Here is a 112386-nt window from a genome sequence, read left to right as displayed (position 1 = left end):
GAAGACCTCGGGCGCGACGAGGGCGAGCACAACGCCGAACCCCCCCACCAGGTTCCGAAACAGACTCGGCTCCGCCGCGATGAAGAGAATGGCGATCACGACGGGGGGTACGGAAGCGACGATCTTGATCGCGAGGAACCGAGCAGCGGTCCACTCGCCCGCCCGGCCGGCATAGACGATCTGGCGCTCGATCCAGGCAACGTAGCCACGCGGTGCCGCGCGGGTCAGCCGCGCACCCGTGCCGATGCGCGGCTCCTCCGACCGACTTGAGGTCGCTTCGGGCACCATGTGGACGGTCGGGGCCCCGAGAGGCACGAGGAGAAACAGCGAGAAGAGGAACGCTGCGACACCGATACCGGTCGCGAGAGCCGCGAGGAGGGGCACGGCGCCCATCAGAACTTCACCCTGACCACGGCGAGCATCCAGAGGCTTCCCACGACACCGAGCAGGACCGCGATGATGAGCGCGAGGACCCCGATGATCGACTCGACGAATACCGCGAGATAACCCGGCTGCACGACGAGAAGCGCCAGCGACACGGCGATCGGGAGACAGATGAGCACGATCGCCGACAGCCGGCCCTCCGCGCTGAGCGCTCTCACCTGGCGACGGATCTGGTTGCGCTCCCGAATCGTCGCACCGACCTGAGCCAAGACCTCGGCAAGGTTGCCGCCCGTCTGCCGGTTGATGGAGATCGCCTGCGCGGTCCACATGAAGTCATCGCTGCCCATCCGGGCTGCGGTGTCCTCAAGGGCGTCGTTCAGGTCGCGTCCGATGCGAGTCTGGTTCACGGCCCGGGCGAACTCCTCTGAGGTGGGCGCCTCCGCATCGCGAGCAACTGCGTCGAGCGCCTGCACGATGCCGTACCCCGCGCGAAGGTTTCCGGCGATGAGTTGGAGGGTGTCGTCAAGCTGATCGGCGAACTTCGCTCTCCGGGCTCCGGTCCGAATCGCCAACACGACCTTGGCGACCAGTGGCGCCAGGAGGGCGAATCCGATCGCCAGGGGAATCGACCACAATGTACCGAAGCCGAGCAAGGCACCTACCAGAGCGAGCACCGTCCCCCCGGCGAAGGTCACCAGGATGAACGACGGTGGCTCCATGACGACGCCGGCGAGCACAAGATCCTCCTTGTCGAAGAACCCACGCCGCCCCCGCGAGACGGACTCGATCGCGTTCACCGTGCGTTCGGTGACGCGCGTGAGCTGCGAGACCTGTTCGACGCCGGGCGCTGTGCGGCGAGAAGCCGCGACTCTCACCCGAGGGGGCGCAAGCACAAAGAAGACGAACGCGAGGAGCGCCGCGAGCACGAGCAGTGCGCCGACGAGGACCACAGTCATCTCCGCGCCCTCGCCGCGATCACCGGAGCCTGGAAGAGATCACCCGGCAGGTCGATTCCCACATCGAGGAGTCGCTCCGTGAAGCGCGGGCGGATTCCCGTCGGCACGGCTTGCCCGAGATACCGGCCAGTCTCGTCCCGTCCTGCCGCGAAGTCGAACGTGAAGATCTCCTGCAGGGTGATGATGTCCGACTCCATCCCGTTCACCTCTGAGATGTGAACGACACGTCGGCTCCCGTCGCGCAAGCGCGCAATCTGCACGATGACGTCGATCGCCGACCCGATCTGCTCGCGGATGGCCCGCAGGGGCAGATCCATCCCCGCCATGAGCACCAGGGTTTCAAGTCGCGCGATGGCATCGCGCGGCGAGTTGGCGTGGATCGTCGAGATCGATCCCTCGTGACCGGTATTCATGGCTTGGAGCATGTCGAGGCTCTCTCCGCCTCGGACCTCGCCGATGACGATTCGGTCGGGGCGCATGCGCAGCGCGTTGCGAACCAGTTCGCGGATGGTCACCTCACCGCGGCCCTCGATGTTGGCCGGCCGTGACTCGAGGCGCACGACGTGTTCCTGCTGCAACTGCAGTTCGACTGCATCCTCGATGGTGATGATGCGTTCGCTCGAGGGGATGAAGGCCGACAGCACGTTGAGAAGCGTGGTCTTTCCCGTGCCGGTGCCTCCGGAAACGAGGACATTGAGGCGCCCTTCCACCGCGGCACGCAGGAGGTGGAGCGCTCGGGCATCGATAGTGCCGAGCCGCTCCAAATCGGCCGCGGTCAGAGCTTGACGAGCGAACTTCCGTACGGTGAGTGCGGGGCCGTTCACCGCCAATGGCGGGATGATCGCGTTGACACGCGATCCGTCCTCGAGCCGCGCGTCGACGAGCGGCGAGGACTCATCGATGCGGCGTCCCACGCGCGACACGATGCGCTCGATGACTCGTCGCAGTTGGGCATCGCTCGTGAACCGAAGCGGACTGAGGCCGAGCTTGCCATTGCGCTCCAGGTAGATCTGATCGAATCGATTGACCATGATCTCGGTGACCGAGTCGTCGTCGAGGAGCCCTTCGAGCGGACCATAGCCGAGAACGTCGGCGCCGATCTCGTCGATGAGCCGCCGGCGCTCTATCGCAGTGAGGGCCACCTGCTCCGCGTCGACGATTCGGCTGAGTTCGTCGCGGGCGAGCGCATGGAGACGCTCCTCGGTGAGCGACGAGTCGCTCAGCCTCCCCCCGATGCGAGCGAAGAGTTCCTGTGCGGCGCGTTCCTTGAGGTCGGCGAGGACATCTGGAACCGGGGACGGGCCGGGGCGAGGGAGGCCGGTCGGCGATGGGAGGGGTGCTGGAGCGGCGACCGCAGCGGGTTCATCCACAGCGGGCACGACAACAGTGGGCGCTGGGACCTCGGTTTCCGCGCCGGACGTCGGCGGTTCATCTGGCGCCGGAGTCGGGGTGGCGAGTCGCTCCGAGAGTTTCATCGTGTCCTCCTGCGGTGCAGTCGAGAGCTGAGCTGATCGGCGGCCGGGGTGATCGTCGCGAGTAGATCGAGAATGGCTTTCGCGGCCGGATCCCGGGGATCGTGCTCGAGCAGTGGGATGCCGTGATTGCTCGCGAGCACCACCTCGGGTGAGCGAGGGATCGGAACCCCCACGGTCGCCCCCGTGATGCGCTCGGCATCCTTCACCGTGAGTCCGCTCGTGCGGTCGACGAAGTTGACGACCACGTGGCGATGCTCGGGTGCGATTCCCGCGCGGTCGAGCACGTCGAGCTCGACGCGGAGGGCCCGCAGGCTCGGCACCGAGAGACTGCTCACGAAGATCCCGTGGTCGGCCGCCTCGAGCACCGAGAGCGTCTGCTCGCCCACCCCCGGAGTCGTGTCGATCACGACGTACCGAAAGATGCGCGCCAATCGCGCAAGCACCACCGAGAAGCGCTCCGGCGCGATGGTGTCGGCGTGCTCGGGTGAGGGCGGCGCGGTGAGCACGAAGAAGCCACCAGGGTGGCGATGCATCGACGCCTTGAAAGCGATCTCATCGGGGCCGGCCGCGACAGCGTCCAACCAGCCCCGGGTCGACGGCAGGTCGAGAGCATTCGCAATGTCGCCGAACTGGAGGTCGGCGTCGACGAGAACGACGGAGTCGCGGGCGACGTGCGCCAAGCCTGCGGCCAGGTTGATCGCGATCGTGGTCTTGCCCTGGCCGCCTTTCGGAGATGCGACCGCGATCACCACGGGACGGTCGTCTTCAGCGAGAGGGGCGGGCTCGACCGGAAGCGCCTGTTCGGGCAGCGCAGGGGGCGCGACCGGGGCCGCGGGGCTCAGACCGGCGAGCACACTCTCGACCAACGCGTCGGCGCCATCGGGACTGAGCACCGCGTGGATGGTCATCGCGTCGACCCAGTCCTCAAGCTCCGACCGTTCCCCCTTCACAACGACGATCGAGGTGCCCGGTCGCGCGACCGGGATCGCGTCGGCCAGAAATCGAGTCTCCTCGTACGACAGGAACGGGCCGAGGAGCGCGACCGACGGTCTGCTCGGCAACCGCTCGACGACGCCGGAGAGGTCGGAAGCGATCAGCTCGGCGGGTACGCTCGCCAGATCGACGCCGAACAGGCCCCGCAACCGGGACTCGTATTCGGCGCTGCGACCGATCAGAACGTAGCGGCTCACCCGAAGAAGTCGTCTCCGGTCACGAGCCCGGGAATCGTCTGGTCGGCTTCGTCGGGCTCAAGCGTCAGCCAGATGCCGGCGCGGTCGTTCTGCTGCATCTCGGCCGCCCAGACGACGCGCTGAACATCGGTCGCCGTCAGGGCGAGCGTGACCATGATCGTCGCGACGGGAGCGGCATCCTGTGCCGAGGCGTCCGGAACGTAGTTGTCGCCGGCCTGCGTCCGGGTGACGAGCACCTTGTGGAGCGCGAAACCGGTGGTCGCGCCGGACTCTTCGCCGAGCACGGTGATCACGACGCCCACGGTGCTGCCGCCACGTACGGCGCCGCCGACGACCTGCTCGACCGGCAGCGCCACAGTCACCTCCTGCATTCCTTCAGGGATGACGACATTCCCCTGTGCCGCAAGGTCTGCTGGGTCGGCGAACCGACCCTCGACGAGCTGGTCGCCGGGAAGCAGGGTGACGGTCGTGACCTCTCCGGCTACGTCGCGCAGCGCCGTGATGTGGTCGGGTTGGATGGCGTCCCGGGCGTACCGCTCGACGCTCACGTAGTCCGAGATCTCCTCGCCAGGCGTCCCTTGCGGCACGGTCGTGTGGACGACATAGACGGACACCAGCTCGGCCCCGTTTGCCGCTCGCACGTCGGCGTCGCGCACGTAGAGCACGACCACCACCGTGCCCACGACGGCCAGGACGAGGGCGAGGATCGCCCCGATGATTCGGATTCTCATGATTCGGGCTCTCGGTTCGGTCGGGAGTGAATGGGTAGCGCGGGGTCGTCGGTCAGTCGATCAGACGCACGACACTCAGCCCGAGGTCACTGCCGCCGAGCTCCCAATCGCCTCCGACTTCGACCCACTCGACGAAGTAGCCCTGGATGCCCCGGCAGTTGCCGACGCAGCTCGGGGCGAGCGGATCCGGGTTGTTCATGATCGAGTTGCCGTTGCCGGTGAACTTCCAACCGGTGACCAGGAATGCGGCAAAGGCATAGATGTGGAACTCGCCGTTTTGTCCGTTCACGTTGTTGGCACCGTCGTAGACGGGGATGAGCACCGTCGAGCCCTCGAGCGTCGAGAACATGCTCGTGCAGTTGTTCGGCGGGTCGAGCCCGGGGTCGCTTCCGATCCACGGCGCCTCGAGATCGACATCGACGAGGCACTCTCCGCGATCCTGGTCGAGCCAACCGAATCCGCCCTTGATCGGTTGCCCAGTCGGCCCTTTGCACGGCTTGTTGGTGTCGTACTGGATGAGCGTGCGAACGCCGGTGGCGACCCCTGAGAACTCGCAATAGGCGAGCGCAAGTGGGATGACCGCTCCGGAACTCGGACTTCCCCACTCCGCCGTGGCATCGGCGTCGACCGTCGTCGAGTCGAAGCCGATGAACTGGGCGAACGGGTGGCTGAGCGCCTCGGTGCCGTCAGGATTGGCGGTGTGCGCGTCGACCCGCACCGAGCTGCTGGTCGGGAAGGTGGGGGTGAGGGTAGCCGCGGCCCCATCGACGGCGTTGTCGTCGGCGAACGAGGCGGCGATCGCCGAGGACCCCCCGCATCCCGTGCTGTCGGCGCAGTCCGCAGCGACCGCGAGTGCTGCGGCGTCGGCACCGTTCTGCAGTTGAGCGCGCTCGGCGTATAGGGCCCCGACGTCGACGGCGATGGCCGTCGCCCCGAGCAGGGGTATAAGCAACAGGCCGAAGATCACCGCAGTCGCGCCGCGTTCCTGGCGAAGCAGGCGATTCAACCACCGCATAGCATCACTCCTACTCCAGAGATCGGGAGGGTGATCCCGAAGAAGCCGGTCATCAAGGGCAAGTCGTAGTCGATCGACACTTCGACGGTGCCGTCCACCGCCGCAGCACATGACGCGGGCGAGATCGCCACGTCGCCCGGGGCGAGAGCCGGGTTGAGCGAGACGGCGGCGTCGATGGCCGAAGCACGTGCGAGCGCGACATCGTCGTGGACGGCCATCACCCTCGCGCCCTCGCGGGCGGCGTTGGAGATGGAGATCTGAGCGTTGTACGCCCGAGCGAACTCGAGCATTCCCACGATCAGGAGCACGAAGACGGGCAGGATAAGCGCGAACTCAACCGCTGCCGCGCCGCGTTCGGTAGGACTTCGTCGGAACATCGGTGACCCTCCGGAACGGGAGGCCGTTGCGGGCCTCCCGTTCCAACTCGACCTTCGCGATCAGAGCTTGAGGGCGACTTCGCCGAACAGCCCATTGAGGGCTGCGGCGAGAACACCGAGACCGACGATGATCACGACGGCGACGCCCGCGATGATCAGCCCGTACTCAGCGGCGTTGCCATCTTCGTCGCGGAGCGAGTTGACACGGGACTGCAGGGAAACAAGAGCCTTCAACATGGGTTCGGCCTTTTCGGGTTGGGGGATTTTCTGTTGGGGGTAAAGCGTCAGTACGACCGCGGGTTACCGAGCGCCTCAAGTTCGGGGGATAAATCCTGAGGATCAGTCGTCGTGCTGGGGTGGCTAAACGGTAGCGGTCCCCCAAAATGCCCACAAGAAACGTGAGGGAAGTCTCACGATTCGGTACCTGGGGAGTATCCGGAATTGCTGCTATATGGCGAGTCCGACGAGGGCGCCGACAACCATCCACGGGCCGAACGGGATGCTGCCCCGCCAGCCGACTCGCCCCGCCACCAGGGATATCACCGCAACCACGCCACCAACCAGGAAGGCCGCGACCAGGCCGGTGAGCCAGCTGGTGAGGCCTACCGCCCCGAGCGGTGCACCGAGCAGCGCGGCCAGTTTGACGTCCCCCATCCCCATCGCCGCGGGTACGGCCAGTGCGATCAGGAAGTACACCACGAAGAGGGCGGCGGCTCCCGCAAGCGCCCAGAGAATCCGCGTCGGCTCGCCGCGCACGAGTATCCCCGCCACCAGCAGCGCCAGCACGACCGGAGCCGCCACCAGCAGCATCCGGTTCGGGATGCGCTTCTCGCGCAGATCGACGATCGAGATCGCCGTCCCGACCGCCATGACGACGAGGAACGCCGGGAGGACGGCATCCATCCCCACCCGCAGCGCGAGCACGCCGAATGCGAACGCCGTGACGATGGCTCCGGCGACCCGGGTGCGCGGCCCGGATCGCGCCGCCGACCGCGACTCGAGGTCGGCCCACCGCGGCAGCACAGTGGCACCCAGCACCGCCCCGAGCAGTGTCGCGCCCCCGACGAGGGCGATCTCGGCAGGCGTCATGCGCCCGACGTTACTGGGCGATGACTAACGACCGCGGGAGATCGTCACCATCTCGTCGCGCGGCACGACCTTGATGCGGGCACGACCCTGCGGCTCACCCAGCGCGATCTCGTGGGTGTCGAGTCGGTGCCAGCCCGCGAGGTCGGTGTACTCGATGCCGCGCGACTCGAGCAGCTCGACCACCGAGGCCTCCGACGGTGACGAGGGGCTCCACCACGACGACTGGTCGTTGACCAGGTGCGAGACCGTCTCCATCGCATCCGACTTGGTGTGCCCGATCAGGCCGACCGGGCCGCGCTTGATCCAGCCGGTCGCGTACACGCCGGGCAGGATCTCGTTGTCGGTCGCCAGTACCTGCCCCTCGCGGTTGGGGATGACCCCGCGTCGCTCGTCGAACGGGATGCCGTCGAGCGGCGATCCGAAGTAGCCGACCGCCCGGTAGAACTGGCCGACCTCCACCTCGCGGATCTCACCGGTTCCGCGCACGCCGCCTGCGCCATCCGGCTCGGTGCGCTCGTACCGGAACGCCGCGACCCGCCCATCGGGGCCGGCCACGACCTCGAGCGGCTTCGCGTAGAAGTGCAGGTGCAACCGCCGCGACGCCTCCCCGGCGGGCTCCGAGCGCCACTTCGAGAACACCTTGTCGATCACGAAGATCTGCTTGTTCGACTCGATCGCCGCCCGCGCCGCGTCGTCGTAGTCGAAGTCCTCGTCGTAGACGACCATGTCGACATCCCGCAGCTCACCGAGTTCGCGCAACTCGAGCGGGCTGAACTTCACCTGCATCGGGCCGCGCCGCCCGAAGACGTGCACGTCGGTCACCGGCGACGCCTTGAGGATGTCGTAGACGTTGGCAGGCACCTCGGTCGGCAGCAGATCCTCGGCGTGCTTCGCCAGCATCCGCGCCACGTCGAGCGCGACGTTGCCGTTGCCGACGACCGCGACCGAGGCGGCATCGAGCGGCCATTCGCGCGGCACGTCGGGGTGCCCGTCGTACCACGACACGAACTCGGCGGCACCGTGGGAGCCGGGTAGATCGATTCCGGGGATGTCGAGCGCGGCATCCCGAATCGCTCCGGTGCTGAAGATGACGGCGTTGTAGTGCTTCTTCAGGTCGTCGAGCGTGATGTCGCGCCCGTAGGTGACGTTGCCGAAGATGCGGATGTCGCCGCGGTCGAGCACATCGCGCAGGGCCGTGATGATGCCCTTGATGCGCGGGTGGTCGGGAGCTACGCCGTAGCGCACCAGGCCATACGGGGCGGGCAACTGCTCGAACAGGTCGATCGAGACATCGAACGGCCGGTCGTGCTTCAGCAGGATGTCGGCCGCATAGATGCCGGCCGGTCCGGCGCCAACGATGGCCAGGCGGAGCTTGGTCAACGGGGGTTCCTTACTCTGAATGCTCGCGGGGGGCTTCGGTCAGCCCGACCGTTCGACGATCGCCTTCGCGAAGCGCGTGAGCGCCTTCTTGACGGGACCGTCGGGGAGGGGCTCGAGAGCCTCCACCGCCCAGTCAGACCAGCGATTCGCCTCGGCGAGTGTATCGGCAGTCACCTGGTGGTGGCGCAGCTCTGCGACGGCGACCGCGAAGTCCGGGTGGATGGCGTCTTCGGTCGAGCCGACGATGTCGCGTTCCAGCCGCTCGAGCAGCTCCGCCGCGTCGGCCTCGGTGGCGGCGCGCTGGCGCAGGTAGAGCAGCGGAAGAGTCGGCACCCCGGCCCGCAGGTCGGTGCCGGCGGTCTTTCCGGTCTGCTCGACCGCACTCGACAGGTCGATGACGTCGTCGATGAGCTGGAACGCGACGCCGATGCGTTCCCCGAACAGTTCGACCGGTTCGCGGTACTCCTCGGGGGCATCGGAGAAGATCACCCCGACGAGTCCGGCGAGGGCGATGAGCGACCCGGTCTTGTCGGCGAGCACCTGCAGGTAGTGCTCGATCGGGTCTTCGCCCGGCTGCGGCCCGAGGGTCTCGTGCAACTGGCCGAGGCACAGCCGCTCGAACGTGGAGGCCTGGATGGTGAGCGCCCGCTCCCCGAGCGAGGCGATGAGTTTCGACGCCCGGGCGAACAGCAGGTCGCCGGTGAGGATCGCCACCGAGTTGCCCCACACGGTCTGCGCACTCGGCACCCCGCGGCGCATCTCCGCCTCGTCCATCACGTCGTCGTGGTACAGCGACGCGAGGTGGGTGATCTCGATCGCCTGCGCCGCCGTGAGCACGTCGTCGTTGGTGCCCGATCCGAGCTGCGCGGTGAGCAGGGTCAGCACCGGTCGCACCCGCTTGCCGCCGGCATCCAGCAGATAGCGGGTCGTGACGTCGGCGATCTCGTCGGTGAACCGCACCTGCTCGGCGAGCTGCTGCTCGACGATCTCGAGCCCCGCCTCGATGTCGGCGACGAACTGACGCTCCTCACTCGAAGCGAACAGCTTCTCGCCGAGCCCGAGCGACGAGCTGAGCGTCTTGCTCCGGCGGGCGAGGGAGGGGCTCGGTTTCACGATCGGCCGATCTGTCGGAGCGTCAGGAGTCACGCCGGCGTCAGCCCGTCGTGCCGGGCTGGCGGGAACGACCCGTGCGTCGGGCCGTCGCGGCGCGGATCGCCTGGTCTTCGGGCTTGCGTCCGCGGTGCAGCGCGACGACGCCCGCGGTGAGGTTGCGGTAGGCGACCCGGGTGAAGCCGACCCCGCGGATCCACTGGGTCAGCGTGCCCTGATCGGGCCACTCGCGGATCGACTCGACGAGGTAGCGATAGGCCTCCGGGTTCGACGACGTGATGCCGACGACCACCGGCGCGACGACTTTCAGGTAGGCGAAGTAGCCCGCGCGCAGCAGCGCCCGCGGCGGCTTCGAGAACTCGCAGATGACGACCCGGCCGCCCGGCTTGAGCACCCGGTACATCTCGGCGAGCGCTTGCTTCGGATCCTGCACGTTGCGCAGCCCGAAACTGATGGTGACGGCGTCGAACTCGTCGTCGCCGAACGGCAGCTTCATCGCATCCGCCTGGCGGAACTCGATCTTGGGATGCCGTCTGCCGGCTTCGGCGATCATCTCCGGCGAGAAGTCGACGCCGACGACGGTCGCCCCCGACTTGGCGAGCGGCAGGGTGGACGTGCCGGTGCCGCAGGCGATGTCGAGGACGCGCTCGCCGGGCTTCGGGTCGATCGCCTTCGCGGTCGCGATGCGCCAGAGGAAGTCGTTGCCGACGCTGAGTGCCGTGTTGGTGCGGTCGTAGCCGGCGGCGACGTGATCGAACATCCCGGATACGTCATCCGGGTCTTTGCTCAGATCCGCCCTGCTCACGAGGGTCCATCCTACGCGGGGCGCGGAAGCCCGGTTCGGGCGCGGACCGGAGGCGGCTTAGGCTGGAGGGGTGACGGACCTCACCGTCGAAACGCGCCGGATCGATCCGGTTCCTTCGCTCATCCCGTACTCGGATCCCACGCACCCTCTGCTGTTCCTCCGGCGCGGTGACGGCATCGCCGGCATCGGTGAGGCCCTGCGTCTGGAGTTCCGCGGCCCGACCCGGCTGGCGGATGCCGCCGCCGCCTGGCGCGAGGTCGCGGCGAGCGCGCGGGTCGACGACGAGGTGCGCATCGGCGGCTCCGGGCTCGTCGGGTTCGGGGCGTTCGCGTTCGACGACGACTCCACCCGCACCAGCGTGCTGATCGTGCCCCGGGTGGTGATCGGTCGGCGCAACGGGGTCGGCTGGGTGACCCGCGTCAACGGTGCCGACGACGCGATCACCGCATCCCCGCTCGGCGCGGAGTACCGCCTGTCGCTGCATCCGGGTGCTCTGCCGCCCGACGCCTACCGCGACGCCGTGCGCTCCGCCGTCGGCCGCATCCTCTCCGGATCGCTCGAGAAGGTCGTGCTCGCCCGCGACCTCGTCGGCCACGTGCCGGCCGGGGCCGACCTGCGCCGTGTGCTGCTCGAGCTCGCCCTGGGCTACCCCGACACCTGGACGTTCGCCGTCGACGGCCACCTCGGCTCGAGCCCCGAGACTCTCGTGCGCGTGTATGGGGGCGACGTCACGGCGCGGGTGCTCGCCGGCAGCCACGCGCGGGGGGCGGATGCCGAAGCCGACGCCGCCGCGGCCCTCGAGCTCGCGACCTCGTCGAAAGACCTCGACGAGCACCGGTTCGCGGTGGAGAGCGTGCTGCGGGCGTTGCGGCCGCACGGCCCCGGCATCACCTCCACCGAGCTGCCGTTCACCCTGAAGTTGCCGAACCTCTGGCACCTCGCCAGCGACGTGCACGGCCGGCTCTCCGACGGCTCGGGTGCGCTCGACCTGGTCGCCGCGCTCCACCCGACGGCGGCGGTCGCCGGCACCCCGACGCGGGCGGCGCTCGACCTGATCCGCGAACTCGAACCGTTCGACCGCGGCCGCTACGGCGGACCGGTCGGCTGGGTCGACCAGGCGGGCGACGGCAAGTGGGCGATCTCGCTGCGATCCGCCGAAGTGGATGCCGACGGCACCCTCACCGCGTTCGCCGGAGCCGGCATCGTCGCCGAATCCGACCCCGACCGCGAACTCGCCGAGACGAAACTCAAGTTCCGCCCCATCGTCGAAGCCTTCGGCTAAGTGGCGGCGAGGCGCTTCTTCTCGACCTCGACGTCGAACTCCGCGACCGGCCACTCGAGCTTGAGGGAACGCAGGGCGTCGAGCAGCAGGGTGTGCACGGCGAGCCGCGCGTACCACTTGCGGTCGGCCGGAATCACGTACCAGGGGGCGTCGTCGGTCGAGGTGCGCTCGATCGCGACGCGGTAGGCATCCATGTAGTCGTCCCAGTAGGCGCGCTCATCGACATCCCCGGGGTTGTACTTCCAGTGCTTGTCGGGGCGCTCGAGGCGCTCGGCCAGGCGCGCCTTCTGTTCCTCGCGCGAGATGTGCAACATCACCTTGATGACCTTCGTGCCCGCCGCGACGACCTCCTTCTCGAAGTCGACGATCACCGGGTAGCGGCTCTCGACCTCCTCGGGCGTCGACAGCCCGCGCACCCGGTGGATGAGCACGGCCTCGTAGTGCGAGCGGTCGAAGACGCCGATCATCCCGGGGGCGGGCAGCCGCTTGCGGATGCGCCACAGGAAGTCGTGGGCCTCCTCTTCGGGCGTCGGCCGCTTGAAGGCGGCGATGCTGACGCCCTGCGGGTCGACGGAGCCGACGACGTGTTTGACGATCCCGCCTTTGCCCGCGGTGTCCATCGCCTGCAGCACGAGCAGCACGTTGCGGGTGTCGCCCCCGCGACTCGCGGCGAACAGCTGCTCCTGCAGATCGGCGACCTCCTGGGCCCCCTCGGCGAGCGCCGCCTCGCCGGCAGCCTTGTCGCCGTCGAATCCGGGAGTCGCCGACGTGTCGATCGCCGCGAGGTCGACGCCCGGCCCGACGCGCAACAGCCGGGTGATCTCAGAATCAGCGATCTGCGAATCAGCCATGGGCCCGACCCTAGAGCGATCAGCGCGCGAGCGGAACCTCGATCAGCACCCGGTCGCCGGATGCCGTGAGCGCGTCATCCAGTTCGGCTCGCGTCGCCGCGCGCCGGTACTCCCAGCCGTAAGCCGCGGCGAGGGCTTCGAGGTCGACGGCCTGCGGCGTGTAGAGCACCCGGTCGAACAGCTCGGGATCCGCGGATCCGGCCACTTCGAGGGCGTCGAAGATCGTGCCACCGCCGTCGTTGCCGACGATCACCTGCATCCGCGGCTGCGGCTCGCCCGGGGTAGGGGCGAGCGACCCGGCGTCGTGCAGCAGAGCGAGGTCGCCGAGCAGCACGCGGGTGACGCCGTCCGCCGACGAGGCGAGAGCGACCCCGGTCGCCGTGGCGATCGTGCCGTCGATGCCGGCGAGGCCGCGGTTGGCGACCACCGGGATCTTCTTGCCGACGGCCACCCGGTCGAGGGTGCGGATCAGCCGGGATGCCCCGAGCACGAGCCGGTCGTGCGGCCAGGTGTTCGCCCACACCGCTTCGGCGAGCATCCGCCGGGTGACCGGTTCCCGTAGCCGCGCGAGTTGGGCGCGCGCGAATTCGGCGCGCTCGAGGCGGTCGTCGCCGAGGGATGCCGCGGGCACGTCATCGACGGCGAGCAGCGTGCGCGACGCGGCGACCCACGGTCCCACCCACGCCCGGGCGTCAGGGTGCAGGTCGCCCGTGACGGTGACCCCGCCGACGATGCGTGCCGATCGCCCGGGGTTGTAGGCATCCCGTTCGGGGCCGCGCACGACGATCGCCTCCAGGTCGCTGCGCTCGAGAAGCGCCGGGATCTCGCGGCTCAGCGTCGGGTGCCCGAAGACGACGACGCGTTCGATGCGGTCACCGAACCCGGGCTCGGTCAGCAGCGTGCGGTACGCGGGCACCAGGTTCGGCCCGAACCGTGCCCCGCTCGTGACTTCGGCGAGGAGGGGTGCCCCGAGCTGCCGGGCGACCTCCTCGGCGTGCTCTCCCGCGCAGGTGCCGGCGACGACGACGGTGAGCGGGCCGGGCTCGAGCGTCGTCAGGTCCGCGGGCGGCGGGGGCGGCATCCATTCCCCCGGCACGACGTCGGGAACCTGCACCGCCGCCGACAGCGGGTCGCGCAGGGCGAGGTTGACGTGCACCGGCCCTGTCGTCAGCGGGTCGCGCAGCCCGGTGACGACCTCGGCGGCCAGGTCGGTGGCGCCTGCGCTCGACGTCGGCGCCGCGACATCCCAGGCCCGCCGCACGGCCGAGCCGAAGATGCCCGCCTGCACGGTCGTCTGGTTGGCGCCGACGCCGAGCAGCTCGGCGGGCCGGTCGGCGGTCACGACGATGAGCGGAATCCCGGAGTGCGAGGCCTCGAGCACCGCGGGATGGAGGTTTGCGACCGCCGTGCCCGAGGTCGTCACGACGACGACCGGGATGCCCGACTCGCGCGCGAGACCCAGGGCGAGGAAGCCGGCGGAGCGTTCGTCGATGCGGACCCGCAGGCGCAGCACTCCGGCACGCTCGAACTCCGCCGCCGCGAGGGCGAGGGCCTGCGACCGGGAACCCGGGCAGACGACGACGTCGCGCACCCCGAGGCGGATCAGTTCCGCGAGGAAGGCGACCGCGAACTCGCTCGCGGCGGACCCACTACCCCTTGGGCGGGTCATCGTCGAGGTCGCGAAGCTCCTGTTCGAGCTGCTCGATGCGGTCTTCCATCGCCTTCTCGCGGTTCAGTTTCCGCAGGAAGTCGGGGTCGTCGTCGGGGGCGATCGGGCCGCGACGAGCACTGCGCGGCGACTCGCCGGCCCGCACCCGACCGACCGCGAACCACATCACGCCGCCGACGATCGGCACGAGGATGACGAACGCGATCCATGCCGGCTTGGCGAGGCCGCGCACCTGATCGCGCGGCGTCAGCGCGAGGTGCGCGACGGAGAAGATCGTGAACGCCACGATGAGCACCACTACGGGAATGAGGCGCGTCATGTGCTGATTCTAGGCAGTGTCGCTGGGCGCAGCTGGGGAGTGTCAGTAGTCGCAAAGCGGACCCACCTAGACTTCTGGGGTGCGCGCCTGGCTGCTGTTCTCCGCGGTGCGGGTGCTCGTCTTCGCGATTCCGTTCGCAATCCTGTTCGCACTCGGGCTGGACTGGTGGATCGCGGCCCTGATCGCCGCCGTCGTCGGCTTCTGCGTGTCGTACATCTTCCTGCGCGGCCTGCGCGACCGGGTGGCGCTGCAGCTCGCCGAAGCCCGCAACGCCGCACCGAAACGATCGGCCGACGAAGAGGCCGAGGACTCCTAGACGGCTCCTAGGTGAGCGCGCCCGGCAGCACGATCGCAGCGGCGAGCCCGAGCCCGTAGAGCAGCGACGTCGCGAGGGTCAGCTTCAGCACGAGCACCCATTCGCGGGCGGTGCGGGCGGTCGTCGCGATGAGGATCGCGGGAAGCGCCGCGACTCCGGCGAAGTACACGTACGGCGCGAAGCCGCTGCCCGATCCCGGCTCATAGAACAGGGCGAAGAAGCCGAGGATGCCGAACGGCACGAGCATGAGCACGACGTAGAGGATGCGGGTGCCGGCGTCGCCGAGCAGCACCGCGAGGGTGCGCTTGCCGTGCGCCTTGTCCCGGTCGCGATCACGGGCGTTGTTGGCGACGAGCACCGCGGTCGCGAAGGCTCCCGCCGCGGCACCGGCGAGCCAGGCTTCGATGTTGACGTCGAGCACCTGCACGAACATCGTGCCCGCCGTCGGCACGATGCCGAAGAACACGAACACCGCGAGTTCGCCGAGCCCGAGGTAGCCGTACGGGCGCTTGCCCCCGGTGTAGAACCACCCGGCGACGAGGCAGACGGCGCCGACGGCGAGCAGCCACCACTGCTCGGTGCGCCACACCAGCACCGCACCGGCGATCGCCGCGAGCCCGAAGAACACGAGCGCGACGATGAGCACCGTGCGCGGTTTCGCGCGACCCGAGCCGACGAGGCGTTGCGGCCCGACCCGGTCGCGGTCGGTGCCGCGCACGCCGTCGGAGTAGTCGTTGGCGTAGTTGACGCCGATCTGCAGGAAGACGGCGACGGCGAGGCAGAGCAGCGCCCGCACCCAGTGGTCGTACCAGTGCGGCATCACCTGCGCGGCGGCGGCCGTGCCGAGGGCGACGGGCACGATCGAGAGCACGAGGGTCTGCGGGCGCGCCCCCGAGATCCAGGTGCCGAGAGTGGCGGGCTTCACCGGAGCGAGTTTCGCGCCCTTCACCTTCGCCTTCGGCGGAACCGGTCGGGTGCCGTCCATCTTCACGCGCGGGATCGGTCGCTGCTGCTTCGCCACGAAAGCGACTTTAGTTGTTCTGCTGCGCCGCCAAACTCACCCGGTCCGGTTTGCCGCTGGGCAGCAGCGGGATGGCACTCCCGCCGCGAACGCGGGGACGTGCGGCAGGTCCGAGGGCCGCCTCGATCGCGGCGATGGCGGGCGCGGGATCGTCGGTGCGGGCCGTGAACGCGACCGGCACCTCGCCCCACTTCTCGTCCCGTGCCGACACGACGACGGCATCCTCGAAGCCGTTCTCGTGCAGCAGGCGCTCGACCGCCCCGAGCGAGACCTTCACCCCACCGGAGATGATGACGTCGTCGAGGCGTCCGGTGACCGTGAGGCGACCGCCCTCGAAACTGCCGGCGTCCGCGGTGCGGAACCAGCGCATCCCGAGCTCGTCGACGAATCTCGCCGCGGTGAGCTCCGGATCGCCGAGGTAGCCTTCGGCGATCGTCGGCCCGCCGAGCTGCACCTCGCCGCCGACCACCCGTACTTCGACCTGGCCGATCGGCGAGCCGTCGTAGACGCAGCCGCCGCTCGTCTCGCTCGACCCGTAGCTGCGGGTGACCTTCACGCCGGCGAGCGCCGCCCGCTGAAGAAGGGATGCCGGGGTCGCCTGGCCGCCGACGAGCACCCGCTGGAAACCGGCGAGCGCCGCGGTCGCCGCGGGATCGTCGAGCAGGGTCGCCAGTTGTGCCGGCACGAGCGAGGTGAACCGTTCGGGGATCGTCATCTGCTTCACGGCGGCGAGGAATCCGGCGGGCGTGAACCGTTCACCCGTCACGACGACGGGGTCGTGGCCGGCGCCGATCGAGCGGATGAGCACGTTGAGCCCCGCGATGTAGTGGGTCGGCAGCGCCAGCACCCACTGGCCGGGGCCGCCGAGCGCCGACTCGCTCGCCGCGGCGTTCGCCAGCACCGCGTCGGCGGAGAGGGCGACGCGTTTCGGGCGGCCGGTGCTGCCGCTCGTCTCGACGACGAGCGCGACGCGTTGCTCGACCTCGGCGGGCAGATCGTCGCCGGGGGTTCCGACGAGGATCGCGTCGCCGCCGGCGAGGGCATCCCGCAGTTCGGTCAACACGCCCGGTCCGGGCGGCACGACCCGCAGCGCGCGCATCAGGTCATCCCGGGCGTCAGAACGGCCAGGAGTAGGGCGACCAGTCGGGCGGGCGCTTCTCGAGGAACGCGTCGCGCCCCTCGGCGGCCTCGTCGGTGCCGTAGGCGAGCCGGGTGGCTTCGCCGGCGAACACCTGAAGCCCGACCATCCCGTCGTCGGTCGAGTTCATCGCGAACTTCAGCATGCGGATCGCCGTGGGGCTCTTGCCGAGGATCGTCTCGGCCCAGTCGAGCGCCGTGGATTCGAGTTCGGCGTGCGGCACGACGGCGTTGACGGCGCCCATTTCCATCGCCCGCTGGGCGTCGTACTCGCGGGCGAGGAAGAACACCTCCCGGGCGAACTTCTGCCCCACCTGCTTTGCGAAGTAGGCGCTGCCGTAGCCGCCGTCGAACGAGCCGACGTCGGCATCCGTCTGTTTGAACCGGGCGTGCTCGCGACTCGCGATCGTCAGGTCGCACACGACGTGCAACGAGTGCCCGCCCCCCGCGGCCCAGCCCGGCACCACCGCGATGACGACCTTCGGCATGAACCGGATGAGCCGCTGCACCTCCAGAATGTGCAACCGCCCCGCGCCGGGCGCCGACCCCTCGTACTCGTAGCCGCCCCGCCCGCGGATGCGCTGGTCGCCCCCCGAGCAGAACGCCCACCCGCCGTCTTTCGCGCTCGGCCCGTTGCCGGTGAGCAGCACGACGCCGATGCGCGCATTCATCCGGGCGTCATCCAGGGTGCGCGCCAGCTCGTCGACGGTGTGCGGACGGAACGCGTTGCGCACCTCGGGGCGGTTGAACGCGACACGGGCGATGCGGCCGGTCGTGTCGTGGTGGTAGGTGATGTCGGTGAGTCCGCCGAACCCGTCGACGTCGACCCAGCGCTCGGGGTCGAACAGCTCCGAGACGGCCATCAGATGTTCCCGGCGGCGTCGAGGCCGTAGGTCAGCACGAGCGGGTTGGCGAGCAGGCCGAGGGCGATGCCGCCGATCGCCGCGCCGCGTTCCCAGTTGCCGATCGCGGCGACGAGGCCGCCGAGCACCGCGAGCGCGCTCGCCCCGATGCCCACCCACGCGGCCATCGTCGCCACCGCGAACGCGTCGAACGACACCGCGACGACTCCCGTCAGGACCGCGATCGGGGTCAGGATGCCGAGCGCCAGAGCCACACGTCCGGGCCAGCGCACCGGCCGGGCCGGCTGCTCGTGCGCGACCGCCGCATCCGCTTCGAGAGTCACGGTTCGAGCCTAGGCGAGAGCGTCAGCCGAAGGTCCGATCGAGCCAGGCCCAGAAGATCGTGCTGCCGGCGAGGGCGAAGACGAGCCCGAAGATGCCGAGGCCGCGCCCGATGCCGGCGATGATCGCGATGAGGGCGAAGATGACGGCGACGACGCTGACCGGGGCGGCGAACGCCGCGACGAACGTCGAGCCGAGGATGTAGGTGCCTGCGAAGAAGAGCGCGGCGGCGAGGATCCCGAGCCAGAACGCCGCCCGGCCCGCCCACTTCGCCGGCTTGCGACCCGGTGCGGTGCGGGTGTCGCTGCGCCAGTACTGCCCGAGCGTCGGCGCCTTGTCCTGCCGCTGCGCCGCGACGTGGTGCTGCTGCACGGGGCGGTATTGGTCGGGCTGGCCCTGGTACTGCGGACGCGGCGGCGGAAGGGTCACTGGTCTTCCCTCCCACTAATCCGTCGCATTTGTGACGGATCACTGCTCGAAGTCCAACAAGATTGGCGGATTACGTCACTCTAGCGAGCAGACTGGGGCGGTGGGACTGCCGTCTGGTCGGGAACTGCGCGAGGTGGCGCATGTCGTCGCCCTGCCGCTCGCGACCCGGTTCCGCGGGATCGACGTGCGCGAGGCGGTGCTGCTGCGCGGCCCGTCGGGGTGGAGCGAGTTCGCGCCGTTCACCGAATACGAGGATGCCGAGGCGGCCACCTGGCTCGCGGCCGCGATCGACTACGGCTGGGGCGCGGAGCCCGACCTCGTGCGTGACGTCATCCCGGTGAACGCGACCCTGCCCGCCGTCGAGCCGGCTCAGGTGGCGGAGGTGCTCGACCGGTTCGGCGCGACCCGCACCGTGAAGGTCAAGGTCGCGCAAGCTGGCCAGACCCTCGCCGACGACGTCGCCCGGGTGCGCGCGGTGCGGGAGCGGCTCGGCCCGGCGGGCCGCATCCGGGTGGATGCCAACGGCGGCTGGAACGTCGACGAAGCCGAACACGCCGCCCACGCCCTCGCCCCGTTCGACCTCGAATACCTCGAGCAACCCTGCGCGTCGGTGCCTGAGCTGGCGGAGCTGCGCGACCGGCTGCGCGACTGGCAACTGCCGATCGCCGCCGACGAGAGCGTGCGCAAAGCCGCCGACCCGCTCGCCGTCGTCGCCGCGGGGGCGGCCGACCTGCTCGTCGTGAAAGCCGCCCCGCTCGGCGGCATCGCCGCGTCCCTGCGAATCGTCGCGGCATCCGGCCTGCCCACCGTCGTGTCGAGCGCCCTCGACACCTCGGTCGGCCTCGCGATGGGGGCCCGCCTCGCCGCCGCACTCCCCGACCTCGACTACGACTGCGGCCTCGGCACGGCCGCCCTGCTCGCCGCTGACGTCACCCCGCACCCGCTGCTCCCCCGCGAGGGACGCATCCCGGTCGACCGGGTGGATGCCGACCCCGACCTGCTTTCACGGTGGGTCGCCACGACGGAGCGCCGCGACTGGTGGCTCGCCCGCCTCGACCGCTGCGCCGACCTGCTCCACGACCACCCCGCGGGTTGAGGAGCGCCGCCGCAGGCGACGCGTCTCGAACGGCGAATCGGCGTTACAGGCCTGAGTAGGCGTGCAGGCCGGTGAAGAAAACGTTGACGACGGTGAAGTTGAACAGCACCGCCGCGAAGCCGATGATCGCCAGCACCGCCGACGGGGTGCCGCGCCAGCCCCGGGTCGCGCGGGCGTGGATGTAGCCGGCGAAGACCACCCAGATCACGAAGGTCCAGACCTCTTTGGTGTCCCAGCCCCAGTAGCGGCCCCAGGCGCGTTCGGCCCAGATCGCGCCGAACATCAGGGTGAAGGTCCACAGCACGAAGCCGATGACGTTGACCCGATAGGCGAGCGTCTCGAGCGTCGTCGACCCGGGTACCCGGGTGAGGAACGAGACCCGGGCCAACCGGCCCGCCTCGCGGCGCTGCTGCAGCAGCTGGGTGATCGAGAGCCCCGCGCCGAGCGCGAAGAATCCGGTGCCGAGGATCGCGACGAGCACGTGGATGACGAGCCACGCCGAATCCAGGGCTGGGGGAAGCGGGATGACGTCGACGTAGAGGTTGCGCGTCGCGAGCACGAGCAGCAGCACGGCGAGGCCGGTGACGAAGGTGCCGAGGAAGCGCAGGTCTTTCCAGAGGTTCGCGAACAGGAAGACGCCGACGATGATGCCGGTTCCGGTGAGGGCGAACTCGAACATGTTGGCCCACGGCACGCGCTCGGCGGCGACGCCGCGCAGCACGATCGCGAGCACGTGCACGGCCCAGCCCAGCGCCGTGAGGGCGAACCCGATGCGGGCGTTGCGGCCGGGGCGGGTGGATGCCGTGGGCGGCGCGGGCGGGGCCTCGATGAGTACGGCGGTGGTACCTGCCGTCGCCGCGACTTCCGCCTGGGCGGGAGCGGGGGCGGTCGAGGAACGCTTCGCCAGGTCGAGCAGGAACAGCACGAACGCGCCGAGGTAGACCGCGGCCGCGGAGTACACGCCGACGAGCGACCAGGCGGCGAGGGTCTCGGTTGTCACGTCGTCATCCTATGTTCGTCGTTCGGGGTGCACGGAGGGCGTCGGTGTGTGCGCGGGCGAGGTCGGCGACCGCCGCCGCGAGGCCTGGATCTTCGCCGCGCGCCAGGCCCGCGTACTCGATGCGTCCGTCGGGCAGCACCTTGATCCACATCCGCCGTCGCGGGATGAACAGGCTCGTCAGCAACCCGCCGACTGCCGTCAGCGCGAAGCCCAGCACCCACGCCTGTGCGGGGTCGTGATGGATGTCGAGGCCCACGTAGTTCGCGACGCCATCGAGCGAGATCGTGCCCATTCCGTCGGGCAGGTCGACGGTGTCGCCGATGCGCAGGGCGAGGGCATCCTCTCGTCCCGCGATCTCTTCCATGTTCTCGGTGTCGAGCGAGTAGACGTTCGCCCCGCTCCCGTCGGCGAGCCCGAGGTCGCCGCGGTAGACCAGCAGGGTGAGCACGGCGTTCTCGGTGATGTTCGGCGAGAACGAGGTGAGCGCACCCGAGTCGAGAGCGATCGCGTCCGGGTAGAAGAAGCCGCGCATGCCGACCTGGTCGCTCAGGCCGTCGGGCACCTTGATGACGCCACCGCTGGTGAGGTTGCCGTCGGTCGCGAGGAACGGCACCGCCTGCTGGAACACCACCTCGCCGTCGGGGTCGCGCACCGTGACGACCGGGGCGTACCCGTTGGCCAACAGATAGACCTGCGTGCCCCCGACCTCGAGCGGCGAGTTGACTTTGAGGCTCTCGGCGCGCCACTCCCCGCCCCGCTCGCGCACGCCCATCGTCGCCTCGAAGTCGGTCGGATGCCAGGTGCCGGCGTTCTGGTCGAACTCGTAGGCGGAGTCGAAGGCGTCGAGCCGCAGCCCGAACGGTTCGAGCGCCGTGTCGGAGTCGACCCACGGGCCCGGGTAGAACGAGTCGTAGTCGGCGAGCACGTTCGCGAACGGCTCCCCCTCGATGAGCAGCCGCTGCCCGTTGTAGCCGAACCCGCCGCCGATCGCGACGCCGGCGAGCACCCCGATGAGCGCGGTGTGGAACACCAGGTTGCCGGTCTCGCGCAGGTAGCCGCGCTCGGCCGAGACCGAGTCGCCGTAGCGTTCGACGCGGTAGCCCTGACCCTTCAGCACCTTCCGCGCGGTGACGACGGCGGTCTCGGCATCCACGGGGTTCTCGACCGACGTGTACCCGACCAGCCGCGACAACCGCGCCGGGGTCTTCGGCGGACGGGCCCGCAGGGCATCGAAGTGGTGCTTCGAACGCGGGATGACGCAGCCGATGAGCGAGATGAACAGCAGCAGGTAGATGGCCGAGAACCACGGCGACGAGAACGTCGAGAAGATGCCGAGGGAGTCGAGGATCCTGAAGCCCTCGGGGTCGCGCGCCTGATACTGCAGCACCCCGTTCGGGTCGGAGCTGCGCTGCGGCACGAGCGATCCGGGCACGGCGGCGAGCGCCAGCAGCAACAGCAGCACGAGGGCCGTGCGCATGCTCGTCAGTTGCCGCCAGAGGAAGCGCGCGAACCCGACGGCGCCGAGCTTGGGCAGCTCGGCGGGCGCTGGTTCGGAGTCGATGTGATCAGAGGGCCGGAACGAAGCCATCGATCACCGCCTGGAAGTTCGACATCAGCAGGTTCCACACGCCGGTGACGAGCAGCACGCCGACCAGGATCAGCAGCACGCCGCCGACGATGTTGACGACGCGGATGTGGCGTTTGACCCACGCGATCGAGGTGCCGACCCAGCCGACCCCGATCGCGACGAGCAGGAACGGGATGCCGAGTCCGAGGCAGTAGACGAGCGCCAGCAGCACCGCCCGCGCGGGGTCGAAACCCGACATGAGGAAGACGGTCGCGATCGTCGGCCCGATGCACGGCGTCCAGCCGATCGCGAAGACGATCCCCAGCAGCGGGGCGCCGACGAGGCCGGTGCGCGGCTGCCAGGCGGGCTTGATCGTGCGCTGCAGGAACGTCACCTGCCCGATGAAGACGAGGCCCAACAGGATGACGACGACCCCGCCGATGCGCTGCAGCAGGTCGCCGTACTCCAGGAAGAACCGGGCGGTCGTCGCTCCGAGGAAGTTGACGGTCACGAACACCACGGTGAATCCGAGGATGAACAGCAGCGCACCCGCGATCACCCGACCGCGAGTCTTCTCGGCTCCCCCCGCGACGCCCGACACGTAGCCGAGGTAGCCGGGCACGAGCGGAAGCACGCACGGTGACAGGAACGACAGCAGGCCCGCCGCGAGCGCGAGCGGCACCGCCAGCCAGAGCCCGCCGTCGGCGATGACGTCACCCATCAGGCCCCGTTCACGATGCTGAAGCGAGGACGTCGTCGATGATGTCGGCGAGGGTGCCGGCACTCGGGATGCGCCCCGAGATGCGCGCGGCCACCCGACCGTCGGCGTCGAGCACGAGCGTCGTGGGTACGGCGGACGGCGGCACGTCACCCGCGAACGCGATGAGCACGTCGCGGGTCTGCGCGTCGAGGATCGAGTCGTAGCTGACGCCGAACTCGTCCTCGAACGACGCGGCCGTCGGGGCGGAATCGCGGATGTTGACGCCGAGGAAAGTGATGCGATCGGCGTACTCGGTGGCGACCTCGTCGAGGTCGCCGGCTTCGTCGCGGCACGGCGGGCACCCGGCGTACCAGAAGTTCAGCACGACCACCCCGTCGAGATCGGTGCTGTCGATGGTCTCCCCGTCGACGGTGTCGCCGCCCCACTCGGGAACGTCGTCGCGTTCCGCGGCGGGGATGACGAGCACCGACCCATCCCCGGAGATGTAGCCGCCGCCGTTCTCGCCGGCGATGCCGTCCTGCGACGTGCACCCCGCGAGCAGCAACGCGGCCGCGACGACCGGCACGAGCATCCGGCGCATCAGACCGCCCCTGTGTCGATCGCGTCGCGCAGCAGTTCGGCGGCGGGTTCGGCGTACAAGACCTCGACGAACGCGTCTCCGCGTCGCTCGAGGGTCGTGATGCTCGACAGCGCGCAGCGGCGACTCGACGGGTTGTGCGGCAGGCGCCGCCCGGCGACGGTGCGGGCGACGATGGTGATCGGCATCTGGTGGCTGACGAGCACGACCTCGCCGCCGTCGACGGAGCGCCAATGGTCGTCGATCGCGGCGAGCATGCGCTGCTGCACGGCGAGGAACGGCTCGCCCCACGACGGGCGCTGCGGGTTCGCGAGGTGGCGCCACAGGTCGGGGCGGCGCGGCAGGTCGCGCCGCATGTTGATGCCCTCGAAGCGGTTGGTCGGCTCGATGAGCCGCTCGTCGATCTCGAGTTCGCGACCGAACCGGGTCACCCACGGGGCTGCGCTCTCCCGCGTGCGCTGCAGCGGGCTCGCGACGACCGCGCGGATGTCGTGGCCGGCCAGCGAGGCGGCCGCGAGCTCCGCCATCCGGTGGCCGCGCTCGCTCAGCCCGAAGCCGTCGAGCCGGCCGTAGAGCACCCCGGTGGGGTTCTCGACCTCGCCGTGTCGCACGAGGTGGACGAGATCGGCAGGCACCTGATGAGCTTACGAGGCCGGAAGCTGCGAGATCGCCGCAGCTAGACTCGACCTCCGTGACTTCCCGTACCCTGATCGCCGACCTCGCCCACCTGCCCGAAGGACCCGTGCGGGTCGCCGGGTGGGTCGACACGGTGCGCGACCAGAAGAAGGTGCAGTTCATCGTGCTGCGAGACGAGTCGGGAGCGGCCCAGCTCGTGAACCCGGCGGTGCGCGAGGGCGACGAGGGCGACCCGACGATCACCGAGGCGATCTCGGGCCTGACGAACGGCACGTTCATCAGCGTCGAGGGCGAGCTCAAGCACGACGAGCGCGTGAAGCTCGGCGGGCTCGAGGTGAAGATCGGCGACCTCGAGGTCGTCGCCCCCGCGCTCGACTCCCCGATCGCGGAAGACTCCTCGATCGACAAGCGTCTCGACTGGCGCTTCCTCGACCTGCGTCGCCCCGAGCAGAACCTCGTCTTCCGGGTGCAGACGACGTTCCTGCACGCGCTGCGCACCTGGTGGGTCGAGCACGGCTTCATCGAGATCCACACCCCGAAGCTGATGGCCTCGGCGTCGGAGAGCCGCGCCGAACTGTTCGAGGTGGAGTACTTCGAGACGAAGGCGTACCTCGCGCAGAGCCCGCAGTTCTTCAAGCAGATGGCGCAACCCGCCGGGTTCGGCAAGGTGTTCGAGGTCGCACCGGCGTTCCGCGCCGACCCGTCGTTCACCTCCCGGCACGCGACCGAGTTCATCTCGATCGACGCCGAGATCTCGTGGATCGACTCCCACGAAGACGTCATGCGGATGCACGAGGAGCTGCTCGTCGCCGCCCTCACCGCGGTGAAGGAGAAGCACGGCGCCGAGATCGAAGCCGCGTTCGGCGTCGAGGTGACCGTTCCGACCACCCCGTTCCCCCGCATCCCGCTCGCCGAAGCGAAAGAGATCGTCGCCGGTCGCGGCTACACGGTGCCGCGCGCCGACGCCGACATGGACCCCGAGGGCGAGCGCCAGATCGCCGCCTATGTCAAAGAGCAGTTCGGCCACGAGTTCGTGTTCCTGACCGACTACGCGTCGAGCATCCGGCCGTTCTATCACATGCGTCATGAGGCGGATGCGGGCCTGACCAACTCGTACGACCTCATCTTCAACGGCGTCGAGATCTCCACGGGGGCGCAGCGCGAGCACCGCGTCGAGCTGCTCGAAGAGCAGGCCCGTGAGAAGGGCCTCGACCCGGAGGAGCTCGGGTTCTACCTCGACTTCTTCCGCTACGGCGTGCCGCCGCACGGCGGCTTCGGCATGGGCCTGTCGCGCGTCATCATGCTGCTGTTGCAGCAGCCGTCGATCCGCGAGGTGACCTACCTGTTCCGCGGCCCGAACCGGCTGCAGCCCTGAGTCGTTCCGCATGAGCGACGCGCCGCCTCCGCCGCCCGACGGGCTCGGGATCTTCGAGCCGCCACCGGCACCGCCCGCGACGACGCCCGACCTCCCGGCCTACGGCGAAGCCCCCGTGGCGCGGGTCGCGCATCCCGGGCGGCGAGCGCTCGCCTTCGCCATCGACGGCGTCGGCACCGTCGCGGTGACCTTCGTGGTCGTCTTCGGCGGCCTCATCCTCGGCTCGCTCGAGGCCCTGGTGGCGATCTTCTGGGTACCCCTCGCGTCGGCCGTGCTCGCGACCGTGCTCACCGCCACCCTCGGCGTGACGCCCGGCAAGTGGGTGGCGCAGGTGAGAGTCGTGCACGTCGTCACCGGGAGGCCGACCGGCGCGTGGGCGCTGCTGCGCAGCCTCGTGATCGTCGGGCCGATCGTCGTCACCATCGTCCTGCTCCAGCTGCTCACGGCAGTGGCGACGGAGGGCTACCTGCCGTTCGATCCGCTCACGGCCGCCCTCGTCATCCCCGCCCTGCTCTGGATCGCGATGTTCGTCGTCGTCGTCGCGACCCCCCGGCACCGCGGGCTCGAAGACTTCGCGGGCCGGTCGATCGTCGTCGGGCGCTGACCCCTCGACCTAGGTGAGGTCTTCGACGGTCGCCGCGCCGGCGCTCTTCTTCACCGACTCGACGGCGCTCTTCGCGGAGGCCTTCTGCGCGTAGTTCTCGCTCACCGCGAGCGTCTGGCCGTTCGAGGCGACGATGCGCCAGAAGTACGGCTGGGTCGCGCTCTTCCCTTTGACGATCTGGAACTTCATGACGGCACATCCCTTTCGGTCTTCCCTGACCTCTGGCCAGGCTATGCGCGCTCGGCCGCGATAGCGAGGGTGCCGTCAGCCGAGAGCCTTCCGCAGCCGCGCGGGATCGACGCGCCAGATGGTGTGCACGCGACCGTCGATGAGCACGACCGGGATCTCTTCGGCGTACTCGTCGAGCAGGCCTGCGTCGTCGAGGATCGACTGCTCTTCGAACGTGACGGCGGGATAGTCGGCGAGCACCTCGGTGACGATCGCCCGCGCGTCGTCGCACAGGTGGCAGCCCGGCTTGCCGAGCATCAGCACATGAGGCACCGGTCCAGGGTACGCGGCAGCTACCCTGGGGGGATGCCCGAGGAGACCTCTCTCACCCCGAGCGACGACACCACCACCTCGCCGGTGGAGAGCCCGGTCCCGAGCGACCGCCCGATCATCGCGTTCTTCGACGTCGACAACACGCTCATGCGCGGCACGAGCCTCTTCCACCTCGGGCGCGAGGCGTGGGCGCGCAAGATCATCGGGTTCCGTGAGATCGCCCGCTTCGCCTGGCATCAGCGGCGGTTCATCTCGGTCGGCGAGAACCAGGACCACCTCGACAGCGCCCGCGACCGGGCGCTGGCCCTGGCCGGCGGCCACAGCGTCGCCGACATCAACTCGCTCGCGGAGCACATCTGGGAGCACCGCATCAGCAAGCGGCTCTACCCCGACACGGTCGGTCTGACGCAGGACCACATCGCGAAGGGTCACGAGGTGTGGCTCGTGTCGGCCACCCCGGTCGAGATCGGCACCGTGATGGCCAAGCACCTCGGGCTGACCGGCGCGCTCGGCACGGTGGTCGAGTCGGTCGACGGCGTCTACACCGGACGTCTCGTCGGCCACACCCTGCACGCGGAGCGCAAAGCCGACGCCGCCCGCGACCTCGCCGCGAGCGCCGGTGCCCGCCTCGCCGACTGCTGGGCGTACTCCGACAGCCGCAACGACATCCCGTTGCTGGAGATGGTCGGCAACCCGGTCGTGGTGAATCCGGATGCCGCGCTCGCCCACCACGCGCAGCAGCACGGCTGGCCGATGATGCGCCTCTCGCCGCGCAGCATCCGCGAGGCCCGCCGCCGCGTGCGCCGCGAGGCCCGCCGAGTGCGCCGCAGCGCCCGCCGCACCCCCTCTGCCTGACCCCGACGTAGCGGGGGTCTCGACACGCCCGCTGCGCGGGCTACTCGACCAACGAGTGCAGCCGCCCCTCGACCCACGACTTACTTCTTGTTGCGACGCTGGTGACGCGTCTTGCGCAGGAGCTTGCGGTGCTTCTTCTTCGCCATGCGCTTGCGGCGCTTCTTGATGACGGAACCCATGTTCACCTCGCTTCGACGGTAAGGACCACCCGGGCCCTCATCGAACCGCGGAAATCACAAGGGGGAAGTCTACCCTGCGCGGTTGCTCTGGGAGTTCGGCAGTTCGACGGCGGCCGCGACGGCGGTCTCGGGGATGCGGTAGGAACGCCCGAATCGCACGGCCGGCAGTTCGCCCGATTTGACGAGCCGGTAGACGGTCATGGTGGACACCCGCATCATGTCGGCGACTTCGGCGACGGTCAGGAAGCGCATGTCGGAGAGTGCTCCTGCCATGTCGGCTCCTGCCATCGATCGCTGTGGGTGATGTTGCTGCTGTGGGTGGAGTGCGTTCGACCGATCAGACTAGGCCTTGGGGATCGCCGGTGTCTATGGCCGGCGTCGACGTTCAGTCGTCGTCGCGACCCCAGCGCGGCAGTTTCTCGCTGACCCGCTTCTGAGCGCCCTGCAGCTTCTCTTGGGCGGCTTCGAGTGCGACGCGGGCGTTGTGGGCGGCATCCGCGGCGACCCGGCCGACCCGGTCGCCGGCTTCGGCGCCCGCCCAGGCGGCGAAGATCGTCGGCCCGGCATCGTCGGCGGCATCGTGTGCGCCGTCGCCCGGTGACCCGCCGAGGAACGGCGCCAGCCACGCATCCACCGTTTGGAGCGGGGCGGTGCGCAGCGCGTAGATGCGGTTGCGGCCGTCTTCGCGCACGGTCACGAGTTCGGCATCCAGCAGCCGCGCGAGATGCTTCGAGACGGTCGGCTGCGTGAGCCCGAGCGCCTCGACCAGGTCGGAGACCGCGGCCTCGCCGTCGAGCAGCCGTCGCAGGATGTCGCGACGCGTTCCGTCGGCGAGAACGTCGAAGATGTCGGCCATCTCTTCAGGGTAGCCGCGCGGGTGGAGGGCGCGGGTAGCATTTCAGCCTGGTCACGGCTGACTGCCGGACCGGGACGTGAGGAGTCGGATGCGCGCGCGGCCCGTGCAGCAGGAGTCGCTGCGTTCCCGGATCCTCGACCGGATCAGCGACTTCGCGGCGTCGACTCCGGCTCGTTTCGCGGTGATCGTGTTCGCGAGTCTGATCGGCATCTTCACGATCCTGTTCTCGCTGCCGGTGGCCACCACCTCGGGCGAGCGCGCTCCGTTCGTCGACGCCCTGTTCACCGCGGTCTCGGTGATCTGCGTCACGGGTCTCTCGACGGTCGACATGGCGACGTACTGGTCGCCGCTCGGCCACGTGTTCGTCTTCGTCGGGGTGGAGATCGGCGGCATCGGGGTGCTGACGGTCGCGTCGATCCTGGGTCTCGTGATCAGCCGCCGGCTCGGCCTGCGGCAGAAGCTGCTCGCCGCGGGCGATGCGAACCCGTTGCGCATCCGCAAGGGGCCGGTGTCGGAGAGTCAGGCGGTGCGTCTCGGCGAGACCCGCAGCCTGCTCGCCACGGTCGCGATCAGCGTCCTCGTGATCGAGGCGGTGGTCGCCGCGCTGCTGTTCCCGCGGATGCTGCTCGAAGGCGTCCCGCCCTTGGATGCCGCCTGGCAGTCCGTCTACATCGCGGCGATGTCGTTCACCAACACCGGCTTCCTGCCCACGAGCGAGGGGCTCATCCCGTACGGCTCGGACTGGTGGTTCCTGATCGTGCTCATGTTGAGCGTCGCGTTCGGGGCGATCGGGTTCCCGGTCATCTACGTGCTGCGCAAGACCTGGCGCCACCCCTTGCGCTGGTCTCTGCACGTGAAGCTCACGCTCGTCACCTTCGGGCTCCTGACTCTCGGCGGCGCGATCGCCTACTTCATCCTCGAGTTCGACAATCCGGCGACGATGGCCGGGCTGGGTGCCGACCAACGCATCCTGCAGAGCTTCTTCATCTCGCAGATGGCGAGATCCGGCGGTTTTGCGACCCTCGACATGGGCAGTCTCGACGGGTCGAGTCTGCTCGTCACCGACATGCTGATGTTCATCGGCGGCGGGTCGGCATCGACGGCCGGCGGCATCAAGGTGACGACGCTGGCGATCCTGTTCCTCGCGGCGTTCGCCGAAGCCCGCGGCGTCGACGACATGGAGGCCTACCGCCGCCGCATCCCGCAAGACGTACTGCGCCTCGCCGTCAGCGTGGTGCTGTGGGGCGCGACGACCGTCGCCGTCGCGACCGTCGCCATCCTGCTCATCACCGACGACGTGCCGATCGACTACATCCTGTTCGACGTGATCAGCGCGTTCGCCACCTGCGGGCTGTCGACGGGCTTCACCGCGGCGACGTCGGATGGCGCACAGTACGTGCTCGCGGCCACCATGTTCCTGGGCCGCATTGGTACCGTGACTCTCGCCGCAGCCCTCGCGGCGAGCACCCGCCGGCAACTGTTCCGGCGCCCCGAGGAGAGGCCGATCGTTGGTTGAGAAGATCGCACACGACGCACCGGTGCTGGTCATCGGACTCGGACGGTTCGGCGCCGCCACCGCCGGCCAACTGGCCCGGCTCGACCGCGACGTGCTCGCCGTCGATGAGGATGCCGGACTGGTGCAGAAGTGGGCGGAGCGCGTCACCCACGCCGTGCAGGCCGACGCCCGCTCCATCGACGCCCTCCAGCAGATCGGCGCGCAGGACTTCTCCATCGCCGTGGTCGCGGTCGGGTCGAGCGTGGAGGCGTCGGTGCTCATCACCGCGAACCTCGTCGACCTCAAAATCCCGCAGATCTGGGCGAAGGCGATCAGCCAGTCGCACGGCAAGATCCTCGCCCGCATCGGCGCGAACCACGTCATCTACCCGGAGGCGGAGGCCGGCGAACGCGTCGCCCACCTGGTGAGCGGCCGGATGCTCGACTTCATCGAGTTCGACGACGACTTCGCGATCGTGAAGATGTACCCGCCGAAGCCGATTCGCGGCATCACGCTCTCCGAAGCCCACGTGCGGCAGAAGTACGGCATCACCGTCGTCGGCGTGAAGAGCCCCGGCAAGGAGTTCACCTACGCGACCGCCGACACCGTCGTCTCCAACCACGACCTCATCATCGCCAGCGGCAACACCCACGACCTCGACAAGTTCAGTGCCCTTCAGTCTTAGAAGCGGCACATGCTTCTAAGACCCGCTCCGCGGTACGAGCGCGGTCGCACCGCTTCGCTGGGCTCTTCGGTTCGGCCCACCGGCAGCATCTCCGCACAAGCATCGACGCACACCCAAAATGGCTGCGACAGGTCGATGTCACTCTATTGGGGAGAGTGGGAACTCCCACCGTGGAAGACCTCGACCCCCGCGCGCCGACCGCCACGCCCACGAACCTCACCCCGCTTCATGACGAAGAGCCGGCCTAGGCATCGGCGCGAGACGTCACGAAGGATGTGCACGTTTGGGTCCTGGCTGGCTGAGAACGCCGACCACCGCGATCGAACCAGTGAGCAAGAAGGTTGTCGAGGCACCCGGTTCGAGGAAGATGCCGACAGCACTCGCGACTACTGAGCACACAAGGAGAGTTATGCTCGCTGCCCGCGGGACCGCCGCTCCAAGCAGACAAGCGCCGCAGCTCACGGCGCTCAACGAGATGGGCGTCACCGTCGCGTCCTCGCCAAGCGAGTTGCTCAGCGAGAGCGCGTAAAGCAGGACGGTGAATGGGAGAGCGCCGGTGGCAATGAACCATCGAATCGCGCCCGTGTGAGCCCGAGTGAATCGAAAGGCGATCAATGCGACAGCGCCCACGATCGCACTGGCAGCCCATAGTGAGAGAAACGGGAATAGGTAGCTCAACCCGCCTGCACAGACCTGCTGAGGATCGAGCGCCGTGGGTGGCGAACACTGGAACCCGAGTTTTTCTATTAGCAGGAGAGGCCAGCGAGAGTTCGCGAAGAAGGCAAGGATGAGTCCGGCTCCAAGAAGTGGCCAGAGGAGGTAGCGGCTGGGAGCCGGACTCGTGCGCTCAGCAGGCAATGACAACAGGTGGCTCGAGCCCGCGGTTACCGCTTGTCCAGCACGCCAGCGGAGCGATGTAGTTTCTCCACTCAGCCAGTGTCGCTCGATTGTAGGTACCAGAAGGATAGCCACTCCAGAGCGCCGTGATGTTGTCGACCCCCATGCAGTCGGTATTGGACATTCCGTTTCCTGGCCAGCTGTTGCAGTAGGTCGCAGCCACCGCTTGGATGTTTCCGGATATCTTGCTCCAGGACTGCAGTCCTGACGGCGCTTCGATGGTGATCTGCAGCCCAGTTTGCCCGCTCGACTGATCGAGGTTCTTCGGATACTTCAGCCCGACTGCGAGCGAGTTGGTCCGGCACTGATCTGCAAGGTCGTTGTAGTCGGCATAAGCACCCAGGCTGCCAACCGGCGTGCCGGTCGAATTGTACGCCGACCACGTCCATCCATAGTTTTGTGCCCAAAACCGGTCTTTGTAGGAGGTGTCCGAGCAAAACGGGCGGATACTTTGCGGATCGGCCACGTTGTCGTTGTGCTCGTTCACTTCGAACTCGAGACCTATGTCGTTCGGTAGAGAGTACAGCCCGTAGTCAAACCAGTAGATGTCCATCCACACGAACGGCGAGGGCGGGGCGGGGAAGGTCACCGTCTGGACGTCGTCAGCGCGCCAGTCACTAGCGACCCTTTCGAGACCTGAGTCACTCTGAAGGTCCGCGAGCTCACGGCCACGCTCAGCCCGTGCTGCGGCATCACCTCCCGCCACTACCGGTTCAGCGAAGAATGCCTCGTACCCCGACCCGAGAGATGTCTGTTGAACGGCAGCGGCTCGCGTCTCTTCTTGTTTGGCTGTTTGGCGAACCACGACGAGGCCGTTGACCTGAGGGTGGGTGCCGAAGTTGGTCTCGAAATAGGCGAGATAGTCCTCCGCTGACGTTCCCGATAACGGTGAATACTCGCCAACGACGTCCCCGTTGTCGAAGGCGTAAGCCGTAACCGCCTCTCCCAAGTCGGCGCCCACCTTCAACGCGTCACTCAAGGACAGCGGATGCGCGAACAGCAAGGTGACGCTAGTGGTTTCTTCCGTGTCTCCTGTCCCCTCCCGCGCGGTTGACGCATCCGCTGTTACCGGCATCGCGCCCAAGCCCAGCAGCATCGCAAAGACCCCGACGCTGGCTCGCGCGACGGCCCCTCTTCTCGTTCCGCGCATCGTTGACATTGTTCTAGTCCCCCCTCGTTGACCGCATCCCACGCTGCGTAGCGCGCGGTGATGCGCCGTGAACCGGAAGATCCGGTAACAGTCGTCGGGTCGACCGCGGTCAGCATCAACCCAACTCAGGATGCCTAGTTGTTCGATGGCGAACAGCGCCTGACCTGACCCGGTGCTACCGCCTTCCTATCCATTGATCATGGGTTCAAGGGTCATCTTGCACAAGTCCTCACTTTGGCGGTCCCGGCATCGCGATCTGCCGCTCAGCGGCGCGGTCACCGGACATAGGGGCCGGTGACCGGTTCGCCGGATGATTCGCCCCGTCTCGTCGTGCTGTGCACTGACATCCCCAAGGGAAGCATGGCCCGCACAATGGCTCGCGCGCAGAAAGTCGACGCCGTTACGCCAAATGGCCGAGGGCCGGCCAGTCGTCGCGCCGGGGGGCGGGCTCCGTATCAGCCGGACGGGGTCGAAATCTCCGAAGGTGAGCACCGTCTTCGTCGCGCGCACATCGGTGATCGCCCGCAACCGGTCGTGGACGAGCTGGGACGACGAGTGCTCGATCGAAAGCCTCACGCGCGCCAAGGAGTGACACACACCGCCTTTGACCGGTCGGTGCGTACACCGAGCCCGTCGTCATCCCGGAGCGAGCGGCGGAGCGCATTCTGAATGCCGTCACGCGAGTGCACAGCGACGCGACGGGCCGGGCCTCGAAACCCATGGGTTGAGGAGCGCCTCCTCGAGGGCGGCGCTCCTCAACCCGCGGCGTCGGCGGCCATCTCCTTGGCGCGGGCGAGGGCGGCGGCGGTCGCGCGGTCGAACATGCCCGCGAGGTCGGCTTCCTCCATGACGGCGATCGCGCGCATCGTGGTGCCGTTGGGGCTCGTGACGCGGCGGCGCAGTTCGGCCGGGTCGGCATCCGACGCGGCCAGCAGCTCCGAGGCGCCGAGGAAGGTCTGCTCGACCATCAGCCGGGCCTCGTCGAGGGTGAATCCGAGGCGCAGGGCGGTGCCGGTGAGCTGCTCGATCAGGAAGAACACGTAGGCGGGGCCGGAACCGGAGATCGTGCTGAGGGCGTCGATGCGGTCCTCGTCGAGTTCGATGACAGCACCGACGGTCTCGAACACCGCGCGGGCGACCGCGAGCTGGTCGGGCGCGATCCGCGACCCGGCGGCGAGACCGGTCACGCCCCGGCGCACGAGCGACGGCGTGTTCGGCATCGCGCGGGCCACGGCGTTCGGCACGAGAGCTTCCATCGTCGCCGTCGTGACACCGGCGGCGACGCTGACCACGATCGCGTCCGCCGCGAGATGCTCGGCGACCTCCGCCAGCAGGTCGGGCACCATCGCCGGTTTCACCCCCACGATGACGACGCGCGCGCCGTCGAGGGCGAGCCGGTTGGCGTCGGGCGTCGCGTCGAGCGCGTACGAGTCGACCCCCGGCATCCGCACCGCGTCGGCCTTCGCGACGCTGCGATTGGTGACCGCGACACCCTCGCCGACGAGCCCCGAATCGACGAGCCCGGCGAGGATCGCGCCCCCCATCGACCCCGCTCCGAGGATGGCGATGCGCGGAAGATTTCGGCTCATACCCCGAGTGTAGGTTTGAACGCATGAGCACTGAGGGCGGCACGAGGGCGGTCATCGCGGCACTGCTGGCGAACACCGGAATCGCGGCCACGAAGTTCGCGGCGGCAGCCCTCTCGGGCTCGGCCTCGATGCTCGCAGAGGGCGTGCACTCGGTGGCCGACGCCGGCAACCAGGTGCTGCTGCTCATCGGCGGTCGGCGCTCCCGCAAGGAGGCGACCGAGACCCATCCGTTCGGCTACGGCCGCGAGCGGTACATCTTCGCGTTCGTCGTGGCGATCATCCTGTTCTCGGTCGGCGGCATGTTCTCGCTCTACGAGGGCATCCACAAGCTCGAGTCGCATGAGGAACTCACCCTCCCGTGGATCCCGCTGCTGGTGTTGAGCGTCGCGATCGTGCTGGAGAGTTTCTCGCTGCGCACCGCCGTGATCGAAGCCAACAAGGCGCGCGGCGATCAGAACCTCGTCGCGTTCATCCGGCACGCGAAGCAGCCCGAGCTGCCGGTCATCCTGCTGGAAGACATCGCCGCTCTCATCGGTCTGGTGTTCGCGTTCGCGGGCGTCGGCCTGTCGCTGCTCACCGGCAACGTGGTCTGGGATGCCGTCGGCACGATCGCGATCGGCGTTCTGCTGGTCACGGTGGCGGTCGTTCTCGGCATCGAGACGAAGAGCCTCCTGGTCGGCGAGGGCGCCTCCCGCACCGACGTCGAGCGCATCCGCGCGGCGTTCCTCGCTCATCCCAAGGTGGAGGCGATCATCCACATGAAGACCCTCTACCTCGGCCCCGACGAGTTGATGGTCGCCGCGAAGGTCGCCGTGCCGAAGGCGACGAAGGCGACCGACCTGGCGAAGGCGATCAACGAGATCGAGGATGCCGTGCGCGCGGCGGTGCCGGTCGCCCGGGTCATCTATGTCGAGCCCGACATCTATGTCGCCGGGTCGAACACCTCGACCGACGCGATCGTCATCCCCGGCCACGACTGACCCGCGAACAGCGCGGGCACCTGTCAGAATCGCGTCATGGAATCGCTCGACCTCGTTCGCCACCTCGTGCTCGCCGTGCACTTCCTCGGCCTCGCCGCCATCGTCGGCGCCTTCTTCGTTCAGATGCGGGCCAACGACGGCTTCGCGACGGGCGTCGTGCTCACCGGCGCGATCACCCAGGTGGTCACCGGCTTGGCGCTCGTCGGGCTGCGTCAGGCCGGCGACCTCGAGGTCGACAACGTCAAGATCGCGGTGAAACTCGGCATCGCCGTCATCGTGCTGGTCGCCGCGATCATCGCCCACGTGCAGAAACGCCGCGGCGGCAAGGTCAAGCCGGCCTTCCACACCGCGGGCGGGCTGGCGATCGTCAACGTGCTGGTCGCGGTGCTCTGGTAGTCGCGAAGAACTCCCGCAACAGCGCGGCGCTCTCCTCGGCGAGCACGTCGGGCACGACTTCGACGCGATGCGTGAGGCGCCGGTCGCGCAACAGGTCGTAGACGCTGCCTGCGGCGCCGGCCTTCTCATCCCAGGCGCCGAAGACGACCCGGGGGATGCGGGCCGCGACGATCGCGCCGGCGCACATCACGCACGGTTCCAGGGTCACCACGAGGGTCGTGCCGGTGAGCTGCCAGTCACCTCGGGTCTCCGCGGCGCGCCGGATGGCGACGATCTCGGCGTGCGCCGTCGGATCCTCGTGCTTCTCGCGCTCGTTGCGACCATGGGCGAGCACCGAGCCGTCGGCATCCAGAATCACCGCGCCGACCGGCACGTCGGCCGTCGTGAGGGCGAGTTCGGCCTCCGCGAGGGCGAGGCGCATCGCGGCCTGGTCGGAGCTGAGGGCCTGGTCGATAGCATCGACCCTATGCGTTTGCACGTGGCCGACCACCCGCTCATCACCCACAAACTGACGGTGCTGCGTGACGCGAAGACGCCGTCGCCGGTGTTCCGGTCGCTCGTCGAAGAGCTGGTGACCCTGCTGGCCTACGAGGCGACCCGCAACGTGCGCACCGAACCCGTCGAGGTCACCACCCCGGTGGCGCGCGCGCAGGGCCTCGCGATCAGCGAACCGCGCCCGCTCGTGGTGCCGATTCTGCGCGCGGGCCTCGGGATGCTGGAGGGCATGGTCAAGCTGGTCCCGACCGCCGAGGTGGGCTTTCTCGGCATGGTGCGCGATGAGGAGACGCTGCTCCCGACGACCTACGCGAACCGGCTGCCCGACGACCTCTCCGACCGGCAGTGCTTCGTGCTCGACCCGATGCTCGCCACCGGCGGATCGCTGAGCGCCGCCATCCAGTTCCTCTTCGATCGGGGCGCCGTCGACGTGACGGCGATCTGCCTGCTGGGCGCCCCCGAAGGCGTCGAGCACGTGCGGCAGGCCACCGAGGGGCGTGACGTGACGGTCGTGCTGGGGGCGCTCGACGAGAAGCTCAACGAGCACGGCTACATCGTTCCGGGGCTCGGCGACGCGGGCGATCGCCTCTACGGTCTGGTCTGAACGCCGTCGACACGCGGCGTAACACGGTGTCGCAGGGTTGCGAATCATTACGCCGGTAAGCGAAACTTCTCGACATGACCGGTTCTTCGCGCGCTCTGACCTCCGTCGAGGTGATGACGGTGCGCGCGGTCATGTGTTGTCGAATGTGTGCGTGACAGACGCCCCTGCGCTTAGTGCGCCCGCGAGCCCGTTCCGTGGCTCCAGCTCTGACCCACACTCCTCCGAGGCGGTACGCGATGGATGACCCCACGCCGCCTCCTGGCGACCAAGGATTCGACACCATGTCTCTTGCCACTCTCTCTCAGCTGCACCCGGCCGTCCGTCCCGCGCCCACCGCGGCGGCACCGGCCCCCGAACCCACCCCTCCGGTCACGCGCATCCGTGCCGTGCCGGAGGGAACCGAAGCCCGCGGCTTCGCGCTCTACGTCGGCATCGACGAGGCGAAGGCCGAAGCCGCCGGCACCGACCTGCCCCGCATCGTCGAAGCGGTGAAACGTCTGCTCGCCGAGACCGTGCCCGGCGCCGAGACCTACGCCTCGGTCGCGCTCGCCCCGATCGGGGCCGGCGGCCGGGACGTGGATGTCGTGCGCCTCGCCCTGCAGGATCCGGCGGCGCTCGCGAAACACCGTCAGGCGACGGTCGCCGAGAAGCCGGAACCGAAGGGCGGTGTCGTGATCGACATCTCCCGCAAGCGGGTGCTGCTCGACGGCGACACCGCGCCGCTCACCTACAAGGAGTTCGAGCTGCTGCAGTTCCTCGTGTTGCGCGAGGGCCGCACGATCGACCGCGCCGAGATCATCTCGACGCTGTGGGGCGAGACCGACGACGAGGAGACGCCGAACGAGCGCACGATCGACGTGCACGTGCGACGGCTGCGGTCGAAGCTCGGCGCCTACGAAGACATCGTGCGCACCGTGCGCGGCGCGGGCTACCGGTTCGACCGGCACGCCGACGTCACGATCCGCTACGCCTCCACGCCGTCGCCCGACGTCTTCTGACGCGCGGTCAGACGACGAGACTCAGACGGCCGGGATGATGCGGATGTCGCGCACCGCTCCCCCGTCGAGGGCCGCCAGCGCGAGCTGGTAGCCCTCACTCTCGTACGCGGCGACCGCCGCGTCGACGCTCGGGAACTCGATGATCGCCGTGCGGTCGAGCGTGCCCTCCTCGAAGGCCGCCTGGGGCAGTCCGCGGGCGATGAAGCGACCGCCATGTGCCGCGATGGCCGGGGTGGCCAGCTCCGCATACCGCGCGAGCTTCTCGGCATCCTTCAGCTCTCGAACCGTGTTCACCCAGTACGCCGTCACAGTTCCATCCTGGTGCACCGGTGTAGCCTCAGCCGCACAGGGTCACCGAGGCTCTCGAAGGAGCACGACCCATGGGTGAGAAGTCCGCACGTAAAGAATCCGGCAAGACCGCAGCGTCGAAGACGCTGAAGGAGAAGCGCACCGCGAAGGCAGACAAGCGCGCCGCCACCGACCGCGCCGCGCAGAACACGGATGCCGTGACGAAGGCCACCAAGCGCTGAAAGCCGGGTGCGATCAGGTTTCCCGCTCGCACCTTTAGGCTGTGCGCGTGCCGCGCCAGATGAGAGCCGTCGTCTACGAACGCTATGGCCCGCCGTCTGGGTTGCGGCTCGAACGCATCCCGGTTCCGACCCCCAAGCCGACGCAGGTGCTCGTTGAGGTCGCGGCGACGAGTGTGAACCTCTCCGACTGGGAGGGCCTGCGCGGGTCGCCGGCATACGCCCGGTTCGGCGGGCTCCGCCGCCCGGTGCGACGGGTTCTGGGCTCCGACATCGCCGGGCGGGTGGCGGCGATCGGCGACGCGGTGACGACGTTCCGCGTGGGTGATGAGGTCTACGGCGACAACCTGCTGTTGATGGGCGGTTTCGCCGAGTTCGCCGTCGCCCCGGAGTCGGTGCTCGCCCTCAAGCCCGCCGGGCTGTCGTTCGCCGAGGCGTCGACGATCCCGCAGGCCGGCGCGATCGCGGCGCAGGGTACGGCCGGCGCGGCGCCAGGGGTGCGCATGCTGATCAACGGTGCCGGCGGCGGCACCGGCACGTTCGCCATCCAGCTCGCCAAGCGGGCCGGAGCCCACGTCACCGGAGTCGACAACGCCGGCAAGCTCGACTACGTGCGCTCTCTCGGCGCCGACGACGTGATCGACTACCGCACCACCGACTACACCCGCACCGGTCCGTACGACCTCGTCCTCGATCTGGTGGCGTACCGCTCCGTATTCGCCTACCGCCGCGTGCTGAATCCCGGCGGCCAGTACTGGATGGTGGGCGGTTCGGCGCGGGCGCTGCTTCGGGTCCTCACGGCGGGGACGCTGCTCGGGCGCCTGAGCGACCGACGCATCGCGCTGCTCGTCGTACGCAGCGGGCCCGCGGCTTTCATGCCGGTCGCCGAGGGCTGCGTCGCGGGCGAGATCGACAGCCACATCGATCGGGTGTTCTCGCTCGACGAGGTGCCCGCCGCACTCAGCCATGTGGGTGAGGGCCGGGCTCTCGGCAAGGTGGTCGTCGAGCCGTGAGGGGCTCAAAGAGGACTCCCAGAAAAATAACGAACGGATAACTAGACACCGTTACCTTTCCGTTATACGTTCTAACCAGCGCCCACCGTTTGCTGTGGCGGAGGGTGCGGAATGTGATTGCAGGACACTCTTGGTGCAAGGGAGAAGGCCGGCCGCTCGCCTCTGCGGCCGGCCTTCAATCCGTTAACGGCACCCCCCCTCTCGCCGACCTAGGCTGACGACGTGCCCGCCCCGTCGATCGTCTGGTTCCGCGACGATCTGCGGCTCGCCGATCACCCCGCCCTGCACGCTGCCCTCGTCCGCGGCGGCCCGATCGTGCTGCTGTACCTGTTCGACGAGCAGAGCCCCGGCATCCGGCCGCTCGGCGGGGCGACCCGGTGGTGGCTGCACCACAGCCTGACCGCGCACGCCGCCGCGATCGCGCGACTCGGTGGGCGGCTCGTGCTGCGCCGCGGTGCCGCCGAAGTAGAGATCCCCAGGCTCGTGGCCGAGACCGGCGCGGATGCGGTGTTCTGGAACCGCCGCTACGGCGCGAGCCGAGAGGTGGATGCGAGGCTGAAGTCCGCCCTGCGCGCGGGCGGCGTGGAGGTCGCGAGCTTCGCCGCCAACCTGCTCGTCGAACCGTGGGAGGTGACGACGGAGGCCGGCACGCCCTACCAGGTGTTCACCCCGTTCTGGCGAGCCGCTCGCGAGCGGCCGATGCGCGAGCCGCGGCCCGCCCCACGCGCCCTGCCCGCGGGGCCGCCCGCCGCATCCGACGACCTCGACGCGTGGGAGTTGCTGCCGACCCGCCCCGACTGGGCGGCAGGCCTGCGCGCGACGTGGGAGCCCGGCGAAGCGGCGGCGCACCGTCGCCTCGAACGCTTCGCGGGCAACGGCCTCGCCGCCTACCACCGCCGCGACGAACCCGCGGTCGGCACGTCGGGGCTCGGCCCGCACCTGCGGTTCGGCGAGCTCTCGCCCGCGCAGAACTGGCATCGGATGCACGGAGCCCTCGGCCCCGAGGCCCGGCGCAACGTGCCGAAGTTCCTCGCCGAGCTCGGCTGGCGCGAGTTCAACTGGTCGATCCTGTACGCCCACCCCGATCTCGCCACCCGCAACTACCGCCCGGCGTACGACGACTTCCCGTGGTCGTGGGATCGCGGCCCCGAGGTCGAGGCCTGGCAGCAGGGCCGCACCGGCATCCCGCTCGTCGACGCCGGCATGCGGGAGCTGTGGCGCACCGGCACGATGCACAACCGGGTGCGGATGGTCGTCGCGTCGTTCCTGGTGAAGAACCTGCTGCGGCACTGGCGCATCGGCGAGGAATGGTTCTGGGACACCCTGGTGGATGCCGACGAGGCGAACAACCCGGGCAACTGGCAGTGGGTGGCCGGGTCGGGCGCCGATGCCGCGCCCTACTTCCGGGTGTTCAACCCCGACCTGCAGGCGACGAAGTTCGATCCCGACGGCGAGTATGTGCGGCGCTGGCTGCCCGCCGGGGAGCGTCTTGCCCCGATCGTCGACCTCGCCGCGTCCCGCCGCGACGCCCTCGCGGCGTTCGCGACGCTGCGTCGCTAGAGCGGAGGGCGCCCGCCGATGAGCATCACGGCGCGCGCGGCGACCAGAACCGCGGCACGCACGGCGGCTTCGGCATCGCGCGAGCGCACCCAGTGGGCGAGGAATCCCGCGGCGAGCGCGTCGCCGGCCCCGGTGGGGTCGACGAGCTTCGCAACCGGAGGCGGCGGCACCTCGAGCGGAGGCTGGTCGCGCCGGAACAGGATGACGCCGAGCGAGCCGCGCGTGAGCAGCACGATCGGGGAGTGTTCGAGCAACGCGGCGCCCACCGCCATCGGGTCGTCTTCGCCCGACAGCAGGCGGCCCTCCGCGAGATTGGGGATGAGGATCTCGGCTCCGCGGATGTCGTCGAGAAACCGCGCGGCCCCGTACTGCGCGAGGTAGCCGTACGACCCCGGGGTGACCGAGAACGGGATGCCGCGCTCGCGCACCCGGCGAAGGATGTCGCGAGCCGCACCCGGGCCGAAGTCCTTCACGATCGTGTAGCCGCTCAGATGCACGATCGCCGCGGTGTCGAGCAGGTCGTCGGTGAAGGTCACTCCGCTGAACGCGGCGTTGGCTCCGCGTTCGGTGAGCATCGACCGCTCCTCGCCGCGCACCAGGATCACGATGCTGCCGGTCGGCATCCCGGGCTCCACCTGCAGGTGCGGCGTCACGCCCCCTTCGCGGAACAGCTCGGCGTGCGTCTCGGCGTCGGCATCCCCCACTGCCCCGACGAAGTCGACCGGCGCGCCGAGCGAGCCCAGCCAGGCCGCGGTGTTCGCCGCCGAACCGCCTGGCCGCGGCCGCACCTGCGACTCGGTGTCGGTGTCGGGCAGGATCGGCCCACGCGGCACGACGACGATGTCGTTCATCAGGTCGCCGACGACGACGACGCGACCGCCGGTCACGCGCCGGGCGATCACCGGCTCAGCGCCGACCACGCGTGCGCGATCTCGGCCGCGACCTTCACGTTGTTGCGCGCCAGATCGAGGTTGACCTCGAGGCTGCGGCCGCCCGACGCGTCGACGATGTAGCCGAGCAGGAACGGGGTGACGGCTTTGCCCCGCACCCCCGCCGCGTCGGCGGCCGCGAAGGCCTCCGCGAGCACGCGGTCGTGCTCGCTCGGGTCCCACTGCTGAGCGAGGGGGATCGGGTTGGCGACGACGATGCCCTGCCGGGCACCCAGCTCGTCGCGCGCCCGCATGATTGCGGCGATCTGCGCGGCACCCGACACCTGCCAGTCGAGCTGGTACCCCGACTCGCGCAGCCAGAACGCCGGGAACTCCCGCGTGCCGTACCCGACGACCGGGATGCTCAGCGTCTCGAGCCGCTCGAGCGTCGCCGGGATGTCGAGCACGCTCTTCACGCCGGCGCTCACCACCGTGACCGGGTTCTCGGCCAGCACCGACAGGTCGGCCGACTCGTCGAACGTCGACGAGGCCCCGCGGTGAACCCCGCCGAGACCGCCGGTCGCGAAGACGCGGATGCCGGCGAGCGCGGCGAGCCGGGCGGTCGCGGCGACCGTCGTCGCACCCGAGCCGCCGAGCGCGGCGAGGATCGGCAGGTCGCGCACGCTCGCCTTCGCCAGGTCGTCGTCGGCGATGCGTCGCACGCCGTCGGCGTCGAGCCCGATGCGCGGCACGCCGTCGAGCACCGCGATCGTCGCCGGGACGACGTCGCGATCGCGCAGCAGCTGCTCGAACTCGAGCGCCGCCTCGTGATTGCGGGGCCGCGGCAGGCCGTGCGAGATGATCGTCGACTCCAGCGCGACCACCGGTCGACCGGCATCGAGCGCCGCGGCGACCTCGGGCGTGAGGATCGGGGTAGGCATCTCGACCACGTTATCGAACCCGGCGAGCCCGGGAATTCGCGGGACGTTCCGGGCGATGTCACGCACGAGGGCGCTCGATCTGCTTGCATGGGGCCATGTCCCGGCTCGAGGCTGAGTACCCACGGCCCGATCACGTTCTCGTTCACATCAGCGACACCCACCTCCTGGCGGGGGAGGGTCGCCTGTACGACCGTGTCGACGGGGCCACCCGCCTGCGGGAACTGCTCACCGCCCTCGAGCTCACCGGTCGCCGCCCGGAAGCCATCGTGTTCACCGGCGACCTCGCCGATCACGGTGAAGCGGCCGCCTACGCCGAGCTCGCCGCCATCGTCGAACCCGTCGCCGCCCGGATCGGCGCCCAGGTCGTCTGGGCGATGGGCAATCACGACGACCGGGCCGCGTTCCGCACCGGGCTGCTCGGGGAGCCCGCGAGCGCCGCCCCCGTCGACCGGGTGTACTGGCTGAACGGGCTGCGGGTCATCACCCTCGACACCACGGTGCCGGGAATGCACCACGGCGAACTCGACGATGCCCAGCTCGCCTGGCTCGCCGAAGAACTCGCCCGTCCCGCCCTCGACGGCACCGTCCTCGCGATGCACCACCCGCCGATCCCGAGTCTGCTCGACCTCGCCGTCTCGGTCGAGCTGCGCGATCAGTCCCGGCTGGCCGCGGTGCTCGCCGGCAGCGACGTGCGCGCCATCCTCGGCGGGCACCTGCACTACTCCTCGACCGCGACCTTCGCCGGCATCCCGGTCTCGGTCGCCTCGGCGAGCTGCTATACGCAAGACCTGCTCGCCCCCGCCGGCGGGAGCCGCCCCCGCGACGGCGCGCGCGCGTTCAACTTCGTGCACGTCTACCCGACCACCGTGCTGCACTCCGTCGTTCCGCTCGAGCCGACCGACACCCTGGCCTACGTCGATCCCGCGGAGGCGGCCCGGCGGCTCGCCGAGCTCGGGATCCAGCTCGCGCGCGACCCGGGCGTCGGCCAGCCCCCGGCCGTCGGCGACGACACCCGTACCCGCCCGATCGAACTCGTCGCCGGCTAAGCCGACGGCAGCTCCCACGGCCCGGGCACGGGGAAGTAGCGTTCGAGGAACGACGTCACCGTCGCCACCCGCGCCTCTTCGGGGATCTCCGGCTCGCTGCCGTCGTTGAGGCAGAACATCTCGTGCTGGCGCCGGCGCTCCAGGCGGCGCAGCAGCGCCGCGCTGCGGGCGAGGGTCGTCTCGACGTAGAGCACGCGCAGAGCCGTCTGGGTCACCGCTCGCCCGGTGAGCAGCGCGTAGTAGTGATACAGCGAGTTGGTGACCGAGATGTCGTCGCCCGACCGGAACCGCGACGCGGCCGTTCGGGCGAAGTCGGCGGGGAACTCCTGCTCGAGTTCCGCCAGCACGCTGCGGCGCATCGGGGCGGCGGTGTGCTCCAGGTGCCGGGTGATGGTACGGCCGAATCGTTCCCGCAGCAGCGCCCGGTTGACCCGCATCGCGTTGTCGTGGCCAGTGCGCACCGGGTCGGACTCGCCGAGGCCGATGCGCACGGTGGCTTCGACGAATCGGGAGATCCCGCCCGGCGAGAAGAACATCGCGGGCGTCATCGGACGGCCGAAGAACATGTCGTCGTTGGAGTAGAGGAAGTGCTCGGCGAGGCCGGGGATGCGGTGCACCTGGCTCTCGATCGCGTGCGAGTTGAAGGTCGGCAGCATCCCGGTGTCGGCGAAGAACTCCTCGCTGCGCACGAAGGTCACCCGCGGATGCGCCGGGTCGAGCCAGGCCGGCGCCGGGGAGTCGCTGGCGACGAAGATGCGCCGCACCCAGGGCGCGAAGGCGTGCACGCTGCGCAGGGCGTAGCGCAGTTCGTCGATCTGGCGGTACCGGGCCGGGCCGGTGTCGGCGTCGAGGCCGCTGAGGGTGCTCCAGCGGCGGCGTTCCTCGAGGTATCCCGGCTCGCTGCCGTCGACCCAGGAGAACACCATGTCGATGTCGAAGTCCACGTCGTCGGCGTGATCGTCGAACATGCCGGCGAGGGTCGGCCAGTCCTGACCGCCGCGCGAGACCGAGGTCTCGACGGCATCCGCCCGGGGGATGCGGCGACGGGTCAGCGCGTTCGCACGGGGCGCCACGATCTCGTCGGCGTCGAACGTCCACAGCTCGAGCCGCACCGCGGCCTCGGCGACCTTCCACCCCGCCCGCGACTCGCGGGGACGCCGCCGGTAGAGCAGGAACAGCTCGGCCTCGGCGCCGAGCGGCAGACCGGATGCGAGCCGACGTTCCGAGCGCTTCCCGCTCTCGTCGACCCGCGCGTAGAACGGCAGCCCGGCGAAATCGGCGGCGAATGCGGCTTCCAGCTGAGGCCGCCCCGCGCGATCCACCGCGATGACCGGTCGATCGTCGTCACCCCGCACGAGCAGGTAGCCGATCGCGAAGCGGTCGAGGGCGCGACGGACGTCGGCCAGGTCGGCTGCCATCGCTGCCGCGCGGGTCTGGTTGCGCTCGCCCAGGTCGTTCACCGGGTGACGACCGTCACCGAGAGATGGACTCCCGCACGTCGGCGACGATCTTGCGCGGGTTGAGGTTCTCACCCGGGTCGGTCACCGCGAACAGCCCGCGCATCACCTTGACGCCCTCCGGAGAGATGTCCTGCTCCAGCCACGGCGAGTGCTCCAGGCCGACGCCGTGGTGATGCGAGAGCGTTCCGCCGTTGTCGATGAACGACTGCTGGATCGCCGACTTCACGACGTCGTACTCGCCGAGCATGTCGTCGCCGCCGACGAACGCGAAGGTGAAGTACAGGCACGCCCCCGAGTGGTACGAGTGCGAGAGGTGCGACATGATCCAGCCCTTGCGGCCGATCTTCTCGTAGGCCGCGTTCGCGGCGGCATACGCCCCGGCGTGCAGGTCGGCGAGCTTCGACCACGGCCCCGCCGTCTCGGAGACGTCGCCCGCGGCGCCCCGGTCGAGCAGGAAGTCGCGCAGGTACGGGGTGTCGAACTTCTTCTGGTCGTAGAGCACGCCGGGGCCGGTGCCGACGCCCATGCCGTTGTGCTTCTTCACGATGGCATCCACGAGCTTCTTCTGCCGCTTCGCGTGCTCGACCGAACCCTCGAAGCCGATGAACGACAGGCAGATGTTCTCGAGACCGCCGGGCTGTTTCGCCCAGCCCTTGCGCTTCATCAGGCCCGGGAGAACGGTGCCGGCCAGGAACTTGTCGAGGCCCTTGCGGCTCTTGCTCGTCGCGAGCGAGAAGCCCGTCTCGCGGGCGTCGGAGACGCGCGTGATCGACGGGGTGGCGTCCGATTCGGAAATCTCCTGCATCGCCGCGAAGCCCGCCTCGATGTTCGGGAAGAAGTACGCGTACACGTCGCGTTTCGCCGGGATGCGGTGCACCTGGGCGGTCACCTCGGTGATGACGCCGAGACGGCCCTCGCTGCCGAGGATCATCTCGCGCACGCTCGGCCCCGACGAGGTCGACGGCAGGGCGCGGATGACGAGGGTGCCGCCGGGGCGCACGACGCGCATGCCGCGGGCGATCTCGGCGATGTCGCCGTACTTGTCGCTCTGCATGCCCGAGGACCGGGTGGCGACCCAGCCGCCGATCGAGGAGTGCGTGAACGAGTCGGGGAAGTGCCCGATCGTCCAGCCCTTGTCGTTCAGCTGCTTCTCGAGGTGCGGCCCGAGCGCCCCCGCCTGGATGCGGGCGATGCCCGACTCCTCGTCGATGTCGAGCACCTTGTTGAGGCGACCGAGATCGAGCGAGACGACGATGCGCTTCTCGTCGGCGCGCGGCTCGAGCGATCCGGCGATGTTGCTGCCCCCACCGAACGGGATAAGCACCGCGTCGGCGGCGACCACGGCATCCACGACCTTCTGGATCTCGGCCTCGTCGTCGGGGTAGACCACGACGTCGGGGAGCCGTTCGATCTTGTGGGTGCGGATGCGCACCAGGTCGCGCAGGCTCTTGCCGTAGGTGTGCACGACCCGCTCCAGGTCGTCGGTCGTGACGTCGTCTTCGCCGACGATGCCGGCGAGCGCTCCGGTGAAGGTCGCGGTGGCTTTCGACTTCGGCACCTTGAGGTCGGCGAACGACGGCTCGGGCACCGGCTGCGCGGTGTGCAGGTCGAGGCCGACGGCCTTCAGCACGAACGGCGCGAAGCCGGGTTTGTCTTCCCAGTGGAACCCCACCCCGTCCAGGCCCCAGCCCCACCACTTCATATGGCTCACCTGGTTGTTCCTGGCGTCGGTCATGACTTCGGTCCTTCTTCGGGGGCGGGCGGGGCGTCGGAGCCCAGGATACGGGGACTGTGCTCGGCGAGCAGGCTTTCGATCTCGGCTTTGATGCGCGCCATGAAGTCGTTGGGCACTTCGCCGGGACGCGCGAACATCGGGTCACCGTAGACGACGCCGACCGGGAGCCGACCCGGCTTGGGCCATTTGCTGCCGCGCGGGTGGGCGCGACCGGCTCCGACCAGGGCGACGGGAATGATGGGCACACCCGTGGAGATGGCGAGAGCGGCGGCGCCGGGCTTGAAGTGCCCGCGCTTGCGGTAGTCCTTCGCCCGGGTGCCTTCGGGGAAGACCAGCAGCGGCACGCCCTTCTGCAGCAGCACCTTGGCGCTCACGCTGCGCGGGTTGACGCCGCTGCGGTCGACGGGGAAGGCGTTGAAGAACAGGCCGGTCAGCCCGCGCCGCCACCAGACGTCGAAGAAGTAGTCGGCCGCGGCCCCGGCGGCGAGGTAGCGCGACATGCGCATCGGCAGCGACCCGAGGATGAGCGGGGCATCGAGGTGGCTGGAGTGGTTGGCGATGACGATGAACGCCTTGCCGACCTTCTTCAGTTTCTTGACGCCGTGCACCTCGACCTTGACGGTCGACCAGGCCACCGGCACGAGCAATCCGCGCTGGGCGACGAACCGAGCGGCCGCACGCCCTCTCGACGTGAACCGTTTCGCCTTCGCGGACATGGATCGCTCCTTTTCCGCGCGCTCGTCTTCGGTCACTTGGTCACGGTACTACTGCCACTGGAGACTGTGCGACTGGAACTGATGGCACGAGAGATCGCCCGCACGGTCGACCGGGGCAGGTGACGCACGATCCCCATGAGCACCTTGTAGCGCACCGTGGGGATCGAGATCACCTTGCCGCGCTCGGCATCCCGCAGCGCGGCGCGCACCAGCTTGTCGGCGTCGAGCCACAACCAGCTCGGGATGCCGCCCTTCGAGATCCCGGCCCGATCGTGGAATTCGGTGTGCACCCAGCCCGGGCAGAGCGCCGTGACGGTCACCCCGGTGCCGTGCAACTCATTCGAGAGGCTCTCGCTGAAACTCGTCACCCAGGCCTTGATCGAGGAGTAGCCGCTCGACATCGCGACGAAGCCGGCGGTGCTCGAGACGTTGATGATGCGGCCCCGGCCGCGGGCGCGCATGGCCCGAGCGGATGCCGCCCCCAGCTCGCGCACGGAACGCACCATCACCTCGAACGCGCGGTCGTGGCCGGTCGAGTCGGCATCCGAGAGCCGAGAATGCATGCCGAAACCGGCATTGTTCACCAGGACGTCGACCGGCTTCTTCGGGTCTTCGAGCCGCTTCACGACCTTCGCGACGTCGGCGCGCTTCGCCAGGTCGGCGGGCATGATCTCGACCTCACGACCCATGCCGCGAAGTTCATGCGCCATCTGCTCGAGACGCTCGCGGTCACGCGCGACGAGCACGATGTCGGAGCCCGCGGCCGCGAGCTGCCGGGCGAACGTGGCCCCGATGCCCGACGTTCCTCCCGTGATGAGAGCGATAGCCATGTGCCTTACGATACGGTGCGGGGCACTAACGCTCCGCGCACGGGACCTCCCACCCCCGTACCGAAGGACCCCGCCATGACTTTCGATGTCCGTGAGTTCGCCCGCACCGCCCGGGGAAGCCACCGCGGTGAACTCGACCTCGAGTCCCTGACCGCCGCCGACGTCGATGCCGACGCCGCCCGGCTCATCCGCACGATGCGCGACCTCGAGCGTCACACGATGGAGCGGATGCGCAACGTGCTGGTGACGGCGACGCACAAGGATGCCCGCGTCACCGCGTTCCTCACCACCTGGGCGTTCGAGAAGTTCTGGATCGCCGACGCCCTCGACGCCGTGCTCGAGGCGACCGGGCACGACCTCACCTCACCCGCGGGGGCGCGGCGCCGGTCACGCGTCGAACGCGTCGAACGACGCGGCCCGATCGCCCGCGCCATCGCCGGCAACATCGCCGGCCCCGAACTCGTCGCCGCCCACGTCACCACCGGACTCATCGACGAGTGGGTGACGACCGCGGCCTACCGTCGCCTCGGCGAGATCGCCCCCGCCGTGCGCGCGGTCGCCGACCTCATCATCGAACTCAAGGAGCGCCACATCCTCTTCCTCGCCGAAGACGCGCAGCGACGCCTCGCCGACTCAGCCCGCGCCCGCAAACTCTCCCTCAAGGAGGTCAAGCGGTCGGCCTGGCCGCTCGGCGCGATCGACCGGTCGGCCGAAGACCGCTCCTCCTTCGAGGCGGTCGTGTTCGGCGGCAAGGACGGTGCCGCGCGCGCCGCCGAGATCGCGGACCGTATCGCCGCGCTCCCCGGACTCGGTGCCGCCGCGCCCATCGTGGCTGCGAGACTGGTTCCGTGACCCCCAAGAAGGCGACCACCGACCTCGGCAGCGCTCGCGTATTCCTCACCGGCGCCACCGGCTTCGTCGGCCAGGCCGTGCTCGAGCGGCTGCTCAACGACCACCCCGGCACCACGGTCACGATCCTCGTGCGGGTCAAGGGCAGCGCAAGCGCCGAAGACCGCGTGCGCAGCCTGCTCAAGAAGCCCGTCTTCGCCGCCTGGCGCGACAAGGTCGGCGCCGCCGGCATCGAGGATGCCGTCAAGAACCGCATCAAGGTCGTCGAGGGCGGGCTGACCTCGCCGCTGACGCTGCCGAAGGACCTCGACCTCGTCATCCACAGCGCCGCGAGCGTGTCGTTCGACGACCCCATCAACGAGTCGTTCGAGGCCAACATCGGCGGCGTCGTCAACCTCTACGAGAGCCTGCGCGCGGCCGGCGGCGACCCCCGGGTCGTGCACGTCTCCACCTGCTACGTGCAGGGGCTGCGCAAGGGCGTCGCGCCCGAGACGAGCCTCAAGCACGACATCGACTGGCGCGCCGAGTACGCTTCGGCGTTCGACGCGCACCGGCGCATCGAAACCGAGTCGCGCGAGCCGCACCGGCTGCGCACCTTCATGGAGACCGCGCAGGCCGAGCACGGCAAGGAGGGCCCGCAGGCGGTCGCGAAGTGGAGCGAGCTGGCCCGGCTCGCCTGGGTGCGGAGCGAACTGGTGGATGCCGGCCGCACGCGCGCACAGAGCCTCGGCTGGACCGACGTCTACACGCTGTCGAAGGCGTTCTCGGAGCGCGCCGCCGAAGAGCTGTGGGGCGCCGACCACCGCCTGTCGGTCGTGCGGCCGGCGATCATCGAGAGCGCCCTCAAGCACCCCTACCCCGGCTGGATCGACGGCTTCAAGGTCGCCGACCCGCTCATCATGGCGTACGGCAAGGGGCAGCTGCCCGAGTTCCCCGGGCTGCCCGACAGCATCCTCGACCTCATCCCGGTCGACTACGTCGTCAACACGATCCTCGCCGCCGCCGCCAACCCCGCGAAGAAGGGCGAGCCCGAGTACTACCACGTGGCCTCGGGCGCCTCGAACCCGGTGCCGTTCCACCAGATGTACGAGAACGTGCACGAGTTCTTCACGAAGAACCCGCTCACCGATCGCCGCGGCAAGCCCATCGTGGTTCCGGTGTGGAAGTTCCCCGGGCCCGACAAGGTGGAACGCGGCATCAACCGGCTGGAACGCCGGGTGCGTGCCGGGGAGCGCGCGCTGCGCATCCTGCCGAAGACCAAGGGATCTCAGGCGACCCTCGAGAAGCTGCAAAAGGGCGTCGCCGACCTCGCGACGCTGCGCAACTTCGTCTCGCTCTACCGGGTGTACGTCGAGACCGAGCTGATCTTCGACGACTCCAACCTGCGCGCCCTCCACGACGCCCTGCCGGCGAAAGAGAAGGCCGACAAGGGCTTCGACATCTCGGCGATCGACTGGGACGACTACCTGCAGAACGTGCACTTCCCGGCGATCACCAAGCTGACGAAGGCGTTCTCGCGCGCCCGCCAGGCCGAACGCGCCGCCGCCCAGCCGACCCGTAAGGCCGAGCTGCCCCCGCGCGGCGACGTGCTCGCCGTGTTCGACATGGAGGGCACGGTCGTCGACTCGAACATCGTGCAGCAGTACCTCTGGGTGCGCTCCGCCGGCCTGCGCAAGGCGGCCTGGCCCGGCGAGGTGCTCGGCATGCTGGCCTCGGTGCCCGGCTACCTGCGGGCGGAGCGTCGCAACCGCGGCGAGTTCATCCGCACCTTCCTGCGGCGTTACGAGGGGATGCCGGTCAGCCGGCTGGAGAAGATCGTCGCCGGCGGCTATGGCGACACCATGCGCCGTCACACCAGCCACGAGGCACTCGAGCAGATCCGTCTGCACAAGGAGGCCGGCCACCGTACGGTGCTCGTCTCCGGCTCGATCGGCCTGCTCGCGAAGCCGTTCGAGAACCTGTTCGACGATGTCGTCGCCACCACGATGCACGAGCGCGACGGGGTGCTCACCGGTTACCTCACGAAGCCGCCGATCGTCGACGAATCCCGGGCGGCCTGGCTCACCCGGTATGCGAAGGAGCACGGCGCCGACCTCGCCGCGTCGTACGGCTACGGCGACAGCCACGCCGACCTCGGCTGGCTCGAGATGCTCGGTCACCCCACCGCGATCAACCCCGACCCCCAGCTGACCAAGGAAGCGCAGAAGCGCCACTGGCCGATTCACCACTGGAAGCGGGGCATTCGGTCACCGAAGCGTGCTTTGATGGACGGCAATCCGGCCACGACGGCCGTTTCGAAGACTTCACAACCCGAGAACTCGTAGACGCACCTCGAAGGGAGGCACCCCGTGGCGTTCGACATCGACAAGTACACCGCGAACTCCGAGCCGGTGACCTGGACCGACCTCGACCTCGAGTCCTTCGAGACCAACCCGCTGCCCGAGTCGAGCCTGCGCGTGCTGCGCTACATGTGCGACGTCGAGTACCACACGGTCTGCTACCTGCGCGATCTGCTCACCACCCCGTCGCACAAGGAACCCGAAGTGGGTTCGTTCATGACGATGTGGAACCGTGAGGAGTTCTGGCACGGCGAAGCCCTCGCCGCGGTGCTCGGCAAGCACGGCATCACCGTCGACTTCGACCAGCTCAAGGCCTCGCGGCTCAAGCTGGGCTGGAAAGACCGGCTCGACCCGATCAAGCAGTCGCTGCTCGGCGGGCTCGTCGGCCACGACTTCGTCGCCGTGCACATGGCCTGGGGTGCCGCCAACGAGTGGTCGGCCAACGCCGCCTACCTGCGCATGGCCCGCCAGGAGAACCACCCCGTGCTCGCCGAACTGCTCAAGCGGATCGCGGCGCAAGAGACCAAGCACGTCGCCTTCTACGCCTCACAGGCCCGCGACCGGCTCGAGAAGAGCAAGAAGGCGCAGGTGATCGCCCGCTTCGCGCTCAGCAAGTTCTGGGCGCCCGTCGGCTCGACGATCTCGCCCGATAGCGAGGTCACCCACGTCATGGGGCACCTGTTCGCGGGCGCCGAGGGGCGCAAGCTGATCCGCAGCATCGACTCGCACATCGCGAAGCTCCCCGGCATGCAGGGCCTCACCATCGTCGAAAGTGCGCTCGACAAGCGCGGCATCTCGGGTGAGGGCGAAGGCACGCCCGACGCGCTTCCGCTCGAGGAGACGGTCGCGGTCGAGACCCAGACGGCCTGACGGTCAGCGCTCGGCGCCCAACGGGTCGGCGATACGGAGCCCGCGCGCGTGCCTTAGCCGCGGAACGAGGCCCCGCTCCGGGCGAGAAGATCGTCAGGTTATGACAGAGACGCGCGGCATCACGCGCTTTCCCGGATGACGAGCTCGGCGGGGATCACCACGTCGCGCCCCGGCCCCGTGAACTCACCCGTCATGCGCGAGAGCAGCAACTCACCACAGTGCGCGCCCAGCGCGTCCGGCGAGTTGCGCACCGTCGTGAGGTTCGGACGCACCATGGTCGCCGCGTCGATGTCGTCGAAGCCGACGATCGCGATGTCGGCGGGGACCGACAGCCCCCGCCGAGCGGCCTCCTGAAGCGCGCCGATCGCGATCTGATCGTTGGCGCAGAACACCGCGCGCGGGGGGTCGGCCAAGTCGAGCAAGGCGGCCATGCCCCGACTCCCGCCCTCCCGGGTGAACTCTTCGCTGACCTCGTACTCCGGAACGGGCACGAGGCCCGCCGACCGAAGAGCCCGTTGGTAGCCGCTCGTGCGCGCGCGGGCGACCGGCGCGAACATGGTGCCGTCGATCAGCGCCACCGCGCTGCCGTAGCGCCCGAGCAGGAAGGCCGTCGCGTCGCGCGCGCCCTCCTCGTCGGTCGACCGCACGGAGTCGATCGGGGCGCCCGGGACCCCCTCCCCGAGGTTGACGACGGCGACGCCTGCGGTGGCGACGTCGAGCAACTCTTCGGGCGACACCCAATAGCCCATGAACACGACGCCGTCGAGGCGACGCGAGATCGCCTCGTCGAGGAACGCACGTTCCTCCTCTTCTCGCGAGTCGGTATTGCACAGCAGCGTGTGATACTCGCCGGCGCGCAGAACGTCCTGCACCCCGCGCGCGAACACCGGGTAGAACGGGTTCGTGATGTCAGGGAGGATGATCATCGCGGTGTTGGTGCGCTGCACGCGCAGCGAACGCGCGACGGCGTTGGGCCGGTATCCCAACTCGATCGCGACACGTTCGACGAGCGCCTTGGTCTCGCTGCGAACCGGTCGGTGACCGCTGAAGACGTGCGACACGGTCGTCGGGCTCACCCCGGCGCGAGCCGCGACGTCCTCGATCGTGATCCGCTCCACAGCGCTATCCTGACACCCCGCTGAGGCGGGCGCACCGCGCGGTACGTCCCGTCGACGCCGAGCGGTTGCTCGCGACGACGTAGGCCGTGAGCGTCTGCGCGGCGCGCAGGTTCGCCTGATCCGGCCTGGACGTGCGGATGCCCGTTACCCACCGGTCGAACGGTTTCGCGGCCGCCGGCTCCATGGGGAGCCGGATCCATGCGCTCTCGGAGAAGACCGCCCCCCGGGCCCACAGCATGTCGTCCCGCGAACTGTACGCGATGGCGCCGGCGTCGCCGCTGACTTCGAAGTCGAAGCTCCCGGGGTCGACGAAGCTCGTCTCCGCGACACCGACACCCCCGCCGGCGAACGACGCCGTCGTCGATGCCAGATCCTCAACCTCGTGCCCGGTGATCGAGCCATAGGTCGAAGAGATCGTCACCGGTTCACGCCCCATGAAGGCGAGCATCAGCGAGACCGGATGGCATCCGAGGTCGGTGAGTGCGCCGCCGACGGCCGCCGCGGGATCGAAGAAGCGGTCGGGCAGCCAGCCGCGCGTCGCGCCGTCGTGGGTGACGCGAACGCGCGCGTAGTGCACCCGGCCGAGCCTGCCCGCGGCGATGTGCGCGAGCGCGGTGCGCGTCGGCGAGAGCGAGAAGTACGGAAGCGACGTCACCAGCTGCACGCCGGCGGTCACCGCCGCGTCGAGAATCGCCTGCACCTCGGTGCTCGTCGGGGCGAGCAGTTTCTCGCTGAACACATGCTTGCCGGCCGCGAGGGCCGCCAGGATCACCGCGGTGTGCTCGGAGGTCTCATTCGTGACGATCACCCCGTCAACGTCAGCCCGGCCCAGCAGAGTCTCCAGATCCGCGACGAAGGGCACTCCTCGTTCCCGCGCTGCCGATTCCCCTCGCTCGGCGTTCCGGTCCCAGATGGCGACGAGGTGCGTGTCGGGGTGGGCGACAGCGGCCGCCGAGTACTCGTCGGCGTGAACGTGCCAGAAGCTCAGCGTCGCGACGCCGATGGGGGATGCCTCGGGCACCGCGGGCGTCAGGGCCACGACAGCTCGCGAGCGACGGGAATCAGGCGCTCGAGGACCTCGAGGTCGCTGCGCTCGGGCGACCCGGTGACCGTCGCGTGAAGTCGCGCGAGAACCGCACGCGACGAACTGAGGTAGGCCGGCTCGGCATGCCACTCCCCGAGGGCGGAGTTCTCACGCAGCAGCGCGGGCCGGCTGCGCTCGCTCAAGGGGATGTCGGCCTGGATGACGCCGACGGATGCGATCACGCGCAGACGCGCGATCGGCCGCACGGCGTCGCTGATGTCGATCGCGAGGACCACGTCACGGCCCGACTCGAGACGTCCGGTCGCATGAAGACCGTGCTCGTTGCCCGATGTCGCGTGCAGCTCGCGGAGGGGAGAGTCGGCACTCCTCAGCACGTTGAGCATCGCCATCGTCGTCGCCGAACGGGACGACGACCGCGACGCGATCAGGCGGCACTCGAGGAGCCCGCCATTCGATCCGCCCAGCCGCGCACCCAGCGACGCAAGAGCAGGATCCTCGGCGCCCGCGGGGGCGAGCAGCACCGATGCGCCGGCCTCTGCGGTGACCGCATGCAATTCGCGCGCGTCCTCGACGACCGGATCGCCGACGAGCACGGCACGACTCCCCTCCTGGATAAGCGAAGTCGCTCGAGCCGTCCACCCCCCGTCACCGCCGATGACGTGAACGTCGGCGATCGCCGGCCCGGCGGTGCGAAACGAACGTGGGAAGGTGGCCACCGCGGTCCGAATCCGCTCCGGCGCATCCTCGGCGACGTCGATCGTCAGGACGGTCACGCGGCTCTCGCCTTCCCGACCCACCGGCCTGCCGCATCCGCCAGCGCGATGGCGAACTCCGCGTCGAGCAACGCATCGTCGAGTGCACCGACGGCACCCTCGCGAATCGCCGCTGCCATCCGCCGCCACTCCCCGTCGTAACCGTCTTCGGGAGCCGCCGTCTGCTCGTCGACGCGACCGCCGGCCCGGGCCAGCCGCGACGTCGCCGACCCGACATGAACATAGGAAGGGGGAAAGTCGAGGGTGAGGCTCGCCGTGGGCGAGATCGCCTCCAGGGTCCAGGCCGGTCCCCCTGGCTGACCGAGCGACGCGTGCAGCTCGACCCGCGTCTCGCCGATCCGACCGAGCACCAGATACCCCCAGGGCGCGCGCCAGGAAGCGTGCGTGATCTGCAGCGGAGCGGAGAGGTCGGGCAGCAGACGGCGGACGAGAGGAAGGTCGTGGATCGCGAGGGTGAGCAGCGCCTCGCGGAGCGCGGGCTCGCCTCCGCCGGCCGTCGCCGGAGCGCGCGGAAGCACCTCGGTCGCGGCATCCTCGAAGCGGTGGTTGGGGGGCAGAACCGTCGACACCCGGAGCGCACTCGCGCGATTCCCGTCGGCGCTCCACGAGCTGATCGCCGCTTCCACGACAGGGTCGTAGGCGTGCATCCATCCGACCATCAGCGGCGCCGTCGCACCTCCGGCCGCCTCACGAAGCGCCGCCAGCCCCGCGAGATCCATGGTCAGCGGCTTCTCGCACAACACCGCCTTGCCTGCCTGGAGCGACGCGATCACGTGCGCGACGTGAAGAGCGTGGGGGCTGCAGACCGCCACGACATCCACGCGCTCGTCGGCCAAGAGCTGCCCGAACGACGTCGACCAGCCAGCGTCGATCGGATCCGCCACGGCACGCGCCGTCGCCTCGTCGATATCGACGACGTTGACCACCCGGAACTCATCCGCGAGCCGGGCGAGGGTCGGCAGATGGATCGCCTGGGTCGCCGGCCCGAGCCCGACGATTCCGACCCCGATCATCGGTCAGACCGTCCGCACGAACGGGTCCCACCCGACGGGAAGCGGGGCCGCCCGTTCGACGGTCGACGTCACCTCGACCACCGCGCGGGTTTCGGCGGACTCGGCGATCGCGAACACCGCGTCGAGCACGTGACCGACCAGGGCGGCGCCCGCCCGCTCGGGCACTCCGCCGCGCACGGCGCGAGCCAGCTCGAGCACCCCGACTCCGCGCGAGAATCCGGCGGGCGAGAGTGAGTGCACGACGGCTTCCCGGCCGGGCACCCGGAGAGTCGATGCTCCGTCGAACTCATTCGGATCCGGCAGTTCGAGGTGCCCGACACTGCCCGACACCACGAGTTCGCGGCTGTTTCCGTGACCGTGCCCGTCGAAACTGAAGACCGCCTGCGCGACCAGCCCGGCGGCGAACTCGAGAAGCGCGACGTAGTGGGTGGGCGTCTCGACGGGCACTCGCTCGCCCTGGCGGGGCCCTGAACCGATGACACGCTCCGATCGTGCGCTGGATGCCAATGCCGACACCCGCGAGATCGGTCCCACCAGCTGCACCAGGGCGGTGAGATAGTAGGGGGCCATGTCGAGCAAGGGCCCCCCACCCGGCTGGTAGTAGAAGTCCGGGTTGGGATGCCACGGCTCCGGACCAGCGCTCTGGAACACCGCGGACGCCGCGGTTGGCCGGCCGATGGCGCCCTCGTCGATGAGCCGGCGTGCGGCCTGCAGGCCGGGACCGAGCCACGTGTCCGGCGCGCCCGCGAGCCGGCGGTCGGACGCTGTCGCGGTGGCCAGGAGGCGTTCGGCACCAGCGCGGTCGATGGCGAACGGCTTCTCGATCCAGACGTGCTTGCCAGCCTCCAGCGCCGCGACTCCGACATCAACGTGGGCGACGGGCACGGTGAGGTTGACGACGATCTCCACGCGATCGTCCGCCAGCAGCTGCTCGACGCTGCCGCTGGTGGGGATGCCGAAGGCCGTGGCGCGGCCCGCGGCCCTCCCGGCATCCAGGTCGGCCACGAACAGTACCTCGACGTCCGGGAAGGCGCAGAGATTGCGCAGATACTGTTCGCTGATCACGCCCGCGCCGACGATCCCGACTCCGACCCGGCTCATGCGGCGCGATCGACCAGGAATCGGCGCGACGCTTCGACAGCCGCGAAGATGTCACCGTCATGATCGTCGAACTCCACGATGCGATGCGCCCGGGGTGCGGCCGCGAGCACGGCGGGGACGTCGACGGCGCCCTGGCCGAGGGGCAGCTGCGAAATGGTGTCGCGGGTGAGGGGTCCGTCCTTCAAGTGGAGGTAGCGGACGCGGTCGCCGAGCCGGCTGAGGAGCCCCGGCGCCGAGACCCCGCCGACCTCCGCCCAGAAGGTATCGACCTCGAGAACGACGCGGGGGTCCAGGACTTCGGCGAAGACTTCCAGCGCCGGACGGCCGTCGATGACGGACTGCAGCTCCCACTCGTGATTGTGATAGCCGACTTCGAGACCGGCCGCCGCCGCGATTTCGGCGACCGCCGCGAATCCGCGTGCTGATTCTTCGATGTCGTGCCGAGTGCTCCAGCGCTCGCGGGGGATCGCCGGGTCGATGACGGCGTTCAGCCCGAGAATCTGCGCGTCCCGGATGATCGCCTCCACATCGGGCACACCGACGAGGTGCGCGTGACCGGAGATCGCGCGCAGCCCGCTTTCTTGGAGGAGTCCGGCCAAGAGGTCGGCGCGCCCCGAGAACCCGACCACCTCGACGGACTCATAACCGAGTTCCGCAACACGGCGGAGCGTCCCGCGGGGGTCGGCCTCGAACTCTCGTCGGACGGAGTAGAGCTGGAGGGATGGTCGTGACTGCAAATCCATTTGGATCACTCTGCCGCTGGGGGCGCAGTGTGTCAAGACCAGGCACCCGACTCGGGCGGAATCCGAGCCGCGCTTGACGGTTCCCGAGGTCGGCAGTAGTTTTAGCAAATCCATTTGCTCAAGGGAGAGCCATGCAAGCGACGAACGTCCGGCTGCGCCGCGCGCTGACGCCGTGGATCTTCCTCCTCCCCTGGCTGATCGGCGCCGCGGCCTTCACGATCGGGCCCGCGCTCTTCGGCTTCGCGATGAGCTTCACCAGCTGGAATCTCCGGTATCCGATCGAGTGGGTGGGTCTCGACAACTACGCCGAGATGCTGACGGACGACTACCGCTTCTGGCTGTCGCTGCGGATCACCGGATTCTTCCTCCTGCTCTCGGTTCCGCTCTACCTCGTCGTCGGCCTCGCCACCGCGCTGCTGCTCAACCAGCGGGTGTGGGGGATCCGGTTCTTCCGCACCATCCTGTTCATGCCGTCGGTGTTGAGCGGCGTCGCGGTCGCCATCCTGTGGCTCCTGCTGCTGAACCCCGACCGCGGCGTGGTCAACACCCTCCTGCGGGCGGTCGGGGTCTCCGACCCGCCCGGCTGGTTCCAGGACCCTGCGTGGGCCGTGCAGGCACTTGTCATCACCGGGCTGTGGGGCGTGCTGGGCAACGGCGCGATCATCTACCTGGCCGGCCTGCAGAACATCTCGCCGACGCTGTACGAGGCCGCGATGATCGACGGGGCCGGCGCCTGGCGGCGGTTCTGGAGCGTCACGATGCCGCTGCTCACCCCCACGCTCTTCTTCATGCTGCTCACATCGATCATCGGTGCATTCCAGGTGTTCGACACCGCCTTCACGATCAACCGCGGGCGGAGCGGCGACTCGCTGCGCTTCTACCTGATCTACCTCTGGGAGGCCGGGTTCCGCGACGGCCGGCTGGGCTACGCGGCGGCCCTCAGCATGGTGCTGTTCCTCATCGGAACCGTCGTGGTGATCGTGCTGCTCAAGACCCAGGACCGCTGGGTGCACTACCAGGACGAGGAGTGACGGTGACCGCGACCATCGAGCGACCCGGGCGCCGCAGGCGCGCCGGTCGAAGCGTCGTGCGCGAGAGCCTCGGCAAAGGCGTGGTCTACATCGGCCTCATCGCGCTGTCCGCGTTCATCATGCTTCCGCTGGGGTGGATGCTGACCGTCGCCCTGCTGCCGGACAATGTGAGCATCTTCACGAGTCCACCCCGGTGGTTCCCGACCGAGTTCTGGCACTGGGAGAACTTCGAACGCGCGCTGTTCAACCCGCAGCGGCCGTTCGCGCTCTACCTGTTCAACACGATCTTCCTCGAGTTCTTCGTGGTGTTCGGCTCGGTGGTGTCGTGCGCCCTCGTCGCCTACCCCCTCGCCCGCATGACCTTCCGCGGGCGCAACGTGATCTTCACGATCGTGATTCTCACGATGCTCATCCCGTGGCAGGGCCTGATGATCCCGCAGTTCGTCTTCTTCTACGAGCTCGGCTGGTACGGCACCTACCTGCCACTGATCGTGCCGTCGTTCACCGGTTCGGCGTTCTTCGTCTTCCTCATCCGGCAGTACATGAAGTCGATCCCGAAGGACCTCGACGACGCTGCGCGATTGGACGGCGCCGGGGCGTTCCGCATCTTCTGGTCGATCATCCTGCCGCTCAGCCGCCCGGCACTCGCGGTGTGCGCCGTGTTCACCTTCCTCAGCACCTGGAACGATCTGCTCGGGCCCGTGATCTACCTGAACCGCAACGAGCAGTTCACGGCGGCGGTCGGCCTTGCCGGGTTCATCTCGACGCAGAACCCGGAGTACAACCTGCTCATGGCGGCGAACCTCATCACGATCATCCCGGTGCTCGTGCTGTATTTCGTCGCGCAGAAGTATCTCATCGGGGGAATCGCGTCGATCGGACTCAAAGGGTGACGCCCCCGACCCGGGTGATCGCGTGGCTGACCGCGGGCACCGTCGTGCTCGCCGCGGCAGGCGCGGGGTGGGCGCTCTCGCGCGAACCCAACCGGAAGCCGCTGCCGGGGGTACCGGGCAAGCCGTTCGCCGAAGGCGGCTCGACGATGAACATCTACGTCACCGCGACGGAACCGTTCGACTTCATGGGCCGCCATTGGGATTACGGCGCGACGACATTCGCGAGCGTCACGAAGCAGATCGAGGCGGGCTACTTCTCCGACCGCGGGATCACCAACCTCATGATGTACGGCCCGTACGCGAGCACCGGGCAGTGGCGCGGGCTGCCCGCGACCGGCGACCTGATGGATTTCGACCCGGCGAACGGAACGCTCGACGACTGGCGCGAGATGGTGACCGCGGCGAACGACCGCGGCATCACCGTGACGATGTACATCGCCCTGCTGTACCTCCACGCGACGAGCCCGATCTTCGTCCAGGCCGAGAAGGACCGGGCCGCGGGAACGGACTCCTGGCACAGCCGGCTCTTCCTCTGGGACGAGCGCGAGCCGAACGGCGAGACGCCGCCGTCCCAGCCTCCGCTGGAGTCCCAGATCGAGCGGCCGATGGAGGGCGACTGGGCCTTCAGCGAGGTCGCTCAACGGTGGTACGCGACCAGTTGGCAGCATCCCGCTCTGAACTATGAGAGTCCGGCCACCATGGAGTTCGCACACGAGGTGCTGCGGTTCTGGATGGACAACGGCGTGCAGGGCTTCGAACTCGACGCGCCCCAGACCATGTGGGGATTCCAGGAGGGTGGGGTCGACGGCGTGGGCGAACTCCGTCACGCCGAGCTCGTGCGCTACCCGCAGGAGTACCGGCCCGAGTGGCAGGTGCGGGTCACCGCGGAGGGCATGGGAACCTTCGATGCCCAAGCCGCGATGGACCGCATCGGGTACACCGACATCATGTTGAACGCCGACTCCGACGACTACTCGTTCGCGCTCGGTGCCGCGGCGGATCCGCCCGACCTGACCCTCGACGAGCTCGAGGCGCACTACGTCAGCTTCCTCGACCACCGGCGCCTCCTCGGCCGTACCAGCTCGGCGCCCGCGACGCAGTCCGACCAGCCGGGTGCGCTGCGCGCGTTCAACCTCGCGGTGCAAGGCGGGTCGGGGGCGTTGATCTCGATCGACCAGCAGATGCTCATCGACGCCCTCCCGGCTCCGGACGTGCAGGCGCTCTTCGACGTCACGACCGCGCTCGCCGCATCACCGGCCGAGGCGCCCGGGGCGCGGCGCGAACGGGTGCCCGCGAGTCCTGCGGCGAGCGGCTATGCGCTGCTGCGCACCAGCGCCGACGGTTCCGCGAGCGCCCTCAACGTGTTCAACTTCGCGGCGACGCCGACCGAGATCACGGTGGACCTGACCGGGAGCGACGTTCGGCCCTCGCAGCCCACGACCGACCTCCGCACGGGAGAGCCGGGACCGGCGATCCGGGATGGCTCGCTGACTGTGACGATTCCCGGCCACGGCTGGCTCTTCCTCGACGTCGCGGCGGACCCGCCTGCCGCCACGACGATGGTCGACAGCGCGGCGGATGCCTGGGGCACCGGTAGCGACTGGGCGGAGGTGCCCGACCGGTCGGCCTATGGCGGCGGCCGGATCGGCGGATCGACCACCGATGGATTCGCCGAGATCGCGTTCACCGGCACCGGCATCGAGGTCCGAGGTCCGGTGGGGCCCGGCGGTGCCGCCGAGGTCGAGATCTTCATCGACGGGGTCTCGCAGGGCACCCACAGCCAGCTGGCCGAGCACACCCGCCACGGGGTGTTGCTGTTCCGCGCCACGGGTCTCGCCGCCGGCGAACACACCATCCGCATCGAGAAGCGCGACGCCGGCAAGGGCTTCGCGGGCATCGACTACGTGCATGTGCACCTGAAAGGCTGAGCGAGATGCCCAGAGTCGTGAGTTTCCGGTCGCCCCGAGTGCTCGAGGTGATCGACGAGGCGGCCCTCGCGGTCGGGCCCGACGAGGTGCGCGTGCGCACCCTGTTCTCGGGCATCTCGGCCGGAACGGAGCTGACGGCCTACCGAGGAAGCAACCCCTACCTCGCCAAGCGGTGGGACGACGAGCGCCGGCTCTTCGTCGACGGTGCCGCGACGCTGGAGTACCCGCTCGACGGCTGGGGCTACGAAGAGGTCGGCGAGGTGGTCGAGGTCGGTGCGGCGGTGACCGGGGTGACGGCCGGGGACCGAGTGTGGGGCACCTGGGGACACCGTTCCGAGACGGTGCTCACCGCCGAGCACGCTCGACCGCGGCTGCTCGACCCGGCGGCCGACCCCCGCGTCGGCATGTTCTCGCAGATGGGCGGGATTGCCCTCAACGTGGTGTTGGATGCCGACATCCACGTGGGGGAGACGGTGGCTGTGTTCGGGCTCGGCGTGCCCGGGCAGCTCGTCGCCCAGCTGGCTCGTCTCAACGGGGCCCGGGTGATCGGGGTCGACGGCGTCGCCGCGCGCCGTGACCTCGCGCTGCGCCTCGGAGCCGACGTCGCGCTCGACGTCGCCGAGGGCCAGGTCGCCGAGCGCATCCGCGACCTCACCGGCGGACGAGGCGCCGACGTCTGTCTTGAGGTCACCGGCAACTACGCCGCCCTCCACGAAGCGATCAGGTCGGTCGCCTACAGCTCCCGGGTCTGCGTCGCCGGGTTCATGCAAGGCGACGGCGCGGGACTGCGGCTCGGCGAAGAGTTCCACCACAATCGCGTTCAGGTCGTGGCGAGCCAGATCTCCGGGGTCGCGCCGGCGCTGCAACACCGGTGGGATCGGATGCGGCTCGACAGCACCGCGATCGGACTCGCTGTCGCCGGGCGGATCGCCGTCACCGAGCTCATCACGCATACCTTTCCCCTCGAGCGGGCGGCCGAGGCGTTCGACCTGCTCGACCAGGCCGGCCCCGACGTTCTGCAGGTCGCGCTCGAGGTGACCTCGTGAGCTTCCGGCTGGCCGCTCAGGAATGGATGCTCGAGGGCGACACGCTCGAGCAGAAGTTCGCGTTCGCACTCTCGGTCGGGTTCGACGGCATCGAACTCGGCGCGGTCGGCGCCGGCGAGTTCGAGCGGCGCGCCGAGGAGCTGAGCGCGGCGCGCGACGCCGGGGTGGTCATGCCGAGCGCCGTCGTGCTTCCGAGCGCCTTCCTGGGCGACTTCGACCCCGGCCGTCGGCGGGTGGCGATCGGCGAGCTCGCCGGCTTCCTGCGCACGCTCGGGCACGCCGGAGCGCACGGGATCGTCTGCCCGAACTCGTTCGGCGTCTTCTCGGCCAAGCTGCCGCCGTTCGACCCGCCCCGGAGCGACGAGGATTCCCGTGCGCTCCTGCTCGACGCCCTTCGGCAGGCGCTGGTGACCTCCGCCGATGTCGACACCGTCATCTACTTGGAGCCACTGAACCGCTACGAGGACTACCTGATCCACACTCTGGCCGACGCATCGAGCGTCGTCGACGAGCTCGCCGACCCCCGCCTGCGGGTGATCGCGGACACCTTTCACATGTCGATCGAGGAGGCCGACGTCGGCCAGGCGATCCGCGACGCGGGCGACCGGATCGCGCATGTGCAGCTCGGCGACAGCAACCGTCTCGAGCCGGGCGCCGGACACTACGACTGGGACGAGACGCTCGCGGCGCTCGACGACATCGGATACGACGGCTGGCTCGCGATGGAATGCGGGCTGAGCGGACCGCCGGCCGACGTACTGCCCCGGGTCGCCGGATTGCTGAAGCGATGACCGGCTCCGCGCCGCTGCGCGTCACCGTCTGGAACGAGGGCGTGCACGAACGCACCAAGCCCGAGATGGCCGGAACCTACCCCGACGGCATCCACGGCGCGATCGCCGAGGGGCTGACCGGGCTGCTCGGCGGCGCCGACATCCGCACCGCCACGCTCGCCGAGCCCGGCCAGGGGCTGCCGCCCGAGGTGCTCGATCAGACCGACGTGCTGCTCTGGTGGGGCCACATGGCGCACGACGAGGTCGACGACGCCCTGGTCGAGCGGGTCGTCGCGCGCGTGCAGGGCGGCATGGGCTTGATCGTCCTGCACTCGGGTCACTACTCGAAGGTGTTCATCCGGCTCATGGGCACGACCTGCTCGCTCCAGTGGCGCAACACCGGGGAGCGCGAACTCGTCTGGACCATCGACCCGACGCATCCCATCGCGGCGGGCATCGAGCATCCGGTCGTCATCCCGGAGCAAGAGATGTACGGCGAGCCCTTCGACATCCCGGTGCCCGACGAGCTGGTGTTCGCCAGTACCTTCGCCGGGGGCGAGGTGTTCCGGTCGGGCGTCACCTACCGCCGCGGTCGTGGACGCGTCTTCTATTTCAGCCCGGGAGACGAGGCGTTCCCGGTGTACTACCACCCGCAGGTGCGGCGGGTGCTCGCCAACGCCGTCGAGTGGGCGCGTCCGGTCGGGCCGGTGGTCGCCCCCGCGACCGCGCACGAGTCGCCGTTGCGCGACCTCTGACTCAGGCGGTTCGCGCGCCCGAGGTGATCCCGGCGCGGGCCAGCGCGCTCGTGCGCTCGGCAAGGTCGGAGATGCGCGAGTGGTCGAACCCGAACAGCGCCGAGCGGGTGTGGTCGCGCAGCGGGGTCACGAACCTGCCCGGCAGCGCGGCCGCGCCGAGCACGACTCCCGCGACGGATCCAGCCGTCGCGCCGTTCGAGTCGGTGTCCCACCCGCCCATGACAGTCAGCCCGACGGTCGCCGCGTAGTCGTTCTCGCCCCAGAGCAATCCCGCCGCGATGAGCGCGGCGTTCGGGATGGTGTGCACCCAGCTGTAGTGCGCGTACCGCTCTTGGATGCCGACGAGGGCCTCATCCCAGCTCAGGCCCTTGCGGCGCATGCCGTTGACGTCGTGCAGGGCCTCGGCCAGCCGGGAGCGCGGCGGCACATGCGCCAATGAGGCTTCGAACGCCTCCGCCACCGTGGATGCCGTGAAGGCCTCGGCGATCAGCGCGGCCGACCAGAGTTCGCCGTAGATGCCGTTCGCGGTGTGCGACAGCGACGCGTCCTGGTACGCCAGCGCCATCGCGGCGCGGGGCCGCCCCGGGTTCACCCAGCCGAACACGTCGCCCCGGATGAGTGCTCCGATCCACTCCCGGTACGGGTTGCGGACGGTCGCCGCGAGTTCGGCGGGCACGCCGTGCAGCAGGTTGAGGTAGGCGGCACGCTCTGCGGTGTAGATCTGGCGGTAGGGGAACAGCTGCAGCCAGGCCTCGCCGACCACCGCCGGGGTGATGTCGCTTCCGTGGGTCTCGAGCAGGTGCAGGCCGAGGATCGGGTAGTCGACGTCGTCGTCGCGCGACCCTCCGTCGACATTTCCGCGCGTCGTCTCGGGCCAGTTCTCCCGCAGTTCATATTCGGCGGGCATCGGGTCGAGCAGCGGGAAGTAGTCGCGCAGCGGGTACGCGCCCGCCTGCTCGAGGTAGCGCCGGATGTGGGAGGAGGTCCAGTGCGGGCCCCACTCGACCGGCTTGCCGAGGTTGCACCCCGCGATTCGCCCGAGCCAGCCGCCGAGCACCTTGTCGTCGACCCGGCCGTCGGGCACCGGGTGCTCGCCGGCCGGTGCGAGGGACTCGAGGATGTCGTCGAGGTCTTCGGGCTCCTCGTAGTCCCACGCACCGGATCGCGGCGCCGTGATCAGCTCGGCGTAGATCTGCTCGAGACGAGGTTCGTCATCGGGGTCGGTCTTCGCGAGCGCCGCGACCGCGGACCCGACCTCGTATCCGGTCTGCTCACGCTGCTCGATCTCATCGGACACGAGGTCGAACGGACTCATCGGTTCATGCACGGCGGCTCATCTCAGATCGTGGTGCGAAAAGGGTGGGCCGATCGACCCCGGCATGACGAAGGGCGGTCAGTCCGCCCCGGCGGCTTCCTTGGCGAGGTCGAAGGTCTCCCAGGTCTTGTCGTTGGCCTGCTGCGCCTTCGGCTGAGCGTCTTCGAGCAGGGGGCGCACCGGTTCGCCGTCCATTGCCAGAACGAAGGCATCCATCAGCGGGGCGTTCCACGCCCACTGGTTGGGGTTGAACACGCTCGTGCGAGCGAGCTTGCTCACCTCGACGAGCTGCTTGCGTCCGTCGGTGTTCGCCCAGGTCTCGGCGACCGAGGTCAGCAGCGGCATCTGACCGTACTTCGCCTGGATCTCCTGGCCCTCGGTGGCCACGAAGGTGAGGAAGTCGATGGCCTCCTCCTTGTGGGTCGCGTTGGCGGGGATGCCGAAGGTGTTCGTCCACACGGGAACCCACGGCTCGTCCCCTTCGACGACGGGCACCGGCGTGAGGCCGAACTCGATGTCGGTCTCTTCGATGGCATCGAGCGCGTAGTTGTCCCCGATGAACATCGCGATCCTTTCGTCGAGGAACAGGGCTTGAAGACCCTGGTCCGCGCCGACGGAGAGCGTCTCGCCGGCCGTCGGAGCATTGCCGTCGGTGACCATGCCGGCCAGCGTCTCGATCGCGCCGATGTAGCCGTCGTTGAGCACGTCGACGATGCGGCCGGTGTCATCCAGGTAGTGCGCGGGGTCGATGTAGGCCTGAAGGGTGTCGCCCCCGCCGCCCCACACCTTGGTGGCCTCGTCACCGGGCTGGGTGAGCTGAGCGGCGAGCGAGGCGAACTCCTGGAAGCTCATCGCCTCGGTCGTCGAGGGGTACGCGACGCCCGCGGCATCGAACATGCCCTTGTTGTAGAAGATCCCCATGTTGCCCACGGTGGTGCCAAGGCAGTAGAGCTGGCCGTCGATGCCGCAGAACGACTCGAGCACGGCGTTGTAGTCGCCGACGTTCAGGCCGTTGTCCGCGAAGACGATGTCGTTGAGGGGTTCGAACTCGAACATGGTCTCTGCGCCGTAGGGCGCCGCGATGTCGGGGGCGTCGGCGAGCAGCGACGTCTGGAGCTTGGTCGCGTAGGTGTCTTCGGGCACATAGGTGATGGCGATGTCGACGCCCTCGTTCTGCTCCTCGAAAGCGGCGACGATCTCTTCGAGCGCGAGATTGTCGTCACCGCCATCGATGGTCAGCAGGGTGACGGTGTCGCTGTCGGCCAGGCCCGCGAACGGCGAACATCCGGACAGGACGAGGACGCCGATCGCGAGAGCGGATGCGGCGGGAAGCTTTCGGGTGATGGTCACGTGGCTCTCCTTTGAGCGCAAATGGATTTGCAGCGATTATGACCCTTCGATCGTCGGCGCGTCAAGCTCCGCCCACTTCGCTGCCCACGCTGCGGGCAAACGGATTTGCGTCACCGCTCGGCGCCGGCTTCAGAGCAGTTGCTCGACCTCCGGCCAGAACGGGATCGACGACGACGCGCCCCGTCGGGTGACGGCCAGGGAAGCGGCGATCACCGCAGCGCGCAGTGCCGACTCGAGCTCGTCGCCCAGCGCAAGGCGCCCGATCAGGAAGCCGGCGAGGGTATCCCCGGCCGCAGTGGTGTCGACCGGATCGACCTCTCGGGCCGGCACCGCGATCGTCACGGCGCCGTCTTTCGCCACGAGCACCCCGCGGCCGCCGCGGGTCATGACGACTGTGGCACCCCCTCTGCTGAGCTCCCGCGCCGCCACCTCCTCATCCGGTGTGCCTGCCAGCTCGCACGCCTCCTGAGCGTTGGGCACCAGAATGTCGGCCAGCGCAAGAACGTCGCCGCCGAGAGGCGTCACGGGAGCGGGCGTCAGCACGGTCGGAATCCCCAGGCCTCGCGCGAACTCGAACGCCTGCGCGACCAGTGGGATCGGGCGCTCGAACTGCGCCACCAGGAACCGGGCCCGGGTGATGGCGGCGCGCGACTCGTCGTCGAGCGTCCTCACGGCACCGTTCGCGCCGGGCACGACGGTGATCGCGTTCTCACCTCCGTCGAGCACCGAGACGACGGCGATTCCCGTCGACACGTCGGTCTCGGTGAGCCCACGGGTGTCGATCCCGTCGTCGCGCAGGGTGCGACGCAGGCTGTCTCCGAGTTCATCGCGCCCCACGGCGCCGAGGAAAGCGACGGTGGCCCCAGATCGGGCGGCCGCGATGGCCTGATTGAGCCCTTTGCCGCCGGGTACCCGGGTGAAGTCTGCGCCGGCCACGGTTTCGCCTGGCACCGGCAACCTCGGCTGACGCACGACGAGATCAACGTTGGCACTCCCGAGCACGACGATGTCAGCCACGATGCTCACGCTCCGAATCTACTCGAATAGAACGACGGCGTCGTAGACTCCCGTCGGACACCGAGAGAGGCAGGATGCATCCCACTCCCCCCGGGGACGCCCCACGTCACCCCCCGACTCGATCCGACGTCGCGCGTCGCGCGGGAGTGAGCACCGCGGTCGTCAGCTATGTCGTCAACAGCGGTCCGCGCCCGGTCGCCCCGGCGACCCGCCAGAGAGTCCTCGATGCGATGGCCGCACTCGGTTACCGCCCGAACGCGGCAGCCCGGGCACTTCGTCTTCGTCGTGCCACCGCGATCGGCCTGGTCGTCCCCGACGTGAGCAACACCTATTTCGGGGCGCTGGCCCGCGAACTCTCCGACCGGGCTTTCACCGCCGGCTACGGACTGCTGCTGGGTGACTCCAACAACGATCCCGAGCGCGAACGCGCGCAGGTCGAGTCCCTCGTGGATCGCCAGGTCGACGGACTCATCGTGCTGAGCCTCGAGCCCGGTTCCACCGTTGAACTCCGGGGCACGCCCACCGTCTACCTGGATCAGCGCAGCCGCCCCGGGCAGGCCTCGATCGTCATCGACAACGCCGGCGGCGCTCGAACCGCTGTCGAGCATCTCGTCGGACACGGCCGGCGTCGCATCGCGCACCTCGGCGGCCTCGCCGGCGCGCCCGGGGCCGACGATCGCGCGCGGGGATGGCGGGAAGCCCTCGCCCGGGCCGGACTCGAATCCGGAGCCGACCTGTCGGTCCAAGCGGACTACTCGCGCGAGGGCGGTCACGCGGCCGCCCGTGACCTGCTGTCGCGACGGCCTCGCGTCGACGCCGTCTTCGTCGCATCCGACGTGCAGGCTCTCGGTCTACTGCGAGCTGCCCGGGAGCTCGGCATCTCGGTACCGCAGGACCTCGCGGTCGTCTCGTTCGACGGCACCGCGGATGCGGTGTTCAGCGATCCCCCGCTCACCGCGGTCGAGCAGCCGCTTGCGCGCATCGCAGATGCCGCTCTCAGTGCCGTGCTCGGCCAGCCCCCACCCCGCGGGCGACAGCAGATCGCCGTCGACCTGGTGATTCGGCGATCCTGCGGCTGCACCGAGTGACCCCGGCGTGGGTGTCATCCCCGATCGACGGTGAGCCGGCGGCCCGTCGTCACGACCTCACCGCGTCGACGAGCGATCCCGGGTCGCTCGTGCAGGCGGCGATGATGCGTTCGACGATCTGTCGCTTGGCCTCGTCGACGTCGTAGTCGGTGACGATGCGGTGCGGCCCGCCCGCGATGGCCGCGAACCGGGTACGGCCGTCCGGGTCGACAGTGATCACACCCTGCTCGATGTGGAAGATCTCGGGTGCCACGAGCAGAAGCAACGCCAGCGGGTCGTGCGGAACGTTCGACGTCGCCCCGGAGACCTTCCAGAATCGCTGCACCTCCGCGTCGATCATCCGACCCAGGGACCCCGCCCTGGCGATCCGTGCCGCGTCGCCACGCTCGAGCCGGACGCGCTCGGTCTGATCGAGCCCGACGACGGTGAGGTTCGTTCCCGCTGCGAAGACGGCGCGGGCAGCGTCGATGTCACACCGGATGTTGTGCTCGACGCGCCCATCCCTGAACTCGCCTCCCATCATGACGATCTCGGAGATCGTGTTACCCGGCCTCTCGACGGCGGCCGCAACGTTCGTCAACGGGCCGATGGCAACGACGAGGGAGGCCGCCGACAGTTCCTCGATCGCATCACGGAAGGTCGAGAACCCTTGCTGGTCGAGACCAACGATCGTCGAGCCCTCGTGGCCGGGCCACCAGACCTCTCGCCCGGACCGTGCCTCGGCCAGGCCCGGAGCGATCGATGGCGCCGTGCGGCCCGCAACGGCGAAGGCCTTCGCGACGATGCGCGCACGCAGGGTCACGTCGCCGTAGACCGTGCAGACGGCGGCGAGTGACAACTCGGGCGATCCCAAGGTCAGCGCGAGCGCCAAGAGGTCATCGACGTCGGTGCCGATGTCGGTGTCGAGGGCGAAGGTCACGGGCGACGTCATCGTCAACGGCTTCATCGTCACTCCATACCGTCTCGTGATCGACGACTCTACTCGTGTAGACTCGCCCGCCACAATCAGGGGTACTGACCGAGCTACGGCCGACTTTGGGAGCGGCCGGCGATGCTCACCCGGTCGCGCCCGCCGTTCTTGGCGCGGTACATCTCGGCGTCGGCGATCTCGAGCAGTTCGTCGGTCGTCGCCGGATGCTCGCTCGCTCGGTGCACGACGACGCCGACACTGGCCGACACCGCGAACCCGTCGGGCAACCACTCCATCGGCCGGCCGATCTCCTCGCGCAGGCGCTCCGAGATCAGGGCGGCCTCCGCGTCATCCGTCTCGGGGCACAGCACGATGAACTCGTCACCGCCGAACCTGCCGATGACGTCGCTGTCTCGAACCACCGCGCGCAGACGCTCGGCGACCTCGCGCAGCACCTCGTCGCCCGTCGGGTGACCGAGCCGGTCGTTGATCGGCTTGAACCGGTCGAGGTCGAGGAACATCATCGCCACCGGTTGGCTCGAGCGCGCGCTCGCGGCGAGCGCCGCCTCGATGTGCTCGCGCAGCAGCGCCCGGTTGGCGAGCCCCGTGAGCTGGTCGTGCAGGGCGAGGTGCGCTAGTTCCTCCTGCAGGCGGACACGGGCGAGCGCCTGCGCGGCCTGCAGGCAGATCGCCTCCACCAGGGCGATCGCGGCGGGCTCCAGCTCGCGTCGGCGGTCGAAGAACACCGCGACGACGCCGAACGGCGCGTGATCGCGCAGCAGAGGGAACGCCGCGAGCCCCTCGAGCCGCGCCGTGCGCATCGCCTCGGCGATCGTCGGATACTGCTCCTCGACCTCGTCGTGCCCGGCAAGGACGATGGGCTCCCCGGTGAGCAACGAGTCCGGCCCGGGGCGGGGATCGTCTTGCGCGTAGAGCCCCGCCAGCGGGTTCACCCCGGCGATGACCTCGAGCTCGCCTGCGGCATCGACGGTCGCCACGCACGAGGCGGACGCGCCGAGGGCATCCCCGACGATGCGAGTCAGAACCTCGGCGAGTTCCGTCTCGGTGGCCGCCTCGGCGAACTCCACCGAGGCGTTCTGCAGCACCTGCACGCGCGCGGCGGCCGACTCGGCGAGCCGTCGCTCGGCGACCAGGTCGCGTTCGTACTGGCTGCGCTCCGTCGCGTCGAAGATCGCCGACCGCACCAGTCGCGGCTTGTCGTCCGGCCCGAGCACGAGCACCGAGTTGATGAGGATCGGCATCACCCGGCCGTCTTTGCAGCGGATGCCGAGAACCACCTCGCGCGTCTCGCCTTCGCGGTGCAGCACCGGCACGTGCCGGGTCTCGTAGAAGACCCGGGTGGCGGGGTCGAGCAGATCGACGAACCGTCGGCCGAGCACATCCGCTTCGTCGTAGCCGGTCCACTCCAGCAGCCGGCGGTTCACCCGCGTGATGCGGTCATCGACTCGCGTCGTGAGATACCCGACGGGAGCGTCGTGATACAGCTCCTCGAAATCCTCGCGCTCGGGCATGCCTCAGCCCTCACGCGGAGGAATCGATGGGGCACGGGTCTCCACGTGATCAACCTACCGGGGCCCTCCCGAGCGTGATCCCCTGATCCGGCCTGTCGATGGGCTCGACGGCACGGGGCGGACGACGTCCTAATGCTCTCCGGCAGCGATCTCGACCAGCACGACCGATTGCGCCTCGGTCGCCACGTCGAGCTCGAGGACACCCTCGTGCGAGACGGCAGCCGGGCCCTCCGACTGCCACCCCCCATGTAGAGCGTGCTTTCTGATCGCGACCGTGCGGCCCGGCCACGGCAGGTGGCTCATCGTGATTCGCGCCGACCCGACCATCGCTGACGCCAATCCGGAGCGCTGCGGGGGAAGGCGGAGGCCGAGCTCGATACGTTGCGGACCGATCGGGATCGTGAACCGGAACTCGTCGCTCTTCCGGGGCTCGAGGGCAGAAGCGGGCGCGACGAAGTTCGCGATGAGGATGCGGACGACATCCCCGTCGAGGCTCGCCACGCAGGCGAATCCCGACTCGTCGCCGCCCGTCACCGCCAGACGCCGGCCGGTCATCGCACGACCGATGAGGGCGAACGCGGTGGCTCGCTCATCGGGAACTCCGTCGGCGTACAGCCCAGCGGGGTCGTCGAATCCGTAGTGCGGATCCTTGCCACTGTCGGCCCGGAAGAAGAACGCCTCGTCGATGAGGGTGTCCTGCAGATAGATCGCCGCGGCGGCCTGGAACGCGGCCTTCTCGTCCGACGGCGCCGAGTTGCTGGGGACGGCGAGGTAGTTCCAATACGACAGCAGGAGCCGCGTGTCGGTGAAGCCGAATCCATCGAGCAGGGAACGAAGTTCCTGGGCGACGAAACGGAAGTCGAGCGGGTCGCGTGAGGCGTCGGTGAACCAGAGGAACGAGAAGAAGTCGAGCCGCAGGCCGCGCTCGCGAACGAACTCGAGGAAGCCCTCGCGCAAGGGCGCGTCGCGGTTGAGCGGGAAGGCGAGCGAGGGTCCGCCCACCTCGAGGGTCTCGTCGACCCGCGCGACGGCCGTGACGAAGGCCTCGTACATGGCGTAGAAGGCGTCGGCAGGACCGTCGAAGTGCAGCGGCCCGAGGTCGGGCTGGTCGCCGAACTCGAAGCGGCGCACGGGCTTCGCCGGTCCGTTGGCCCAGCCCGCGGCGTAGTGGCGCACGACGTGCTCGACGACGACGCCGTAAGTCGCGACGTCGAGCGCGGGGAGCTTGTTCTGCGGAATGGAGCTGGCGATCGTGAAGAGCACCTCGGCGCCGATGCCGTGCACGGCATCCACCCATTCGTCGGTCGCCGCGAAGTTGTAGCTCGCGGGATCCGTCGGATCGGCGTCCCAACGCGGGAAGAGGCTCTCGGGGTTGTCGCGCGTGTCGAGCCGCGAGACCCAGTCGAACGAGCGCACCACCGTCAGCCCGGCCTCGCGCCAGAGCGGCGTCAGGTCGGGGAAGTCGGGGTAAGCGGTCACCGGGCCCGGCACCCCGCCGGCCGCCCGGTGGGGCCGGAAGGCACTGGTCGCGCTCGCATCGATCTCGAGCTCGCGCACGGTCGTCGGGGTCATCGATCCATTCCTGGGGTCGGGGGAGTTCGGGGACGTGTCGTCGGTCAGTACGGCTGGGCGAGCAGCCGGTTGGAGTACTCGTTGGCGATCGGCTCGTCGTGGCGCAGCCACGCGTAGCGGCGTTGCAGAGCCTCATCGGTGAGCGTGTCGAACTCCTGGTACATCGACTCCATCGACCGGTCGCGCACGGCCCGCACCCTCGGGAGGCGGCGCGCCATGAAGCGGATCTGGGTTTCGACGAGCGACTGGTCGCGGCCGAGCTCCTGGGCGATCACCACGCCGTCCTCGATCCCCATGGCGGCCCCCGACCCCAGATACGGCACCATCGCGTGCGCCGCGTCGCCCATGATCATCACGCGACCCCGGAACCACGGGTAGGGCACCCACACCGTCGAGTACGGCGAGTAGGTCACGCTCGGCGCCGAGCGGATGAGCTCGATCGACTCGGCCATGAAGGTCGAGTCGCCCATCAGCGCGCGCGCCCGCTCGTACATGATCTGCGGCATCTCTGCCGGGTCGTAGCGCGGCCGGTCCTGCTCGGCGACGGTGAGCACGATGTACATGAGGTCGTCGGGCAGGGGGGCGAAGACGAACTTGCCTCCATAGCCCTGACAGAACATGGTGCTCTCCAGTCCCTCCGGCCGCGGCAGCGGGATCCGCCACGCGACCCCTCCGGCCGGGGTGGGTCCGTACTGCGTTCCGAAGTACTCGTCGCGGATCTGGGAATTGACGCCGTCGTAGCCGATCACCAGGTCGTACCGGCCGGAGCCGCCGTCGCTGAAGACGACGTCGACACCGTCGGGGTCCTGCTCGAGGCTCGATACGGTCGCCGACATGCGGAAACGGCAGCCGAGCTCGGTCGCGCGAGCCGTCGCCGCCTCGACGAAGCCGAGCCGCGACAGGTTGAGGTTGCTCGGCATCCCCTCCTCGCCCTCCTCGTAGTAGAGGTCGCAGAGGTGGTTGCCTTCGTTGTCGTAGTACGTGAGTCCGGCACCGACCGTGCCGATCGCGACGCACGCGTCGAGCAGACCGAGCTCCCGGATCGCGCGCATCCCGTTGGTGCGCAGCCCGAAGCCGACGCCCGGGGCGCGGCTCGCCGCCTCGATCTCGACGACGTCGACTTCGAGGCCGGCCTGGGCGAGCGCGATGGCCGCGGACAGCCCCCCGATTCCGGCGCCGACGATCAGGATCTTCCGGGTGGGTGTCATCGAGAGGCTCCTTCGCACATCCGATTCCGATCATCGCGAGAGAAGCGCTCATCAGGGAACCTGAAATCGCCGATCAGGACATCGACGCCGTCGATACCCCGGGAGCGCGTCCCCGCGCCGACGATCAGTGCTTTCCGTGGTCGTGCCATTCAGGGTTCCTTCGCTCGTGGGTCTCGAGGGTGAACGTGAAGCGGCCGCTGCCGGGCCCGAGGGGCACCTCGCCGTCCTTGTCGGGGTCGACGGGATGACCGTTCGCATCCACGACCGATCCCGTGACGGCGGGGAGGACGATCGTCGAGGTGGTGTTCGACGGCACGTGGACCTCGACCTCGACGTGATCGCCGCGGCGATGCCACTCGCACTGGAGCGCGCCGTACGGCGTCTCGATGGTGGCGCTCACGTCGTCGAGCCCGCTCGTGAAGGCGGGCTCGATGCGCGAACGGCGGAATCCCGGAGCCGTCGCCTGAAGTCCTCCCAGACGCCGGTACATCCAGTCGTCGACGCAGCCGAAGGCATAGTGGTTGAACGACAGGTCGGTGACGACACCGTCGGGCTGGATCGCCTCCCAGCCCTCCCAGATGGTCGTCGCGCCGCGATCGACCTCGTACAGCCACGACGGCGCCGTGTCCTGCCAGAGCAGCGTGAGCGCTAGATCCCGGTGACCGTGCGTCCACAGCACGTCGAGCAGGAACGGCACGGAGACGAACCCCGTGTCCAGGTGATCCCCGGCCTCGTGGATGAGCTCGACCAGCCGATCCACCACCGCGCCCCGCAGCCTCTCGGGGACGGCCCCGAAGGCGAGGGCGAGCACCGACGGCCCTTGCAGATCGCCCAGGATGCGGCCATCGTCGCCGATGTACTCGTCCGCGAACGCCGCCCACACCCGGTGGGCGCGGCGACGGTAGCGTTCCGCGTCGGCGTCGTGGCCGAGAATCTCGGCGACCTGCGCCACGATCTCCAGAGTGCGCCCGTGGAACAGGCAGCCCACGACCTCGCCGGTGCGGCGCGGGGCGTTCATCTGACTGCCATCAGGGCCGCGAAGCGTGCTCGGAGCGAGCCAGTCGCCGAAGTGCGGCACGGTGTTCCAGAGGTACTGCTGGCGGTCACGCTGGACAGCCGAGAGCTCGACGCCGGCCAGCCTGGGCGCCACCCCCTCCGTTGCGGACCGGATCTGGTACTCGACCCAGGCCACCATGGCCGGGTAGTTGTCGGCCAAGACCCGACGATCGCCGTACCGCTCGTACAGCACCTGCGGGACGATCGCGATCGCGTCGCCCCACCCCGCCGACGAGGCCAGGAGCAGGATCGGGTCGTCGTAGCTCGGCGGGGGTGCGTGCATCAGGAAGTCGAGCTGGGGCGGGATGGGCGAGATGTTGACGATGCGTCCGTCGGGCAACTGGTCGTCACGCACGATGCGCAACCAACGCGACAGGAATGGCCCGACCGCCATGTTCGTGGCGGCGGTGGGGGCGAAGATCTGCAGGTCGCCCGTCCACCCGTACCGCTCGCGCTGCGGGCAGTCGGTGGGGATGGAGAGGAAGTTGCCGCGCTGGCTCCACACCGCGTTCTCGTGCAGCCGATTGAGACGGTCGTCGGAGCACCGGAAGCTCCCGGTGACCCGCAGGTCGCTCCCGGTGACGATCGCGGTGAAGTCGGACTCGTCGAGGTCGTCGGGGAACCCGGTGAGGCGCACGTAGCGGAAACCGTGGAACGTGAAGGTCGGCTCCCACACCTCGCCGCCGGGAGTCCCGGCAAGGGTGTACACGTCGGTCTGGTCCTTGTTGGGGCCGAGGATGTTCATGAAGAAGTTGCCGTCGTGGTCGAGCACCTCGGAGTGCTGAAGGCTGACCTCCTGACCACGTTCCCCTTCGACCCGGAACCGCACGCGCCCCGCGATGACCTGCCCGAAATCCACCACGATCTCGTGGGCCGGCGTCCGGAGGATCTCGACGGCGGGCAGTTCGAGCACTCGACGCACCGGTTCGCCTTCGAACGGGACGAGCCTCTGCTCGGGGTGCGCGACGGTCACCGGGGACCAGTCGCCGTCGTCGAAGCCGGCCGTGCTCCAGCCGGTCCAGGCGATTCGAGCGTCGTACCCCTCGCCCACCGCGAGGTCGGCGTATCGGATCGGACCCCGCGTGGAGCTGCGCGCCGACCCGTCCGACGAGAACACGTGGGTGCGACCGTCCTCGGTCTCCACGTGCAGTTGCCAGTACGCCCGCAACCGATCGCCGTAGCCTCGGCTCGACCCGAGGATCCCGACCCGACCCGCATACCATCCGTCCGAGAGCACGATGCCGAAGACGTTCGGTCCGACCCGCACCGCCGACGTCGCGTCGTAGGTCTGGAACGACAGCGAGGCGCCGTAGGTCTCGACCCCGGGGGCGAACACCTCGTCGCCGAGGGGATGCCCGTTGAGCTCCGCCTGATAGATGCCGTGCGCCGTCGCGTACACCCGTGCGCGCACCGGCACTCCGTCGAGTTCGAAGCGCTGTCGCACGTAGGGGGTCGGCAGCAGCCGTTCCCCGGGAGGCGTGTCGATGCGGAGCGAGAACAGCTCCGCGAAGTTCTGCGCACCGTCCGGGCGCACCGACTCTTGCTCCGGTTCGACCCAGTGAGCTTCCCACTCGGCGGGGTCGAGGATGCTCGTCTCGAACGTCGACTCGGCCCACCCCGTCGGGTCGGGCGATCCCTCGGCCCAGACCCGCACACGCCAGGAGTAGGCGGTGCGCGATCGCGCCTCGAATCCCGGCACTTCCACGAGAACGGAATCGGCGGACTCGACGCGACCCGTCGTCCAGACCGCCCCCTCGCGATCATGGATCACCAGCTCATACGCACTCTGAACGTGACCGGTGGACCCGGCTGGGAGCTGCCATGAAAAGCGCGGGCGTGAAGTCCACAGTCCGATCGGCGCGGCCAGCTGCTCGACGCGGAGGTACTCGAGGTGCACTGCCCTTCCTCCCAGCGACGATGCGGCGACGTCTTCGACCATACTAGAATTAGGATTCTATTTCATCCCCGGGTGTTGTTCGAGGGAATTGTCCGTGGAAGGTGGAATGCCGATGCCGGCTGGATCCGGAATGCTCGAGCCCCAGCAGGCCCGCAGCAGGGAGTCGCTCGCGCGCGTGCTCGATGCCACGCTCGACCTGCTGGTCGAACGACGAGACAGCAGCCTCACCATCGCCGAGGTGAGTGATCGGTCCCGCGTCTCGGTCGGGTCGATCTACGCGCGATTCGATGGCAAGAGTGCGATCGTGCGGGCCGTGCAGGAGCGCGAGCTGGACCGGATCGACGCGCGCACCAAGACTGCGTTCGAGACCGCCGTGCATGCTGAGCGCGCATTCGAGGAGAACGTCCGCGCGCTGGTATCGGCCCGGGTGACGATTCTTGCCAGCGAAGCCCCGATCATCAGCGCGCTGATGCTCAGCGCATATCGTGATTCGACACTCGTCGCACGGGGCCGCGAGTCGGCGCTGCTGGCTCAAGGGTGGTTTGTGGCAGCGCTCGCCCGAGCATGCACAGAGAACGGTTCACCGGTGACCGCCGCGCGGGTGGAGTGGTGCGACGAGATCGTCTACAGTCTCGCCTCCCGGCACCTGGGGCTCGGAATCGGTGCCGACTTCAGACCCGATCGGACGTTCTCGGCATCCCAGCTCGTCGAGGAACTGACCTCCACCGTGCTCGCGCTCCTCCCCGTCGAGGACCACGTCGCATCTCGGGTCGACCGCTGATCGGCGTGACCAGCACTTCTCATGGTGCGCCCGGAGGGATTCGAACCCCCAACCTTCTGATCCGTAGTCAGATGCTCTATCCGTTGAGCTACGGGCGCGTGGCTGGCTGACCGAGACCGATGGAACGGTGGTCAACCTGACGACTATATCAGCGGCGGAAGAGGTCGCGGCACAGCACGATGCCGGTAACGAAGAGGGTGACGACGGCCGCGACGTAGAGGGCGTAGGTTCCCGCGACGATCGCGAGCGGCCAGCCTTCGGCCTCGGTGCTTCCCGAGGCGAGGCCGGTCGCGTTCGCGAACAGAGCGGTGGCGGCGAGCAGCACCACGACCGCTGCGAGGAGTGCGCCGATCGGCCAGCGGCGTCGCCGCGACACCAGGGCGGCCCCCAGCAGCGCGGCACCGCCCGCCAGCACGACGAGGAACAGCTCACCGGGCAGCAGGAAGTCGAGGTGGAAGCCCCCGACGAACAGCGAGGCGATCGCCAGGCCGACCGGCGCGACCAGAGGAAGGCCGACGAGTACCGTGCCGACGACGGCGAGCAGCCGCGCGACCACGGGGCTCATGCGAGGGGCCAGCAGATCTGGGTGCGCCAGTTCGCCGGATCGGGTTCCGTGTCAGGGTCGCTGAGGTAGCACTCCCACATGATCTCCGACGGCGTCAGCTTCTGCTCGGCGAAGTAGCGCTGCACGTCGGCGTAGGTGTTCTCCATCGTGTCGTACGGCCCGATGTGGGTCGCCTCGACGGTGCGACCACCGGGAAGGGTTCCCGGCACGACCTTTCCTGCGGGGGTGATCGGGGTCGCGACGGGGAACCCGGCCTCGACGTCGACGACCTCCCCCGGCATGCCGTAGTACTTGCCGTACGGCGGGCCAACCGGATGGAGCCCCTGTGCGCCCAGCGCCTCCATGGTCGCCGAGAAGGCCCGGGAGAAGAAGTCGGTGAGCTCGGCCATCGGCACCGTCTCCCGCACGCCCGCGGTCGGCTGCTCGTGATGCTCGGTGATCTGGATGTCGGTCATGCGCACGATCCTCGTCATCGGGGCGGAGCGCGAGTAGGGCCGAAGGTCCTCAGGTCGGCCCTGCGCCCGGTTGCGAATCCCGACCGTCGCGGGCATGCTCCCACTATGTCCAGGGACCTCCTGGAGCGTGGGCCCGAGCTGGCCGGGCTCCGCACGGCTGCCCGAGCGGCCGCGGAGGGACGCGGTCGCGTCGTGCTGCTCCACGGGGAGGCCGGCATCGGCAAGTCCAGCCTGATCCGTGCCCTGCGCGCCGACCCGCCCGACGAGGCGCGGGTGCTCGTCGGGTCGTGCGACGCGATGTCGACGCCGCGGACGCTCGGTCCGCTGCGCGATCTGACCGACGCGGTCGGTGCCCGCCTCGCCGAGGCATTGCGTGGCGGCGATCGGGACGAGGTCTTCAGCGCGATCCAGGAGGAGCTGAAGGCTGCGCCGGGCACCATCCTCGTCATCGAAGACGCGCACTGGGCGGATGAGGCCACCCTCGACGTGGTGCGCTTCCTCGCCCGGCGCATCGATACCCTCCCCGGAGTGGTGGTGCTGACCTATCGCGACGAGCTCGACCGCGACCATCCGCTCACACGGCTGCTCGGTGACCTCGGACACCGCGACGGCGTCGACCGCATCGCCCTGCAGCGTCTCTCACCGGGGGCCGTGGAGGCGCTCACGGCGGGGAGCGGGCTCGACGCCGATCGCGTGTTCGCCCAGACCTCGGGCAACCCGTACTTCGTGAGCGAGCTGGTCGCGTCAGCCGATGAGGCGAGCGTGCCGCCGACGGTCGTCGCCGCCGTCACGGGACGCCTTCGGCGTCTCGATCGGACGACCCAGGATCACGTCGAGCAGCTCGCGGTCGTGCCCTTCGTCGTCGACGCCGAGCTGCTCGAACGGCTGGTCGACGGCGCAGGTGCGCTCCAAGCCGCGGAGGAGGGCGGCATCCTCGACGTGAGCCCCGAGGGGGTGCGCTTCCGACACGAGCTGACCCGCCGCGCCGTGGTCGACGCGCTGCCCGCGTCGCGCCGCATCGAGCTCGAGCGCCGCGTGCTCGCGGCCCTCCTCGACACCGGCCTCGCCGACCCGGCCCGGCTGGTGCACCACGCGCTCGCCGCCGGTGACGTCGAGGCCGTCGTGGAGTGGGCTCCGCGGGCCGCCCGCGACGCGGCGGCCTCGAGTGCTCACCGCCAGGCCGCAGAGCACTACCGCGTGGCGCGCAACTACGCCGACCGGTATCCGCTCGGGGAGCGGGCCGACCTCGTCGAGGAGTACGCGATCGAGGCGTACACGGTCGGCCTGGGTCACGAGGCCGTGATCGCCCAGCTGGACGCGGTCGGGCTGCGCCGGGAGCTCGGTGACCCCGAGCGGCTCGGGGCGAGCCTGCGCTGGCTCTCCCGATTCCAGTGGTTCGACGGCCGGCGGGCCGACGCCGAGGTCTCGGCGCGTGAGACATCCGCCGTGCTGGTCGACGCCGCCGACCGGAGCCTCTACGCCCTGGCCATCAGCAACGAGGCCCAGCTCGCCCTGCTCGCCCACGACACCGCCCGAGCGCTGGAACTCTCCTCCCGCGCGATCACCATCGCCCGGGAGGCAGGCCATGCCGGGGCCCTGTCGCACGCTCTGACCAACTACGGCACGGCACTCATGTACCGCGGCGACCTCGACGGAATGCAGCAACTCGTCGAGGCCGGCGAGGTCGCGCTCGCGGTCGACGACATCGAGGATGCGGCCCGTGCGGCCGTCAACCTGGTGTGGGGCCTGCTCGATCAGTACCGGTTGCCCCTCGCCGAGCTCCACCTCGACCGCGCCCTCGAGGTCACGGAACGCGCCGAGTACATCGGCTTCGTCACCTACCAGCAGATGGAACAGGCGCGGCTCGACCTCGCGCGGGCACGCTGGGATGACGCCCTGGCGATGGTCGACCCGCTGCCGGATCCCCCGCACGCCCGGTGCGTCGCGCTCACGGTGACCGGAACCGTGCGCCTGCGCCGCGGCGACGAGGGCGTCGACGAGGCGCTCGACGAGGCGAAGCGCCTGGCCGACCACCTCGGCGAACTCCAGCGCCGCGGCCCGGTCGCCGTCGCCCGGGCCGAGGCCGCCCTGCTGCGCGGCGACCCCGCCGAGGCGAGGGCCATCGCACGCCCCGAATACGAGGATGCCGTCCGCCGCGAGGCGGCGTCGTTGCGCGCCGAACTCGGCGACATTCTGAGGCGGTCGGGCGACGACGACATCCACATCCCGGAGCGCGACGCGTTCCCGGCCGCCGTGCAGGCCCGCGGGGACTGGCGGCGCGCCGCCGAGCTGTGGCGCGAGGCGGGAGCCCCGTACCACGAGGCCGTCGCCCTGTCCGAGAGCCCCGAGGATGCCGACCAGCTCGAGGCGCTGGCGATCCTCGATCGCATCGGCGCGGTGCCGCTGGCGCGCCGGATCCGGGCGGAGCTGCGCGAGCGGGGGGTGCGGAGCATCCCGCGCGGACCGTCGACCACGACGCGCGGGAACCCCGAGGGCCTGACCGAACGTCAGGTGACCGTCCTGCGGCTGATGGCCGAGGGCCTCACCAACGCGGCGATCGCGGACCGGCTGGTGGTGTCGGTGCGCACCGTCGACACCCACGTGGCCGCGGTGCTCGCGAAACTCGGCGTGCAAACGCGGCAGGATGCCGTGCGGGCCGCCGCGGAGCTCGGAATCTGAGATCTCGGTAGTCGCTCGCACCGATCTCGGTAGTGGTCACCGACGAGGCGGCACCCCCTCGCGCGGTGGACTACCTGCATGAACAACGCACTCCCCCTCGAATCGTCCATCCGGGTGTCCGGCCTCGCCCGCCGCATCCGTCTCGCCCTCGCTCGCCGGGTCTTCCCCCCTCGGCGGGAACTCAGCCGCGAGGAACTCGCACAGCTGCGCGAACAGCACCTGCTGGCCGAGCGCCTCCTCGACGGCGCCCGCACCTCCGCCTACACCGCACGCCTCTTCTGATCCGGCCCGACGTCTGGTGCTTCCGCCGGAGGTGTCGGTATGCTGACCGAACGGTAAGTAAGTAATTCGGAAGGCGGGGCATGGGCGACCTGCGCATCGCGGTGACGGCGGATCGGGTCGAGGTGATCCTCGACCGGCCCGAGGCCCGCAATGCCATCTCGCGCGGGATGGCCGCCGAACTGCACGCCGTCTGCGCCGACCTCGAGACCGACCCCCGCATCCTCATCATCGCCGGCAGTACGGACGTCTTCGCATCGGGTGCCGACATCGCGGAGCTGCGCGACCGCACCGCTGACGACGCGCTCGCCGGCATCAACTCGCGGGTCTTCGACCGCATCGCGAAACTGCCGATGCCGGTCATCGCCGCGATCGACGGCTGGGCCCTCGGCGGGGGCGCCGAGCTCGCCTACGCCGCCGACATCCGCATCGCCGGCGAGGGGCTGAAGATCGGCAACCCCGAGACCGGCCTCGGCATCATCGCCGCCGCCGGAGCGACCTGGCGGCTGCCGGCGATCGTCGGCCCGGCGCTCGCCGCCGAGCTGCTGCTCACCGGGCGCACCCTCGACGCCGCCGAGGCGCTCGCGGCGGGACTCGTGAGCCGGGTCGTGCCGTCACCTGAGTTGCTCGCCGCCGCCCACGAGATCGCCGACCGGATCGCCCGCAACGACCCGCTCGCGACCCGCCTCACGAAGGCGGTGCTCGCCGCTCCCCGCGCGGCGCACCCCGCGATCGACGACCAGACCCAGGCGCTGCTGTTCTCGTCGCCCGAGAAGCACCGGCGGATGACGGAGTTCCTGAACCGGAAGAAGACGCCGTGACGGTTCCCGCGAAAGTCGGAGTGCTCGGCGGCGGCCGGATGGGCGGCGGGATCGCGCACGCCTTCCTGCTGGCCGGATCCGACGTCGTCGTGGTCGACCAACCCGACGCCCTCGAGACGGCGGAGGCGGGCATCCGGCGGGCGATCGCGACGAGTGTCGAACGCGGCACGGCCCTGCGGTCGCGATCGGACCTCGACGCCGGGCTGCGCGTCACCGCCGACCGCACCGCGCTCGGCGACCGCGACCTCGTCGTCGAGGCGATCCCCGAGATCCCCGAGCTGAAGGCCGCGACGTTGCCCGCCGTGGAGGAGCTGCTCGGCCCCGACGCGGTGCTCGCGAGCAACACGTCGTCGCTGTCGATCGACGATCTCGCGACCCGGCTGACGCGCCCCGCGAGGTTCCTCGGCCTGCACTTCTTCAACCCCGTGCCGGTGTCGACGCTCGTCGAGGTGGTCGCGGGAGCCGCAACCGATCCCGCGCTCGTGGCGACGGCGGGCGAGTGGGTGCGCGCGCTCGGCAAGACCCCGGTGACCGTGCGCGACGCCCCCGGGTTCGCCTCATCGCGCCTCGGCGTGGCGCTCGCGCTCGAGGCGATCCGGATGCTGGAGGACGGCGTCGCGAGCGCGGAAGACATCGACGCCGCGATGGTGCTCGGCTACAAGCACGCGACCGGTCCGCTGCGCACGACGGATGTCGTCGGCCTCGACGTGCGACTCGGCATCGCCGAGTACCTGCACGAGAAGCTCGGGGAACGCTTCGCGCCGCCCGCCCTGCTGCGCGAGATGGTGGCCGCGGGGAAGCTCGGCCGCAAGACCGGCGAAGGGTTCTTCGTGTGGGATCGGCCGGATCAGCCGTGAGGCTTGTCGAGGATGAGGTTCGTCAGCCGCGCCGTGCACAGGCGTCGGCCGTCTTCATCCGTCACGACGATCTCGTGCGACGTCATCGTGCGGCCGAGCCGGATGGCCGTCGCGACGCCGGTCACGATGCCCGACGTCGCGCTCGCGTGATGCGTCGCGTTGATGTCGACGCCGACGGCGGTGCGCCCGGGTCCCGCATGGATGACCGCCGCCCAGGAGCCGAGCGCCTCCGCGAAGGCCACCGACGCCCCGCCGTGCAGCAGCCCGAACGACTGACGGTTGCCCTCGACCGGCATCGTCGCCACGACCCGTTCGGCCGACTGCTCGAGCACGGTCACCCCCATCTTCACGTCGAGTTCGCCGAGCTCGATCGTCCAGTCGTTCGTCATGTTCCGCCTTGCGCTTGAGGAGTGCCCCGATGACCACCATTCTGCCGAGCTACGTCACCGACGCCTGGTGGACCCCCGCCGCAGAGGTCGCATCCACCGCGGTGCGTGACGCCTCGACCGGCGAGACGGTCGCGCGGGTCAGCACGGAAGGCCTCGACCTCGGGGCCGCGCTGGAGCACGCCCGCACGGTCGGGCAGGCGAGCCTCGGCGCTCTGACCTTCCACCAACGCGCCCTGCTGCTCAAGCAGTTCGCCCTCGCGCTCACCGAACGCAAAGAGGAGCTGTACGCGATCTCGGCCCGCACGGGAGCTACGAAGACCGACTCCTGGGTCGACATCGACGGCGGCATCGGCGTGCTGTTCACCTACGCCTCGAAGGGCCGGCGCGAGCTGCCCAACACGACGGTGTACGTCGACGGCGCCGTCGAGGTGCTCTCGAAAGACGGCTCGTTCCTCGGCCGCCACATCTACACCCGGCTGCCCGGCGTCGCCGTGCAGATCAACGCCTTCAACTTCCCGGTGTGGGGGTCGCTCGAGAAGTTCGCGCCCGCGTTCCTCGCCGGAGTGCCGACGGTCGTGAAGCCCGCGACGCCCACCGGATACCTCGCCGAGGCGTTCGTGCGCATCCTCGTCGAGTCGGGCCTGCTGCCCGCCGGAACGCTCTCGCTCGTCTCGGGCAACGTGCCGACGCTGTTCGACCACCTGCGTCTCGGCGACCTGGTCGCGTTCACCGGGTCGGCCTCGACCGCCGAGGGGTTGCGCGCGCACGACGCGGTGCAGACCGGGGGTGTGCGGTTCACGAGCGAGACCGACTCGATCAACGCGTCGGTGCTGGGTCCGGATGCCGTGGCCGGCACGCCGGAGTTCGACGCGTACGTGAAGCAACTGGTCGCCGAGATGACGTCGAAAGCCGGCCAGAAGTGCACCGCGATCCGGCGCGCGATCGTGCCCACGGCATCCGCTGACGCCGTCGTCGGAGCGGTCGCCGCCCGCATCGCGGAACGCACCGTGCTCGGCGACCCGCGCGGCGAGGGGGTCACTATGGGCCCGCTCGCCTCGCTCGAGCAGCGCGACGAGGTGCTGCGCCAGGTCGGCAAGCTCGAGGCCGCGGGGGGCGAGATCGTGCTCGGCTCGACCGACGCTCCCGAGGTGACCCTCGCCGACGGCTCGCGCGGCTCGTCACCCGACGGAGCATTCGTCGCCCCGCTGCTGCTGCGGTTCGCACCCGGACCCGATGCGGTCGTGCACTCGACCGAGGCGTTCGGGCCGGTGTCGTCGCTGCTCACCTATGACACCGTCGACCAGGCGGCCGACCTCATCGCGCGCGGCGGCGGCTCGCTCGTCACGAGCGTCGCGACGCACGACCCGGCCTTCGCGGTCGCCCTCGTGAACCGCGCCGCCGCGTACAACGGGCGCATCCTGCTGCTCGATCGCGACGACGCGCGTTCGTCGACCGGCCACGGCTCCCCGCTGCCCAGCCTCGTGCACGGCGGCCCCGGTCGCGCCGGCGGCGGCGAAGAACTGGGCGGGATGCGCGCCGTGCTGCACCACATGCAGCGCACCGCGGTGCAGGGCTCCCCGGAGATGCTCACCGCGCTCACCGGCATCTGGCACGCGGGGGCCGCGTCGCAGCCGGAGGGGCGGCATCCGTTCCGCAAGAGCCTCGCCGAGCTGCGCCTCGGCGACCAGGTGATCTCCTCGTCGCGCACCGTGACCCTGGCCGACATCGAGACGTTCGCCGAGTTCACCGGCGACACCTTCTACGCCCACATGGACGAGGAGGCCGCGGCGGCGAACCCGTTCTTCCCGGGACGCGTCGCTCACGGCTACCTGCTCGTGTCGTGGGCGGCGGGACTGTTCGTCGACCCCGCGCCCGGGCCGGTGCTCGCCAACTACGGGCTCGAGAACCTGCGGTTCCTCACGCCCGTCTCGCCGGGCGACAGCATCCGCGTCGAACTCACCGCGAAGCAGATCACGCCGCGCGAGACCGACGAATACGGCGAGGTGCGCTGGGATGCGGTGCTGAAGAACCACGAGGATGCCGTCGTCGCCACCTACGACGTGCTGACCCTGGTGGCGAAGGAGCCGGCAGCGGCCTAGCTGCGCAGGCCGTCGAGGGCGACCGCGAGCACGTCGGCGGCGAGGCGGTCGACATCCTCGGAGCCGTCGGGGCGGTACCACTCGGCGATCGAGTTGATCATGCCGAAGACGAGGCGCTCGGCGATGCGCGGGTCGATGTCGGAGCGCAGCGACCCCTCGTCGCGGGCGGCCACGACGAGTGCGGTGACGGCGCGGTCGAACTCGCGGCGCCGGGTGAGTGCCTGCCGCTCCACCTCGGTGTTGCCGCGCAGCCGAAGCAGCAGAGTCACCGAGGGCAGCTCGGCGACGAGCACGTGCACGGCGCGGTCGATGACGTGACTGAGCCGGTCGACGGCGGATCCGGTGCGCGCGCCTTCCTCGTCGAGCACGCCCTCGAGGGCGCCGAGCGCCCGATCGAGGGCGAGGGAGAGCAGCTCTTCCTTCGACGAGACGTGGTGGTAGATCGCCGCCTTCGAGAGGCCGAGACGCTCGGCGAGCAGGCCCATCGAGGTGGCCTCGTAGCCGTACTGGTTGAACGCGGCGACGGCGATCTCGAGGATGCCGCCCTGGTCGTACCCGGGGCGACCTCGCCTGCTCTCGCCGACCGTCGTCATCCGATCAGTGTCGCATCCCCGGCGGCAGCGGACGGTCGGTGGCGATGCTGCGTCCCCGGAACTCGGCGACGACGTCGCCGGCCTGGTCGCGCACGGTGACGTCGTAGAGCCCGGTGCGCCCCGAGCGGATGCGGCGGTCGGCCGTCGCGGTGAGCACGTCGCCCTCGGTGGTGGACTTCAGGAAGGTCACGTCGGCGCCGGCCGCCACGGCGACGCGGTCGTCTTCGTTGCACGCGATCGCGAAGGCGGTGTCGGCGAGCGCGAAGACGAGCCCGCCGTGGGTGATCGCGAATCCGTTGAGCATGTCGCCGCGCACGGGCATCTCGACGACGGCGTGGCCGGGGTCGTCGGCGAGCACCCGCATCCCCAGTGCTTCGGATGCGCGGTCGTTGCGCAGCATCGGTCGGAGGGGTACCGCGCCATCCATCATGGAGATATACTAACCAAACGTCCGGTCAGTAATCTATCCCGGCCGCGCAGGAGGACGACGATGCCGACGCTCGAGGAACAGCGGTTCGACGAGCTGATCGCCGCCGACGCGCGCGTCGAACCGCGGGACTGGATGCCGGAGGGCTACCGCAAGACCCTCGTGCGGCAGATCTCGCAGCACGCGCACTCCGAGATCATCGGCATGCAGCCCGAAGCCAACTGGATCAGCCGCGCCCCGAGCCTCAAGCGCAAGGCGATCCTCATGGCCAAGGTGCAGGATGAGGCCGGCCACGGTCTCTACCTCTACTCGGCCGCGCAGACCCTCGGCACCCCCCGCGACGAGATGTTCCAGGCGCTCGTCGACGGCACGGCCAAGTACTCCTCGATCTTCAACTACCCCACGCTCACCTGGGCCGACATGGGCGCGATCGGCTGGCTCGTCGACGGCGCCGCGATCTGCAACCAGGTGCCGCTCTGCCGCGCCTCCTACGGCCCCTACGGCCGGGCGATGGTGCGCATCTGCAAAGAGGAGTCGTTCCACCAGCGGCAGGGTTTCGAGATCCTGCTGGAACTGATGAACGGCACCGACGCCCAGAAGGCGATGGCCCAGGATGCCGTCGACCGCTGGTACGCCCCGAGCCTGATGATGTTCGGCCCGCCCGACGGCGACTCCCCGAACTCGCAGCAGTCGATGGCGTGGAACATCAAGCGCTTCAGCAACGACGACCTGCGGCAGCGCTTCGTCGACATGCTCGTGCCGCAGGCCGAGGCCCTCGGCGTCACGCTGCCCGACCCCGACCTGCGCTTCAACGAGCAGACGGGTCACTACGACTACGGGCAGCTCGACTGGGACGAGTTCCACGAGGTGCTCGCCGGCCGCGGGCCGTGCAACGGCCAGCGTCTCGCCCACCGCCGGAAGGCGTTCGAGGATGGCGCCTGGGTGCGGGAGGCGGCCGCCGCCTACGCCCGCACGCAGGCGCAGCTCGAAAAGGTGGCGTCGTGACCACGCCCGGCGCGGCCGACGACCGCGAGGAATGGCCGATGTGGGAGGTGTTCGTGCGCGCCAACCGCGGCCTCTCCCACGTGCACGCGGGCTCACTGCACGCCCCCGACGCCACGATGGCGGTCAAGAACGCGCGTGACCTGTACACCCGCCGCAACGAGGGCGTGTCGATCTGGGTCGTGCCGGCCGAGTTCATCACGACCTCCGACCCGGATGCCAAGGGCGCCTACTTCGAATCGCCCGCCGGCAAGAACTACCGGCACGCCAGCTACTACACGAAGTCCGAGGGCGTGAAGCACTTGTGACAACCTTCGACCACGGCGATATCCAGCTCGATGAACTGGCCCTCGACGACGAGATCGTGCGGCGTGCCGGGGTCGCGACCGCCGACGTCGCCGAGTACGCCCTGTGGCTCGGCGACGACGCCCTCGTGCTCGCCCAGCAGCTCGGCTGGTGGATCTCGCGCGCGCCGGAGCTCGAGGAAGACATCGCGCTCGGCAACATCGCCCTCGACCTGCTCGGTCACGCCCGCTCGCTGCTCTCGTACGCGGGCAGCGCCAGCGGTCGCACGGAAGACGACCTCGCCTACTGGCGCGGCGAGCGCGACTTCCGGTCGAGCCAGCTCGTCGAACAGCCCAACGGCGACTACGCGCACACGATCGTGCGGCAGCTCGCCGCGGCGGTGTCCATGTACGAGCTCTACTCGCGCCTGCAGTCATCCGGCGATGCGACGCTCGCCGCGATCGCCGCGAAAGCCGTCAAGGAGGTCGCGTACCACCGCGAGCACTGTGTCGAGTGGTTCCGCCGCCTCGCCCTCGGAACCGACGAGTCGCGGCGTCGCCTCGAGATCGCGCTCGACCACGTCTGGCCCTACGTCGGCGACCTGTTCCGCGACGAGCCGCTCATCGACCGGCTCGAGGGCATCGCGGTGCGCCCGTCGAGCCTCCGGCCTGCGTTCGACGCCGTCATCGACGCCCTCGCGGCCGAGACCGGGATCGTGTTCCCCGCGGCCGACACCGCGCGTGGCGGCGGACGGCGCGGCTGGCACACCGAGTACTTGTCGCTGCTGCTCGCCGAGATGCAGGTGCTCGCGCGCGAACACCCGGGGGCGACATGGTGACCCCCGTGCTGACCGACCGCGCGCACCTCTGGAAGCTCGCGGCGACCGTTGTTGACCCCGAGATCCCGGTGCTGACGATCGAAGACCTCGGCATCCTGCGCGACGTCGAAGTCGGCGCCGACGGCGTGACCGTGACGATCACCCCGACCTACTCGGGCTGCCCCGCGATGGATGCCATCCGCGACGACCTGCTGAGCGTCTTCCGGCGCGAAGGCATCGAGGATGTCGCCGTGCGACGGGTGCTCTCGCCCGCGTGGACCACCGACTGGATGAGCGAGGACGGCAAGCGGAAGCTCGCGGAGTACGGCATCGCGCCCCCGAGCGGGCACTCCACCGTGTCTGACCCCCACGTGACTCGCGGGCCGATCCCGCTGACTCTCGCCACCCGCTGCCCGCGTTGCGGCTCGGCCGACACGGTCGAGATCTCGCGCTTCGGGTCCACCTCGTGCAAGGCGCTCTACGAGTGCCGCGCGTGCCTGGAGCCGTTCGACTACTTCAAGGTGCTGTAGCTGTGGCCGCGACGAATCTGGGGGCGCGTCGTCGCGCCCGCTTCCACACCCTCGCGGTGCGCGAGGTGCGTCGCCTGACCGCCGACAGCATCGAGGTCGCCTTCGCGGTGCCCGACGAACTGGCCGACGACTACGACTACGCGCCCGGGCAGTACGTCGCCCTGCGCTCGCGCCTTGCGAGCCCCGACGGCGCTGAACTGCGGCGCAGCTACTCGATCTGTCAGCCGCCGGTGCGCGGCGAGCTGCGGGTCGCGATCAAGCGCGATGTCGGGGGCGTGTTCTCGAGCTGGGCCAACGAGCACTTGGCGCCGGGGATGCAGCTCGACGTGATGAGCCCGCAGGGCACCTTCACCACCGACCTCACGGCGGCCGAGCACAAGCACTTCGCGGCGATCGCCGCCGGCTCGGGCATCACGCCGCTGATGGCGCTCATCCGCACGATCCTCGGCGCGACCGAGCACGCGCGATTCAGCCTGGTGTACACGAACCGCACCTCGCTCGACGTGATGTTCCTCGAAGAGCTCGCCGACCTGAAAGACCGCTACCGCGAGCGCCTCGCCCTGCACCACGTGCTGTCGCGCGAGGAGCGCACCTCCGAGCTGCTGTCGGGCCGCATCGATGCTCGCCGCCTCGACGGCATCCTCGAGTACCTGGTGCCGCCCGCGGACGTCGACGAGTGGTTCCTCTGCGGGCCGTTCGATCTCGTCGAGCTGTGCCGCTCGAAACTGCGCGAGGCCGGGGTCGACCGGGGATCCGTGCACTTCGAACTGTTCACCACGGATCGGCCCGAATACGGCTCCTCCGGAGCGGTGGGGCGCCCGACCGATCGCGAGGCCGGCGTCAACGCGGCGACCGTCAAATTCACCCTCGACGGGCGCACCTCGACCGTGGTGATCCCCGAACGGGCGGCGGAGAGCATCCTCAATGCCGCCCTGCGGGTACGCACCGACGTGCCGTTCGCCTGCGCCGGCGGGGTGTGCGGCACGTGCCGCGCGAAACTCGTCGACGGCAGCGTGCGGATGACCGAGAACTACGCGCTCGAACCCGAGGAACTGGATGCCGGGTACGTGCTGACCTGCCAGTCCCATCCGACGAGCGACGCCGTCACCGTCGATTACGACTACTGACCGCAAAGGAGCGAGGATGCCGAAGCTGACGATCGAGGACGGGGTGGCCGTCGTCACCCTCGACCGCCCCGACAAGCTCAACGCCCTCGACGAGAGCGCCCTCGACGAACTCGACGCCGCGTACGACGAGGCTGCTGCGGCCGGGGTCCGGGCGCTCGTGCTGCGCGGCGAGGGCCGGGCGTTCTGCGCCGGCCGCGACATCGCCGGCGTCGACCCCCGCGACGACGACGTGCTCGGCTTCCTCGGCGGACGCGTCGAGCCGCTGCTGAAGAAGATGAGCGCCTTCCCCGCCCCGACGTTCGCCGCCGCACACGGAGCGTGCCTCGGCGTCGGACTCGGGCTGCTCATCGCGACCGACGTCGTCTACGTCGCCGACACCGCCAAGATCGGCTCGCCGTTCGCGAACCTCGGGGCGACCCTCGACTCCGGCGGGCACTCGCTCTTCGTCGAGCGCCTCGGCGCCCACAAGACGCTCGACCTGATCTACACCGCCCGCCTGATGTCGGGCGAGGAGGCCGTGCAGTCAGGACTGTTCAGCCGGGTGTTCCCCGCCGCCCACGTCGACGAGGCGACGATGACCGCCGCCCGCACCGCGGCATCCGGGGCGACCCTCGCGTTCCTCGCCAGCAAGAAACTGGTCGCCGCGCTGCGCGACGAGCGGCTGGGGCTGTGGCAGAGCATGAGCGACGAGAACCGGACGCAGGCCGACCTCTGTGACACCGACGACTACCGGGAGGGCTTCGCGGCCTTCCAGCAGAAGCGCCCCCCGGTGTTCACCGGTCGCGCCTAGGGAGCCGGTCGCACCGGGTCGAAGTCTTCGAAGATGAGCGCCGTCTTCGTCGAGCGCACCTCGGGGATCGCCTGCAGCCGCTCCAGCACGACACGGCGCAGCTCGCTGTTGTCGTGGGCGCGCACCAGCAGGATGACGTCGTAGTCGCCGCCGACGAGCGCGATGTGCTCGACTTCGGGGATCTCGAGCAGCCGGTCGCGCACCTGCTGCCACGAGGACTGCTCGGTCGAGAGCGTGACGTAGGCCGAGGAGTGCCACCCGGCCTTCACCGGGTCGATGCGCGCCCCGAATCCCGAGATGACGCCGGCGTCGACGAGACGGTTGACGCGCGCGTAGGCGTTCGCCCGCGAGATGTGCACCACCTCGGCGAGCGCACTCATCGAGGTGCGACCGTCGCGCCGCAGTTCCGCGAGGATCCGTTGATCGGTCTCATCGAGATCCATGCCGCCTCCTCACGCCGCTCACGTTCTAGACGAATCGTAGAGGATCGAGCCGCTGGATGACCTGTTGTCTCGACTCATCACGTCTGGTTGCGACAGCTGTCGTTCTGACCGATCCTGAGGTAACGGAACGTCCACCCAATGAAGGGCTGCCGATGACCCGCGACGATGTCGTCCTGCTCCCGCGCGAAGCGCCGGTGCAGCTGATCGACGCGGCCGGCGCGAAAGTCCCCGACGCGGAGTATCGCCCCCCGACTGCCGAGCGGCTGCGCGACGGCTACCGTCGCCTCGTCATCGGACGCCGCATCAACGACCAGTGCAACGCCCTGGTGCGCCAGGGTCGGCTCGCGGTCTACCCGTCGTCGCACGGCCAGGAGGCCTGTCAGGTCGCGGCCGCGATGGTGCTCGACGACGGCGACTGGATGTTCCCGACCTATCGCGACGCGGTCGCGGTCATCACGCGCGGCGTGCCCACGGCAGAGGCCACCGTCCTGCTCAAGGGCGACTGGCACTCCGGCTTCGATCCGCGGCAGTACCGCATCGCCCCGCAGGCCACCCCGCTGGCGACCCAGCTGCTGCACGCCGTCGGGTTCGCGCACGCCGCCAAGCTGCGCGGTGAAGACACCGTCGTGCTCGCCCTCTGCGGCGACGGCGCGACGAGCGAGGGCGACTTCCACGGGGCGCTCAACTTCGCCGCGGTCTTCCAGGTGCCGGTCATCTTCTTCGTGCAGAACAACGCCTGGGCGATCTCGGTTCCGCTCTCCCGCCAGTCGGCAGCCCCCTCGCTCGCCCACAAGGCGATCGGCTACGGGATGCCGGGCGAACGGGTCGACGGCAACGACCTCGCCGCGCTGCTCGCGGTTCTCGGCGAGGCCGTGGGCCGGGCACGCGCCGGGGCCGGACCGACCCTGGTCGAGGCCCACACCTACCGGATGCAGGCGCACACCAACGCCGACGACGACACCCGCTACCGCGACAGCGCCGATGTGACCGCGTGGCTCGACCGCGATCCGCTGGTGCGCTTGCGCACGCATCTCGCCGCACGGAAGGCGCTCACCGTCGCCGCGGAAGAGGAGTTCGCGGCGGAGGCGGAGGCCGTCGCCACCTCCCTGCGTGACGCCCTCAACACCGAGACCAGCCCCGACCCCGAAGACCTGTTCCGCTACGTCTACGCGCAGCGCACCCCCCAGCTGCAGGAGCAGTGGGCGTCGCTCTCCGCCGAGCTCGTGAGGGAGGCATCCGAATGACGCTACTCGAACCGGCACCCGCGCGCACCGGCACGACCGAGACGCTGTCGATGGCCGCGGCCCTCAACCGAGCCCTCTCCGACGCGTTGACCGCCGACGACCGCGTGCTCATCTTCGGCGAAGACGTCGGCGCCCTCGGTGGCGTGTTCCGGATCACCGACGGACTCACCGCCCGGTTCGGTGAGAAGCGGTGCTTCGACACCCCGCTCGCCGAGTCCGGGATCGTCGGCATGGCGGTCGGGATGGCGATGAACGGGATGCGCCCCGTCGTCGAGATGCAGTTCGACGCGTTCGCCTACCCGGCCTTCGAGCAGGTGGTGAGCCACGTCGCCAAGATGGGCAACCGCACGCGGGGTGCCGTTCGCCTGCCGATGGTCATCCGCATCCCCTATGGCGGGGGTATCGGCGGCGTCGAGCACCACTGCGACTCCTCCGAGGCGTACTACGTGCACACGCCCGGCCTCACCGTCGTCGCCCCGTCGACGCCGCAGGACGCTTACTCGTTGCTGCGCGCCGCGATCGAGTTCCCCGACCCCGTCGTCGTGCTCGAGCCGAAGAAGCTCTACTGGTCGAAGGGCCCCGTCGACACGAGCCTGAAGGCACCCATCGGCGAGGCCGCCGTCGTCCGCGAAGGCACCGACGTGACGCTGATCGCCTACGGCTCGTCGGTGCAGGTCGCCCTCGACGCCGCGGTCGCCGCCGAGGCGGAGGGCCGCAGCATCCAGGTGGTGGATGTGCGCACGCTCACCCCCTTCGACGACTCGACCGTCATGGCCGCCGTGCGATCGACCGGCCGCGCGGTCGTCATCGCCGAAGCCCAGGGATTCGCGAGCGTCGCCGCCGAGATCGCCGCCCGCGTCGGCGAGCGCTGCTTCGAGTACCTCGAGGCGCCGGTGCGACGAGTCACCGGCTTCGACGTGCCGTACGCGCCGCCGAAGCTCGAGCGGTTCACCCTCCCCGACGTCGACCGGGTGCTCGACGCCGTCGACGCGCTGCACTGGGACGACTGAGGGCCGGTGAATCGACGTGACGAAGATCTTCCGCCTCCCCGACCTCGGTGAAGGCCTCACCGAGGCGGCGCTCATCCGCTGGCTGGTCGCGCCGGGCGACACCGTGCGCGTCGACCAGCCGATCGCGGAGGTCGAGACCGCGAAGAGCGTCGTCGAACTGCCCTCCCCCTACGCCGGCACCGTCGCCGCTCTACATGGCGCCGAGGGCGACACCCTTCAGGTCGGTTCCGCGCTGCTCGAGGTCGACCCCGTCGCCGTCGAAGCGGTCGATGTCGAGAAGGAGGCGTACCGGCAGGAGGAGCAGGCCGGCTCCGGCAACGTGCTCATCGGATACGGCACCAGCGGCCACTCGGGCGGAACCCGGCGGCGCAAGCCCGCGCGCACGCCGCTCGCCGCATCCGCCGCACTGCCCGCGCCCACCGGCCCGGTCGCCGTGCGGTCGCCGATCGTGCGACGCCTCGCCCGCGCCGAAGGGCTCGACCTGCACACCATCCCCGCCACCGGCGCCGACGGTGCCGTGACCCGCGGCGACGTGCTGCGTGCCCTCTCAGTGCGGCAACCGGCCCCATCGGGCGAACCGGCGGGGTCGGGCGAACTGATCGCCGGGCTGGCGGTCGCGCGGCGCGAACCGCTCGGGATGCTGCGCAAGACAGTCGGCGCCAAGCTGAGCCGCAGCCGTGCCGAGATCCCCGAAGCGACCGTGTGGGTGGATGTCGACGCGACCGACCTGTGGACCCTGCGCGCCGGGATGGCGGTCGACGGGAAGAGCCCGTCGCTCACCGCGATCCTCGCCAGATTCGTGTTGCTCGCCCTCGACGCCTACCCGATTCTCGGGGGCCGGCTGAGCGACGACGGCACCGAGCTGATCGAGTTCGCCGGCGTGAACCTCGGCGTCGCCACCGACACCCCGCGCGGCCTCATGGTGCCGGTCGTGCGCAATGCCCATCGGCTGACCATCGCCGAACTCGACGCCGAGCTGCGGCGCGTGGCCGAGTCGGCGCGGTCGGGAGCGTCGAGCCCCGACGAGCTCACCGGCTCCACCTTCACGCTCAACAACTACGGCGCGTTCGGGGTCGACGGATCCGCGGCGATCATCAACCACCCCGAGGTCGCCATCCTCGGCGTCGGCCGCATGCTCGAACGGCCGTGGGTCGTCGACGGCGAGATCGTGCCCCGCCGCATCGTGCAGCTCTCGCTCGTGTTCGACCACCGGGTCTGCGACGGCGGCTACGCCTCCGGGTTCCTGCGCATGATCGTCGATGCGATCGAGCACCCCGCGCAGCTCTACCGCCGGCTCTGACGAGCGCCTCGGCGTCGCGCGGTCAGGCGAGCGGCGGCAACGGCACGCCCGCGAGCAGCTCCGGGTTGGCGGCGACGCGCTCCGCCCACCGGTCCGGGAACATCGGATACGGCACTTCGACGGCGGGGCGGTACTCGCCGGCGTAGGCGCGGCGGTGGATCTCGTCATGATCCAGTCCCGCTTCGCGGGCGGCGACCAGTTTGTCGGGGTCGAACTGCGGACCGAGCTGGTCTTCGCTGAACTCGCGGGACGCCCACATCCATTCGGTGGACTTTCCCCAGTCGTGGAAGTTGTCCACCTGGATCTCGATGCCGTTCCCGTCGGGGTCGGCGTAGTAGATCGACATCGTCATGCCGTGATCCATGCAGAACGCCGGACGGATGCCGGCATCCCGCAGCCGCACGTAGTTGTCCAGCCACGCGTCGAAGTCGGGGTACTCGAACGCGGTGTGGTGCAGCCCCGCCGTGTGCGGCTTGTCGACCGGCGGCTTCGTGCCCGGGATGCGCAGCAACGCGATCCGGTGATTCGCCTCATCGTTGGTCAGCCAGGCGGCGTGCTCGGAATAGAACACCGGCTGCAACCCGCACACCGCCTCATAGAACCGCACCATCGGATCGATCTCCATCGTCATGAAGGTCGCGTGATGCAACTTCGGCACCCGGATCGGCCGCGGCTTCGCGGTGGTGGCGTAGACGGACGTGTCGTCGGACATCACGGGCTCCCTCGGTCGGGTCTCGGCGGCGCCGTCGCCACCCGCGTCCAGTGTACCGCCAACCTGAACTGTGCGGTACAGTACCGTTACCGCGACTGGAGCGACGAAGGAGTCCCACACGCCCATGAGCACCACGCTGCCCCTTGCCCCGCCGCCCGAGCGCGCCACCCCCCTCGAGCCGCCAGCCTCTCGCTACCTCTCCGACCACGGTCGGCGGATCGCTGCCGGCATCCGCGAGCTCGAGCCGCGCATCCGCGAACTCGGCGCCGAAGCGGAACAGAACGGGCGGCTCCACCCCGAGATCCTCGGGGCGCTCACCGAGCTGGGCCTCTACCGCGCGGTCGCGCCGCTCGACTACGGCGGCTACGCCCTCGGCGCGCGCGACGTCGCCGAGATCGCGATGGCCCTCGGCCGCGGCGACGCGGCGGCGGGATGGACGTTCCTCGTCGCCGGCTCGCTGCGCATGGTCAGCACGTTCGGCCCCGAACTGACCGCCGACCTCTACTCGCGGCTCGACGGCCACGTCGGCCCCCTCGCGGCCGGCGGCTCGACCTTCGCCGCGATCACCGGCACCGCGACCCGCGCCGACGGCGGCTGGACCGTCGAAGGCAAGTGGACCTACGTCTCGGGCAACCACAACGCCGCGTGGATCTTCGGCGGGGTGTCGTGGACCGACGGCGACCGCAGCGGTCACGGCCTCATCATGATGGACCCGGCGGACCTCACCACCCTCGACGACTGGCACGTCAGCGGGATGTCGGCATCCGACTCGAACTCCCTCGTCACGACCGCCCCGATCTTCATCCCCGACGCGCACTTCGTCGACATGGCCGAACTGCCGATCTACATGAGCACCGTGTCGGATCGCTTCGACGGTCTCGCCTACCAGGCGAAGGCCCGGGGCTCGATGATGACCGTCGCCGTGCTCAACATCAGCATCCTGGTCGGCATGGCCGAGGGGGCCTTCGAGGTGTTCGCCGACCTCGCGCAGAAGCGCAAGCCGTTCAGCCCGCCCTACCCGTCGGTGGCCGAGATGCCGTCGTCACAGGTGGCCGCCGGCAAGGCGAAGGCGATGATCGGCGTCGCGAAGGCGACCCTGATGACCTACGCCGACCAGATCGATGACCTCGCGACCGCCGGAGAGGACTACACCGCCGACGAGGAGGCGCAGGGTTCGCTCGACCTCGCCTACGCCGGGCAGCTCTGCCACGACGCGATCAACCTCTTCGTGCGCATCCTCGGATCGTCGGTCATGACGCTGTCGAACCCGCTGCAGCGCTACTCCCGTGACGCCCAGGTGATCCTGTCGCACGGCGCCCTGCGCATCGAGTCGCTCGCCGAGATCAGCGGCCGCCGCCTGCTCGGCCAGCCCCCGTTCGACATGTTCGCCGCCGGGCTGCAGAACAAGCCGGTGCAGAAGTGACCACGCTCGAGCAGAACAAGGCGATCGCGACCGCCCGGCTCGCCGACTACCTGGAGCGCTTCCCCGCCGAGTTCGTGATCGCCGAGGGCGACCTCGTCACCGTCGTCGGCTTCGAGCTGCGCGGAGCCGACCAGCACGAGTTCCTGACCTTCCACACCTTCCGCATCGTCGACGGCGAGATCGTCGACGAGTGGTCGAACGCGTCGACCGGCTCCGCGCCCGCGGGGTCGGGAGCGCCCGATCCGGCCCGCACCCCGGCCGCGATCGGAGTCGGCGACCCCGCCGCGAACACGCAGCGGGTCGCCGACTTCTACCGCTGCGTCTTCGAGGCGCAGAACGCGGATGCCGTGAAGGACTTCGTCACGGTCGACTACCGCCAGCACACCCGGCACCTGCCGCCCGGGCGCTCCGGCCTCGAGGGCTTCGTGCGCGCCGCCTTCCCCGACGGCCCCCTGCCCACCCCGGAAACGGCATCCATGCCGCCGGCGATCCTCATGGGCGAAGGCGACCTCGTCGTCATCGCCGGCGCGATGCCGCAGCCCGACGGGAAGGGCGGCACCTATCTGCGCTACCTCTACGACGGCTACCGGGTGACCGACGGGATGCTCGCCGAGCACTGGTCGGGCGTCGATCCCGAGGACCCGCCGGTGCACTGACCCGTCGCTGAAAGCGGGGTCTGACCAGGGGTTTTGGAGCGGAGACGGAGGGATTTGAACCCTCGGAACCCTTGCGGGTTCTCCACCTTAGCAGGGTGGTGCACTCGACCGGACTTGGGGTTGAGTGCGTGTGCAGGCCAGAGATTGCAGTGAATTCGGGGACCGAGCTGCACTCGATCCGGCGGCTCCCACACCCATCCACGACATGCTCGGGACGATCTCGGGACGATGGAACGTTGCCCCCAGTGAGGGGCTCTTGGGCCCCTAGACCCCGCCAAGACCCTCGAGTGGTATTCGGATGAGCCCGTGCGGGGGGACCAAAGGCCTTAGTACGCTGCTCCGGCTTGGGGAATCGTTAGCTCAGCGAGGGCCGGAGTACCTGTCCGCCCGAACGCCTACCAATGCAGAGAGGGGCACCATCATGATGTGGGGATATGGATACGAGGGCTGGGGCTGGATGTGGCTGATCGGTGGACTCGTCCTCATCGGAATTGTGGTTCTCGTCGTGGTCTTGGTTCGCAATTCTGCGGCCTCCACCGCAAAGACCACGGCATCGACGCCGCAACAGATCCTCGCTGATCGGTATGCACGTGGTGAGCTGACCACGCAGGAGTACCGCGAGCGTCTGGAAATCTTGGGCGGCAAGCCGTAGACGATTGGTCTGACTTGGATCAGCTCCGCACGAGCTGGTCACGTCGGTGCCGACAGCCTCTCGTCATGGCTACGGTCGAGCAACCCAGCGACCTGGATAGGCGCGTGCTTCGGTGGTCGCGTTCACGGCTGACACACGGTGTCTACTTGCTCCAGCGCTGAGCAGCACCCGGGCTAGCGAACAGATCCCAACAATTCCCACCTGACTGGCACCTTGACCTGGAGAGGACCGATCATGACAAATTGGTACGTAATCACCGGGGGCCCCAGTTCGGGCAAGACGACGACCGTCGACATGCTGCGCGACCTTGGTCACAGGACCACGATCGAACACGCCCGGCACTACTTGGATCTCAAGCGGGTCGAGGGCAAGACCGTCGAGGAAGTGCGCGCGCGCCGACGCGAGTTCCAACACGGAGTTCTTGCGATGCAGCTGGACCAGGAGGCGAGTCTGGACCCCGACGAGACTATCTTCCTCGATCGCGCCATCCCCGACTCGCTGGCCTACTACAGATTCCTCGACCTCGAGCCCGACGCAGAGCTCCTCGACGCCCTCCAGCGAGTCTCGTATCGGAAGGCTTTCATCCTCGATTTACTCCCCCTCGCCGCGGACTACGCCCGTACCGAGGACGTCTCCGCACAAATGCGCATCCATGCCCTTCTCATCGAGGTCTACCGGAACCTCTCGACCCCGGTCGTGAAAGTGCCGGTTCTCAGCCCGGCTGACCGGGTCGCGTACATTCTGGATCGGCTCTAGCTGACCCGGTCGAGCCCAGGCGGCAGGTCAGGTTCCAAGGGCGGGCTGCTCATGCCGTTCTGCGGCTCGCAGGTGCCTGGCCCGCCGCGCCCGACGGCGCGCAGGGCCGGTGCGGGTGGCGAATACGAGGCCGACGACGAGCGCCAGTACCACGACCCAGCCGGATCCGATGAGCAGCCCCCTGACCTCGTCGAACTCGTCGGTGAGCCCCGCGTCGATGAGCATGCGGAACGGCCCATACCCCGGTAGCAACACGGCGAGCTCGGGCGGCTCTATCCGCAGCATCGGGCTCTGGGTGATCCCCAGGTCGAGGAACGGCACCACGAAGGCGACGAGCACGCCGCTGACACGTCCGAGAAGGAAGCCGAGGCACATCCCGAGGAGGGCGTAGACGACCCCGAGGAGTACTGCCGCCCCGATGTACGCTCCCCATTGCCTGGCGGGGAAGATGATGACCGTGATCGCGAGCGAGGCCGCGACGGTGACGAGCACGGCGACGCCGACCTGGCCGAAGCGCCCAATGAGAAGAGCGGATCGGTGGATGCCGGCCTGAACGAGCCGCCGATCGCCGTTTCGGTTGTTCAGGGCGATGAAGAGCCCGGCCACGGTGGCTAGGGCGGCGATTGCGATGGGCGCCATGGTGCCAGCGTGGGCGTCGGGCAGCCAGAAGCGCTCGTCGATCTCCCTGCCGTTCTCGATCACGCGCATCACTGCGTACTGCTCGTTGGTGATCAGTTTCGACAGCCAGATGAAGATGAGCGGCACCGTGACAAGGAGGGTCCAGAGGGCAGGGTTGCGGCGATATTCACGCATGCCCATGCGGAAGCTGGTTCCGAGTTGTCGGCCCCACCCCGGCCGGCGCGATGGGCGAGATCCACGACCGGCGCGGGTCGCCCGAGCCAGCAGGAGGCTGCTTCCCAGGAGCGCAGCGCCCGTCCATGCAAGGCCGATGCCGAGGTCGCCGAGGCCCCCTGCGTGTCCCGAGGGCAGTTCGACCATCCAGAGCGTCACGAAATGCGTGGGCATCCATCTGTTGATTTCTTGATCCGGCGAGCTGAGGGCAGGTCCGAAGAACACGTCCAGGATCCAGATGAGCAGGATGACGACGGCTCCATTGACCGGATCCCGGACAATCGCACCGACGGCGGCACCGATTCCGACGTAGATCGCGGCGAAGATCAGGGCGCCCGCGGCGACCCGCCACGGGTCGTCGACGTCGGCTCGCAGGAACAGGGTCACGAGAGCCGCACCGGAGACCAGCACCGCAACGAGTAGCCCGGTTGACATGCGGGCGACGACGAGAACGGTGGCCGGCAGACCGGCGATGGCGAGGCGCCGGTCGGCGGAGCGGGCTTGCCGGGTCTGGAAGTACATCGCGAGGGCGGCGAGGAACGCCGCCGCCCAGCCGGTGGTGGCGGTTTCCACGGCGGTACCCGTGCCGCCGAGGAGTTTGGCGGCGTCGGCCATCGGCTCGGCCGCGACCCAGACGAACACAACCGGAACCAACACCAGCACCAGCAGGTTGACCGGGTTCCGGGCATACTCCAGGAGGAAGCGCCGGGTCAGGACTGCGACGGCCGTCATCTCTTCTCCGTCGCCTTCCCATCGTGAAGTTCGACAACGCGATCGAAGCGCTGCTCGTCGGCGATGAAGTGGCTGATCACCAGCACCGAACGGCCGGCTTCACGGCGACGCCCGACGAGATCCCAGAAGCGCAGATAGGTGTCCCAATCGAATCCGGCGTAGGGCTCGTCGAGGAGCAGTACGGCCGGATCGGCGAGTAGCGCGAGCGCGAGGTTCAGCTTCGCAAGCGTGCCACCGGAGAGCCGGTCGACGCGCGTGTCCGCGTAGCGCTTGAAGTCGAGGTCATCGTAGAGTCGCTGCTGCTCACGGACCCGTTCCTCGCGCGTGAGTTCGTAGGCCACGCCGTATAGTTCGAAATGCTCGTCGCAGGTGAGGCGATCGAACACAATCGGACCCTGCGGGCAGTACCCCAGGGAGCCCCGCAGGTCGATCGATCCGGCGTCGGCGGCGAGCTCGCCGACGAGGATCTGCATCAACGTCGACTTTCCCGAGCCGTTTTCCCCGACAAGCCCGATGATCTCCCCGCGATGGAGGGTGAGGTCGACGCCGTCGAGCACCTGATTTCGCTTCCGGAATGGCCAGACGCCCTGTCGGTAGGTCTTGGAGATCCCCCTCGCCTCGAGCACCGGGACGACCGCGCTCGCGTTGTCCAGCGACATCTCCGACCTCCTTCCACGAGCTCTCGGAAGAGTCCCATAGGACTCCACAGGCCGATAGTGACTTTGGTCCTGGCGAAGGGGATGGTCACGTCTCAGGGATTGGCCGGTGTTGATTGCGTCGCGCGGCGCGACTTCTCCATCAGGGCGAACATGCCGAGTACGTTGTCTTTGATCTGGGTGTGCCCGACGGTATGCCAGTTGGTGTGAAAGTGGTCGCCGAGGAATTCGATGATGTGTTCCAAAGAGACGGTGTGCCACTCCCTAGTAGAGCTGACGTGATGCGGGTTGCCGAATGCGACGGTCCGGATGACATGCCCGGCGGGTGCTACGACACGGCCTGTACGCAACAGTTCGTCGACAAGATCAGCGGCCGTGTCCGCCGGGCAGCATCCGAAGCGGGTGAAGGCGGCCTCCAGCACGGCCGGGTCTCGCATGGCAGGGTTGAGGCGCGGCGTGCCCTCTTTGACTTCGCCGACGATCATGTCTGCCGTTCCGCGCGCCGCGCCAAGAGCGGGGTCCTGATCAGTGGCCTTGAGGCCGCCATGTGCCGGAGGCTCGCGATGGAGCCGGATCGCGAGGATGTCCAGATCGGTCATAGTTCGCGCGGGGATGCGTGGGGAGACGTCGAGAACGGGGTACTCGGCGACAGTGAAATAGCCGTTGATGCGCAGGTAAGCCTGAACGAGTGCGACAGCGGTATCCATAGGATTGTGCTTCTCTCTCTAAACGAGTCGCGGTATCGGCCCCTTGACTTCGGGGGAGCATCAGGTCTCGCCGGAGGAGACCGATGAGGCTCGACCTCCGATCGCCGCTCAGGTGGATCCGAACCGTTCGAGCGGGGCGTCAGCGATCTGTCGGACGCACCAATGTGCGTAAGCCTTGCCGCCGATCAAACCCCAAAAGCGCCCTCGTCGGGGAAGGTTGTAGTCGATCCACACGGTCAGCTTCGACTCTGTCCCGTTGCCGGTGATTGTGAATCCAAGCGTGTAGGCGCCGATCACGATGAGTCGCTCAGCGACGGTCTTCCAGCTCTTGGTGATCGGCGGAGTGCGCGTGGCGACGATCTCATCAACGAACAAGCGGAGGCCGAAGGCCGAGCCCCGCATCACGACGTGAGACCCCAGGACGCGTCCTTTGCCTTCGTCGAGGATGAGCTCCATTTGGCCGCCACCCATCATCGGCGATCTTGGACTCGCCATGTGTGAGGACAAGTTGCGGTGGTCGTCGAGAAAGGCGAAGAGTTCGGAAGCCGACGCGGCGACCCCGACTGTCGTCGCCGCGTGGCCATCGTATGCGGGATTGGTTTCCTTCACGCTCCCATTGTGGGATCAATATCCGCGATGCGGTGAGGCCTTTGGTCCTAGGCATCCGGAGTCAATCAAGTCGCTGTTAGACGCGACGCTCGAGCGATTCGAGAGCGTCATCGACGCTCTCGTCCGTGCATTTCCGCCGGAGTAGTCGGGGACCAGTGGCGGGCTGAGGGGGACCAACTGGGGGACCTAACCTAGGTAATCCGGCAATCGGAGCTGGCCCCAGCGCCTTCATGAAAGCCGAGAGCCCAGTGTCGCGGGAAGTCGGTCGACGCGATGCTAGGCGGGTCGCATCGAGTGGGGCGAACCAGGAATGCAGATCTGATGGCGCGGCGACCGGTCGGTTGGATTCTGATTCGACCGGTCCACAGGTCGAAGACCTTGGATGAGACCGCGCGACTTCACTTGCCGCTTCGCAGATAAGCGACCGTCAGCGAAGGTCTATGGCAGGACAACCCACATGTGGTCAAGACGAATGGTGAGGCCAGACGCCCGATTGTGGGATGAACTTAGCCACTCGCTGTTCGCATTGGTCGATTCTTGAATCAACTCGTGACCCGCGCCCATCAACTTGTGCGTGTTCACATATCCGTTCACGCGATGCTGGAGGCCACCGGTGGTCGGGTCTTGCACGTAGCCGACCATCATGCCCCAGCTCTCGTTGGCGCCGTAGGTTGAGCTGATGAATCTCGCCATTCCGTCCTGAACATAGGCTCGAGAGAGGCTCGCCGTGTCGGTGAGGCGCTTGGCTTCGAGGAGCACAGCGCCGCTGCGCACGGAGATGCGGAGGTCTGGTCGTGAGGCGCCAGCCACGGACTCTGTTCCGTTCAACATCCCGGGCGTGAGAAGGATGTTCTCGATTTTCACCTCGAGAGGATGGAAACGACTGTCGCTGCGGCGTGCTTCGATCAGCCGGCGGAAGAGCTGGCCGCTGCAGTTGACTTCGGTCTTGTCGAAGGTATGCCAGCTGTTGGCGGCCCATCTCTCCAGCGCATCGCCTACGAGGCTGCGCACCATCTCCGGGATCGCGTCGCGGTTGGGGAAGATGCCGACACTGTCAGTGCGGCGGCGGATCTCGCGGTTGAGTCGTTCGTTGGGGTTGTTGGACCAGATCTGCGACCAAAGCCCTTCGGGGAACTCGGTGGATGCGAAGTGGAGTCCCGCCGTTGACGCCCGCAGGACCAACGGCCCTACCCCGCACCGCTCTCCCCAAATTTAATGGCACGTGCAACGACGAGCACGCAACGACGCTGCACGGTAGAGGAAGCCTCAGAAGGGACCTGGTGTCGCCGATGAAGTGTGTGGCAACGTCAATGCGGATCGTCGACGAGACCATTGGCATTCGGCAGGACCTCCTCAGTGCCGACTAGTACCCGGGACAGGGCAGGGATGGCTGAGTCGCGGGGCGTCGCCCCATGATGCCGGGGGAACTGTGGCTAAGCGGGTTGGTTGCGGCCTCGCTCCAAGTGGTCGTGGGCGAGTTCGCAGCCGCGGCGAACGGTACTCGAACGTCGCCTTTGCGGGCCATCGGTCGCTGGCTCATCGACGCAGTTCCGACACCACTCATCGAGTTGTTGCTGGCGCTGTTGCGCCGGGCGAGCAAGCCCGTCGTTGCGGTCACGTTGCTTGTGATTTGGTTGGGCTCGGCGGCGCTCGCTGCGCTCGGCGGTCGCGGTCCCCTCATCGTGACACTCGCGCTTTTCGGAAGTATCGGACTTGTCGCGCTCTGGCGTCGTGACGAACTGAATCGAGTCGCCGCATGTTTCATCGGGCTGGCCGCTCTTGGTGCCGGTGTAGGAGGCGCGTGGTTGTCACCAACAGTGGCTCTGGCGACCACTTTGGCACTGGCGCTGGGCGTAGTGGTCTTGCGTAGCGCAGCGAGCGCACGGTTGCGGGGCATGCAGCGCGTCTTGCCCGTACCGCAGTCGCCCTTGCCGGCGGCAGGCGCGGTGATCTCGGTTCCTGGCATCTCGCCGTTGTTCACCTCCTCTGATCGATTCTTTGTGACCGACGTGGCTTTCCCGGCCCCTGTGGTCGCCCCGGATCGTTGGCGGCTGCGCGTTGTCGGCCTGGTCGACCGCCCGCTGGTTTTGACCCACAACCAGTTGCACGCCTTGCCATCAGTGGAGATCGACGCGGTTCTGATGTGTGTGCACAACCCGGTCGGCGGCCCATCGGTCGGCAACGCTCGATGGCAAGGTGTTCGGTTGATAGACGTGTTAGCGATAGCCGGAGTATCACGCGACGCCGATCACCTCCGTCTGACATCGGTGGACGGATTTAGCGCAGGCCTCAATCTGAAACTGATCGAGGAGGGTTACGAACCGGTTCTCGCCTACGCCATGAATGGGGTACCGCTCACCCGAGCGCACGGTGCGCCGCTGCGGTTGTTGGTACCGGGAATTCATGGCTACGACGCAAATATCAAGTGGCTGCAATCGATCGAGGCGACGGGCTCCGCCTACGCGATTGATTACGCGGAGCGCAAGGGTTGGCCGCGCGAACCTTCTCGAATGGGGCCGCAGTGCCGCATTGATGTCCCAGCTACCTCGGCGAACCTGTCGATCGCCGAGCACGTGGCGGCCGGCGTGGCTTGGGCTCCACCCCACGGGGTTGTCCGGGTTGAGCTGCGAATCGATGGTGGCAATTGGGAGGAATGCACATTGGGTACTGCCCTCGGTCCGCATGCTTGGCGTCAGTGGTTCATCCGCTGGCAAGCCACATCGGGTCGGCATTACCTCGAGGCACGAGCGTGGGGCCGCGATGGTGTGCAGAGCGAAACCATCGCCGCACCATACCCGGGCGGCGCTAGCGGATACCATAGCGTCGAGATCGACGTCAACGAGCGACGACCGGTACAGGAACGCCAGTCTGCATGGTGGCTTACCGATCATGTTCGCGGTCGCGTGCGAACGGCGAAGCTCGGACTGAGCGCCTGGCTCCATCGCGAATTACCACATGTGGGCCACCGTCCAAAGTGATAGATCGAGCGGCTCAGCACGACTTCCGGGTGACCCCGCACCGAGATCATCCAGCAGCCCCCTGCGAACTGCGCCGCAAAGGCGTCCAAACGCATTTCCCGAGTGGCGCCCAAGCCGTGGCCGAGAACGACCACGGGAGGCCACCGAGCATTACACCACTATGCAGGACTCCACTCGATGCGGGTGCCGTCCCCTGAGGTGGTGCAGTTCTCGGTTCTGATCGTCGGATTCTCGACGGAGTGAGTCATCGTGCGATGGTCGCAAGAAGGGCCGGATCGCTGCGGCGGTGGCGGTCGAGATCGACACCTTGCGGTGAGCCACGCGATTCGACGGATCGTGTTACTCATCGGCCACGACCGGGCAGCTCAGGGGGTGGAGACTCGTGCCCCTGACGGTGTGACGCGTTCGCGTCGGCAACGACGACGATAGGACTTTGGGCCCGCCTGCTGCACAACCGCCCACGTAGCGTAGATCGGGAAGGAGACGCTCATGAAGAATTCCATCTTGATGCCGAACCTCTCCGCCGCGGACGACCCGATCGTCCAGGCGTGGGACAGGTTCAGGCCGGGGCCGTGGCGGGACGCCATCGACGTGCGTGACTTCATCCAGCGCAATTACCTCCCGTACGAGGGCGACGAGTCGTTCCTTCGCGGTCCGACGAGTCGCACGAGCGGGCTCTGGAAGCGGATCAGCGACATGTTCCCCGAGGAGAGGGCTCGGGGCGTCCACTCGATCGACAGCCTGACGCCCTCGACCATCACCTCGCACCGTCCCGGCTACATCGATGAGGAGAACGAGCTCATCGTCGGCCTTCAGACGGATGCTCCGCTGAAGCGTGCAATCATGCCGTTCGGGGGCTGGCGGCCGATCGCGAAGGCCCTCACGACGTACGGCTACGAGGTCCCCCAACAGCTTGAGACAATCTTCACGCGCTATCGGAAGACCCATAACGACGGGGTGTTCGACGCCTATCCGCCGGCGGTTCGCCGTGCCCGCCACAGCCATCTCATCACCGGGCTGCCTGACGCCTACGGGCGTGGACGCATCATCGGCGACTACCGGCGGGTCGCCCTGTATGGAGTCGACGCCCTCATCGCGGACAAGCAGAATGATCGAGCACTGCTGGGCGAGGCGTACTCGAACGATGAGGTCATCCGAGATCGGGAGGAGAACGCGGAACAGCTCCGGGCGCTCGCCGAGCTGAAGCAGATGGCGGCCTCCTACGGCTACGACATCTCGCGCCCTGCTGCCACAGCTCGCGAGGCAGTGCAGTGGTTGTACTTCGCTTACCTCGGCGCGGTCAAGGAGCAGAACGGTGCGGCGATGTCGATCGGACGGAACGCGGCGTTCCTCGACGTCTACCTCGAGCGGGATCTGGCGGGAGGCGAGCTGACCGAAGAGGGCGCACAGGAACTCATCGATGACCTCGTCATCAAGTTGCGCATCGTGCGATTCCTTCGCACCCCGGACTACGACGCCCTGTTCTCCGGGGATCCGACGTGGGTCACCGAGTCGCTCGGCGGAACGGGAGCAGACGGCCGCACCCTCGTGACCAAGACAGCATTCCGGTTCCTCCAGACGCTGTACAACATCGGTCCGGCACCGGAGCCCAACCTCACCGTGCTCTGGGACCCGGCGCTGCCCGAGGGGTTCAAGCGCTTCTGCGCGCGCGTTTCCATCGACACCTCCGCCTTGCAGTACGAATCCGACCTGCTGATTCGCGGCGCATGGGGCGACGACGCGGCCATCGCATGCTGCGTCTCACCCATGCGGCTGGGAAAGCAGATGCAGTTCTTCGGCGCGCGGGTGAACGTCGCGAAGGCGCTCCTGTACGCGATCAACGGCGGTCGCGATGAGGTGAGCGGCGACCAGGTCGCCCCGGCCACGACGCCCATGACGGACGACGTGCTCAATTTCGACATCGTGTGGGCGGCCTACCTGCACCTCCTGGACTGGCTCGCCGGACAGTACGTGGAGGCACTGAACTGCATCCACTACATGCACGACAAGTACGCGTATGAACGACTCGAGATGGCACTCCACGATCGCGAAATCCTGCGTACCATGGCATGCGGGATCGCGGGGCTCAGCGTCGCGGCCGACTCGCTCTCAGCCATCAAGCACGCCACGGTGACGCCGGTGCGGGATGAGCGTGGAATCGCCGTCGACTACCGCATCGACGGCGACTTCCCCAGCTACGGCAATGACGATGACCGGGCGGACGACATCGCGGTCTCGATCGTCGAACGGTTCATGGAGATGGTCCGGAAATACCCGACCTACCGGGGCGCCGTGCACACCCAGTCCGTGCTCACGATCACCTCGAACGTCGTCTACGGCGCGCACACCGGGAACACTCCGGACGGGCGCAGGGCCGGTACTCCGTTCGCGCCGGGCGCGAACCCGATGAACGGGCGTGACACCCATGGGATGCTCGCCTCGGCGCTCAGTGTCGCGAAGCTGCCCTACGCACAGGCCCAGGACGGGATCTCGCTCACCACGACGATCGTCCCCGCCGGGCTCGGACACGATCGCGAGGAGCAGATCGACAACCTGTCGGGCCTGATCGACGCGTTCATCGGTGCCGAGGGCTTCCACCTGAACATCAACGTCCTGACCCGCGAGACGCTCGTGGACGCGATGGCACACCCCGAGAACTACCCGCAGCTGACGATCCGGGTTTCCGGCTACGCCGTCAATTTCGTGCGCCTCACGCCCGAGCAGCAACGGGATGTCATCAGCCGCACCTTCCACGAATCTCTGTGACGTGACGGCGATGACTGGGAACCCCGCGTTCTCCGACCGGTCGCAGGTCCTTGCGGCGCGGCGCGCGGGCGAGACAGGAATGGTCCACTCCTGGGAACTCGTCACCGCCGTCGACGGTCCGGGTACCCGGATGACGATCTTCCTGTCCGGGTGCCCGCTGCGCTGCCAGTACTGCCAGAACCCGGATACCTGGCAGATGCGCGATGGCACGGCCACGAGCGTCGAAGAAGTGCTCGCCCGGATCCGTCGCTACAGTCCCGTCTTCGCCGCGACCGGCGGAGGGGTGACGATCTCGGGCGGCGAGCCGCTCATGCAGCCGAGATTCGTCGAGGAGATCTTCCGGGGCTGCCGGGCGGCGGGCATCCACACCGCGCTCGACACGTCTGGATTCCTCGGAAGCCGAGCGTCGGACGCCCTGCTCGAGCACACCAGCCTCGTGCTGCTCGACGTCAAGTCCGGCCTGCCGGGAACCTACCGGGAGGTGACGACGCGCGAGCTCGCCCCGACCATCGTCTTCGGCGACCGGCTGAGCGCTCGCGGCACGCCGATGTGGGTCAGGTTCGTGCTCGTGCCGGGGCTCACCGACTCGGTGGAGAACGTCGAGGCCGTCGCCGACATCGTGGAACGCTGGCCCACGGTCGAACGGGTCGAGATCCTGCCGTTCCATCAGCTCGGCGAGTCAAAATGGGTGGGGCGGAAACTCCCGTACACGTTGCATGGCGTGCGGCCACCGGATGGCGCCCTCCAAGAGCGAGTGCGTGAGCAGTTCAGGCGCCGCGGCCTCGTCGTCTATTGAGGAGCCGCATCCACCGACCATGAACGGGCCGCCGAGCTGACACGAGGATATAGCCGGTGAGGGCTCCGATGATGCCGAGGCCGACACCGATCATCGGTCCCTCCCGGGGTTGCCACTTCCGGTTCGTGGCGACCAGACCTCCGATGACGTTCACGAGGGCGGCCGCGACGAGGCCGGCGACCAGGCGGTTGCCGATCCGTTCGACCCGGCTCACGAGAGGTTCCAGTTCCGCGGCACGAAGGTGCACTTCCAGGCCGGTCGTGTCCATGACCTCGATCATCCGGCGAAGGCCATGGGGGAGTTTGACGAGAAGCTCCCCCAGATCAGCGGACGCCTGCGCGAAGCGCTTCGCCATCGCGTGGACCGAGAACTGCTCTTCGATGAGGTGCTGCGAGTACGGCTCGAGCAACCGCCCCAGCTCGAAGGTCGGATCGAGTTCTTTCGCCATCCCCTCGGCCATCGTCAACACCTTGAACAGCAACGCCATCTCCCGCGGAAGCTGAAGATGGTGCTCCCGAAGCAGCGTCAGCAGCTGCGTGAACAGTTGTCCGAAGTCGATCTCACCCAGCGCGCGGTCACGATAACCGGCGACGAAGGAGACCAGAGACAATCGCAGGCCGTCCCGGTCGACGATCTCCTTGGTCATGGAGAGCGCAAGGAGCGCGCTCGCCAGCGCGTCGGGGTCGCCGTGGGTAAACGCGATGAAGAAGTCGGCCAGCTGTCCCTGGCGCTCGTCGTCGACGCTCCCGACCATGCCGAAGTCAATCAGGGCGATCGTGCCGTCGGCCTGGATGAACAGGTTCCCGGGGTGCGGGTCGGCGTGGAAGAAGCGATCGTCGAAGATCATCTTGAGCATGAGGCTCGCCCCGTTCCGGGCCAACCGGCGCCGGTCGACCGCTGCTGCGTCGAGGGCGACGAGATCGTTGACCTTGATTCCCGTCATCCGCTCGAGGGTGATGACGCTCTTCGTCGTCATCTCCCAGAAGATACGCGGGATGACGACGCCGTCGTCCGCCGCGAAGTTCGCTCCGATCCGCTCCGCATTCCGGCCTTCCTGCAGATAGTCGAGTTCTGCGCGGAGGCTGACGGCGAACTCCGCGGCGATCCCCGGCAGGTCGTAGTCGCGCGCGAAGTCCCAACTCCGGGCGGCTCGGGCAGCGAGGCTCTGCAAGATCTCAAGGTCTTCCTCCACCTGCGCGACGACTCCGGGCCGGCGCACCTTCACGACGACCGATGTCCCGTCCCGAAGCGTCGCGGCATGGGCCTGCCCGATGGAGGCGGAGGCGAGTGGCTCGGGATCGAACCACTCGAAGAGCATCTCCGGTTCGGCGCCCAGCTCCGAGCGGATGGTGTCGCGGATCTCGTCGATTCCGACAGGTGGGGCCGCGTCCTGAAGCTTGGCGAGCTCGGCGACAAAGGCGGGTGGCAGGAGGTCGCCGCGGGTGGAGAGTATCTGACCGAGCTTGACGAACGCCGGTCCGAGCTCCTCCAGGACCAGTCGAACGTGCTCAGGGGTGGCGTACGGCCGGTCTCGTCGCCGATGACCGAGGAGTCCGTGATGGAACGGCACCAGCGAACCGGCGCCAATGATGCCGACGATGAAGCCGAGGCTGTGCCTGCGGAGGATGGCGCGGATCTGCCGAGAGCGTGCAGCGGTGGGGTTCATGGCCGACTCTCCCGCTCGGCGACATGCTGCCGCCGCTTCG

Annotated in this window: 115 protein-coding genes, 1 tRNA gene and 1 pseudogene (2 of these 117 running past the window's edge); 48 read left to right on the top strand and 69 right to left on the bottom strand. The window is 69.1% G+C overall.

Annotation, left to right across the window (positions count from 1 at the left end):
* From IE173_RS06625 to ubiE, 12 genes are all read right to left on the bottom strand, one after another.
* Positions 1 to 393 carry the 5' end (the start) of a type II secretion system F family protein gene (locus tag IE173_RS06625; protein WP_191282682.1) on the bottom strand. It extends 474 nt beyond the left edge of the window, so the window shows 393 of its 867 coding nt (coding positions 1–393); the start codon lies at positions 391 to 393; the stop codon falls past the left edge of the window.
* Entirely contained in the window at positions 393 to 1340 is a 948-nt protein-coding gene (locus tag IE173_RS06620; RefSeq protein WP_191282681.1) for a type II secretion system F family protein, read from the bottom strand. The genes IE173_RS06625 and IE173_RS06620 overlap by 1 nt, the downstream gene beginning before the upstream one ends.
* Positions 1337 to 2815 (bottom strand): CpaF family protein, encoded by a 1479-nt coding sequence (locus IE173_RS06615; protein WP_191282680.1) that lies wholly within the window; start codon positions 2813 to 2815, stop codon positions 1337 to 1339. Before IE173_RS06615 ends, IE173_RS06620 begins: the two co-directional genes overlap by 4 nt.
* Positions 2812 to 4005 carry an AAA family ATPase gene (locus IE173_RS06610; protein WP_191282679.1) on the bottom strand — a complete coding sequence of 398 codons (1194 nt, stop codon included), beginning with the start codon at positions 4003 to 4005 and terminating at the stop codon, positions 2812 to 2814. Before IE173_RS06610 ends, IE173_RS06615 begins: the two co-directional genes overlap by 4 nt.
* Positions 4002 to 4736 carry an RcpC/CpaB family pilus assembly protein gene (locus tag IE173_RS06605; RefSeq protein ID WP_191282678.1) on the bottom strand — a complete coding sequence of 245 codons (735 nt, stop codon included), beginning with the start codon at positions 4734 to 4736 and terminating at the stop codon, positions 4002 to 4004. Before IE173_RS06605 ends, IE173_RS06610 begins: the two co-directional genes overlap by 4 nt.
* Before the next feature lie 52 nt (positions 4737 to 4788).
* Positions 4789 to 5751: a TadE/TadG family type IV pilus assembly protein gene (locus IE173_RS06600; RefSeq protein WP_191282677.1), complete on the bottom strand. Its 963-nt coding sequence runs from the start codon at positions 5749 to 5751 to the stop codon at positions 4789 to 4791.
* Positions 5739 to 6128, bottom strand: coding sequence for a TadE/TadG family type IV pilus assembly protein (locus tag IE173_RS06595; RefSeq protein WP_191282676.1), 390 nt, complete (start codon positions 6126 to 6128; stop codon positions 5739 to 5741). Before IE173_RS06595 ends, IE173_RS06600 begins: the two co-directional genes overlap by 13 nt.
* Before the next feature lie 60 nt (positions 6129 to 6188).
* Complete coding sequence (locus tag IE173_RS06590; protein ID WP_191282675.1) at positions 6189 to 6365, bottom strand: Flp family type IVb pilin; 177 nt, start codon at positions 6363 to 6365, stop codon at positions 6189 to 6191.
* Between the two features lie 210 nt (positions 6366 to 6575).
* Positions 6576 to 7217, bottom strand: a complete 642-nt coding sequence (locus IE173_RS06585; RefSeq protein WP_191282674.1) for a prepilin peptidase — start codon at positions 7215 to 7217, stop codon at positions 6576 to 6578.
* A gap of 24 nt (positions 7218 to 7241) precedes the next feature.
* Complete coding sequence (locus IE173_RS06580) at positions 7242 to 8597, bottom strand: FAD-dependent oxidoreductase (RefSeq protein WP_191282673.1); 1356 nt, start codon at positions 8595 to 8597, stop codon at positions 7242 to 7244.
* Between the two features lie 39 nt (positions 8598 to 8636).
* Entirely contained in the window at positions 8637 to 9710 is a 1074-nt protein-coding gene (locus tag IE173_RS06575) for a polyprenyl synthetase family protein (protein ID WP_191282672.1), read from the bottom strand.
* Positions 9711 to 9750: 40 nt separating this feature from the next.
* On the bottom strand, positions 9751 to 10467 hold the full coding sequence (ubiE, locus tag IE173_RS06570) for a bifunctional demethylmenaquinone methyltransferase/2-methoxy-6-polyprenyl-1,4-benzoquinol methylase UbiE (protein WP_373298460.1): 717 nt from the start codon (positions 10465 to 10467) through the stop codon (positions 9751 to 9753).
* A 115-nt stretch (positions 10468 to 10582) separates the two neighbouring features.
* Here ubiE and IE173_RS06565 point away from each other — a divergent pair, with 115 nt between their 5' ends.
* Positions 10583 to 11794 carry an isochorismate synthase gene (locus IE173_RS06565; protein WP_191282670.1) on the top strand — a complete coding sequence of 404 codons (1212 nt, stop codon included), beginning with the start codon at positions 10583 to 10585 and terminating at the stop codon, positions 11792 to 11794.
* On the opposite strand, the gene IE173_RS06560 is transcribed toward IE173_RS06565, so the two are convergent.
* The 3 genes from IE173_RS06560 to IE173_RS06550 are packed head-to-tail and all read right to left on the bottom strand — an operon-like array spanning position 11791 to position 14633.
* Complete coding sequence (locus tag IE173_RS06560) at positions 11791 to 12645, bottom strand: PPK2 family polyphosphate kinase (RefSeq protein WP_191282669.1); 855 nt, start codon at positions 12643 to 12645, stop codon at positions 11791 to 11793. The two genes, IE173_RS06565 and IE173_RS06560, sit on opposite strands and share 4 nt — an antisense overlap.
* 19 nt (positions 12646 to 12664) lie before the next feature.
* Positions 12665 to 14314 carry a 2-succinyl-5-enolpyruvyl-6-hydroxy-3-cyclohexene-1-carboxylic-acid synthase gene (menD, locus tag IE173_RS06555; RefSeq protein ID WP_191282668.1) on the bottom strand — a complete coding sequence of 550 codons (1650 nt, stop codon included), beginning with the start codon at positions 14312 to 14314 and terminating at the stop codon, positions 12665 to 12667.
* The gene (locus IE173_RS06550) at positions 14295 to 14633 is read right to left on the bottom strand and encodes a PLD nuclease N-terminal domain-containing protein (protein WP_191282667.1); all 339 of its coding nucleotides are present in this window, start codon (positions 14631 to 14633) and stop codon (positions 14295 to 14297) included. The genes menD and IE173_RS06550 overlap by 20 nt, the downstream gene beginning before the upstream one ends.
* 79 nt (positions 14634 to 14712) lie before the next feature.
* Between IE173_RS06550 and IE173_RS06545 the strand changes: the two genes are divergently transcribed.
* Positions 14713 to 14949 (top strand): DUF4229 domain-containing protein, encoded by a 237-nt coding sequence (locus tag IE173_RS06545; RefSeq protein ID WP_191282666.1) that lies wholly within the window; start codon positions 14713 to 14715, stop codon positions 14947 to 14949.
* Positions 14950 to 14956: 7 nt separating this feature from the next.
* Here the strand turns inward: IE173_RS06545 and IE173_RS06540 are convergent, their stop codons facing one another.
* Genes IE173_RS06540 through IE173_RS06520 form a run of 5 tightly spaced genes read right to left on the bottom strand, consistent with a single transcriptional unit; the run spans position 14957 to position 18720 of the window.
* Positions 14957 to 15970 carry a 1,4-dihydroxy-2-naphthoate polyprenyltransferase gene (locus tag IE173_RS06540; protein ID WP_229841949.1) on the bottom strand — a complete coding sequence of 338 codons (1014 nt, stop codon included), beginning with the start codon at positions 15968 to 15970 and terminating at the stop codon, positions 14957 to 14959.
* Between the two features lie 10 nt (positions 15971 to 15980).
* Positions 15981 to 17069 carry an AMP-binding protein gene (locus IE173_RS06535; protein ID WP_191282665.1) on the bottom strand — a complete coding sequence of 363 codons (1089 nt, stop codon included), beginning with the start codon at positions 17067 to 17069 and terminating at the stop codon, positions 15981 to 15983.
* Positions 17070 to 17085: 16 nt separating this feature from the next.
* The gene (locus tag IE173_RS06530) at positions 17086 to 17970 is read right to left on the bottom strand and encodes a 1,4-dihydroxy-2-naphthoyl-CoA synthase (protein WP_191282664.1); all 885 of its coding nucleotides are present in this window, start codon (positions 17968 to 17970) and stop codon (positions 17086 to 17088) included.
* A complete protein-coding gene (locus tag IE173_RS06525) occupies positions 17970 to 18293 on the bottom strand; it encodes a hypothetical protein (RefSeq protein ID WP_191282663.1) in 324 nt (107 codons plus the stop codon). Before IE173_RS06525 ends, IE173_RS06530 begins: the two co-directional genes overlap by 1 nt.
* A gap of 22 nt (positions 18294 to 18315) precedes the next feature.
* The gene (locus IE173_RS06520) at positions 18316 to 18720 is read right to left on the bottom strand and encodes a DUF805 domain-containing protein (RefSeq protein ID WP_191282662.1); all 405 of its coding nucleotides are present in this window, start codon (positions 18718 to 18720) and stop codon (positions 18316 to 18318) included.
* A gap of 100 nt (positions 18721 to 18820) precedes the next feature.
* On the opposite strand from IE173_RS06520, the gene IE173_RS06515 reads away from it, so the two are divergent.
* A complete protein-coding gene (locus tag IE173_RS06515; RefSeq protein WP_191282661.1) occupies positions 18821 to 19816 on the top strand; it encodes an o-succinylbenzoate synthase in 996 nt (331 codons plus the stop codon).
* 43 nt (positions 19817 to 19859) lie between these two features.
* Here IE173_RS06515 and ccsB read toward each other — a convergent pair whose 3' ends face one another.
* The 5 genes from ccsB to IE173_RS06490 are packed head-to-tail and all read right to left on the bottom strand — an operon-like array spanning position 19860 to position 24316.
* A complete protein-coding gene (gene ccsB / locus IE173_RS06510) occupies positions 19860 to 20816 on the bottom strand; it encodes a c-type cytochrome biogenesis protein CcsB (RefSeq protein ID WP_191282660.1) in 957 nt (318 codons plus the stop codon).
* Positions 20817 to 20820: 4 nt separating this feature from the next.
* Positions 20821 to 22404, bottom strand: coding sequence for a cytochrome c biogenesis protein ResB (gene resB, locus IE173_RS06505; protein ID WP_191282659.1), 1584 nt, complete (start codon positions 22402 to 22404; stop codon positions 20821 to 20823).
* Positions 22382 to 23104: a cytochrome c biogenesis CcdA family protein gene (locus IE173_RS06500; protein WP_191282658.1), complete on the bottom strand. Its 723-nt coding sequence runs from the start codon at positions 23102 to 23104 to the stop codon at positions 22382 to 22384. Before IE173_RS06500 ends, resB begins: the two co-directional genes overlap by 23 nt.
* 10 nt (positions 23105 to 23114) lie before the next feature.
* Positions 23115 to 23684, bottom strand: coding sequence for a TlpA family protein disulfide reductase (locus IE173_RS06495; RefSeq protein ID WP_191282657.1), 570 nt, complete (start codon positions 23682 to 23684; stop codon positions 23115 to 23117).
* Positions 23684 to 24316: a histidine phosphatase family protein gene (locus tag IE173_RS06490; RefSeq protein WP_191282656.1), complete on the bottom strand. Its 633-nt coding sequence runs from the start codon at positions 24314 to 24316 to the stop codon at positions 23684 to 23686. The genes IE173_RS06495 and IE173_RS06490 overlap by 1 nt, the downstream gene beginning before the upstream one ends.
* Before the next feature lie 56 nt (positions 24317 to 24372).
* On the opposite strand from IE173_RS06490, the gene aspS reads away from it, so the two are divergent.
* Positions 24373 to 25692 carry an aspartate--tRNA(Asn) ligase gene (gene aspS / locus IE173_RS06485; RefSeq protein WP_191282655.1) on the top strand — a complete coding sequence of 440 codons (1320 nt, stop codon included), beginning with the start codon at positions 24373 to 24375 and terminating at the stop codon, positions 25690 to 25692.
* Between the two features lie 10 nt (positions 25693 to 25702).
* A complete protein-coding gene (locus IE173_RS06480; RefSeq protein WP_191282654.1) occupies positions 25703 to 26296 on the top strand; it encodes an RDD family protein in 594 nt (197 codons plus the stop codon).
* Positions 26297 to 26305: 9 nt separating this feature from the next.
* On the opposite strand, the gene IE173_RS06475 is transcribed toward IE173_RS06480, so the two are convergent.
* Together IE173_RS06475 and IE173_RS06470 are read right to left on the bottom strand one after the other, a co-directional pair.
* On the bottom strand, positions 26306 to 26485 hold the full coding sequence (locus tag IE173_RS06475) for a YegP family protein (RefSeq protein ID WP_191282653.1): 180 nt from the start codon (positions 26483 to 26485) through the stop codon (positions 26306 to 26308).
* Between the two features lie 75 nt (positions 26486 to 26560).
* Positions 26561 to 26782: a glutaredoxin family protein gene (locus tag IE173_RS06470; protein WP_191283022.1), complete on the bottom strand. Its 222-nt coding sequence runs from the start codon at positions 26780 to 26782 to the stop codon at positions 26561 to 26563.
* A gap of 48 nt (positions 26783 to 26830) precedes the next feature.
* Between IE173_RS06470 and IE173_RS06465 the strand changes: the two genes are divergently transcribed.
* Positions 26831 to 27652, top strand: coding sequence for an HAD family hydrolase (locus IE173_RS06465; protein WP_191282652.1), 822 nt, complete (start codon positions 26831 to 26833; stop codon positions 27650 to 27652).
* An 80-nt stretch (positions 27653 to 27732) separates the two neighbouring features.
* Here the strand turns inward: IE173_RS06465 and IE173_RS06460 are convergent, their stop codons facing one another.
* The 3 genes from IE173_RS06460 to IE173_RS06450 all read right to left on the bottom strand — a co-directional run bounded on the left by IE173_RS06460 (position 27733) and on the right by IE173_RS06450 (position 28687).
* Positions 27733 to 27831: a 30S ribosomal protein bS22 gene (locus tag IE173_RS06460; protein WP_003792170.1), complete on the bottom strand. Its 99-nt coding sequence runs from the start codon at positions 27829 to 27831 to the stop codon at positions 27733 to 27735.
* A 69-nt stretch (positions 27832 to 27900) separates the two neighbouring features.
* On the bottom strand, positions 27901 to 28104 hold the full coding sequence (locus IE173_RS06455; protein ID WP_191282651.1) for a helix-turn-helix domain-containing protein: 204 nt from the start codon (positions 28102 to 28104) through the stop codon (positions 27901 to 27903).
* A 112-nt stretch (positions 28105 to 28216) separates the two neighbouring features.
* Positions 28217 to 28687: an ArsR/SmtB family transcription factor gene (locus tag IE173_RS06450; protein WP_191282650.1), complete on the bottom strand. Its 471-nt coding sequence runs from the start codon at positions 28685 to 28687 to the stop codon at positions 28217 to 28219.
* Positions 28688 to 28775: 88 nt separating this feature from the next.
* Here IE173_RS06450 and IE173_RS06445 point away from each other — a divergent pair, with 88 nt between their 5' ends.
* Entirely contained in the window at positions 28776 to 30203 is a 1428-nt protein-coding gene (locus IE173_RS06445) for a TrkH family potassium uptake protein (RefSeq protein ID WP_191282649.1), read from the top strand.
* Positions 30196 to 30867, top strand: a complete 672-nt coding sequence (locus IE173_RS06440) for a potassium channel family protein (RefSeq protein ID WP_191282648.1) — start codon at positions 30196 to 30198, stop codon at positions 30865 to 30867. The genes IE173_RS06445 and IE173_RS06440 overlap by 8 nt, the downstream gene beginning before the upstream one ends.
* 847 nt (positions 30868 to 31714) lie before the next feature.
* Here IE173_RS06440 and IE173_RS06435 read toward each other — a convergent pair.
* Together IE173_RS06435 and proC are read right to left on the bottom strand one after the other, a co-directional pair.
* Complete coding sequence (locus IE173_RS06435; protein ID WP_191282647.1) at positions 31715 to 32923, bottom strand: hypothetical protein; 1209 nt, start codon at positions 32921 to 32923, stop codon at positions 31715 to 31717.
* Positions 32924 to 33669: 746 nt separating this feature from the next.
* The gene (proC, locus tag IE173_RS06430; RefSeq protein WP_191282646.1) at positions 33670 to 34503 is read right to left on the bottom strand and encodes a pyrroline-5-carboxylate reductase; all 834 of its coding nucleotides are present in this window, start codon (positions 34501 to 34503) and stop codon (positions 33670 to 33672) included.
* 23 nt (positions 34504 to 34526) lie between these two features.
* Here proC and IE173_RS06425 point away from each other — a divergent pair, with 23 nt between their 5' ends.
* Together IE173_RS06425 and IE173_RS06420 are read left to right on the top strand one after the other, a co-directional pair.
* A complete protein-coding gene (locus IE173_RS06425) occupies positions 34527 to 35483 on the top strand; it encodes a cation diffusion facilitator family transporter (RefSeq protein WP_191282645.1) in 957 nt (318 codons plus the stop codon).
* Between the two features lie 36 nt (positions 35484 to 35519).
* Complete coding sequence (locus IE173_RS06420) at positions 35520 to 35879, top strand: hypothetical protein (protein ID WP_191282644.1); 360 nt, start codon at positions 35520 to 35522, stop codon at positions 35877 to 35879.
* Here the strand turns inward: IE173_RS06420 and tadA are convergent.
* Complete coding sequence (gene tadA / locus IE173_RS06415; RefSeq protein ID WP_268248907.1) at positions 35851 to 36333, bottom strand: tRNA adenosine(34) deaminase TadA; 483 nt, start codon at positions 36331 to 36333, stop codon at positions 35851 to 35853. The two genes, IE173_RS06420 and tadA, sit on opposite strands and share 29 nt — an antisense overlap.
* Positions 36334 to 36345: 12 nt before the next feature.
* Between tadA and upp the strand changes: the two genes are divergently transcribed.
* A complete protein-coding gene (gene upp / locus IE173_RS06410; RefSeq protein WP_191282642.1) occupies positions 36346 to 36978 on the top strand; it encodes a uracil phosphoribosyltransferase in 633 nt (210 codons plus the stop codon).
* Positions 36979 to 37259: 281 nt separating this feature from the next.
* Positions 37260 to 37976 (top strand): winged helix family transcriptional regulator, encoded by a 717-nt coding sequence (locus tag IE173_RS06405; protein ID WP_191282641.1) that lies wholly within the window; start codon positions 37260 to 37262, stop codon positions 37974 to 37976.
* Positions 37977 to 37997: 21 nt separating this feature from the next.
* On the opposite strand, the gene IE173_RS06400 is transcribed toward IE173_RS06405, so the two are convergent.
* Positions 37998 to 38285, bottom strand: a complete 288-nt coding sequence (locus IE173_RS06400; RefSeq protein ID WP_191282640.1) for a DUF1330 domain-containing protein — start codon at positions 38283 to 38285, stop codon at positions 37998 to 38000.
* Between the two features lie 71 nt (positions 38286 to 38356).
* Here IE173_RS06400 and IE173_RS06395 point away from each other — a divergent pair, with 71 nt between their 5' ends.
* From IE173_RS06395 to IE173_RS06385, 3 genes are all read left to right on the top strand, one after another.
* Positions 38357 to 38506, top strand: coding sequence for a hypothetical protein (locus IE173_RS06395; protein ID WP_191282639.1), 150 nt, complete (start codon positions 38357 to 38359; stop codon positions 38504 to 38506).
* A gap of 47 nt (positions 38507 to 38553) precedes the next feature.
* The gene (locus IE173_RS06390) at positions 38554 to 39516 is read left to right on the top strand and encodes an NAD(P)-dependent alcohol dehydrogenase (RefSeq protein WP_229841948.1); all 963 of its coding nucleotides are present in this window, start codon (positions 38554 to 38556) and stop codon (positions 39514 to 39516) included.
* A 222-nt stretch (positions 39517 to 39738) separates the two neighbouring features.
* Positions 39739 to 41076, top strand: coding sequence for a cryptochrome/photolyase family protein (locus IE173_RS06385; RefSeq protein WP_191282638.1), 1338 nt, complete (start codon positions 39739 to 39741; stop codon positions 41074 to 41076).
* Here the strand turns inward: IE173_RS06385 and IE173_RS06380 are convergent.
* Positions 41073 to 41996 (bottom strand): carbohydrate kinase family protein, encoded by a 924-nt coding sequence (locus IE173_RS06380; RefSeq protein ID WP_191282637.1) that lies wholly within the window; start codon positions 41994 to 41996, stop codon positions 41073 to 41075. The genes IE173_RS06385 and IE173_RS06380 overlap by 4 nt on opposite strands.
* Positions 41975 to 42886 (bottom strand): pseudouridine-5'-phosphate glycosidase, encoded by a 912-nt coding sequence (locus tag IE173_RS06375; RefSeq protein WP_191282636.1) that lies wholly within the window; start codon positions 42884 to 42886, stop codon positions 41975 to 41977. The genes IE173_RS06380 and IE173_RS06375 overlap by 22 nt, the downstream gene beginning before the upstream one ends.
* A gap of 95 nt (positions 42887 to 42981) precedes the next feature.
* Here IE173_RS06375 and IE173_RS06370 point away from each other — a divergent pair, with 95 nt between their 5' ends.
* Positions 42982 to 43932 carry a metallophosphoesterase gene (locus IE173_RS06370; RefSeq protein WP_191282635.1) on the top strand — a complete coding sequence of 317 codons (951 nt, stop codon included), beginning with the start codon at positions 42982 to 42984 and terminating at the stop codon, positions 43930 to 43932.
* Here the strand turns inward: IE173_RS06370 and IE173_RS06365 are convergent.
* Genes IE173_RS06365 through IE173_RS06350 form a run of 4 tightly spaced genes read right to left on the bottom strand, consistent with a single transcriptional unit; the run spans position 43929 to position 48673 of the window.
* Positions 43929 to 45392, bottom strand: coding sequence for a stealth conserved region 3 domain-containing protein (locus IE173_RS06365; RefSeq protein WP_191282634.1), 1464 nt, complete (start codon positions 45390 to 45392; stop codon positions 43929 to 43931). The two genes, IE173_RS06370 and IE173_RS06365, sit on opposite strands and share 4 nt — an antisense overlap.
* Positions 45393 to 45405: 13 nt before the next feature.
* Positions 45406 to 47127, bottom strand: coding sequence for an FAD-binding oxidoreductase (locus IE173_RS06360; RefSeq protein WP_191282633.1), 1722 nt, complete (start codon positions 47125 to 47127; stop codon positions 45406 to 45408).
* Complete coding sequence (locus tag IE173_RS06355) at positions 47124 to 47843, bottom strand: lysophospholipid acyltransferase family protein (RefSeq protein ID WP_191282632.1); 720 nt, start codon at positions 47841 to 47843, stop codon at positions 47124 to 47126. Before IE173_RS06355 ends, IE173_RS06360 begins: the two co-directional genes overlap by 4 nt.
* Positions 47844 to 47875: 32 nt before the next feature.
* Positions 47876 to 48673 carry an SDR family NAD(P)-dependent oxidoreductase gene (locus IE173_RS06350; protein ID WP_191282631.1) on the bottom strand — a complete coding sequence of 266 codons (798 nt, stop codon included), beginning with the start codon at positions 48671 to 48673 and terminating at the stop codon, positions 47876 to 47878.
* 75 nt (positions 48674 to 48748) lie between these two features.
* Between IE173_RS06350 and IE173_RS06345 the strand changes: the two genes are divergently transcribed.
* From IE173_RS06345 to IE173_RS06335, 3 genes are read left to right on the top strand one after another with little or no spacing between them, the layout of a single operon-like run.
* Positions 48749 to 49525, top strand: coding sequence for a hypothetical protein (locus IE173_RS06345; protein ID WP_191282630.1), 777 nt, complete (start codon positions 48749 to 48751; stop codon positions 49523 to 49525).
* Positions 49522 to 51846, top strand: a complete 2325-nt coding sequence (locus IE173_RS06340; RefSeq protein WP_191282629.1) for an SDR family oxidoreductase — start codon at positions 49522 to 49524, stop codon at positions 51844 to 51846. The genes IE173_RS06345 and IE173_RS06340 overlap by 4 nt, the downstream gene beginning before the upstream one ends.
* 24 nt (positions 51847 to 51870) lie before the next feature.
* Positions 51871 to 52731 (top strand): ferritin-like domain-containing protein, encoded by an 861-nt coding sequence (locus IE173_RS06335; protein ID WP_229841947.1) that lies wholly within the window; start codon positions 51871 to 51873, stop codon positions 52729 to 52731.
* Between the two features lie 119 nt (positions 52732 to 52850).
* Here the strand turns inward: IE173_RS06335 and IE173_RS06330 are convergent, their stop codons facing one another.
* The 6 genes from IE173_RS06330 to IE173_RS06305 are packed head-to-tail and all read right to left on the bottom strand — an operon-like array spanning position 52851 to position 58524.
* Entirely contained in the window at positions 52851 to 53849 is a 999-nt protein-coding gene (locus tag IE173_RS06330) for a LacI family DNA-binding transcriptional regulator (RefSeq protein ID WP_191282628.1), read from the bottom strand.
* Between the two features lie 4 nt (positions 53850 to 53853).
* Complete coding sequence (locus IE173_RS06325) at positions 53854 to 54888, bottom strand: Gfo/Idh/MocA family protein (protein ID WP_191282627.1); 1035 nt, start codon at positions 54886 to 54888, stop codon at positions 53854 to 53856.
* Positions 54879 to 55667 carry a hypothetical protein gene (locus IE173_RS06320; RefSeq protein WP_191282626.1) on the bottom strand — a complete coding sequence of 263 codons (789 nt, stop codon included), beginning with the start codon at positions 55665 to 55667 and terminating at the stop codon, positions 54879 to 54881. The genes IE173_RS06325 and IE173_RS06320 overlap by 10 nt, the downstream gene beginning before the upstream one ends.
* On the bottom strand, positions 55664 to 56680 hold the full coding sequence (locus tag IE173_RS06315) for a Gfo/Idh/MocA family protein (protein ID WP_191282625.1): 1017 nt from the start codon (positions 56678 to 56680) through the stop codon (positions 55664 to 55666). Before IE173_RS06315 ends, IE173_RS06320 begins: the two co-directional genes overlap by 4 nt.
* A 3-nt stretch (positions 56681 to 56683) precedes the next feature.
* Complete coding sequence (locus tag IE173_RS06310) at positions 56684 to 57781, bottom strand: Gfo/Idh/MocA family protein (RefSeq protein ID WP_191282624.1); 1098 nt, start codon at positions 57779 to 57781, stop codon at positions 56684 to 56686.
* Positions 57778 to 58524: a sugar phosphate isomerase/epimerase family protein gene (locus IE173_RS06305; protein WP_191282623.1), complete on the bottom strand. Its 747-nt coding sequence runs from the start codon at positions 58522 to 58524 to the stop codon at positions 57778 to 57780. Before IE173_RS06305 ends, IE173_RS06310 begins: the two co-directional genes overlap by 4 nt.
* 131 nt (positions 58525 to 58655) lie before the next feature.
* Between IE173_RS06305 and IE173_RS06300 the strand changes: the two genes are divergently transcribed.
* Genes IE173_RS06300 through IE173_RS06275 form a run of 6 tightly spaced genes read left to right on the top strand, consistent with a single transcriptional unit; the run spans position 58656 to position 64947 of the window.
* Positions 58656 to 59555, top strand: a complete 900-nt coding sequence (locus tag IE173_RS06300; RefSeq protein ID WP_191282622.1) for a carbohydrate ABC transporter permease — start codon at positions 58656 to 58658, stop codon at positions 59553 to 59555.
* 2 nt (positions 59556 to 59557) lie between these two features.
* The gene (locus tag IE173_RS06295) at positions 59558 to 60448 is read left to right on the top strand and encodes a carbohydrate ABC transporter permease (protein ID WP_229841946.1); all 891 of its coding nucleotides are present in this window, start codon (positions 59558 to 59560) and stop codon (positions 60446 to 60448) included.
* Positions 60445 to 62376, top strand: coding sequence for an alpha-amylase family glycosyl hydrolase (locus tag IE173_RS06290; protein ID WP_191282621.1), 1932 nt, complete (start codon positions 60445 to 60447; stop codon positions 62374 to 62376). The genes IE173_RS06295 and IE173_RS06290 overlap by 4 nt, the downstream gene beginning before the upstream one ends.
* A gap of 5 nt (positions 62377 to 62381) precedes the next feature.
* On the top strand, positions 62382 to 63422 hold the full coding sequence (locus IE173_RS06285) for a zinc-dependent alcohol dehydrogenase (RefSeq protein WP_191282620.1): 1041 nt from the start codon (positions 62382 to 62384) through the stop codon (positions 63420 to 63422).
* Positions 63419 to 64213, top strand: a complete 795-nt coding sequence (locus tag IE173_RS06280) for a sugar phosphate isomerase/epimerase family protein (RefSeq protein WP_191282619.1) — start codon at positions 63419 to 63421, stop codon at positions 64211 to 64213. The genes IE173_RS06285 and IE173_RS06280 overlap by 4 nt, the downstream gene beginning before the upstream one ends.
* On the top strand, positions 64210 to 64947 hold the full coding sequence (locus IE173_RS06275) for a ThuA domain-containing protein (protein WP_191282618.1): 738 nt from the start codon (positions 64210 to 64212) through the stop codon (positions 64945 to 64947). The genes IE173_RS06280 and IE173_RS06275 overlap by 4 nt, the downstream gene beginning before the upstream one ends.
* 1 nt (position 64948) lies before the next feature.
* Here the strand turns inward: IE173_RS06275 and IE173_RS06270 are convergent, their stop codons facing one another.
* From IE173_RS06270 to IE173_RS06260, 3 genes are all read right to left on the bottom strand, one after another.
* Positions 64949 to 66262, bottom strand: coding sequence for an ADP-ribosylglycohydrolase family protein (locus tag IE173_RS06270; RefSeq protein WP_191282617.1), 1314 nt, complete (start codon positions 66260 to 66262; stop codon positions 64949 to 64951).
* Positions 66263 to 66340: 78 nt separating this feature from the next.
* The gene (locus IE173_RS06265) at positions 66341 to 67612 is read right to left on the bottom strand and encodes an ABC transporter substrate-binding protein (RefSeq protein WP_191282616.1); all 1272 of its coding nucleotides are present in this window, start codon (positions 67610 to 67612) and stop codon (positions 66341 to 66343) included.
* A gap of 129 nt (positions 67613 to 67741) precedes the next feature.
* Positions 67742 to 68638: a ribokinase gene (locus IE173_RS06260; RefSeq protein WP_191282615.1), complete on the bottom strand. Its 897-nt coding sequence runs from the start codon at positions 68636 to 68638 to the stop codon at positions 67742 to 67744.
* A gap of 65 nt (positions 68639 to 68703) precedes the next feature.
* Here IE173_RS06260 and IE173_RS06255 point away from each other — a divergent pair, with 65 nt between their 5' ends.
* A complete protein-coding gene (locus IE173_RS06255) occupies positions 68704 to 69717 on the top strand; it encodes a LacI family DNA-binding transcriptional regulator (protein WP_191282614.1) in 1014 nt (337 codons plus the stop codon).
* Positions 69718 to 69766: 49 nt separating this feature from the next.
* On the opposite strand, the gene IE173_RS06250 is transcribed toward IE173_RS06255, so the two are convergent.
* From IE173_RS06250 to IE173_RS06230, 5 genes are all read right to left on the bottom strand, one after another.
* Entirely contained in the window at positions 69767 to 70648 is an 882-nt protein-coding gene (locus IE173_RS06250) for a nucleoside hydrolase (protein WP_191282613.1), read from the bottom strand.
* Between the two features lie 92 nt (positions 70649 to 70740).
* Positions 70741 to 72159: a diguanylate cyclase gene (locus IE173_RS06245; protein WP_191282612.1), complete on the bottom strand. Its 1419-nt coding sequence runs from the start codon at positions 72157 to 72159 to the stop codon at positions 70741 to 70743.
* 129 nt (positions 72160 to 72288) lie between these two features.
* Positions 72289 to 73731, bottom strand: coding sequence for a GH39 family glycosyl hydrolase (locus IE173_RS06240; RefSeq protein WP_191282611.1), 1443 nt, complete (start codon positions 73729 to 73731; stop codon positions 72289 to 72291).
* A gap of 44 nt (positions 73732 to 73775) precedes the next feature.
* Positions 73776 to 74939, bottom strand: a complete 1164-nt coding sequence (locus IE173_RS06235) for an FAD-dependent monooxygenase (RefSeq protein WP_191282610.1) — start codon at positions 74937 to 74939, stop codon at positions 73776 to 73778.
* Between the two features lie 124 nt (positions 74940 to 75063).
* Complete coding sequence (locus IE173_RS06230) at positions 75064 to 77934, bottom strand: alpha-L-rhamnosidase (protein ID WP_191282609.1); 2871 nt, start codon at positions 77932 to 77934, stop codon at positions 75064 to 75066.
* A gap of 70 nt (positions 77935 to 78004) precedes the next feature.
* Between IE173_RS06230 and IE173_RS06225 the strand changes: the two genes are divergently transcribed.
* Positions 78005 to 78673: a TetR/AcrR family transcriptional regulator gene (locus IE173_RS06225; protein WP_191282608.1), complete on the top strand. Its 669-nt coding sequence runs from the start codon at positions 78005 to 78007 to the stop codon at positions 78671 to 78673.
* A 22-nt stretch (positions 78674 to 78695) separates the two neighbouring features.
* Here IE173_RS06225 and IE173_RS06220 read toward each other — a convergent pair.
* The 3 genes from IE173_RS06220 to IE173_RS06210 form a co-directional block, all read right to left on the bottom strand.
* A tRNA-Arg gene (locus tag IE173_RS06220) sits at positions 78696 to 78771 on the bottom strand.
* Between the two features lie 50 nt (positions 78772 to 78821).
* Positions 78822 to 79238, bottom strand: coding sequence for a hypothetical protein (locus tag IE173_RS06215; protein WP_191282607.1), 417 nt, complete (start codon positions 79236 to 79238; stop codon positions 78822 to 78824).
* Positions 79235 to 79693, bottom strand: a complete 459-nt coding sequence (locus IE173_RS06210; protein ID WP_191282606.1) for a GyrI-like domain-containing protein — start codon at positions 79691 to 79693, stop codon at positions 79235 to 79237. The genes IE173_RS06215 and IE173_RS06210 overlap by 4 nt, the downstream gene beginning before the upstream one ends.
* 105 nt (positions 79694 to 79798) lie before the next feature.
* Here IE173_RS06210 and IE173_RS06205 point away from each other — a divergent pair, with 105 nt between their 5' ends.
* The 4 genes from IE173_RS06205 (at position 79799) to IE173_RS06190 (ending at position 84329) form a co-directional block, all read left to right on the top strand.
* Positions 79799 to 82372: an ATP-binding protein gene (locus IE173_RS06205; protein ID WP_191282605.1), complete on the top strand. Its 2574-nt coding sequence runs from the start codon at positions 79799 to 79801 to the stop codon at positions 82370 to 82372.
* Positions 82373 to 82450: 78 nt separating this feature from the next.
* Positions 82451 to 82654, top strand: a complete 204-nt coding sequence (locus tag IE173_RS06200) for a hypothetical protein (RefSeq protein WP_191282604.1) — start codon at positions 82451 to 82453, stop codon at positions 82652 to 82654.
* 80 nt (positions 82655 to 82734) lie between these two features.
* Entirely contained in the window at positions 82735 to 83472 is a 738-nt protein-coding gene (locus IE173_RS06195) for an enoyl-CoA hydratase/isomerase family protein (protein ID WP_191282603.1), read from the top strand.
* 38 nt (positions 83473 to 83510) lie between these two features.
* Positions 83511 to 84329 carry a 3-hydroxyacyl-CoA dehydrogenase family protein gene (locus IE173_RS06190; RefSeq protein WP_191283019.1) on the top strand — a complete coding sequence of 273 codons (819 nt, stop codon included), beginning with the start codon at positions 83511 to 83513 and terminating at the stop codon, positions 84327 to 84329.
* On the opposite strand, the gene IE173_RS06185 is transcribed toward IE173_RS06190, so the two are convergent.
* Entirely contained in the window at positions 84320 to 84718 is a 399-nt protein-coding gene (locus tag IE173_RS06185) for a PaaI family thioesterase (RefSeq protein ID WP_191282602.1), read from the bottom strand. The genes IE173_RS06190 and IE173_RS06185 overlap by 10 nt on opposite strands.
* 29 nt (positions 84719 to 84747) lie before the next feature.
* Here IE173_RS06185 and paaZ point away from each other — a divergent pair, with 29 nt between their 5' ends.
* On the top strand, positions 84748 to 86817 hold the full coding sequence (gene paaZ, locus IE173_RS06180) for a phenylacetic acid degradation bifunctional protein PaaZ (protein WP_191282601.1): 2070 nt from the start codon (positions 84748 to 84750) through the stop codon (positions 86815 to 86817).
* Here paaZ and IE173_RS06175 read toward each other — a convergent pair.
* Together IE173_RS06175 and paaI are read right to left on the bottom strand one after the other, a co-directional pair.
* Entirely contained in the window at positions 86814 to 87410 is a 597-nt protein-coding gene (locus IE173_RS06175) for a TetR/AcrR family transcriptional regulator (protein ID WP_191282600.1), read from the bottom strand. The genes paaZ and IE173_RS06175 overlap by 4 nt on opposite strands.
* Before the next feature lie 4 nt (positions 87411 to 87414).
* On the bottom strand, positions 87415 to 87810 hold the full coding sequence (gene paaI / locus IE173_RS06170; RefSeq protein WP_191282599.1) for a hydroxyphenylacetyl-CoA thioesterase PaaI: 396 nt from the start codon (positions 87808 to 87810) through the stop codon (positions 87415 to 87417).
* A gap of 90 nt (positions 87811 to 87900) precedes the next feature.
* Between paaI and paaA the strand changes: the two genes are divergently transcribed.
* The 6 genes from paaA to IE173_RS06140 are packed head-to-tail and all read left to right on the top strand — an operon-like array spanning position 87901 to position 92388.
* Positions 87901 to 88842, top strand: a complete 942-nt coding sequence (gene paaA, locus IE173_RS06165; RefSeq protein ID WP_191282598.1) for a 1,2-phenylacetyl-CoA epoxidase subunit PaaA — start codon at positions 87901 to 87903, stop codon at positions 88840 to 88842.
* Entirely contained in the window at positions 88839 to 89147 is a 309-nt protein-coding gene (paaB, locus tag IE173_RS06160; protein WP_191282597.1) for a 1,2-phenylacetyl-CoA epoxidase subunit PaaB, read from the top strand. Before paaA ends, paaB begins: the two co-directional genes overlap by 4 nt.
* Positions 89144 to 89962, top strand: a complete 819-nt coding sequence (gene paaC / locus IE173_RS06155) for a 1,2-phenylacetyl-CoA epoxidase subunit PaaC (protein WP_191282596.1) — start codon at positions 89144 to 89146, stop codon at positions 89960 to 89962. Before paaB ends, paaC begins: the two co-directional genes overlap by 4 nt.
* Complete coding sequence (gene paaD, locus IE173_RS06150) at positions 89956 to 90471, top strand: 1,2-phenylacetyl-CoA epoxidase subunit PaaD (RefSeq protein ID WP_191282595.1); 516 nt, start codon at positions 89956 to 89958, stop codon at positions 90469 to 90471. Before paaC ends, paaD begins: the two co-directional genes overlap by 7 nt.
* Positions 90472 to 90473: 2 nt before the next feature.
* A complete protein-coding gene (gene paaE, locus IE173_RS06145) occupies positions 90474 to 91598 on the top strand; it encodes a 1,2-phenylacetyl-CoA epoxidase subunit PaaE (RefSeq protein WP_191282594.1) in 1125 nt (374 codons plus the stop codon).
* 16 nt (positions 91599 to 91614) lie between these two features.
* The gene (locus IE173_RS06140; RefSeq protein ID WP_191282593.1) at positions 91615 to 92388 is read left to right on the top strand and encodes an enoyl-CoA hydratase/isomerase family protein; all 774 of its coding nucleotides are present in this window, start codon (positions 91615 to 91617) and stop codon (positions 92386 to 92388) included.
* On the opposite strand, the gene IE173_RS06135 is transcribed toward IE173_RS06140, so the two are convergent.
* Positions 92385 to 92831: an Lrp/AsnC family transcriptional regulator gene (locus IE173_RS06135; RefSeq protein WP_191282592.1), complete on the bottom strand. Its 447-nt coding sequence runs from the start codon at positions 92829 to 92831 to the stop codon at positions 92385 to 92387. The genes IE173_RS06140 and IE173_RS06135 overlap by 4 nt on opposite strands.
* A gap of 152 nt (positions 92832 to 92983) precedes the next feature.
* On the opposite strand from IE173_RS06135, the gene pdhA reads away from it, so the two are divergent.
* From pdhA to IE173_RS06120, 3 genes are read left to right on the top strand one after another with little or no spacing between them, the layout of a single operon-like run.
* Positions 92984 to 94075 carry a pyruvate dehydrogenase (acetyl-transferring) E1 component subunit alpha gene (gene pdhA, locus IE173_RS06130; protein ID WP_191282591.1) on the top strand — a complete coding sequence of 364 codons (1092 nt, stop codon included), beginning with the start codon at positions 92984 to 92986 and terminating at the stop codon, positions 94073 to 94075.
* Positions 94072 to 95085, top strand: coding sequence for an alpha-ketoacid dehydrogenase subunit beta (locus IE173_RS06125; protein WP_191282590.1), 1014 nt, complete (start codon positions 94072 to 94074; stop codon positions 95083 to 95085). The genes pdhA and IE173_RS06125 overlap by 4 nt, the downstream gene beginning before the upstream one ends.
* 16 nt (positions 95086 to 95101) lie before the next feature.
* Positions 95102 to 96385 (top strand): dihydrolipoamide acetyltransferase family protein, encoded by a 1284-nt coding sequence (locus IE173_RS06120; RefSeq protein ID WP_191282589.1) that lies wholly within the window; start codon positions 95102 to 95104, stop codon positions 96383 to 96385.
* 22 nt (positions 96386 to 96407) lie between these two features.
* On the opposite strand, the gene IE173_RS06115 is transcribed toward IE173_RS06120, so the two are convergent.
* On the bottom strand, positions 96408 to 97097 hold the full coding sequence (locus IE173_RS06115) for a VOC family protein (RefSeq protein WP_191282588.1): 690 nt from the start codon (positions 97095 to 97097) through the stop codon (positions 96408 to 96410).
* 124 nt (positions 97098 to 97221) lie between these two features.
* On the opposite strand from IE173_RS06115, the gene IE173_RS06110 reads away from it, so the two are divergent.
* The 4 genes from IE173_RS06110 (at position 97222) to IE173_RS06095 (ending at position 100584) form a co-directional block, all read left to right on the top strand.
* Positions 97222 to 98520, top strand: coding sequence for an acyl-CoA dehydrogenase family protein (locus tag IE173_RS06110; protein WP_191282587.1), 1299 nt, complete (start codon positions 97222 to 97224; stop codon positions 98518 to 98520).
* Positions 98517 to 99176 carry a nuclear transport factor 2 family protein gene (locus tag IE173_RS15460; protein WP_229841943.1) on the top strand — a complete coding sequence of 220 codons (660 nt, stop codon included), beginning with the start codon at positions 98517 to 98519 and terminating at the stop codon, positions 99174 to 99176. Before IE173_RS06110 ends, IE173_RS15460 begins: the two co-directional genes overlap by 4 nt.
* Positions 99177 to 99597: 421 nt before the next feature.
* Positions 99598 to 99828: an SHOCT domain-containing protein gene (locus tag IE173_RS06100; RefSeq protein WP_191282586.1), complete on the top strand. Its 231-nt coding sequence runs from the start codon at positions 99598 to 99600 to the stop codon at positions 99826 to 99828.
* A 234-nt stretch (positions 99829 to 100062) separates the two neighbouring features.
* Positions 100063 to 100584 carry an AAA family ATPase gene (locus tag IE173_RS06095; protein ID WP_191282585.1) on the top strand — a complete coding sequence of 174 codons (522 nt, stop codon included), beginning with the start codon at positions 100063 to 100065 and terminating at the stop codon, positions 100582 to 100584.
* A 27-nt stretch (positions 100585 to 100611) separates the two neighbouring features.
* On the opposite strand, the gene IE173_RS06090 is transcribed toward IE173_RS06095, so the two are convergent.
* The 5 genes and pseudogenes from IE173_RS06090 to IE173_RS06070 all read right to left on the bottom strand — a co-directional run.
* Entirely contained in the window at positions 100612 to 102168 is a 1557-nt protein-coding gene (locus IE173_RS06090) for an ABC transporter permease (protein ID WP_229841942.1), read from the bottom strand.
* Positions 102165 to 102827 (bottom strand): ATP-binding cassette domain-containing protein, encoded by a 663-nt coding sequence (locus tag IE173_RS06085; RefSeq protein WP_191282584.1) that lies wholly within the window; start codon positions 102825 to 102827, stop codon positions 102165 to 102167. The genes IE173_RS06090 and IE173_RS06085 overlap by 4 nt, the downstream gene beginning before the upstream one ends.
* A gap of 92 nt (positions 102828 to 102919) precedes the next feature.
* A complete protein-coding gene (locus tag IE173_RS06080; RefSeq protein ID WP_191282583.1) occupies positions 102920 to 103531 on the bottom strand; it encodes a hypothetical protein in 612 nt (203 codons plus the stop codon).
* Between the two features lie 108 nt (positions 103532 to 103639).
* On the bottom strand, positions 103640 to 104140 hold the full coding sequence (locus IE173_RS06075) for an SRPBCC family protein (RefSeq protein ID WP_191282582.1): 501 nt from the start codon (positions 104138 to 104140) through the stop codon (positions 103640 to 103642).
* 972 nt (positions 104141 to 105112) lie between these two features.
* A pseudogene (locus IE173_RS06070) lies at positions 105113 to 105286 on the bottom strand (transposase); the annotation flags it as partial.
* Positions 105287 to 105609: 323 nt separating this feature from the next.
* Between IE173_RS06070 and IE173_RS06065 the strand changes: the two are divergent.
* From IE173_RS06065 to pflA, 3 genes are all read left to right on the top strand, one after another.
* The gene (locus IE173_RS06065) at positions 105610 to 107118 is read left to right on the top strand and encodes a molybdopterin-dependent oxidoreductase (RefSeq protein ID WP_191282581.1); all 1509 of its coding nucleotides are present in this window, start codon (positions 105610 to 105612) and stop codon (positions 107116 to 107118) included.
* A gap of 489 nt (positions 107119 to 107607) precedes the next feature.
* A complete protein-coding gene (gene pflB / locus IE173_RS06060; RefSeq protein ID WP_373298454.1) occupies positions 107608 to 109884 on the top strand; it encodes a formate C-acetyltransferase in 2277 nt (758 codons plus the stop codon).
* Positions 109885 to 109894: 10 nt separating this feature from the next.
* A complete protein-coding gene (gene pflA, locus IE173_RS06055) occupies positions 109895 to 110680 on the top strand; it encodes a pyruvate formate-lyase-activating protein (RefSeq protein WP_229841941.1) in 786 nt (261 codons plus the stop codon).
* Here pflA and IE173_RS06050 read toward each other — a convergent pair.
* Positions 110652 to 112346 carry an ABC1 kinase family protein gene (locus IE173_RS06050; RefSeq protein ID WP_191282579.1) on the bottom strand — a complete coding sequence of 565 codons (1695 nt, stop codon included), beginning with the start codon at positions 112344 to 112346 and terminating at the stop codon, positions 110652 to 110654. The two genes, pflA and IE173_RS06050, sit on opposite strands and share 29 nt — an antisense overlap.
* Positions 112343 to 112386: the final stretch of a DMT family transporter gene (locus tag IE173_RS06045; RefSeq protein ID WP_191282578.1), read on the bottom strand. The gene runs 805 nt beyond the window's last position; 44 of the gene's 849 nt are visible here — the last part of the coding sequence; its start codon lies off the right edge, out of view; it ends in the stop codon at positions 112343 to 112345. The genes IE173_RS06050 and IE173_RS06045 overlap by 4 nt, the downstream gene beginning before the upstream one ends.

The organism is Pseudolysinimonas yzui (assembly GCF_014653215.1).
Lineage (GTDB): Bacteria > Actinomycetota > Actinomycetes > Actinomycetales > Microbacteriaceae > Pseudolysinimonas_A > Pseudolysinimonas_A yzui.
This window is presented reverse-complemented; position numbering and strand designations above follow the sequence as displayed.

Coding starts and splice junctions, on each gene's coding strand:
- IE173_RS06620 (WP_191282681.1), bottom strand. CDS start 1,340: ATGACTGTGGTCCTCGTCGGCGCACTGCTCGTGCTCGCGGCGCTCCTC.
- IE173_RS06615 (WP_191282680.1), bottom strand. CDS start 2,815: ATGAAACTCTCGGAGCGACTCGCCACCCCGACTCCGGCGCCAGATGAA.
- IE173_RS06605 (WP_191282678.1), bottom strand. CDS start 4,736: ATGAGAATCCGAATCATCGGGGCGATCCTCGCCCTCGTCCTGGCCGTC.
- IE173_RS06600 (WP_191282677.1), bottom strand. CDS start 5,751: ATGCGGTGGTTGAATCGCCTGCTTCGCCAGGAACGCGGCGCGACTGCG.
- IE173_RS06595 (WP_191282676.1), bottom strand. CDS start 6,128: ATGTTCCGACGAAGTCCTACCGAACGCGGCGCGGCAGCGGTTGAGTTC.
- IE173_RS06590 (WP_191282675.1), bottom strand. CDS start 6,365: ATGTTGAAGGCTCTTGTTTCCCTGCAGTCCCGTGTCAACTCGCTCCGC.
- IE173_RS06585 (WP_191282674.1), bottom strand. CDS start 7,217: ATGACGCCTGCCGAGATCGCCCTCGTCGGGGGCGCGACACTGCTCGGG.
- ubiE (WP_373298460.1), bottom strand. CDS start 10,467: ATGTTCGATCACGTCGCCGCCGGCTACGACCGCACCAACACGGCACTC.
- IE173_RS06560 (WP_191282669.1), bottom strand. CDS start 12,645: ATGGCTGATTCGCAGATCGCTGATTCTGAGATCACCCGGCTGTTGCGC.
- menD (WP_191282668.1), bottom strand. CDS start 14,314: ATGACCCGCCCAAGGGGTAGTGGGTCCGCCGCGAGCGAGTTCGCGGTC.
- IE173_RS06550 (WP_191282667.1), bottom strand. CDS start 14,633: ATGACGCGCCTCATTCCCGTAGTGGTGCTCATCGTGGCGTTCACGATC.
- IE173_RS06535 (WP_191282665.1), bottom strand. CDS start 17,069: ATGCGCGCGCTGCGGGTCGTGCCGCCCGGACCGGGCGTGTTGACCGAA.
- IE173_RS06530 (WP_191282664.1), bottom strand. CDS start 17,970: ATGGCCGTCTCGGAGCTGTTCGACCCCGAGCGCTGGGTCGACGTCGAC.
- resB (WP_191282659.1), bottom strand. CDS start 22,404: ATGGCTTCGTTCCGGCCCTCTGATCACATCGACTCCGAACCAGCGCCC.
- IE173_RS06500 (WP_191282658.1), bottom strand. CDS start 23,104: ATGGGTGACGTCATCGCCGACGGCGGGCTCTGGCTGGCGGTGCCGCTC.
- IE173_RS06495 (WP_191282657.1), bottom strand. CDS start 23,684: ATGCGCCGGATGCTCGTGCCGGTCGTCGCGGCCGCGTTGCTGCTCGCG.
- IE173_RS06480 (WP_191282654.1), top strand. CDS start 25,703: ATGAGCGACGCGCCGCCTCCGCCGCCCGACGGGCTCGGGATCTTCGAG.
- IE173_RS06475 (WP_191282653.1), bottom strand. CDS start 26,485: ATGAAGTTCCAGATCGTCAAAGGGAAGAGCGCGACCCAGCCGTACTTC.
- IE173_RS06470 (WP_191283022.1), bottom strand. CDS start 26,782: ATGCTCGGCAAGCCGGGCTGCCACCTGTGCGACGACGCGCGGGCGATC.
- IE173_RS06465 (WP_191282652.1), top strand. CDS start 26,831: ATGCCCGAGGAGACCTCTCTCACCCCGAGCGACGACACCACCACCTCG.
- IE173_RS06460 (WP_003792170.1), bottom strand. CDS start 27,831: ATGGGTTCCGTCATCAAGAAGCGCCGCAAGCGCATGGCGAAGAAGAAG.
- IE173_RS06455 (WP_191282651.1), bottom strand. CDS start 28,104: ATGGCAGGAGCACTCTCCGACATGCGCTTCCTGACCGTCGCCGAAGTC.
- IE173_RS06450 (WP_191282650.1), bottom strand. CDS start 28,687: ATGGCCGACATCTTCGACGTTCTCGCCGACGGAACGCGTCGCGACATC.
- IE173_RS06445 (WP_191282649.1), top strand. CDS start 28,776: ATGCGCGCGCGGCCCGTGCAGCAGGAGTCGCTGCGTTCCCGGATCCTC.
- IE173_RS06435 (WP_191282647.1), bottom strand. CDS start 32,923: ATGTCAACGATGCGCGGAACGAGAAGAGGGGCCGTCGCGCGAGCCAGC.
- proC (WP_191282646.1), bottom strand. CDS start 34,503: ATGAGCCGAAATCTTCCGCGCATCGCCATCCTCGGAGCGGGGTCGATG.
- IE173_RS06425 (WP_191282645.1), top strand. CDS start 34,527: ATGAGCACTGAGGGCGGCACGAGGGCGGTCATCGCGGCACTGCTGGCG.
- IE173_RS06420 (WP_191282644.1), top strand. CDS start 35,520: ATGGAATCGCTCGACCTCGTTCGCCACCTCGTGCTCGCCGTGCACTTC.
- upp (WP_191282642.1), top strand. CDS start 36,346: ATGCGTTTGCACGTGGCCGACCACCCGCTCATCACCCACAAACTGACG.
- IE173_RS06405 (WP_191282641.1), top strand. CDS start 37,260: ATGTCTCTTGCCACTCTCTCTCAGCTGCACCCGGCCGTCCGTCCCGCG.
- IE173_RS06395 (WP_191282639.1), top strand. CDS start 38,357: ATGGGTGAGAAGTCCGCACGTAAAGAATCCGGCAAGACCGCAGCGTCG.
- IE173_RS06375 (WP_191282636.1), bottom strand. CDS start 42,886: ATGCCTACCCCGATCCTCACGCCCGAGGTCGCCGCGGCGCTCGATGCC.
- IE173_RS06370 (WP_191282635.1), top strand. CDS start 42,982: ATGTCCCGGCTCGAGGCTGAGTACCCACGGCCCGATCACGTTCTCGTT.
- IE173_RS06360 (WP_191282633.1), bottom strand. CDS start 47,127: ATGACCGACGCCAGGAACAACCAGGTGAGCCATATGAAGTGGTGGGGC.
- IE173_RS06355 (WP_191282632.1), bottom strand. CDS start 47,843: ATGTCCGCGAAGGCGAAACGGTTCACGTCGAGAGGGCGTGCGGCCGCT.
- IE173_RS06350 (WP_191282631.1), bottom strand. CDS start 48,673: ATGGCTATCGCTCTCATCACGGGAGGAACGTCGGGCATCGGGGCCACG.
- IE173_RS06345 (WP_191282630.1), top strand. CDS start 48,749: ATGACTTTCGATGTCCGTGAGTTCGCCCGCACCGCCCGGGGAAGCCAC.
- IE173_RS06315 (WP_191282625.1), bottom strand. CDS start 56,680: ATGATCGGGGTCGGAATCGTCGGGCTCGGGCCGGCGACCCAGGCGATC.
- IE173_RS06310 (WP_191282624.1), bottom strand. CDS start 57,781: ATGAGCCGGGTCGGAGTCGGGATCGTCGGCGCGGGCGTGATCAGCGAA.
- IE173_RS06305 (WP_191282623.1), bottom strand. CDS start 58,524: ATGGATTTGCAGTCACGACCATCCCTCCAGCTCTACTCCGTCCGACGA.
- IE173_RS06300 (WP_191282622.1), top strand. CDS start 58,656: ATGCAAGCGACGAACGTCCGGCTGCGCCGCGCGCTGACGCCGTGGATC.
- IE173_RS06285 (WP_191282620.1), top strand. CDS start 62,382: ATGCCCAGAGTCGTGAGTTTCCGGTCGCCCCGAGTGCTCGAGGTGATC.
- IE173_RS06275 (WP_191282618.1), top strand. CDS start 64,210: ATGACCGGCTCCGCGCCGCTGCGCGTCACCGTCTGGAACGAGGGCGTG.
- IE173_RS06270 (WP_191282617.1), bottom strand. CDS start 66,262: ATGAGTCCGTTCGACCTCGTGTCCGATGAGATCGAGCAGCGTGAGCAG.
- IE173_RS06255 (WP_191282614.1), top strand. CDS start 68,704: ATGCATCCCACTCCCCCCGGGGACGCCCCACGTCACCCCCCGACTCGA.
- IE173_RS06250 (WP_191282613.1), bottom strand. CDS start 70,648: ATGACGTCGCCCGTGACCTTCGCCCTCGACACCGACATCGGCACCGAC.
- IE173_RS06245 (WP_191282612.1), bottom strand. CDS start 72,159: ATGCCCGAGCGCGAGGATTTCGAGGAGCTGTATCACGACGCTCCCGTC.
- IE173_RS06240 (WP_191282611.1), bottom strand. CDS start 73,731: ATGACCCCGACGACCGTGCGCGAGCTCGAGATCGATGCGAGCGCGACC.
- IE173_RS06235 (WP_191282610.1), bottom strand. CDS start 74,939: ATGACACCCACCCGGAAGATCCTGATCGTCGGCGCCGGAATCGGGGGG.
- IE173_RS06230 (WP_191282609.1), bottom strand. CDS start 77,934: ATGGTCGAAGACGTCGCCGCATCGTCGCTGGGAGGAAGGGCAGTGCAC.
- IE173_RS06225 (WP_191282608.1), top strand. CDS start 78,005: ATGCCGGCTGGATCCGGAATGCTCGAGCCCCAGCAGGCCCGCAGCAGG.
- IE173_RS06215 (WP_191282607.1), bottom strand. CDS start 79,238: ATGAGCCCCGTGGTCGCGCGGCTGCTCGCCGTCGTCGGCACGGTACTC.
- IE173_RS06210 (WP_191282606.1), bottom strand. CDS start 79,693: ATGACCGACATCCAGATCACCGAGCATCACGAGCAGCCGACCGCGGGC.
- IE173_RS06205 (WP_191282605.1), top strand. CDS start 79,799: ATGTCCAGGGACCTCCTGGAGCGTGGGCCCGAGCTGGCCGGGCTCCGC.
- IE173_RS06200 (WP_191282604.1), top strand. CDS start 82,451: ATGAACAACGCACTCCCCCTCGAATCGTCCATCCGGGTGTCCGGCCTC.
- IE173_RS06195 (WP_191282603.1), top strand. CDS start 82,735: ATGGGCGACCTGCGCATCGCGGTGACGGCGGATCGGGTCGAGGTGATC.
- IE173_RS06190 (WP_191283019.1), top strand. CDS start 83,511: ATGGGCGGCGGGATCGCGCACGCCTTCCTGCTGGCCGGATCCGACGTC.
- IE173_RS06185 (WP_191282602.1), bottom strand. CDS start 84,718: ATGACGAACGACTGGACGATCGAGCTCGGCGAACTCGACGTGAAGATG.
- paaZ (WP_191282601.1), top strand. CDS start 84,748: ATGACCACCATTCTGCCGAGCTACGTCACCGACGCCTGGTGGACCCCC.
- IE173_RS06175 (WP_191282600.1), bottom strand. CDS start 87,410: ATGACGACGGTCGGCGAGAGCAGGCGAGGTCGCCCCGGGTACGACCAG.
- paaI (WP_191282599.1), bottom strand. CDS start 87,810: ATGCTGCGCAACGACCGCGCATCCGAAGCACTGGGGATGCGGGTGCTC.
- paaA (WP_191282598.1), top strand. CDS start 87,901: ATGCCGACGCTCGAGGAACAGCGGTTCGACGAGCTGATCGCCGCCGAC.
- paaD (WP_191282595.1), top strand. CDS start 89,956: ATGGTGACCCCCGTGCTGACCGACCGCGCGCACCTCTGGAAGCTCGCG.
- IE173_RS06140 (WP_191282593.1), top strand. CDS start 91,615: ATGCCGAAGCTGACGATCGAGGACGGGGTGGCCGTCGTCACCCTCGAC.
- IE173_RS06135 (WP_191282592.1), bottom strand. CDS start 92,831: ATGGATCTCGATGAGACCGATCAACGGATCCTCGCGGAACTGCGGCGC.
- pdhA (WP_191282591.1), top strand. CDS start 92,984: ATGACCCGCGACGATGTCGTCCTGCTCCCGCGCGAAGCGCCGGTGCAG.
- IE173_RS06125 (WP_191282590.1), top strand. CDS start 94,072: ATGACGCTACTCGAACCGGCACCCGCGCGCACCGGCACGACCGAGACG.
- IE173_RS06115 (WP_191282588.1), bottom strand. CDS start 97,097: ATGTCCGACGACACGTCCGTCTACGCCACCACCGCGAAGCCGCGGCCG.
- IE173_RS06110 (WP_191282587.1), top strand. CDS start 97,222: ATGAGCACCACGCTGCCCCTTGCCCCGCCGCCCGAGCGCGCCACCCCC.
- IE173_RS06100 (WP_191282586.1), top strand. CDS start 99,598: ATGATGTGGGGATATGGATACGAGGGCTGGGGCTGGATGTGGCTGATC.
- IE173_RS06095 (WP_191282585.1), top strand. CDS start 100,063: ATGACAAATTGGTACGTAATCACCGGGGGCCCCAGTTCGGGCAAGACG.
- IE173_RS06090 (WP_229841942.1), bottom strand. CDS start 102,168: ATGACGGCCGTCGCAGTCCTGACCCGGCGCTTCCTCCTGGAGTATGCC.
- IE173_RS06085 (WP_191282584.1), bottom strand. CDS start 102,827: ATGTCGCTGGACAACGCGAGCGCGGTCGTCCCGGTGCTCGAGGCGAGG.
- IE173_RS06080 (WP_191282583.1), bottom strand. CDS start 103,531: ATGGATACCGCTGTCGCACTCGTTCAGGCTTACCTGCGCATCAACGGC.
- pflB (WP_373298454.1), top strand. CDS start 107,608: ATGAAGAATTCCATCTTGATGCCGAACCTCTCCGCCGCGGACGACCCG.
- pflA (WP_229841941.1), top strand. CDS start 109,895: ATGACTGGGAACCCCGCGTTCTCCGACCGGTCGCAGGTCCTTGCGGCG.
- IE173_RS06050 (WP_191282579.1), bottom strand. CDS start 112,346: ATGAACCCCACCGCTGCACGCTCTCGGCAGATCCGCGCCATCCTCCGC.